Source organism: Hymenobacter sp. GOD-10R (genome assembly GCF_035609205.1).
Classification (GTDB): Bacteria; Bacteroidota; Bacteroidia; order Cytophagales; family Hymenobacteraceae; genus Hymenobacter.
Map to the genome: position 1 here is coordinate 5,301,447 of NZ_CP141184.1, position 115,343 is coordinate 5,416,789.

The 115,343-nt window shown below is 54.9% G+C and carries 95 protein-coding genes and 1 pseudogene; 34 read left to right on the plus strand and 62 right to left on the minus strand.

The genetic code is table 11. The features are described 5' to 3' along the window. The first annotated feature begins 11 nt into the window (after positions 1 to 11). From SD425_RS21155 to SD425_RS21165, 3 genes are all read left to right on the plus strand, one after another. Positions 12 to 851: a S1 RNA-binding domain-containing protein gene (locus tag SD425_RS21155; protein ID WP_324672056.1), complete on the plus strand. Its 840-nt coding sequence runs from the start codon at positions 12 to 14 to the stop codon at positions 849 to 851. Between the two features lie 144 nt (positions 852 to 995). Beyond that, positions 996 to 1,664 (plus strand): NAD-dependent epimerase/dehydratase family protein, encoded by a 669-nt coding sequence (locus tag SD425_RS21160; protein ID WP_324672057.1) that lies wholly within the window; start codon positions 996 to 998, stop codon positions 1,662 to 1,664. Positions 1,665 to 1,742: 78 nt separating this feature from the next. Continuing rightward, complete coding sequence (locus tag SD425_RS21165) at positions 1,743 to 2,315, plus strand: hypothetical protein (RefSeq protein ID WP_324672058.1); 573 nt, start codon at positions 1,743 to 1,745, stop codon at positions 2,313 to 2,315. A 289-nt stretch (positions 2,316 to 2,604) separates the two neighbouring features. Here the strand turns inward: SD425_RS21165 and SD425_RS21170 are convergent, their stop codons facing one another. From SD425_RS21170 to SD425_RS21205, 8 genes are all read right to left on the minus strand, one after another. Then, on the minus strand, positions 2,605 to 2,883 hold the full coding sequence (locus SD425_RS21170) for a hypothetical protein (protein ID WP_324672059.1): 279 nt from the start codon (positions 2,881 to 2,883) through the stop codon (positions 2,605 to 2,607). Between the two features lie 109 nt (positions 2,884 to 2,992). Continuing rightward, complete coding sequence (locus tag SD425_RS21175) at positions 2,993 to 3,991, minus strand: DUF4249 domain-containing protein (protein WP_324672060.1); 999 nt, start codon at positions 3,989 to 3,991, stop codon at positions 2,993 to 2,995. Positions 3,992 to 4,093: 102 nt separating this feature from the next. Further along, on the minus strand, positions 4,094 to 6,487 hold the full coding sequence (locus tag SD425_RS21180; RefSeq protein WP_324672061.1) for a TonB-dependent receptor: 2,394 nt from the start codon (positions 6,485 to 6,487) through the stop codon (positions 4,094 to 4,096). 225 nt (positions 6,488 to 6,712) lie between these two features. Next, positions 6,713 to 7,387, minus strand: coding sequence for an OmpH family outer membrane protein (locus SD425_RS21185; RefSeq protein WP_324672062.1), 675 nt, complete (start codon positions 7,385 to 7,387; stop codon positions 6,713 to 6,715). 179 nt (positions 7,388 to 7,566) lie between these two features. Beyond that, positions 7,567 to 8,520: a 30S ribosomal protein S6--L-glutamate ligase gene (rimK, locus tag SD425_RS21190; RefSeq protein ID WP_324672063.1), complete on the minus strand. Its 954-nt coding sequence runs from the start codon at positions 8,518 to 8,520 to the stop codon at positions 7,567 to 7,569. 88 nt (positions 8,521 to 8,608) lie between these two features. Then, entirely contained in the window at positions 8,609 to 9,061 is a 453-nt protein-coding gene (locus SD425_RS21195) for an ATP-dependent zinc protease (protein WP_324672064.1), read from the minus strand. A gap of 32 nt (positions 9,062 to 9,093) precedes the next feature. Beyond that, a complete protein-coding gene (locus SD425_RS21200) occupies positions 9,094 to 10,218 on the minus strand; it encodes a PQQ-dependent sugar dehydrogenase (protein WP_324672065.1) in 1,125 nt (374 codons plus the stop codon). Between the two features lie 86 nt (positions 10,219 to 10,304). After that, positions 10,305 to 10,595: a 2TM domain-containing protein gene (locus SD425_RS21205; protein WP_324672066.1), complete on the minus strand. Its 291-nt coding sequence runs from the start codon at positions 10,593 to 10,595 to the stop codon at positions 10,305 to 10,307. Between the two features lie 177 nt (positions 10,596 to 10,772). On the opposite strand from SD425_RS21205, the gene SD425_RS21210 reads away from it, so the two are divergent. Further along, positions 10,773 to 11,366, plus strand: coding sequence for an O-acetyl-ADP-ribose deacetylase (locus SD425_RS21210; RefSeq protein WP_324672067.1), 594 nt, complete (start codon positions 10,773 to 10,775; stop codon positions 11,364 to 11,366). 49 nt (positions 11,367 to 11,415) lie between these two features. Here the strand turns inward: SD425_RS21210 and SD425_RS21215 are convergent, their stop codons facing one another. The 5 genes from SD425_RS21215 to SD425_RS21235 all read right to left on the minus strand — a co-directional run bounded on the left by SD425_RS21215 (position 11,416) and on the right by SD425_RS21235 (position 15,061). After that, positions 11,416 to 12,243 (minus strand): alpha/beta hydrolase, encoded by an 828-nt coding sequence (locus SD425_RS21215; protein ID WP_324672068.1) that lies wholly within the window; start codon positions 12,241 to 12,243, stop codon positions 11,416 to 11,418. A 96-nt stretch (positions 12,244 to 12,339) separates the two neighbouring features. Continuing rightward, positions 12,340 to 12,891: a DUF502 domain-containing protein gene (locus tag SD425_RS21220; RefSeq protein ID WP_324672069.1), complete on the minus strand. Its 552-nt coding sequence runs from the start codon at positions 12,889 to 12,891 to the stop codon at positions 12,340 to 12,342. Positions 12,892 to 12,964: 73 nt separating this feature from the next. After that, entirely contained in the window at positions 12,965 to 13,846 is an 882-nt protein-coding gene (locus tag SD425_RS21225) for a 4-hydroxy-3-methylbut-2-enyl diphosphate reductase (protein WP_324672070.1), read from the minus strand. Between the two features lie 76 nt (positions 13,847 to 13,922). After that, entirely contained in the window at positions 13,923 to 14,633 is a 711-nt protein-coding gene (gene cmk / locus SD425_RS21230) for a (d)CMP kinase (RefSeq protein ID WP_324672071.1), read from the minus strand. A gap of 32 nt (positions 14,634 to 14,665) precedes the next feature. Beyond that, positions 14,666 to 15,061 (minus strand): hypothetical protein, encoded by a 396-nt coding sequence (locus SD425_RS21235; protein WP_324672072.1) that lies wholly within the window; start codon positions 15,059 to 15,061, stop codon positions 14,666 to 14,668. Positions 15,062 to 15,342: 281 nt separating this feature from the next. Here SD425_RS21235 and ade point away from each other — a divergent pair, with 281 nt between their 5' ends. Continuing rightward, a complete protein-coding gene (ade, locus tag SD425_RS21240; RefSeq protein ID WP_324672073.1) occupies positions 15,343 to 16,995 on the plus strand; it encodes an adenine deaminase in 1,653 nt (550 codons plus the stop codon). Between the two features lie 113 nt (positions 16,996 to 17,108). Here the strand turns inward: ade and SD425_RS21245 are convergent, their stop codons facing one another. Next, the gene (locus SD425_RS21245; protein WP_324672074.1) at positions 17,109 to 17,531 is read right to left on the minus strand and encodes a response regulator; all 423 of its coding nucleotides are present in this window, start codon (positions 17,529 to 17,531) and stop codon (positions 17,109 to 17,111) included. 53 nt (positions 17,532 to 17,584) lie between these two features. Then, positions 17,585 to 18,559: pseudogene (locus SD425_RS21250) on the minus strand (PLP-dependent cysteine synthase family protein); the annotation flags it as partial. Between the two features lie 218 nt (positions 18,560 to 18,777). On the opposite strand from SD425_RS21250, the gene sucD reads away from it, so the two are divergent. Together sucD and SD425_RS21260 are read left to right on the plus strand one after the other, a co-directional pair. After that, positions 18,778 to 19,656 (plus strand): succinate--CoA ligase subunit alpha, encoded by an 879-nt coding sequence (gene sucD, locus SD425_RS21255; protein WP_324672075.1) that lies wholly within the window; start codon positions 18,778 to 18,780, stop codon positions 19,654 to 19,656. Between the two features lie 197 nt (positions 19,657 to 19,853). After that, complete coding sequence (locus tag SD425_RS21260; protein WP_324672076.1) at positions 19,854 to 20,594, plus strand: HAD family hydrolase; 741 nt, start codon at positions 19,854 to 19,856, stop codon at positions 20,592 to 20,594. 32 nt (positions 20,595 to 20,626) lie between these two features. Here SD425_RS21260 and SD425_RS21265 read toward each other — a convergent pair whose 3' ends face one another. Next, positions 20,627 to 21,358: a hypothetical protein gene (locus tag SD425_RS21265; RefSeq protein WP_324672077.1), complete on the minus strand. Its 732-nt coding sequence runs from the start codon at positions 21,356 to 21,358 to the stop codon at positions 20,627 to 20,629. Between the two features lie 141 nt (positions 21,359 to 21,499). Here SD425_RS21265 and SD425_RS21270 point away from each other — a divergent pair, with 141 nt between their 5' ends. Both SD425_RS21270 and SD425_RS21275 read left to right on the plus strand, forming a co-directional pair. Then, positions 21,500 to 22,900 carry a mercuric reductase gene (locus SD425_RS21270; protein WP_324672078.1) on the plus strand — a complete coding sequence of 467 codons (1,401 nt, stop codon included), beginning with the start codon at positions 21,500 to 21,502 and terminating at the stop codon, positions 22,898 to 22,900. A 191-nt stretch (positions 22,901 to 23,091) separates the two neighbouring features. Next, positions 23,092 to 24,303: a T9SS type A sorting domain-containing protein gene (locus SD425_RS21275; RefSeq protein WP_324672079.1), complete on the plus strand. Its 1,212-nt coding sequence runs from the start codon at positions 23,092 to 23,094 to the stop codon at positions 24,301 to 24,303. A gap of 12 nt (positions 24,304 to 24,315) precedes the next feature. Here SD425_RS21275 and SD425_RS21280 read toward each other — a convergent pair whose 3' ends face one another. From SD425_RS21280 to radC, 7 genes are all read right to left on the minus strand, one after another. Then, positions 24,316 to 25,086 (minus strand): hypothetical protein, encoded by a 771-nt coding sequence (locus SD425_RS21280; protein WP_324672080.1) that lies wholly within the window; start codon positions 25,084 to 25,086, stop codon positions 24,316 to 24,318. A 129-nt stretch (positions 25,087 to 25,215) separates the two neighbouring features. Beyond that, complete coding sequence (rny, locus tag SD425_RS21285; protein WP_324672081.1) at positions 25,216 to 26,880, minus strand: ribonuclease Y; 1,665 nt, start codon at positions 26,878 to 26,880, stop codon at positions 25,216 to 25,218. 123 nt (positions 26,881 to 27,003) lie between these two features. Further along, on the minus strand, positions 27,004 to 27,294 hold the full coding sequence (locus SD425_RS21290; protein ID WP_324672082.1) for a cell division protein ZapA: 291 nt from the start codon (positions 27,292 to 27,294) through the stop codon (positions 27,004 to 27,006). A gap of 30 nt (positions 27,295 to 27,324) precedes the next feature. Further along, the gene (locus tag SD425_RS21295; RefSeq protein WP_324672083.1) at positions 27,325 to 27,621 is read right to left on the minus strand and encodes a hypothetical protein; all 297 of its coding nucleotides are present in this window, start codon (positions 27,619 to 27,621) and stop codon (positions 27,325 to 27,327) included. A gap of 408 nt (positions 27,622 to 28,029) precedes the next feature. Next, a complete protein-coding gene (gene pheT, locus SD425_RS21300; RefSeq protein ID WP_324672084.1) occupies positions 28,030 to 30,450 on the minus strand; it encodes a phenylalanine--tRNA ligase subunit beta in 2,421 nt (806 codons plus the stop codon). 213 nt (positions 30,451 to 30,663) lie between these two features. After that, positions 30,664 to 31,281 (minus strand): DUF1684 domain-containing protein, encoded by a 618-nt coding sequence (locus SD425_RS21305; RefSeq protein WP_324672085.1) that lies wholly within the window; start codon positions 31,279 to 31,281, stop codon positions 30,664 to 30,666. Positions 31,282 to 31,527: 246 nt separating this feature from the next. Continuing rightward, a complete protein-coding gene (radC, locus tag SD425_RS21310) occupies positions 31,528 to 32,271 on the minus strand; it encodes a RadC family protein (protein ID WP_324672086.1) in 744 nt (247 codons plus the stop codon). Between the two features lie 220 nt (positions 32,272 to 32,491). On the opposite strand from radC, the gene SD425_RS21315 reads away from it, so the two are divergent. From SD425_RS21315 to SD425_RS21325, 3 genes are all read left to right on the plus strand, one after another. Next, positions 32,492 to 33,721, plus strand: a complete 1,230-nt coding sequence (locus SD425_RS21315; RefSeq protein WP_324672087.1) for a metallophosphoesterase — start codon at positions 32,492 to 32,494, stop codon at positions 33,719 to 33,721. A gap of 205 nt (positions 33,722 to 33,926) precedes the next feature. Beyond that, complete coding sequence (locus SD425_RS21320) at positions 33,927 to 34,577, plus strand: hypothetical protein (protein ID WP_324672088.1); 651 nt, start codon at positions 33,927 to 33,929, stop codon at positions 34,575 to 34,577. Positions 34,578 to 34,698: 121 nt separating this feature from the next. Beyond that, the gene (locus tag SD425_RS21325) at positions 34,699 to 35,376 is read left to right on the plus strand and encodes a carboxypeptidase-like regulatory domain-containing protein (RefSeq protein ID WP_324672089.1); all 678 of its coding nucleotides are present in this window, start codon (positions 34,699 to 34,701) and stop codon (positions 35,374 to 35,376) included. 12 nt (positions 35,377 to 35,388) lie between these two features. On the opposite strand, the gene SD425_RS21330 is transcribed toward SD425_RS21325, so the two are convergent. Next, positions 35,389 to 35,859, minus strand: a complete 471-nt coding sequence (locus SD425_RS21330; protein WP_324672090.1) for a cupin domain-containing protein — start codon at positions 35,857 to 35,859, stop codon at positions 35,389 to 35,391. Between the two features lie 196 nt (positions 35,860 to 36,055). Here SD425_RS21330 and uvsE point away from each other — a divergent pair, with 196 nt between their 5' ends. Together uvsE and SD425_RS21340 are read left to right on the plus strand one after the other, a co-directional pair. Then, positions 36,056 to 36,970: a UV DNA damage repair endonuclease UvsE gene (gene uvsE / locus SD425_RS21335; RefSeq protein WP_324672092.1), complete on the plus strand. Its 915-nt coding sequence runs from the start codon at positions 36,056 to 36,058 to the stop codon at positions 36,968 to 36,970. Between the two features lie 47 nt (positions 36,971 to 37,017). After that, complete coding sequence (locus SD425_RS21340) at positions 37,018 to 37,383, plus strand: hypothetical protein (protein WP_324672093.1); 366 nt, start codon at positions 37,018 to 37,020, stop codon at positions 37,381 to 37,383. 137 nt (positions 37,384 to 37,520) lie between these two features. Here SD425_RS21340 and SD425_RS21345 read toward each other — a convergent pair whose 3' ends face one another. Together SD425_RS21345 and SD425_RS21350 are read right to left on the minus strand one after the other, a co-directional pair. Beyond that, positions 37,521 to 37,922: a hypothetical protein gene (locus tag SD425_RS21345; RefSeq protein ID WP_324672094.1), complete on the minus strand. Its 402-nt coding sequence runs from the start codon at positions 37,920 to 37,922 to the stop codon at positions 37,521 to 37,523. 148 nt (positions 37,923 to 38,070) lie between these two features. Next, the gene (locus SD425_RS21350) at positions 38,071 to 38,490 is read right to left on the minus strand and encodes a hypothetical protein (RefSeq protein ID WP_324672095.1); all 420 of its coding nucleotides are present in this window, start codon (positions 38,488 to 38,490) and stop codon (positions 38,071 to 38,073) included. Between the two features lie 249 nt (positions 38,491 to 38,739). Here SD425_RS21350 and SD425_RS21355 point away from each other — a divergent pair, with 249 nt between their 5' ends. Together SD425_RS21355 and SD425_RS21360 are read left to right on the plus strand one after the other, a co-directional pair. Further along, positions 38,740 to 40,356, plus strand: coding sequence for an arylsulfatase (locus SD425_RS21355; protein ID WP_324672096.1), 1,617 nt, complete (start codon positions 38,740 to 38,742; stop codon positions 40,354 to 40,356). Between the two features lie 79 nt (positions 40,357 to 40,435). Further along, complete coding sequence (locus SD425_RS21360) at positions 40,436 to 41,311, plus strand: hypothetical protein (protein WP_324672097.1); 876 nt, start codon at positions 40,436 to 40,438, stop codon at positions 41,309 to 41,311. A 51-nt stretch (positions 41,312 to 41,362) separates the two neighbouring features. Here the strand turns inward: SD425_RS21360 and SD425_RS21365 are convergent, their stop codons facing one another. From SD425_RS21365 to SD425_RS21445, 17 genes are all read right to left on the minus strand, one after another. Further along, a complete protein-coding gene (locus tag SD425_RS21365; RefSeq protein WP_324672098.1) occupies positions 41,363 to 42,556 on the minus strand; it encodes a formylglycine-generating enzyme family protein in 1,194 nt (397 codons plus the stop codon). Between the two features lie 118 nt (positions 42,557 to 42,674). Beyond that, a complete protein-coding gene (locus SD425_RS21370; protein WP_324672099.1) occupies positions 42,675 to 45,599 on the minus strand; it encodes a sugar-binding domain-containing protein in 2,925 nt (974 codons plus the stop codon). 236 nt (positions 45,600 to 45,835) lie between these two features. Continuing rightward, entirely contained in the window at positions 45,836 to 46,399 is a 564-nt protein-coding gene (locus tag SD425_RS21375) for a hypothetical protein (protein ID WP_324672100.1), read from the minus strand. Positions 46,400 to 46,428: 29 nt separating this feature from the next. Beyond that, positions 46,429 to 47,073: a hypothetical protein gene (locus SD425_RS21380; protein WP_324672101.1), complete on the minus strand. Its 645-nt coding sequence runs from the start codon at positions 47,071 to 47,073 to the stop codon at positions 46,429 to 46,431. 196 nt (positions 47,074 to 47,269) lie between these two features. Further along, entirely contained in the window at positions 47,270 to 48,220 is a 951-nt protein-coding gene (locus tag SD425_RS21385) for a pectinesterase family protein (protein ID WP_324672102.1), read from the minus strand. Beyond that, positions 48,217 to 49,029, minus strand: coding sequence for a rhamnogalacturonan acetylesterase (locus SD425_RS21390; RefSeq protein ID WP_324672103.1), 813 nt, complete (start codon positions 49,027 to 49,029; stop codon positions 48,217 to 48,219). The genes SD425_RS21385 and SD425_RS21390 overlap by 4 nt, the downstream gene beginning before the upstream one ends. Positions 49,030 to 49,172: 143 nt before the next feature. Continuing rightward, the gene (locus SD425_RS21395; RefSeq protein WP_324672104.1) at positions 49,173 to 49,955 is read right to left on the minus strand and encodes a rhamnogalacturonan acetylesterase; all 783 of its coding nucleotides are present in this window, start codon (positions 49,953 to 49,955) and stop codon (positions 49,173 to 49,175) included. 233 nt (positions 49,956 to 50,188) lie between these two features. Next, positions 50,189 to 51,205, minus strand: a complete 1,017-nt coding sequence (locus SD425_RS21400) for a zinc-binding alcohol dehydrogenase family protein (protein ID WP_324672105.1) — start codon at positions 51,203 to 51,205, stop codon at positions 50,189 to 50,191. A 20-nt stretch (positions 51,206 to 51,225) separates the two neighbouring features. Further along, positions 51,226 to 52,014, minus strand: a complete 789-nt coding sequence (locus SD425_RS21405; protein ID WP_324672106.1) for an SDR family oxidoreductase — start codon at positions 52,012 to 52,014, stop codon at positions 51,226 to 51,228. Between the two features lie 6 nt (positions 52,015 to 52,020). Further along, positions 52,021 to 52,854: an amidohydrolase family protein gene (locus tag SD425_RS21410; protein ID WP_324672107.1), complete on the minus strand. Its 834-nt coding sequence runs from the start codon at positions 52,852 to 52,854 to the stop codon at positions 52,021 to 52,023. A 33-nt stretch (positions 52,855 to 52,887) separates the two neighbouring features. After that, positions 52,888 to 53,742, minus strand: a complete 855-nt coding sequence (locus SD425_RS21415; protein WP_324672108.1) for a fumarylacetoacetate hydrolase family protein — start codon at positions 53,740 to 53,742, stop codon at positions 52,888 to 52,890. An 82-nt stretch (positions 53,743 to 53,824) separates the two neighbouring features. Next, complete coding sequence (locus SD425_RS21420) at positions 53,825 to 54,589, minus strand: SDR family oxidoreductase (RefSeq protein WP_324672110.1); 765 nt, start codon at positions 54,587 to 54,589, stop codon at positions 53,825 to 53,827. Positions 54,590 to 55,044: 455 nt separating this feature from the next. Then, on the minus strand, positions 55,045 to 57,087 hold the full coding sequence (gene pelA, locus SD425_RS21425; RefSeq protein WP_324672111.1) for a pectate lyase: 2,043 nt from the start codon (positions 57,085 to 57,087) through the stop codon (positions 55,045 to 55,047). A gap of 208 nt (positions 57,088 to 57,295) precedes the next feature. Beyond that, complete coding sequence (locus SD425_RS21430) at positions 57,296 to 59,272, minus strand: alpha/beta hydrolase family protein (RefSeq protein WP_324672112.1); 1,977 nt, start codon at positions 59,270 to 59,272, stop codon at positions 57,296 to 57,298. Between the two features lie 114 nt (positions 59,273 to 59,386). Continuing rightward, a complete protein-coding gene (locus SD425_RS21435; protein WP_324672113.1) occupies positions 59,387 to 60,817 on the minus strand; it encodes a glycoside hydrolase family 28 protein in 1,431 nt (476 codons plus the stop codon). Positions 60,818 to 60,960: 143 nt separating this feature from the next. Further along, complete coding sequence (locus SD425_RS21440; RefSeq protein ID WP_324672114.1) at positions 60,961 to 62,766, minus strand: RagB/SusD family nutrient uptake outer membrane protein; 1,806 nt, start codon at positions 62,764 to 62,766, stop codon at positions 60,961 to 60,963. After that, entirely contained in the window at positions 62,766 to 66,005 is a 3,240-nt protein-coding gene (locus SD425_RS21445) for a TonB-dependent receptor (protein WP_324672115.1), read from the minus strand. The genes SD425_RS21440 and SD425_RS21445 overlap by 1 nt, the downstream gene beginning before the upstream one ends. Positions 66,006 to 66,575: 570 nt before the next feature. Between SD425_RS21445 and SD425_RS21450 the strand changes: the two genes are divergently transcribed. The 4 genes from SD425_RS21450 (at position 66,576) to SD425_RS21465 (ending at position 71,754) form a co-directional block, all read left to right on the plus strand. Continuing rightward, positions 66,576 to 67,433: a DNA/RNA non-specific endonuclease gene (locus SD425_RS21450; protein ID WP_324672116.1), complete on the plus strand. Its 858-nt coding sequence runs from the start codon at positions 66,576 to 66,578 to the stop codon at positions 67,431 to 67,433. A gap of 251 nt (positions 67,434 to 67,684) precedes the next feature. Next, a complete protein-coding gene (locus tag SD425_RS21455; RefSeq protein ID WP_324672117.1) occupies positions 67,685 to 67,819 on the plus strand; it encodes a hypothetical protein in 135 nt (44 codons plus the stop codon). A 605-nt stretch (positions 67,820 to 68,424) separates the two neighbouring features. Continuing rightward, positions 68,425 to 68,826 carry a hypothetical protein gene (locus SD425_RS21460; RefSeq protein WP_324672119.1) on the plus strand — a complete coding sequence of 134 codons (402 nt, stop codon included), beginning with the start codon at positions 68,425 to 68,427 and terminating at the stop codon, positions 68,824 to 68,826. A gap of 354 nt (positions 68,827 to 69,180) precedes the next feature. Then, the gene (locus SD425_RS21465; protein WP_324672120.1) at positions 69,181 to 71,754 is read left to right on the plus strand and encodes a hypothetical protein; all 2,574 of its coding nucleotides are present in this window, start codon (positions 69,181 to 69,183) and stop codon (positions 71,752 to 71,754) included. Positions 71,755 to 71,811: 57 nt separating this feature from the next. Here SD425_RS21465 and SD425_RS21470 read toward each other — a convergent pair whose 3' ends face one another. From SD425_RS21470 to SD425_RS21480, 3 genes are all read right to left on the minus strand, one after another. Further along, positions 71,812 to 74,877 carry an FG-GAP-like repeat-containing protein gene (locus SD425_RS21470; RefSeq protein ID WP_324672121.1) on the minus strand — a complete coding sequence of 1,022 codons (3,066 nt, stop codon included), beginning with the start codon at positions 74,875 to 74,877 and terminating at the stop codon, positions 71,812 to 71,814. 219 nt (positions 74,878 to 75,096) lie between these two features. Continuing rightward, entirely contained in the window at positions 75,097 to 76,872 is a 1,776-nt protein-coding gene (locus SD425_RS21475; protein ID WP_324672122.1) for an FG-GAP-like repeat-containing protein, read from the minus strand. 229 nt (positions 76,873 to 77,101) lie between these two features. After that, positions 77,102 to 77,764, minus strand: coding sequence for an HAD family hydrolase (locus SD425_RS21480; protein WP_324672123.1), 663 nt, complete (start codon positions 77,762 to 77,764; stop codon positions 77,102 to 77,104). A gap of 533 nt (positions 77,765 to 78,297) precedes the next feature. On the opposite strand from SD425_RS21480, the gene SD425_RS21485 reads away from it, so the two are divergent. The 3 genes from SD425_RS21485 to SD425_RS21495 all read left to right on the plus strand — a co-directional run bounded on the left by SD425_RS21485 (position 78,298) and on the right by SD425_RS21495 (position 79,777). After that, positions 78,298 to 78,726: a response regulator gene (locus SD425_RS21485; protein WP_324672125.1), complete on the plus strand. Its 429-nt coding sequence runs from the start codon at positions 78,298 to 78,300 to the stop codon at positions 78,724 to 78,726. A 269-nt stretch (positions 78,727 to 78,995) separates the two neighbouring features. After that, a complete protein-coding gene (locus SD425_RS21490) occupies positions 78,996 to 79,424 on the plus strand; it encodes a BLUF domain-containing protein (protein WP_324672126.1) in 429 nt (142 codons plus the stop codon). Between the two features lie 86 nt (positions 79,425 to 79,510). Further along, entirely contained in the window at positions 79,511 to 79,777 is a 267-nt protein-coding gene (locus tag SD425_RS21495; protein ID WP_324672127.1) for an antitoxin VbhA family protein, read from the plus strand. 36 nt (positions 79,778 to 79,813) lie between these two features. Here the strand turns inward: SD425_RS21495 and SD425_RS21500 are convergent, their stop codons facing one another. Beyond that, positions 79,814 to 81,706 (minus strand): PAS domain-containing protein, encoded by a 1,893-nt coding sequence (locus SD425_RS21500; RefSeq protein WP_324672128.1) that lies wholly within the window; start codon positions 81,704 to 81,706, stop codon positions 79,814 to 79,816. Positions 81,707 to 81,790: 84 nt separating this feature from the next. Next, positions 81,791 to 82,249: a BLUF domain-containing protein gene (locus SD425_RS21505; protein WP_324672129.1), complete on the minus strand. Its 459-nt coding sequence runs from the start codon at positions 82,247 to 82,249 to the stop codon at positions 81,791 to 81,793. A 363-nt stretch (positions 82,250 to 82,612) separates the two neighbouring features. Between SD425_RS21505 and SD425_RS21510 the strand changes: the two genes are divergently transcribed. Beyond that, complete coding sequence (locus SD425_RS21510) at positions 82,613 to 83,047, plus strand: DoxX family protein (protein ID WP_324672130.1); 435 nt, start codon at positions 82,613 to 82,615, stop codon at positions 83,045 to 83,047. A 100-nt stretch (positions 83,048 to 83,147) separates the two neighbouring features. Here the strand turns inward: SD425_RS21510 and SD425_RS21515 are convergent, their stop codons facing one another. After that, positions 83,148 to 84,659 carry a M28 family peptidase gene (locus tag SD425_RS21515; RefSeq protein WP_324672131.1) on the minus strand — a complete coding sequence of 504 codons (1,512 nt, stop codon included), beginning with the start codon at positions 84,657 to 84,659 and terminating at the stop codon, positions 83,148 to 83,150. Positions 84,660 to 84,834: 175 nt separating this feature from the next. Then, positions 84,835 to 87,033: a penicillin acylase family protein gene (locus SD425_RS21520; RefSeq protein WP_324672132.1), complete on the minus strand. Its 2,199-nt coding sequence runs from the start codon at positions 87,031 to 87,033 to the stop codon at positions 84,835 to 84,837. 108 nt (positions 87,034 to 87,141) lie between these two features. Between SD425_RS21520 and SD425_RS21525 the strand changes: the two genes are divergently transcribed. After that, the gene (locus tag SD425_RS21525; RefSeq protein WP_324672133.1) at positions 87,142 to 87,489 is read left to right on the plus strand and encodes a hypothetical protein; all 348 of its coding nucleotides are present in this window, start codon (positions 87,142 to 87,144) and stop codon (positions 87,487 to 87,489) included. A 129-nt stretch (positions 87,490 to 87,618) separates the two neighbouring features. On the opposite strand, the gene SD425_RS21530 is transcribed toward SD425_RS21525, so the two are convergent. Beyond that, positions 87,619 to 89,490 carry a M1 family metallopeptidase gene (locus SD425_RS21530; protein WP_324672134.1) on the minus strand — a complete coding sequence of 624 codons (1,872 nt, stop codon included), beginning with the start codon at positions 89,488 to 89,490 and terminating at the stop codon, positions 87,619 to 87,621. A 260-nt stretch (positions 89,491 to 89,750) separates the two neighbouring features. Between SD425_RS21530 and SD425_RS21535 the strand changes: the two genes are divergently transcribed. Further along, a complete protein-coding gene (locus SD425_RS21535; protein ID WP_324672135.1) occupies positions 89,751 to 90,473 on the plus strand; it encodes a hypothetical protein in 723 nt (240 codons plus the stop codon). Positions 90,474 to 90,555: 82 nt separating this feature from the next. Here SD425_RS21535 and SD425_RS21540 read toward each other — a convergent pair whose 3' ends face one another. The 3 genes from SD425_RS21540 to SD425_RS21550 form a co-directional block, all read right to left on the minus strand. Further along, a complete protein-coding gene (locus SD425_RS21540) occupies positions 90,556 to 92,583 on the minus strand; it encodes a PAS domain-containing protein (RefSeq protein WP_324672136.1) in 2,028 nt (675 codons plus the stop codon). Positions 92,584 to 92,612: 29 nt separating this feature from the next. Further along, a complete protein-coding gene (locus tag SD425_RS21545) occupies positions 92,613 to 92,969 on the minus strand; it encodes a hypothetical protein (RefSeq protein ID WP_324672137.1) in 357 nt (118 codons plus the stop codon). Between the two features lie 265 nt (positions 92,970 to 93,234). After that, the gene (locus tag SD425_RS21550) at positions 93,235 to 95,700 is read right to left on the minus strand and encodes an outer membrane beta-barrel protein (RefSeq protein ID WP_324672138.1); all 2,466 of its coding nucleotides are present in this window, start codon (positions 95,698 to 95,700) and stop codon (positions 93,235 to 93,237) included. A gap of 578 nt (positions 95,701 to 96,278) precedes the next feature. On the opposite strand from SD425_RS21550, the gene SD425_RS21555 reads away from it, so the two are divergent. The 3 genes from SD425_RS21555 (at position 96,279) to SD425_RS21565 (ending at position 100,128) form a co-directional block, all read left to right on the plus strand. Further along, the gene (locus SD425_RS21555) at positions 96,279 to 98,240 is read left to right on the plus strand and encodes a hypothetical protein (protein ID WP_324672139.1); all 1,962 of its coding nucleotides are present in this window, start codon (positions 96,279 to 96,281) and stop codon (positions 98,238 to 98,240) included. Between the two features lie 183 nt (positions 98,241 to 98,423). Beyond that, on the plus strand, positions 98,424 to 99,719 hold the full coding sequence (locus tag SD425_RS21560; RefSeq protein WP_324672140.1) for a PAS domain-containing protein: 1,296 nt from the start codon (positions 98,424 to 98,426) through the stop codon (positions 99,717 to 99,719). 46 nt (positions 99,720 to 99,765) lie between these two features. Next, the gene (locus tag SD425_RS21565; RefSeq protein ID WP_324672141.1) at positions 99,766 to 100,128 is read left to right on the plus strand and encodes a hypothetical protein; all 363 of its coding nucleotides are present in this window, start codon (positions 99,766 to 99,768) and stop codon (positions 100,126 to 100,128) included. A gap of 67 nt (positions 100,129 to 100,195) precedes the next feature. Here SD425_RS21565 and SD425_RS21570 read toward each other — a convergent pair whose 3' ends face one another. Then, positions 100,196 to 100,930 carry a DUF2306 domain-containing protein gene (locus SD425_RS21570; RefSeq protein ID WP_324672142.1) on the minus strand — a complete coding sequence of 245 codons (735 nt, stop codon included), beginning with the start codon at positions 100,928 to 100,930 and terminating at the stop codon, positions 100,196 to 100,198. A gap of 291 nt (positions 100,931 to 101,221) precedes the next feature. Between SD425_RS21570 and SD425_RS21575 the strand changes: the two genes are divergently transcribed. From SD425_RS21575 to SD425_RS21585, 3 genes are all read left to right on the plus strand, one after another. After that, positions 101,222 to 102,241: a N(4)-(beta-N-acetylglucosaminyl)-L-asparaginase gene (locus tag SD425_RS21575; RefSeq protein ID WP_324672143.1), complete on the plus strand. Its 1,020-nt coding sequence runs from the start codon at positions 101,222 to 101,224 to the stop codon at positions 102,239 to 102,241. Beyond that, a complete protein-coding gene (locus SD425_RS21580) occupies positions 102,238 to 102,954 on the plus strand; it encodes a copper homeostasis protein CutC (protein ID WP_324672144.1) in 717 nt (238 codons plus the stop codon). The genes SD425_RS21575 and SD425_RS21580 overlap by 4 nt, the downstream gene beginning before the upstream one ends. Positions 102,955 to 103,115: 161 nt before the next feature. Continuing rightward, on the plus strand, positions 103,116 to 104,225 hold the full coding sequence (locus tag SD425_RS21585; protein ID WP_324672145.1) for an ATP-binding protein: 1,110 nt from the start codon (positions 103,116 to 103,118) through the stop codon (positions 104,223 to 104,225). 112 nt (positions 104,226 to 104,337) lie between these two features. Here the strand turns inward: SD425_RS21585 and SD425_RS21590 are convergent, their stop codons facing one another. Further along, entirely contained in the window at positions 104,338 to 104,565 is a 228-nt protein-coding gene (locus SD425_RS21590; protein ID WP_324672146.1) for a hypothetical protein, read from the minus strand. A gap of 1,459 nt (positions 104,566 to 106,024) precedes the next feature. Between SD425_RS21590 and SD425_RS21595 the strand changes: the two genes are divergently transcribed. Continuing rightward, positions 106,025 to 106,885, plus strand: a complete 861-nt coding sequence (locus SD425_RS21595) for a glycosyltransferase family 32 protein (protein ID WP_324672147.1) — start codon at positions 106,025 to 106,027, stop codon at positions 106,883 to 106,885. A 454-nt stretch (positions 106,886 to 107,339) separates the two neighbouring features. On the opposite strand, the gene SD425_RS21600 is transcribed toward SD425_RS21595, so the two are convergent. From SD425_RS21600 to SD425_RS21625, 6 genes are all read right to left on the minus strand, one after another. Next, positions 107,340 to 107,750, minus strand: a complete 411-nt coding sequence (locus tag SD425_RS21600) for a response regulator (protein ID WP_324672148.1) — start codon at positions 107,748 to 107,750, stop codon at positions 107,340 to 107,342. 1,222 nt (positions 107,751 to 108,972) lie between these two features. Then, positions 108,973 to 109,413 (minus strand): SH3 domain-containing protein, encoded by a 441-nt coding sequence (locus SD425_RS21605; protein WP_324672149.1) that lies wholly within the window; start codon positions 109,411 to 109,413, stop codon positions 108,973 to 108,975. Positions 109,414 to 109,713: 300 nt separating this feature from the next. Continuing rightward, complete coding sequence (locus SD425_RS21610; protein ID WP_324672150.1) at positions 109,714 to 110,172, minus strand: DinB family protein; 459 nt, start codon at positions 110,170 to 110,172, stop codon at positions 109,714 to 109,716. A 185-nt stretch (positions 110,173 to 110,357) separates the two neighbouring features. After that, a complete protein-coding gene (locus SD425_RS21615) occupies positions 110,358 to 110,900 on the minus strand; it encodes a DUF6624 domain-containing protein (protein ID WP_324672151.1) in 543 nt (180 codons plus the stop codon). A gap of 1,310 nt (positions 110,901 to 112,210) precedes the next feature. Continuing rightward, positions 112,211 to 113,239 carry a patatin-like phospholipase family protein gene (locus SD425_RS21620; protein WP_324672152.1) on the minus strand — a complete coding sequence of 343 codons (1,029 nt, stop codon included), beginning with the start codon at positions 113,237 to 113,239 and terminating at the stop codon, positions 112,211 to 112,213. A 7-nt stretch (positions 113,240 to 113,246) separates the two neighbouring features. After that, positions 113,247 to 113,732, minus strand: coding sequence for a hypothetical protein (locus SD425_RS21625; RefSeq protein ID WP_324672153.1), 486 nt, complete (start codon positions 113,730 to 113,732; stop codon positions 113,247 to 113,249). Between the two features lie 645 nt (positions 113,733 to 114,377). Between SD425_RS21625 and SD425_RS21630 the strand changes: the two genes are divergently transcribed. Further along, positions 114,378 to 115,160 carry an SGNH/GDSL hydrolase family protein gene (locus tag SD425_RS21630; RefSeq protein ID WP_324672154.1) on the plus strand — a complete coding sequence of 261 codons (783 nt, stop codon included), beginning with the start codon at positions 114,378 to 114,380 and terminating at the stop codon, positions 115,158 to 115,160. Positions 115,161 to 115,343: the final 183 nt, after the last annotated feature.

Sequence of the window (115,343 nt, forward strand, 5' to 3'; positions counted from 1 at the left end):
CAACTGAATAGATGAACCTAGGTGATTATAATGATTTGGAAGTAGCACGCTTCGTTGATTTCGGACTGTACTTAAGCTCCGACGATGGCGACTTGCTGCTGCCGAACAAGTACGTTCCCGAGGGCACCGAGATTGGCGATGTGCTGCGCGTATTTGTGTACCGTGACTCGGAAGACCGCCTGATTGCCACCACCTTGAAGCCGCTGGCGCGGGTAAACGAACTGGCTGCGCTAACCGTACGCGACGTATCCGACCACGGCGCTTTCCTGGACTGGGGCTTGGAGAAGGATCTGTTTCTGCCTTACCGCAACCAGCGCAACAACGTGCGCCCCGGCCAGCGCCTGACGGTGTACGTGTACCTCGACGAAACGTCCGACCGCATTGTGGCCTCGGCGCGTTGGGAGAATTTTCTGAAGCCCGACAAGCCCTTCGAAGGTAAGCCGGGGGAAGCAGTGCAGCTGTTCGTAGCTCAGGAAACCGACCTAGGGTATACCGCCGTGGTGAACGGTCAGTACCTAGGTTTGCTGTATTACAACGAAGTATTTCGCCCGCTTCGTCTCGGCGATACGCCCACTGGCTACGTACGCCAAGTGCGCCCCGATGGCAAGATTGACCTACGCCTCCAAAAGCCCGGCTACGAGGAAGCTGTGGATGCCGCCGACACCTTACTGAACGCCCTGCGCGCGGCCCCGAACCAGCGGATACCGCTTTCTGACAAGAGCGAACCCGACGACATTTACCGGCGCCTAGGCATGAGCAAGAAAGTCTTCAAGAAGGCGCTCGGCAGCTTATACAAGCAAGGTTTGGTAGAGTTGGCACCCGAACATACGCAGCTAGTGAATAAGGCATAGGTCACATCACTGGATTCTGCCGCAAAGCCGTTGTAAGCAGACAACCTCTGCTTGCTTCGTATCGTCTTATGGCTCGGATACTCTCCTAGCGCCACGATTTGTAGTGGCTGCTACGGCGCAAATGCGCCTCCTACTCCGACTGCTATGAAACCGAATAAGACTGCGCTCATTGCTGGCGCTACCGGCCTAGTGGGCAGCCAAGTGCTGCCCCTTTTGCTCGCCTCCGACCGCTACGCCAAAGTCATTGCCGTGGGGCGCCGGCCGCTGCCGCAAGTGCATCCCAAGCTTGAGCAGCGCGTGCTCGATATGGACCACCTAGAAGAAGCCCGACTCTCGCTCATTGCCGATGATGTGTACTGCTGCCTAGGTACCACCATGAAGCAGGCTGGCTCGAAAGAAGCCTTTTACAAAGTCGACTACTTGTACGTGGTGAAGCTGGCTGCTCTCACGGCCACCAACTTTGCTTCACAACTCTTGGTGGTGTCTGCCATGGGCGCCGACGCCGAGTCGCGCTTCTATTACAACCGGGTAAAAGGCGAAATGGAAGATGCCGTGCGGCAAACGCCATTTCGGGCGATTCACTTGTTTCGGCCGTCGCTGCTGCTCGGGGAGCGCGCCGACAAACGCGTGGGCGAGCAGATTGGCGCCGTTCTGATGAAGCTACTCAATCCTCTGATGCTAGGTCCATTACGCAAGTACCGGGCGGTGCCGGCGCAAGTTGTAGCCCGGGCCATGTTGCAGGCGGCAGCAGAAGAAGGTGGCGGGGTACGCGTGCACTTGTCAGACGAAATTGCGGCGGTGGGTAGCTGTTAGGAGGAAACAGACCTCAACAGGTTTGGCATGTTAAGTGTTTGCTCGCGGGAAATACCTTACCTCTATTTCCCCGTTTTCATGAAAACACGGTTATTCCACCTTACACTTCTGGCACTCTGCTTTTCTTCCGTAGCTAGCTTCGCCCAACGTAAGAAGAGCGCTTCGGCACCCAGCGCTGGCTATCAAACGGGTATTGGTCTGCGCGCTGGAGGCTACTCTTCGGGCCTCACGATCAAGCACTTCATGAGCGGCAAAAACAACGTAGCCGTCGAAGGCCTGGTTACGACGGAGTACGCCGCGCATGGTGCCCGCTTTACGTTGCTGTTGGAAAAGCATGTACCGGTGAAAGACCTCAAAGGCTTGCAATTTTACTATGGTGCCGGGGCACACCTAGGAGCTTACCGCGGCCGCTACTACTTCGAAGATGTGCGGTATCGTCGAGGCAAGAAGTACGATTACTACTATGTGTACTACGTCGACGAAGACCGGGCGCGCATAGCTGGAGGCGCCGACTTGATCCTAGGCTTTGAGTACAAAATGGACGACCTTCCCTTCGTTATCGGTGTTGACTACAAGCCATTTTTCGAAGTATTCAATGGCTACACGGGCTTCTACCAGGATGCAGCCGTAAACCTGCGATTTACATTCTAATTAGCGAGCAATCCTAGCTAGCTTTCCTCGCCTCTAGTAGCAGGCTGGCTTACAGCTTCTCTCCTTCCTTCTCGACCAGTCAGCAGCCAATGCGGCCGCGGCAAGGAAGCTTGAGCGCGACCCTCTACTTGCACGAGCTAGCCGTGGGGTTTACCTGGTGCGGGTACGTACCGCGGAGGGCACCGTAGTGAAGCGACTGATGCGCCACTAGCTCTCTAGCAATCCCTACCCCAAAAGCAAAAGCCCCGTTGCGAGAGACACAGCGGGGCTTTTCTTATAGCTAGGTTGACTAACGAACCCTAATGGACCGATGCGGCCGCACATTGTTTTGGTAGTAACCGGGGCGTGGGCCCGGTGCCGGGCGGTAATACCGTGGGCGGTCGACAATAACGGTACGTGGACGGTAGTAGGGCCGGGCTGGGTAGTAGCGTGGACCATAGTAAGGGCGATAATAAGGATTAGGTGCCCCAACCCCCACCCCTACGTAAGCAGGACCGGAAGCAACGCAGCTAAAAAGCAGTTGGCTAGCTAAAGCCAGCACGACAAATATTGGAAGGCGCGTTTTCATAAGTAGAATGACTGCCTGGGAATTATAACCAGGAACCATGTCTTTTAGACGCTAAAAAATTACGAAGGTTTAATCAATACCTAGTTTTTTCATTACTCCCAATGCGAGCCTAAAACAGCTTGATACGGTACGTGGCATCGGCTGCGCCACCGAACAAGCCGTAACCGGGTTTGATGTTGAAAGCTAGGGGCGCGGGTTCGGCGAAGGGGTTGTCCCGCGTGTCATTGTAGCTACGGCTCGACTGATAGAACCGGTACGCGTCCGGCGTCATGTTACTTACCTTAACCTCGACATACCCTAGCTCCTGACAGACGACAGGCCGCGACGGCGAGCTGTAGCAGCCCCCTACATAATATTGCACATTGGCGCTGAGGGAGAACTGTTTGCCGCTCACATTGGTATCCGCGTAAGGCTTCAGATTGTTGCCGAAGTAGTAGCTATCAGACGAAAGCTCAAAGCGCCCGATTTCGAAGTCGCTATTCTGATCTTCGAAGTCAGTATAGATGGAGGAGTTTAGGATGGGCTTTCCTTGCTTATCTAACAAGCGAACAAAAGCGGCGTAGTAATTCGCGGTAGTGGGGTTGTCGGTGAGCGTAATGGTAAGCCGCGCTTTGCCTTGCGTGTTCCCGCCCAATACGCCGCCAGAGCGCACCACGAAAGTAGCATCGTCGATGACGGGCTTCGTGGGCATCGTCAGGGTGCTTTCCACGGTTTCGAAGCCGGGCATGGAGGTACGTAACGTGTACGTACGCCCGGCTTGTCCTACCAAGCCCATCGTGGGCGTGTAGTAGCCGGACGATCTGCCGTAAACGTTCTGCTTACGCGGGTAACCCGCCTTAAAGCGCTCTACGACCGTGCCGCCTTCGTCCTCGATTTCGATGGTGGCATCATCGCGCCCCATGAGTGCTTTTGTGTCGAATACTCGCTGACTGTAGCTCACAAACGGTTGGCGCGTCACCATTAAGTTACTGCTAGTATCGAGAGGCTGGTCGCTGAGCGTGTACAGCAGCGCGATGCGTGGTGTATGGGCCGGTTCGGGTAGCGTCACCGTTGATTCGCAACCGGCCAAACCTAGGGTAAGCAGTAAAATGGAGGATAGCTTTTTCATAGTTACACTTGATAAGTAACGGAATCTTCGGCTAGGTGGGCGCTGCTCCTAGGCCTTGTGTTTAGCAGCTTAGGTAGCGCCCACCGCTTCTCCGATCTTTGATTAGAATCGGAAGCTTTTGCTGAAAGATGGAATGATTGGAAAAAGTGAGATTTGCTTGTAAGCGGGCTGTCTCTCCACATTACCATTCTGATCTTCGCGCCCTTGCTGGAAGTAGATGTAGTAAGGATTCTTGCGGCTATAGAGATTATAGAAGCTGAGGCTGTTCACCACCTCGCCCCACCGTTTCTTTTTGGTTTTGCTTAAGTCAAGATCCATGCGGTGATAGGCGCGCATGCGGTAGCTATTCCGGTCGCCGTAGTCGTCGTAAGTACTATAAGGACCTAGCTGAAACCTACCTTGGGAAAGCGTCACGGCGTTGCCGGTGCCGTATACCCACGTGCCAGAAAGCGTGAGCGTGGGGCTAAACTTGTGAATCACAACCAAGGACGCATCGTGGCGACGGTCGTACTTATAGGGGAAAATGCGGCCTTGGTTCAGGTCGGGGAAGCGACGCTTGCTCCAGGCCAGCGTATAGCCGATCCAGCCGGTGGTGCGGCCGGTTTTCTTCTGAATAAAAAACTCACCGCCGTAGGCCCAGCCTTTGCCGCTGGTCACTTTATCCTGCCAATTGTTATCGGTAGTACCCAAGAAGCTAGCTCCTTCGCGGTACTCGATGAGGTGGCGCATGGGCTTGTAGTAGGTCTCGAAGCTGAACTCGTAGTCTTCGTCGTGGAAGCGCAGGTCGCGGGCAAAACCTAGGCTCACTTGCTGGGCGCGTTGGGGCTGCACCTTAGCGGTGGCGGGTACCCACAAGTCGGTGGGCAGGCCAATGCCACTATTGGTGAGCAAGTGAATAAACTGCGTGGTGCGGGCATAGGAAGCTTTCAAGGCCCACTCATTCGTCAGTAGGAAGCGAGCAGATACCCTAGGTTCGATGGAGTTGTAGAACTTTTGCTCCACTAAAAAGCCATTCAGCCGCAGGCCGCCGTTCACTTTTAAGCGCTGCGTCACGCGATAATCGTCTTCGGCGTAGATACCGGCTTCGCTGGCCATGGTGCGGGCCACCGAGTTCAGCTGATTACCTAGGTCGCTGGAATTATCCTTGACCTGCAAGGCCCCTGGGCGAAACGAGTGCAGAATATACTGCCCGCCGAAGCGGATGTAGTGGTCAGGATTAGGCGCATAATCGAGGTCCGTTTTAATGCTCAAGTCTCGAATATTGGACAGGTAGCGCAGGTTAAACTTGTCGGTGCGCACCTCGTCTTGCGTGTGGTAGCGGTTCTCCTGTTCAATGCCGACGTTGAACTGATACTTGCTGTAGGTCACGTGCGTATTCATGAACAGCTGGTCGTTCAGCAGGTGGTTCCAGCGCAGGCCCGTTGTCAGGTTGCCCCACCCTAGGTTCGAGTTGTTGCGGTCATAGTCACCATCCTCTTCTTTATCGGTGTAGCGCGCATAAAACTTATCGTAGCCCGTGTAAGCGCTCAGGTAAAGTCGGTCGCGGCTACTTACTTTCCAGTTGAGCTTCGCATTGAGGTCGTGAAAGAAGTAGCCTGCCGTTACGCCATCGGCCGCCGCCAAAATGATGGGCCGGGCCAGTAAGTCGATGTAGGTGCGGCGCGCCGAGATAATAAACGACGCCGTGTCCTTTTTGATCGGCCCTTCCAGAGTGAGTTTAGAAGCAATAATACCGATGGCACCTTCCCCCTGAAACTTCTGCATGTTGCCCTCCTTCATGGATATATCCAGCACTGACGAGAGGCGGCCACCGTAGCGCGCCGGAAAGCCCCCTTTGATGAGCTCTACGTTGTTCAAAGCGTCGGCATTGAACACCGAGAAAAAGCCAAACAAGTGGGCCGCATTGTACACCGGCGTGCCATCCAGCAAGATCAGGTTCTGGTCGGGGGAGCCGCCACGCACATAGAGGCCGCTGGTGCCTTCGCTACCGCTCTGCACGCCGGGTAGCAGTTGCAGCACCTTCAGCACGTCGGTTTCTCCTAGCAGCGCGGGCAAGTTCTTGATCTGAGCCACGGGCACGTTGATGGTGCCCATCCGCGTGGACTGCGCAATTTTCTCTTCCTGGCTGCGACTTCCGACTACTTCCACGCCTGCTAGCTCCGAAGTAGCGGAACGCAGTTGAAAGTTGTGCACCACGTTGCGCCCGGCGGCAGCCGCAAACCGCATCTTCTCATACCCTAGGTACGACACCAGCAACCGCGCCGAGTCGCCTTGAGCTACTGGCAAAGTCAGTGAATAGAAGCCGTAGTTATTGGTGGCCGTGCCCTGCCCCGTGCCCGGACTCACCACTGCCACCCCGATGAGGTTTTCACCCGTGCTCCGGTCGCGCACGTACCCGATGATCGTCACCTTCCCCGCTTGTTGTGCCCACCCCGCCGATCCAGTCACTACTACTATCCCAACACACGTAATCATCCCGCGGAAAAATCTCATCATAGAGAAATAGTTTAATTATTGCTAGCTATTAATTATCAAATATATACGCCTAACGACGCAGCAATCCATTTCTTATGGCTAAAGAGCCAACATTCACAAAAATGGTTGGCAGGCACTTACAGAATGATAAATGTGCTAGGGCGATTTGTGACGCACTCCGGCACCACAAAAAAGCCCGTTGCTTCCAGGAAGCAACGGGCTTTAGATACTTTGATAAGCTAGGTCTTACTTTTTCGAGTAAGCAGCATTGAGGTGCTTTAGTACCTGCGGTGTGATATCGAGGTCCTTGCGGCCGTAGGCGATGGTGCCGCTGGGTGCCGCAATCAGGATCATCTCGTAACCGTTGTCTTTGCCGTATTGCTCCACGAGCTTGTTCACGCGCTCCAACACTTGCTGGGTTACTTTCGCTTCCTCCTCCGAGGCTTGCTGCTGAAGTTTCTGCTGTTGCTGGCCTACTTCGGCCTGCTGCGCCTGGAGGCGCTGCTCGGTGGCAGCGCGCTGCTCCGGGGTGAGGCTAGCTGCCTGCTGTTGGTACTTCTGTACGGCCGCCTGAAAGCCTCCTACCAAGTTCCGGTTCTGCCGATCCCAACCTTTGGCTTTGGTTTCGAAGTTCCGGCGAGCATCCTGCATGCCTTTGTAGCCATCCAGCATCTTGCTCGACTCGACGTAGGCAATTTTGCCGTGCAGAATCGGGGTTGCTGCCGCTGGAGCCACTTTGGTAGCGGCGGTGTCTGTGCTGGCAACGGTAGTCGTTTTGGTCGTGTCGGCGCTGGTACTAGCTTGCACCGCAGCGGGTTGCGCAGGCGCCTTAGCCGACTTATCGGAGAAATGCAGGTAAAACAACACGGCTACGGCTACAACGAGCACCGCGTCGATAATCAGGCGCAATGGATTATTCATCAGGTGGGATTAGTGAAAAGAAAACACCCCGAAAGGCAAGCCAAAGAAACACAGAAACTAGCAGGCACGAAAATCGGGCGCCTACAGCACAGCCGTAGTGCAGACTTTTTAGTCCGCGCAGTGGTAATCTATCCCCTAAGTATTCTGTGCCGCGCCGACTACAGAGTCCGCGCTCCGAGCTAGAACGCCGCTACGTCCGATTGTGTATCGGGCGCCTTGCTTTTGCCTTTGGCTTTTTTAGGCTTGCCCTTGCCTTTGCGCTTGGTCAGCTCTTCCGTGTACTCAATGATTTTACCGGCAATATCGAGGCCGGTTGCTTTCTCAATACCTTCCAGGCCCGGCGAGGAGTTGACTTCCAGCACCAGCGGCCCGCGCTTACTTTGCAGCATATCGACGCCCGCTATATCTAGCCCTAAAGCTTTAGTGGCCAGCAACGCGGCCGCCTTTTCCGCCCGGCTTAGCTTCACTAGCTGCCCCGTGCCACCGCGGTGCAGGTTGGAGCGAAACTCGCCCTCTTTGCCCTGCCGCTTCATAGCGCCTACTACTTCGCCGTTCACCACAAACGCCCGCAGGTCAGCCCCTTTGCTTTCGGCAATGAACTCCTGCACGATGATGCGCGCCTTAAGGTTGTGGAAAGCTTCGATGACTGATTGCGCCGCCTTGGCCGTCTCGGCTAGCACGACACCTAGGCCCTGCGTGCCTTCTAGCAGCTTGATAATAACAGGAGCACCACCGACCTGCTCAATCATCTGCGGCACTTCGTCGGAGTAATTAGTAAAGGCCGTTTTGGGCATGCCAACACCAGCACGGGCTAGGATCTGCATAGAGCGCAACTTGTCGCGCGAACGCACAATTGCTTGGCTATCAACCGCCGTGCGCACTTTCATCATCTCAAACTGTCGCACCACAGCCGTGCCGTAGAACGTGACCGAAGCCCCAATGCGCGGAATAACCGCGTCAAAGTCCGTGAGTGGCTCGCCTTGGTAGATGATACCAGGCTTTCCTTTCTCCAGCACGAGGTTGCACCGCAAATGGTCCACCACGATGGCTTCATGGCCGCGCAGCTCGGCTGCTTCTACCAAGCGCTTCGTGGAATAGAGCTTGGGCTCGCGCGACAAAATCGCCAGTTTCATGCAGAAGGATTTCGTGAAGGGTGGGACGCGGAAACTGGGTCAAAAATACGCTACCTAGCTTTCAGAACCGCGCAGTTCCGGGCGCAAATCATTTTTTATGGGCCACATACCGCTTCGACACGTTGACCAAAAAGCCGCCGCGCCGCAGCAATGACCGCCCGATGAGAACGGGGTATTTCATGTCGGAGCGGTCGGAGAGAGAAAACTCCGTCGTGAAATCTTCGTCGAACAGCCGAATGACCGTTCGAATGATGTAACGCCGTTGCGCTTCGCCAATGGAGCTCTTAATAGTACGCAGCGAAAAGTCAGTAAATTCCATTAGGCACCCATCAAAATTCGGGTGTGCGTCGTCGAGCAGATTCACGCGCAGCCGCATTTGCCCGTCGTCAAGCTTCACTACCTGCATGTTGGAGCAATGGATAGCGCCGGTGTAGGCACCCGTATCAATTTTGGCTTCTACGCCTTCAATCTGAAACTGAGGAAAATCTACCAACTCCAGGCGCCCAATGATGCGCTTCGGAACTTGCTTCTTTTTCTTCATGGGCCGAATGTAGCGCGCAGCAGGAAGGTTTGTTAGCCTTTGTAGCTGATACGGTATACCGCATCGTTTTGATCATCAGAAACTAGCAAGGAGCCATCCGGCATTTGCAGTAAGCATACCGGGCGCCCCCATGGCGTCTGGCCTTGCAGCCAGCCTTGGGCGAAGGTAGTATACCCGGTGGCTTTTTGGCCACTGGCGTCGAGCGTTACTACGCTAATACGGTAGCCGATTTTCTGGCTACGGTTCCAGGAGCCGTGTTCGGGAATGAAGATCTGGTTGCGGTACTTGGCCGGAAACAGCTTGCCCGTATAGAACTTCATGCCCAGCGCCGCTACGTGCGGACCTAGCTTCTGGGCTGGCTTCACGAAGCTAGCTGCCGATTTACCTTTGCTCAGCTCGGGGTCGGGCACGTCGCCGGCAAAAAAGTATGGAAAGCCGAAGTTGAGGCCCGCTGTTGGGGCCCGGTTTAGTTCATCGGATGGCTTGTCGTCGCCGAGTTGGTCGCGGCCGTTGTCGGTGAACCAGAGTGCTTTGTCTACCGGACTCCAGTCAAAGCCGACCGTGTTGCGCACGCCCTTGGCAATAATTTGAAAGCCTGAGCCATCCGGGTTCATGCGGTTGATGGTGGCGAAAATGGGGGCTTCGGGTAAGCAGGAGTTGCAGGGCGCACCCACCGGCACGTAGAGCTTGCCATCAGGTCCAAAGGCAATGTAGCGGTAGCCGTGCCACTCTTTGTCGGGCAGCTTGCTGTACACCACCACGGGTTTGGGGCTAGCTTTTAGCTGCTTGGCAATGTTGTCGTAGCGCAGCACGCGGTTGATTTCAGCCACGTACAAGGCGCCGTTGCGCACGGCCACGCCGTTGGGTGAGTTTAGGCCAGTAGCAATCGTAATGACTTCATCTGCCCGGCCATCTTTGTTGCGGTCGGGCATGGCGTACACTTTGTTGCCAACGCTACCCGCGTACACCGTACCATCAGGTCCGACGGCTATTTCGCGGGCGCCGCCTACGTTCTGCGCGAAATAGCTGATGGTGAAGCCCGGCGGCAGCTTGATCTTGCTCAGGTTTGCATCGGCCGGAGCCATGGGGCGCTCGGGCGCAAATGCGAGGGCTAGCGGCGTTAGTAAGGCAAGCGGTACGAATCGGCGGAAGCTCATAATGGAGTAAGGGAGTAGCGAAGGAAGACTTTATCCTATTCAACGGATTTTTCTCTTCCTCAGCTACTCCCTTACTGCGTTACTTTTTAGCGAAGCCGCTCTTGTTTTTCACGAAGCAAGCGCTCGTACTCGCGCTCCATCATGGTTCCTCTGCCGTAACCACCGTAGGTATTAACGCCTTGGATAAGCAAACCAAAGCCCCAGAAGATGGTGGACCAAGCAGGCCAAGGCAATGGATAAAATTGATGCCGTGAGGTAACCGCCCATATCACCCACAGCAGCGCGTTGACGGCGAAGTAAGTAAACAAGCTTGCCTTGAAGCGGGCACGGGATTTTGCTTGGTGCCAGAGTTGGGGGTCGCGGGGTGTCGTTTCCATGGTGCAGCTATTGGGGGTAGAGAGAAGTTGTTCTTGATTGATGATCAAAGCTAGCTTTCCCACTTGCCCCCTGAAAAACAAAGCTACCCAAGCAGTAATTTTCGAGGTTAAACTGTTCGAAAAAGCAGATGAATGGTTAATACTTCGTGCTACCTTTTCGCTTTTCTAATCGCTCTTATGTCTACCTCCTCCCCTTCTGCCGATTGGCGCACCCAGGCCCAGGCGTTTGGCCGCATTCTACTCTACCAGGGTGACATTACGAAGCTCGACACCACTGCCATCGTTAATGCGGCTAATTCGTCGTTGCTGGGTGGCGGTGGCGTGGATGGCGCCATTCACCGCGCCGGTGGTCCCGAAATTCTAGAAGCTTGCCGCCGCTTGCGGGCTGGGCATTATGGCAAAGGCTTAGCAACCGGCGATGTCGTCATAACAACTGGCGGGCGGTTACCAGCGAAGTACGTTATTCATACCGTTGGCCCGGTGTGGAATGGCGGCCACAAACGGGAGCCAGAGCTACTAGCAAATTGCTACCGCAACAACTTGCACCTAACTACAGAGAACCAGGTAGCAAGCATTGCCTTCCCTGGTATCAGCACGGGCATTTACGGTTATCCAAAACCAGAAGCTACAGCTATTGCAGTCCACGAAGTACGTGCGTTCTTGGCAGAGAATGCTTTGCCAGAAACCGTGGTATTCGTCGCCTTCGATGCGGAGAGTTACCGACTATACCAACAAGCATTACAAGAACCAGCAACGGATCCGACGCCCTAGGCGTCGGACCCGTTACCGCCAGAACGACGATCGTGCACCTAGCTTTTCCTCACAACCGCGTTTCCGGATGGCGGCGCAGGTACGACGCAACATCGTAGATGAGTCCTGCATGACCTGCGTCTAGCAGCACGGTGTTTACCGTCTGCAAAGACCCAATAAACTGTCTTAGGCCAGCGTGCGGAATCACTCGGTCGTATTTGCCCAGGAAAAAAGTCACCGGTATAGGCTTGTGGTTCAGCAACGAGGCCAGACGCTTTAGGTCAAAGGTTAAGTTTTTGAACCCTACCCAACTCCGGTACACACGCAGTCGTTTTTCGCGGCTATCCAGCTGCCATTCAGCAAAGCGCACGAGCCCCGGATCAACTAGTCGTTTCTCGCTCAGCTTATTGATAAAGCCCAGCAGCCGCTGTGGTCGCAGTACCGCCCGGCCTAGCATGCCGCGCATCAATAGCGGTGAGGTAGCTAGCGTGTACCAAAGCTGCGTGCGAATTCCATCTGGCGCAATCAGCCAAACTTGCTCTATTTGGTCAGCAAAGCTCTCGGCTGCCGTCAGGGCAAACTTAGCGCCCATGCTAAAAGCCAGGAGGCTGAACTTCGTAATCTTCTGTTCGTGCAGAAACTGCCCAAGCAGCTCGGCCAACCGCTTCTTCGTGATAGGCGAGTCGGCTTTGGTCATCCGGCTTTGGCCGTGGTAGAATAAATCGAAGGAGTATACGCTCACCTCCGGACCTAGCACAGAAGCTACCGAGCGCCAGTGGCCTTCGCTCTGCCCGTAGCCGTGAAAAGCAAGCACCACCCGCGGCCCGTCGCCGTAGCGTTGGTAGTGCAGCTTCGTTATGCTCTTTACGAGCTTCTTTTCCGTTGTTACTTGCTCCATAATCATCAAGAACATAACATAATTATGTCCTTATTCGTCCCCGATGACCAGCAATAAGAGTAGGTAAGGCAAAGCCGAATCTTCGCGCGATAGGCCTCAGCTTAACCGCGATACACCACCCGACACAATAAACTTCATCACCTCGCTGCTCGGCAGCTCCAGGTACGTCACGTTTTCTTTGGGCACCAGCACCAGCTCGCCGGAGAAGTTATAAGAGTGGGGAAAGTACACAGCCAGCAGTTGCTCGCGGTTGATAGACGCCATGTGGTCCTGCGTGACAAACCCTAGCTTGAACACCTTGTCCGTAGCGTTAAGCTGCACTAGCACCGGGCAATTAAACTTCTGGTTGTCACCCACGAAGGCATCAAATAGATCCTTTAGACTGGAGTAAATGATACTAACCAATGGCGTGCGATGCAGAATACGCTCGGTGATCACCAGAAACGGCCGCACCATGAAGGACTTCGCAATGTAGCCGACCACCGTCAGCACCACGATGGCCGAGAGCAGGCCTAGGCCCGGCGGCATCCCATTGAACCGAAATAGCGCATCGAGCCAACTGATGCTCGCATAAAGAATGTACATCGTGAGGCTGATAGGCGCCACGATCAGAAAGCCGTTGAGGAAGTAATTGAAAAACTTGCGCATAGCGGAGAGAGCTAAAAAAATACCCGGCCAACTTGACCGGGTAAATAACTAAAGATCAAAAGCTAGGTCCGACTCAGACACCTACAGCGACTTGCTCGATGCGGTCGGCCACGCGCTGCATCAGCCACATGGGCGTGCTGGTTGCGCCGCAAATGCCCACCGATTCGACGCCGTGGAACCACTCGTCGTCTAGATCCTGCTCGTTCTCCACGAAGTAGCTACGGGAATTGGTCTTATTCACCACGCTGAACAAGGCCTTGCCATTCGAGCTCTTGCGGCCACTCACGAATACAACCACATCGTGTTGCAAAGCGAACTTAGCCAAGGCAGGCTCGCGGTTGCTTACCTGGCGGCAAATGCTGTCGTTGGCATCGAACGAGTCTAGCTCGCCGCCAGCTAGCGCAATGCGCTCCTCGATAAGCTGCTTCATGCGGTAGAAGCCAGCCGTGCTTTTGGTCGTTTGGCTGAAGAGCGTAACGGGCCGCGCAAAATCGATCTGGTCGAGGTCAGCTTCGGTCATCACGATGAGGGCGCGGTTGCCCGTCTGGCCCGTAAGGCCCGTTACTTCCGCGTGGCCAGGCTGACCATAAATGACAATCTGGCCGTTCTGGCGCTTGGATGCGTCATAGGCGTGTTTCACGCGGTTCTGCAACTTGAGCACTACCGGGCACGAAGCATCAATGAGTTCCAGATTATTGCGTAGTGCTAGCGCGTAGGTTTCCGGCGGCTCGCCATGAGCCCGGATGAGCACTTTACAATCGTGGAGTTCGGCCAGCTGTTCTCGGTCGATAATGCGCAGGCCTTGTTGATAGAGGCGTTCTACCTCCATGCGGTTGTGCACAATATCGCCGAGACAATACAAAGTCTCTTCGTGCGCCAGTTCGTCTTCGGCCATCTGAATGGCAAACTCGACGCCGAAGCAGTAGCCGGAATTCTTATCTATGGTAACGTTCATGCGCTTTCTTCAACAAACGAACATATTCTTACAACTTTCGCGCCCCAATCCGGGCTGGCAGTCTAGCTAGGTTTTCTTAATTCCCCTGCGACTGCGCCAACATAGCCCGCGAAAACAAAGCGGCCGATACCCGCTCCAACACAAAATCTACTTGCTCATCAATGGTGATGTGCGTGGTGTCGAGCAGCACAGCATCGGCGGCCCGGCGTAGGGGGCTTTCGGCGCGGGTCGAGTCAATATAGTCACGCTTGGTGAGGTTTTCGATAATGGCATCCAACTCCACCTGCTCTCCCTTGTCTGCCAACTCCTCCTGTCGGCGCAAGGCGCGGGTGTGGGTGTCGGCCGTCATAAACACCTTCACTTCGGCGTCGGGGAAGACGGTGGTGCCAATGTCGCGCCCATCCATCACGATGCCGCGCTTGCGGCCCATGCGCTGCTGCTGCCGCACCATGGCGTGGCGCACAGCCGGAATAACCGACACTTCGCTCACATTATTGGAGATGTACATCTGCCGGATTTCATCCTCACGCACCTGCCCATCAAGGCACAGCTCATTGCGGCCCGAGCGGCGGTTGTGCTTGAAGCTGATGTGCATGTCGTGCAGCGCTTGCTCGATGCGGGGCAGATCATCGAAAGCAATTTTGTTTTCGAGCAAGTACAGCGTCACGGCGCGATACATGGCACCAGTGTCAATATAGGCGTAGCCCAACGCGGCGGCTACAGCTTTGGCCGTAGTACTTTTTCCGCAGGAAGAATAGCCGTCGATGGCAATGACAAGTTTCTGCATGGCAAGATCGGTCGGCTGAGGGCTAGGTTGAGTCACGAATGTTGTTCTTTACGGCCGGCAGCAGCAGCCAGACGTTCAGGTAGTTCCGCAAAGAATACGGCTACCGACGAAGGTCGGCCGTGAGTAAGCTGCTCGGCAACGCGGTAAAAGGGATTAAAAAAGGAGTGTCCGCCGAAGCCGATACCCGTTGTACCATCGGGCCCGGCAGCCCATTGTCCGCCGTAAGTCTGTACCAAGCACTGACCTAGGAAGCAGCCCAGCGCCGTCACGACGCTTTCCTGACTGCTACTTGTCAGGCTAGGCCGTTGCGCCTCAACAACTTCTGCTAAACGCTGTACGGCTTCTGTATCAAAGGCGGTAAGCCGTAGCTGTTGGCGAACAGCATCAGCAGCGTTTTGGAGAGAGTCAAGGGGCGATTCGGCAGACATTGAGTTGTTAGGAGAGCGATGCTGATTCTTTGGAACCTAATGACTGTCGCACGGACAAGGAATGTGGCCGGATTTGGCTTTGCGTTTATAAGAAGCCGTTTTCTTCTGCTGCGCTGTGCGACCCGCGCAACCGGTAGTAGCCACGCCCGAACCCAGGAATAGGGCAACCCAAAGCATCGTTATTATCTTTTTCACGGGAGTGGATTTTCCCACAAATATAAGGTTCTTTAGCCGTCCGCCGTTCTGCGGCTCCAACTTTACCCTTGTCTTGTACCTATCTTATGTCCGCTGACTTCTCTCTTCGTGCCAACGTTATCAACCTATTTACCAACACCATAACGCCGGGTACCGTTCATGTGGCGGAAGGTAAGATTCAGCGAATTGAGCCATCTGAGGCACCTAGCCCCGATCCGGCGTTACCGTATGCACTGCCGGGCTTCGTGGATGCGCATGTGCATGTGGAGAGCTCCTTATTAGTGCCAGCCGAGTTTGCCAGGCTAGCCGTAGCGCATGGCACAGTAGCCACTGTATCGGACCCGCACGAAATCGGCAATGTGCTCGGCGTAGCGGGCGTGGAGTATATGTTAGAAAGTGGCGGCACGGTTCCCTTCAAGTTTTGCTTCGGGGCGCCCTCGTGCGTGCCCGCTACGCCTTTTGAAACGGCCGGCGCCACCATCACTGCCGCCGATATTGAGCAACTTTTTCAAAATCCGGCCGTGGGTTATCTGGCTGAGATGATGAACTGGCCCGGCGTGCTGCACCGCGACCCGCTGGTGATGGAGAAAATAGCATTGGCACAGCGCTATAATCGCCCCGTAGATGGTCACGCGCCTGGCCTGCGCGGCGACGACGCCCGACAGTATGCCAGTGCTGGCATTAGCACCGACCACGAGTGCTTCACCGCGGAAGAGGCTCTCGACAAGCTAGCGGTGGGCATGAAGATCCTGATTCGCGAAGGCTCGGCGGCCCGCAACTTTGAGGCGCTGATTGACCTGCTGCCGGAGCACTACGAGAACATGATGTTCTGCTCCGACGATAAGCACCCCGATACGCTCGTGCTAGGTCACATAGATCAGCTGGTACAACGGGCCGTGGCTCGCGGCCAGGATGTATTAAAGGTGCTGCGCGTAGCCTGCCTAAACCCATTAGAGCATTATAAACTGCCTGTAGGCTTGCTGCGCGAAGGAGACGCGGCAGACTTTATTGTAGTCAATAACTTACAGGAGTTCCGGGTTCAGCAGACGTATATCAATGGCGAGCTGGTAGCCGAAAACGGTCAAACGCGCATTCCAGCTGCGCCAGTGGCTGTCGTTAATAACTTCCATACTGAACTTGTAAAAGCCCAGGGTTTTCAATTACTCGCTCCTACTGATGCGGCGACAGTTCGTGTTATTGAATGCTTCGATGGGCAACTCATCACCGCTCGCCACGACCTAGCTGCTACAGTAAACAACGGTCTTGTAGTACCCGATGTAGCGAATGACATATTGAAGCTGACGGTCGTCAATCGATATACTTCCGCTCCGCCGGCTGTAGCTTTCATCAAAGGCTTCGGCTTGCGGCGTGGCGCCCTGGCTTCTAGCGTCGGCCACGACTCGCACAATATTACTGCCGTCGGCTGCGATGACGAGAGCCTAGCCCGCGCCGTGAACCTGGTCATTGAAGCAAAAGGCGGCCTAGCGGCTGTTGGCGAAAACGGTGAGGAATTGCTATTGCCCCTGCCAGTAGCAGGACTCATGTCGGACCAAGATGGCTACACGGTAGCTGGAGCCTACTCAGCCGTCGATGCGCTGGCAAAAAAGCTAGGTAGTCCGCTTGGCGCGCCGTTCATGACGCTCTCGTTCATGGCCTTGCTCGTTATTCCAAGCTTGAAACTCAGCGACAAAGGCCTATTCGATGGCGAAGCCTTCCAATTTGTAGAGGCTGTCGTGTAATCACAAAAAACCCTGACAGGGGCTTAAAGCCCCTGTCAGGGTTGCAATGACGGTACGAGACTCATTTAACAATACCGGTCTGATGGCTGAGCGCTGCCAGACCGGGAGGTGACCTAGCTCAAGGAAAACCGCTTTGCCAGCAGCTTCTGCATTTTTTCCTCGGTGAGCGGCTTGGTGAGGTATTCTACATCTTTAAACTGCGACACGCGGGCTGTATCAGCAGCGTGCATGGAGGTGGTCAGCACGGCCATTACCGTCTTGCTTTTCACCTCAGGAGGCAGGCCGTCGTAGTGCTTGAGGAACTCAAAGCCATCCATGCCCGGCATTTTCAAGTCGACGAAAACTAGTTCGGGCAGGTGGTCAGCAGCCTCTGATGGCTGCCGCCCATTTCCCCACAAGAACTCATAGGCTTCTTCTGCGCGGGTGAACGTACGTACTTGCTCCGCAATAGCAAGGCGGTTAAGCAAGCGATTATTCAGAAAGCTAGTTGTCTCGTTGTCGTCTACCAGCACAATATTCTGAAGCTTTTTGGTCATATTCAAAAGCACTAAAGCCAATGGTTACGTAGTTCTAAATTAAAGATTTATCACAACCAACCTTGCGCACGCATCCAGTCGTCGTTATAAATCTTTGCTAGGTAGCGCGTGCCGTGGTCAGGCAGGATAACTACCATCGTATCCTCTTCCTTCAAATGTTCGCGGGCATATTCCAGTGCTCCAAACACCGCCGAGCCGCAAGACCAGCCTACGAATAGGCCTTCTTCCTTCGCTAAGCGACGTGTCATCAGAGCACCATCACGGTCAGCAACTTTGATAAACAGGTCAATTTGATCGAAGTCAACGTTCTTCGGCAGAATATCCTCCCCAATACCTTCGGTTTTGTAAGGATAAATTTCGTTTTGGTCGAAGATGCCGGTCTCTTTATACTTCTTAAACACTGAGCCGTAGGTGTCGATTCCAACCGTAACTAGTTGTGAGTTTTGCTCTTTCAGATACTTGCTAGTGCCGCAGATGGTGCCGCCGGTACCCACGCCGCAAGCTAGGTGCGTGATTTTGCCGTCGGTTTGCTCCCACAGCTCAGGGCCCGTTTCCTCGTAATGGGCGGCGGTGTTAGAAAGGTTATCGTACTGATTAGGGTAGAAGGAATTCGGAATTTCGGCGTTGAGCTTGCGAGCTACCGAGTAGTAAGAGCGGGGGTCGTCGGGGGTGACGTCGGTGGGGCAAATAATGATTTCGGCGCCTACTGCTTTCAGAATGTCCCGCTTTTCCTGCCCCTGCTTGTCGCTCATCGTGAAGATGCAGCGGTAGCCTTTGCTGATGGCAGCAAGCGCTAGGCCCATACCCGTGTTGCCGCTGGTGCCCTCAATGATGGTACCACCGGGCTTGAGCAAACCTGCTTTTTCGGCATCTTCAATCATTTTTACCGCCATGCGGTCTTTCACGGAGTTGCCGGGGTTGAAATATTCAACCTTAGCCAGTACAGTGCCGCGGATGCCGTCGGTTACTTTATTCAGTTTCACCAGGGGCGTGTTGCCAATGGCTTCCACTATGTTATTCAGGTACATGAGCTTGGGGTGGTTAGAACTGCAAAGGTACAAAAGAGTAACGGAGCGACTGAGTAATGAAACAAACTGTTAAACAACATTACTCCGTTGCGCCCCTACTCAGTAACTCCGTAGCTTGCCTTGCAGCCGCACCAAAAAAGCCTACTTTTGTGCGCCGGCATTTTTCCGATGCCGATGTTCTTACCCCAACGGAATAGTTACTCTAAAACCCGCTTCGAATGAGTGTTCTGGTTAACAAGGATTCTAAAGTGATTGTGCAGGGCTTCACTGGCTCGGAAGGCTCCTTCCACGCTCAGCAAATGATTGAGTACGGCACCAACGTGGTAGGTGGTGTAACGCCCGGTAAAGGTGGCACGCAACACCTCGACCGTCCCGTGTTCAACACGGTTGCTGAAGCCGTTGAGCAAGCCGGCGCCGATACGAGCATCATCTTCGTGCCCCCGGCTTTCGCCGCCGATGCCATCATGGAAGCCGCCGACGCTGGTATTAAAGTTATTGTAACCATCACCGAAGGCATTCCGACCAAGGACATGATTGCGGTGAAAGAATACCTCAAAGACCGCGAAGGTCTGCGCATGATCGGCCCGAACTGCCCCGGCGTGATGACCGCTGGCGAGTGCAAAGTGGGTATCATGCCCGGCTTTATCTTCACGAAAGGCCGAGTTGGTATCGTGTCGAAGTCGGGTACGCTGACCTACGAAGCCGTAGACCAGCTCACCAAAGCGGGCCTAGGTCAGACGACGGCTATCGGTATTGGCGGTGACCCCATCATCGGTACCACGACGAAAGAGGCAGTAGAACTGCTCATGAACGACCCCGAAACCGAAGGCATCGTGATGATCGGTGAAATCGGTGGCGGCATGGAAGCCGAAGCGGCTCGCTGGATCAAAGAAAACGGCAACAAGAAGCCCGTTGTAGGCTTCATTGCTGGCCAAACGGCTCCTCCCGGCCGTCGCATGGGCCACGCGGGTGCTATCGTGGGCGGCGCCGACGACACGGCTGCTGCTAAGATGGCCATCATGCGTGAGTGCGGCATCCACGTAGTGGATTCGCCCGCTGAAATTGGCGACACGATGTTGCGCGTACTGAACGGCTAGGTTTTCTAGCTTCTGCGTTATAAAAAAGCCTCGGTTTGCGCCGGGGCTTTTTTTATATCACATTCTTAATCAACGTTTTTCCTGCTTAATAGCCGTAGGACCTAGGTATCATCAAGAAAGCTAACTGGCGTTGCCTAATTCACGCAGTCAGCTTAAGCGTACCAGGGCATGCAGCACGTAGCCGAGTTTTTACTCCAATGTCTACATCATCTCGCATAACTACCGTCCTCTTCGACCTCGACGACACGCTCTTCGATCATGCGGGTACCGCACGGGCGGCACTGGCGGCCAGCACGAGTGGGTTGCCATTCGCCAGCGAAATTGTGCTGGATGAGCTGTACAACCGCTATAGCGAACTGCTGGAAGAAATGCACCCGCAGGTGCTCGCCGGCCGCTACAGCTACTTAGATGCGCGGCGCATACGGTTCCAGCGTTTGCTCGCTCCTTATAATGCGCTAACAACCGAAACCGAAGCCGACGAGTTTGCGCAGTTTCACTACACGCACTATCGCAATTTGCGGCAGCCAATCGTGGGCGCCTTGGCGCTGCTGGAAGCGTTGAAGCCGCACTACCGCATTGGTATCGTGACCAACAACCGCACCACCGAGCAGGAAGACAAGCTGGACTACCTAGGTATGACGCACTTGGTTGATGCCCTGATTACCTCGGAAGATGTAGGCGTCCTCAAACCCGATCCGCGCATCTTTGCAGCAGCTTTGCAGCGCCTGAACGCGGAAGCCGCTGCAACAGTGATGGTGGGCGACAACTGGACTGCTGATGTGTTAGGGGCTTTGGCAGTAGGCATACGACCCGTGTGGCTGAACCGCTTCGGCGCTGTCCGGCTGCTCCCTGATGTAGAAGAAATTACCGGTTTTGAGCCGCTAGCCGATGTAGTGCGCAAGATTGTGGGGGCTATGCCGGAAGCTGCCCGCGTTTAGCTCTGTGAAGCCGCTTCGCCTACACAAATACGTTACCGCTTACCCTCCTGACCGCCGATATTCACAACCACACCGAAGTTAAATACCGAGTTTGCTGCCTTCAAAAACTTGCGCTGACGCAAGCCAAAGTTGCTGCCACTGATGAGCTGCAGTTGCACCGGCCCAACGAGTTGCACGCGGGTGTACGTAATAGGTTCGATGAAGACGTTTTCTTCGCCCACTGTCGCCACGTTGTCGAGCTTGAAGTTCTCGAGCTGCAAATAGCTCAGGCGCATTGCTGTGCCATACGTAATCGGGAAGTCGCGGCCGAAGACGTGCACGTTGCTGTTGTCTTTGGAGCTGTAGTTGACCTGCACGAAGTACTTGGTCAGGCCACTTTCCAGTGTGCGCGTAGTCACTTTTTCGGCATCGCGCTCCACGCGTTTGGAGTGCCCGCCTCCTAGACCGCCGTACACCTCTAGCACCCGCCGGTCGCTCAAGCGCGTGTAGTAACCTAGCCCTACTTCCCCGAAGTCATGATCAACGGCTCTCTTTTTCTTATCAGTGTGCAAGAAAGAGGCACTCCCCATCACCCCTAGGTGCTCGCCCACAGCATAGGCTCCCTGCAACGATACGTTGTTGTCTAAGTTCGTGTGGATGCCCCCGCTGAACTCGCCCTTTTGGGTAAGCAACGGTACCTGCGGCGGTGGCGGAAAATACAAGGACGAGCAACTCGCCAGAAAGGGTACGAAGAGCGTCAGCAGCGCCCGTAACAAGAGCTTCATATCCGAAAGCTAAGCAGATTGTGGAGCCAAAACGAATAGAGTAGCATTTCGTTGCCGACCCTTCGGCGCGTACCTGCGTATAGCAAGCCCAACCGTAGGCTACTTCTATCACCTAGGGGCCACCCATTCTGCGCACATTCCATGCCCACTTCTTACGACGTTCTAATTATAGGTTCCGGTCAAGCCGGCAACCCACTAGCTGTTTCTTTTGCCAAAGCCGGCCGCAAGGTGGTGCTAGTGGAAGAAAAGTTTTTCGGCGGCTCCTGCATCAACTATGGCTGCACTCCGACCAAAGCCTTACTAGCTTCCGCCGAGCGGGCGCACCAAGTTCGGACGGCCGAGGCCTATGGCATTGGAGCGGAAGAGCCCAAGGTGGATTTTGCTGCTGTGATGGCCCGTAAGAATCACATTGTCGAAGAAATGCGCGAGGGCACGGTCAAGAACCTGACGGAGGAGCAGCCCAACATCACCGTATTGCACGGTCACGCTGAGTTTACGGGGCCGCACAGCCTGCGCGTCACGCTCGATGATGCCAAGACGCAAGAGATTGAGGCAGAGCTAATCTTCATCAACACAGGTACGCACGCTGCTGCTCCCAATATCGAGGGACTACTGGACGTACCCTACTTGACCCCCACCCAAATGCTTGACAACCCGGAGCTTCCCGAGCACTTGTTGATTTTGGGTGGGAGCTATATTGGGCTGGAGTTTGGTCAAATTTTCCGCCGCCTAGGTAGCAAGGTCACAATCATTGAATCAAACCCGAAGGTATTATCCCGCGAAGACGACGACGTGTGCGATGCCATGCAACAGCTGCTCGCCGATGAAGGCGTGGAGTTCGTGCTAGGTGTCGAGGCCCGCCGCGTGTCGCAGAACGCGGAAGGCGTGCTGACGCTGACCGTCGACACCGAGGAGGGTGAGCGGCGCCTACGAGGCACGCACCTGCTCGTCGCTACGGGTCGCGAGCCCAACACTAACAAGCTAGGTCTAGATAAAGCCGGGGTGGAACTCGATGAGGATGGCTATATCAAAGTCAATGATGATCTGCTCACCAATGTACCCGGCGTGTATGCCCTTGGCGATGTGCACGGGGGGCCTCAATTCACGCATATCAGCTACGACGATTACCGCGTGGTGCGCGATGCTATTCTGCACGATAAGCCTCGCTCAGCTAAAAAGCGTCCGCTTCCCTACGTGGTGTTTACGCAACCTCAGCTTGGTCGCGTCGGCTTGTCGGAGAAGCAAGCCCAGGAAGACAAGATCCCCTACCGAGTGGCTTCTTTACCCGTCTCGACCATTGGCCGCGCCCGTGAAACGGGGCATACCGCTGGCTTTATCAAAGTGTTGGTCGACGAGGACAACCACATTCTCGGTACGGCTGTCTTAAGTGAGCAAGGCGGCGAAATCATGACGATGCTTCAGCTAGCAATGACCGGTAATCTTACGTGCAATGTGCTGCAAGGAATGGTAATCGCCCACCCGACCTGGGCTGAGGCGTTGAACAACTTGTTTACCAAACTAGTGCAGCCCGAGGAGGCGTAACAGCTAGCCTCTTGTAGTTATTGCTCCGCTTAAGGCTGCTCGAACTCGGGCAGCCTTCCTTTTTATGACTGTATATAGAATAAATTTAATAATATCTGTATATGAATTTGTATTTAAACTTTTCTTTTACAAAATTTGACATACCGTAGAATACAGACAAAAAATCATAAACATAATTCAATACTTGCCGCATGAGAAAAGCTCTACTTTTCGCTAATCTGCTTCTTTCATTCGGTGCTTTTAGCCAGAGTGCTCCTACTCCCGCCCCCAAGGCACCCCAGGATGCGAATGGTTTTCCCTCGGGCAACGTTGCCACCCACAGCCAGACTACCTCACCTAGCGCAAGCACGACAGCCACCACTTACTCGTACACCGGCGTGCGGGCGCTCACCGAGATTAATGATGCCAATGACGCTGATGCTTATCCTTGGCTTTCCCCCAGTGGCCTGCGCTTGTACTACATCACCGGCACCGATAGCAAGCTGATGTTTACGCAGCGCACGAGCATCACAGGCAGTTTCTGCGCTCCTATCACTGTGCCGCTTGCGTTACCTTATGCACCTAGCTCCTGCTGGCTCTCCGCCAATGAATTAGACATCTACTTCACGGCCAACAACTGCCTCTACTTTGCTCAGCGACCTTCGCTCACGGCTAGCTTTGGTGCGCCAGCGATGGTTTCGCTCACAGGGCTGCTTACTTCCTTCATTGCTGCCCCATCGCTCACTACTACGAAAGACCGGCTGTTTCTCTTCGCAGCAGCTATTGGCATTGTAGAGTTTGCGCGGACGTCAGCTACTTCCTTCAACTACGTCCGCACCCTGCCCGTACCAGCTGGCTACCAACCCTTCCCGGGGCAGCTCTCTAAAGATGACCTGACGTACTTCCTAGGTGCATCGCACGGCACCGCCCAACGCTCGCTGTACCAAATCACCCGCCCCACCACCACCGATGCTTTTAATGCTAGCTCCTTCCAGCAAGTACAAGGCCTCAGCGACGTAACGCTCTACAACGGCCAGCCTTCTATGTCGGCCAATATGGAGTGTATGGCCTTCACTGGTACTTCCTTTAACAGCTGGTCTTCCAACGAGTTATACCTAGCTACGCGCAGCACCGCAACCATTCTGTCGGCTGCCAAAGGCGCCCAGCTAAACGTAGCTATTTATCCCAACCCAGCCGCTGACTACATCAAACTGAAGTATGCGTATTCGGCCGCTCACCCAGGTACGCTAGCTATTATGGCTACTACCGGCGCCACGGTGCTCACGCAGCCGCTAAATGATGCTTCTGGCCAGCTTACGCTTAATACCCAAGGACTGCGCAACGGCGTTTACCTCTACCGCATTTCGCAGCTCGACAATGATAAGCTAGCCGTCAGCACTGGCAAGTTTGTTGTCGCTCACTAACGAACTTAGCGCTTAATCTCTCTTTTTGAAGCGGTGCGGGTAGATTACTAGTCCGAGCGAAGTAAGTACCTGCGGCTCTTTTAAATGGGAAAGCGTCTTTTTGTACACATCTTTCTTCGTGTAATCAGTTGACCACGACGCGCTAACTGCTAACTGCAGCTGCGCCCACGGGAACACCCCCTGCCGGTCCCAATAGCGCACGAAGAACATTGGCTCGTTGCGGGTCATGCGCTTTAAATTTATCGGTAAGCCATTGTTAGTTAAGGTAGGAAACCACACCTGCGACAGCCGGTACGTCACGCCCATTGTTGTCCGTTCGCCTTCGTAGGCCGCAAATACTTCCCCAAAGAGCTTGCGAAAACGTGCTTCATAATGATAAGGCGTAATCGTATCAGCTACTGACTCAAACTCGCCCTCGTTGAAGCGCCGGCTACTATTGCCGCGGCCGTATCCACCTAGCCCACCAGCCAACCACTGCTCCGAAAGCGGCCAATACGTACCGGCGCTTGCCTCAAACTGCTGCAGGCGAAAATAGCGACGCGTAGTATCTGCTTTGCCCGGCCGCAGTCCACCCGCGGCGCGCACCAGCACATGGCGCATGGGCGAGTAAGCAATGGAGCCCTCCAGCCGCTTCGCCAAGAAAACACTACCAACCACTTCTGCTTGGCCTTTATCGCGGAGCATGGGTGCGCTTGGCTGCAAAGGAGTATATACCGAGCAGCTTGCCAGCAAACCCGTAGAAGCGAGACCTAGGTACTTATGCGTGCGTAAAGAATACTTCATAAACGACAGATAGCTGACTCAGATAGACATACATGCGTATGAGCCGACTAGTCTGCTCGAAGTTGCACGGGCACAAAAAAGCCGCCGCAACTTTCGTCACGGCGGCTTTTCAAGCTAGGTTTCCCTGTATTATTTGGCGTATGCCACGGCGCGCATTTCCCGGATTACGGTAATCTTGATCTGGCCGGGATATTGCATTTCTTTCTCAATCTTTTGCGAGATTTCGTAGCTCAGCTCTTGAGCCCGCTCATCGCTCACGTTCTCAGCATTCACCATCACGCGCAGCTCACGGCCGGCCTGAATGGCGTAGCACTGATTTACACCTTCGAAGCCCACAGCTGTTTCTTCTAGCTGCTTTAGGCGCTTGATGTAGCTTTCCATCATCTCGCGACGAGCACCGGGGCGCGAGCCACTGATGGCGTCGCAAGCCTGCACGAGTGGCGAAATCATGGCCGTCATTTCGATTTCGTCGTGGTGGGCACCGATGGCGTTTACTACGTCGGGGTGCTCCTTGTACTTCTTGGCCATCTCCATACCGAGGATGGCGTGGGGTAGCTCTGGCTCTTCGGTGCTTACTTTACCAATGTCGTGCAGAAGGCCAGCCCGCTTGGCGTGCTTCACGTTCAGACCTAGCTCCGCCGCCATGGTAGCGCAAAGGTTGGCTACCTCGCGCGAGTGCTGGAGCAGGTTTTGGCCGTAGCTGGAGCGGAAACGCATCCGACCTACCATCTTAATCAGCTCGGGGTGCAAGCCGTGGATACCTAGGTCGATGATGGTCCGCTCACCAATCTCTACAATCTCCTCGTCGATATTCTTGCGGGTTTTGGCCACAATCTCCTCAATACGAGCTGGGTGAATACGGCCGTCTTTCACCAGCAAGTGCAGCGACAAACGCGCTACCTCGCGGCGCACTGGGTCGAAGCCCGAAATGATGATGGCCTCAGGCGTATCATCCACAATGATTTCAACACCCGTAGCGGCTTCCAGCGCCCGAATGTTACGGCCTTCACGGCCAATGATTTTGCCTTTTACGTCGTCGGATTCGATGTTAAAAATCGAGACGCAGTTTTCTATCGCATGCTCAGCGGCGGTGCGCTGAATAGTTTCCAATACAATCTTCTTGGCGTCTTTGGTAGCCGTAAGTTTGGCTTGGGCAACTACATCTTTGATGTAAGAGCTAGCCTGAATCTGGGCTTCATTACGCAAAGAATCAACGAGTTGCTCACGGGCTTCGGAGGCCGAAAGGCTGGCAATGGTTTCGAGCTGGTGCTGAATCTGGAGGCGCTGCTCTTCCACTTCCTGCTGTTGGCGGGTAAGCTTTTCCAGCTGTGCTTCGTGCGTGGCACGGCGCTTTTCGTCCTGCCCTTCCATCTTTTCGCGGAGCTGCTGCGATTCAGTCTGAATCTTCTCGCGCAACATGTCCAGATCCTTTTCCTTTTTCTGGAGCTGTTCGAGTTGGCGCTGCGTGGTTTGGGTCAGCTGCTTAATGCTCTGCTCCTGCTCCTGCACCGCAAGGCGGCGCTGAGCTAGGTCAGTTTCTAATTCAGTTTTCTGCCGACGGCTGTCTAGGTCGAACTCGTTCTTGAGTTGGCGAAACTTATCCTTCGACTGCTGAATACGCTCATCGCGGATGCGGTTAGCCTTTTCTTCGGCTTCTTGGAGGAGTTGTTGGGCGCGGGCTTGCGCTTGGGCTTCGTGGTCCTGCCGGGCCTTTCCGGCCAGCAGGCGTCCTAGCACAATGCCGGCCCCGAGGGCAACGACAGTGGCAAGGACAATATACACAATGGTGGGCATGAGCTATGGTTTATGGGAGGAATTAAAAACCATAACAACAAACGTCTGCCCAACGTCCCCGAAAAGCAGCAAAGCCGATTACTTCGCTCCTAGTCGGATAGAAAGCTGTGCCGTTACTCCGAACTAACTGAGTACTAGCGTCGCAAGCAGCTTATCCAAGCGCGACAGGCGCTCGGTCAAGGCTGCATCGGTCCCATCCTTTTCCTTACTGACTTTCAGGCTATCAGCCATGGTCGACAATGCGGCCATGGCCAGCAGATCTTGCTTGTCCTGAATGCCGTACTGTTCACGAAAATCCTTGATTCGGTCATTGAGCAGCTTTCCTGCCATGCGCAGGCGCTCCTCCTCCTGGGGGCTTACCCGCATTGGATAATCCCGGTCGGCGACACGAATTTTAATGGATAAATCGCTCATAATCAGCAACAGGTGGAATCTTGATGGTCGTTACTCCCTCAAATAGGCAAGGCACTTATCAATTTCTCGAATATAGTCGTTGAGGCGGTGTTTCAGCTCGGTGGCGTGGGCAGGGTCTCCTGCTATGGTATTGACAAGTTTAACGATATTCTCCTGATTTTGGAAATCCTTCACCTGCCGGTCCCGGTCGCGCACGTCGGCGCGGAGTTGCTGGATGGTGGTTTGGGCATCGGCTAGCTCCTCGCGCAACTGCTGATAAGCAGCCACTAACGACGTTACCTGCCGCTCCAAGCGGTCGAGATGGGCAAGCTGTTGGGAGGAGGCCATTGGCAAAAGAATCTAGGCAAGCCTCGCGGCTTTTGGTTTAAAAAACCCACCGTAACGGGCCAATTCTAGATTTGGCTCGTTACGGTGGGTAAGTTAAGATAACGGTGAATAGTTAGCGGCTGGCACGCAGGTCATCTACCTCAGTTTCTAGCTCGTGTACCCGTGCTTCCAGCCGCCGACGGTGAAAGTTGCCAGCCAATAGCATTAGCCCAAAGCTACCTACCAACAGCAAACGACTGAAGCTCTCACTGCTCAAATGCCTAAAACTCACGAATACACTAACCATTGTTAGTACAGCGGATAGTATGTACAGCATTTTCTCTAGTCCGTTCGTAGCCATGATATTTGGGCAGTTAGCTAACAGTTTAGTCGTCAACAAGGTATTAAAAAGCTAACGCTTCACAAATATCAACGGCGGATCACAGCACCGGCTTGCTTCTCGAACTGGCCAATCAGGCGCTGCATCACCGCGTCGATGGCTTGCTCCGTGAGCGTCTGCGTGGGGTCTTGCAGGGCGAAGCTCACCGAGTACGACTTCTTATCGGCACCTAGGTTCTCGCCCTCATACACGTCGAACACGTTCACGCTTTGCAGCAGCTTCTTCTCGGTGCGCTGGGCAATCTGGCGCAGCTGATCGAACGTCACGGTGCGGTCGACCACCAACGACAAGTCACGGCGCACTTCGGGGAACTTCGGCAGCTCTCGAGCGACGAGTGTGGCTTTGTACTTGCGCATCAACCACTCCCAGTCTAGTTCGGCGTACCACACGGGCTGGCTCACATCGAGACGCTTGAGCACGCCCGGCGACACAGCACCTAGCTGCGCTACGGGCTGGTTCTGCACTAAAAGCGTAAGGCCACCAGCCATATAGGGGTGCTGCACAGGTTGCGGTACCGGCGCGGCATACCCTAGGGCGCTTAGTACCTGCTGTACTACACTAGCTAGATCGTGGAATGTTGTCTTCTCGGCTTTGTGCTGCCAGGTCTCAGCCGTGGCGTTGCCGGTCAGGTAAATAGCGAGCTTGTTCTTTTCTTGGTATTGACCGTCGGCCTGGCGGTGGTACGTTTTGCCGAACTCGTACAGCTTCAGGTCGCGCTGGCGGCGGTTTAGGTTGTAGCGCACCACTTCTAGGCCGGAGTGCAACACGCTGGGGCGCATCACGTTCAGCTCGGCGCTGTTGTAGTTGAGCACGTGCACCAATGCTTCGTTTGGCTCGCTTTCTTTCTCGAAATACTGCGAGTTGGTGAGCGAGTTGGTGATAATTTCAGAGAAGCCTTGTCCGCTGAGCAGCCGCGCCGTGTTCTGGCGCACCACTTCCGGGTCGGGGTTTGGGAACTTGGCCAGGAAGGAAGCCGAGTTGAAGGGGCGCAACGCCACGTTGTTGTAGCCGTAGATGCGCAGGATTTCCTCAATCACGTCGGCCTCGCGGGTCACGTCCACTTTGTGGGGCGGCACGGTCAGGTTCCACTCCTCCGCGCTTACTTCACTGATCACGATATCCAGGTCCGTCAGGATCTGGCGGATTTGCGTGGGTTCGATGTACTGACCAACCAGCCGCTCCACGCGGGCTAGGCGCAAGCGCACCGTGGTGGGCTGCACTGGCACGGGGTACTCGTCCACTACTGGCGCGGTGATGCTAGCCCCAGCTACTTCTTGCAGCAACAGAGCCGCGCGTTGTAGCGCCACCGGCACCATGTTGGGGTCGGTGCCCCGCTCAAAGCGGAATGAAGCGTCGGTTTTAAGTTGGTGGGTTTGGGAAGTGCGGCGTACGGCCGCCGGCGCGAAGTAGGCGCTTTCCAGGAACACGCGGGTCGTGGCGTTGCTCACGCCCGAAGTCTTGCCACCGAACACGCCAGCCAGCGCCATAGGAGCACCATTGGCGTCCGCAATAACCAAGTCATCTGCTTTCAGGGTGCGCTCGGTGCCGTCGAGGGTCACGAACTTATCCCCTGCCGCAGCGCGCTTCACCCGGATTTGGCCGCCCGTAATTTGGTCGGCGTCGAAGGCGTGGAGGGGCTGGCCTAGCTCGTGCAACACGAAGTTGGTGACGTCGACCACGTTGTTGATAGGTGACAAGTCAATGCTGCGCAAGCGGCGCTGGAGCCACTCTGGCGACGGACCTACCTGCACATTCTCCAGCAGCAAACCGGAGTAGCGCGGGCTAGCTTGCTCGTCTTCAATGGTCACGCTGATGTTGCTGGCACCCGTGGCGGGTGCTTGGAACTTGCTCACGTCGGGCAAGTGGCAGGGCTGCTGGAGCAGGGCACGCAGCTCGCGGGCCACGCCGTAGTGCGAAGCGGCATCGGCGCGGTTCGGGGTCAGGCCAATCTCGAATACCGAGTCGGAACCTAGGCCGAAGTAGTCGGCGGCGGGGGTGCCATTCGCCAGCGGCGTATCCAGCACCATAATACCGGCGTGCGAGGTACCTAGGCCGATTTCATCCTCGGCGCAGATCATACCTTCGGAAGCCGCACCGCGAATTTTTGATTTTTTGATCTTAAATGGCTCTCCCTGCGAAGGGTACAGCATGGCACCTTCCAGAGCCACAACTACTTTTTGGCCAGCGGCCACATTGGGCGCACCGCACACAATTTGGCGCGGAGTGCCGTCGCCGACGTCCACGGTGGTGAGGCTGAGCTTGTCGGCGTCGGGGTGTTTTTCGCAGGTGAGCACTTCGCCAAGTACGACGCCGCGCAAACCGCCCGGTACACTTTCCAGCTCCTCAATGCCTTCCACTTCCAGCCCAGAGCCGGTGAGCAGCGCGCCAATTTCGGCGGCAGATTTATCAGTAGGAATGAGCGTGCGGAGCCAGTCGAGGGAGATTTTCATCAGTTAGCAGTTAACAGTTACCAGTTGCCAAGTACTAGCCGTCAATTAACTGATGATGTTAACTGATAACCATTAAGTGAAACTGGTTTAGCACAAAGGTACAGATTTGCGCAGCGGCCGGAAAAGCAGCTTGGCCCAGGAAGTTTGCGGACGCTGTAAGAGCGCGCTTGGATTGCCTGCAAGAAGCTAGCGCGTGAGGCAAAAGAGCCTAGCTTACTCGTGAAATGATTTCTCGCCGGCTTTGATGGCGACTCGCAACCGGTTGTCGGCGGGTGGCACGGGGCAAGCATAGTCGCTGTTGTAAGCGCAATAGGGATTGTAAGCCGCGTTGAAATCGAGTGTAATTTCCTTGTCGTCTGGGCTAGGTTTGGGCGCGTCGAGGTAGCGGCCGCCGCCGTAGCTGTCGAAGCCGTTGGTTTTGTCGGTGAAGGGCACGAACAACGTAGTGTCCTTACCATCAGCTTTTAATAAGCAGGTTAGCTGCTGAGGCTGGTTGTCGAGCGTGAAAGAAGCCCTGCCCCAACGCAGGTACTTTTCAGCTTTGCCGTCCGTGAGCTGAATGAGTACCGTGTCGTGCGCGGCAAGTGGCTCCCACTTGGCAATGAAACGGTAGGCTTTGTCCGGGGCAAAGTAGCGTAGGCTGTCGAAGGTAGCGCGCTGAGCAGTTAGTAGTGGCGAGGTGTTGCCGCGCCGGAAAGCGTCGTTCTTCTCGGTCCTCGCTTTCTTAACGCCCGCAGCATATTGGTCACTGCCGAAAACTAGGTCTTGCAGGAAATAGCCGAAGATGAGCAGCAGCCCGAGGCCAATGAGGAGTTTGGGGTTGAGTTTCACGCAGCAAAGGTACGCAAGCACCTGTAGCGCAGTGCTTGAACTTTGCGTGTTATTAATCAACTCGCGCCTGCCGGTCCGACGCCCTAGGCGTCCGACCGGTTATCGTGAGAACGGGCCGCTTGAATGACGATCGTGCACCTAGGTCTTGCAGATGTCAGCAGGCGACAACCGGTCGGACGCCTAGGGCGTCGGACCGGCAGGCACTAGGCGTTCAACCATGCGCGAAGCTGCGCTTCGCGCTACATCTTACAGAATACCTTCGTCGGCGAAGCTGTAATAGCCCTGGTCGGTGTAGATGAGGTGGTCGAGCACGGGCAGGTCCAGAAACTTGCCGGCTTCTTTCACTTTGCGCGTGAGGGCAATATCGGCCGCGCTGGGGTTGCGGTTGCCGCTCGGGTGGTTGTGGACCAAGATGACGGAGCTAGCAAGCTGTTCCAAGGCGTGCTTGAAGATCAACTTCGGGTCGGCGACGGTGCCGGCCACCCCACCCACGCTAATCGGCTGCTTGCGCATGACCACGTTGGCGCGGTTGAGCAGCACTACCCAGAACTCTTCGTGCGGCAAGTCTTGCAGGTTGGGGCGCACGAGGTCATATATATCTCTTGAGCAGGTGATGGTAGTGCGTTGCGCGGCCGCACTTTCCTTGCGTCGACGACCTAGCTCTAGTGCGGCCACAATAGTAATAGCTTTGGCTTCGCCAATGCCTTTGTGGCGCATCAGTTCCTTCACCGAAAGCCGAGCCAGCTCATTTAAGTCGTTCTGCACGGCATTCAGAATCAGCTTGGCCACGTCCACGGCGGAGAGCTTAGCAGTGCCCGAACCAAGCAGAATGGCCATCAGTTCGGCATCCGACAGGGCGGCGCGGCCTTTTTGCAGGAGCTTTTCGCGGGACCGATCTTCCTCGGCCCAACTTTTAATGCTGAAGCTAGCCGGCGCTTGGTAGGGACCAGCCGGCGTTTCTTCTTCCGATAAAATATCAACCGAATTCATTGTTCGCTGTTGTTATTACCTACCTAGCGCCTTGGGCTAACCTTGGTGAACCCAGTAAGTGGCGGCGGTACCTAGGTTCTTGAACAACAGTGGTGCCATGAAGCTCCGGCCGGGACCTAGGTCTTTTTCTAAAATAAAGTAAACTCTTCCCTCATTCGTCTATTTTGGACGTAGTGCGTTTGGAAAGTTATTTCCGACGCTGTGGACTCTTAATTCTTGTATGTCACGCATTTTCTCCCCTCTCATTCTGGTTTTCTTGGTGCTGGCCGAATGGTATGGTCTGCAAGCGATTCGCACCCTGATACAGGCTAGCACGCCCGGCGGACGACGCCTTACCACCGTTCTGTATTTGCTCGTTACTATTGGCATTTGGGCCCTGGGCATTTGGGGTATGATGGCGCGGCGCGATGTACACGCTACTTACAAAGCGTACTTCGGCGGGCTGTTGATGGCTATGATAGCCGCTCAATTGCTGATTGCCCTGCCAATGCTGCTGGAAGATGCCGTGCGCTTAGGTCGCTTCGTAACGCGTCAGGTCACCCAGCCCAGCGGCGTTACTGGTCCTCCTATTTCGCGCAGCACTTTTATCAGCCAGTTGGCTCTTTTTCTCGGTGCTATTCCATTTTTTGGGTTGCTGTGGGGAATGTTCAAAGGTGGCACCGACTACCAAGTAAAACGTGTAACGCTGCGCTTCCCGAACCTGCCCTCTGCCTTCGACGGCCTGAAAATCGCGCAGATTTCTGACCTGCACACGGGCTCTTTTCAGTCGAAAGAACCGCTGCAACGGGCAGTAGACCTGATCAATAAGCTGAAGGCTGACCTGGTCTTCATGACCGGTGACCTGGTGAACAACTACGCCCAAGAGGTGGAAGAGCACATCGATACCCTGTCTGGAATCCAGTCCACGCACCCCATCTTTTCCATCCTCGGCAACCACGATTATTCCGACTACGTGCAGTGGGAAAGCGCCGAGGCCAAGCGCGCCAACCTCGACCGGCTGAAGAACAACCACGCCAAAATTGGCTGGCGCCTGATGTTGGATGAAAGCCACACCTTAGAGCGTAACGGCGAGAAGATTGCCATTATCGGGGTGCAGAACTGGGGGACTAAGTTCGCCAAGTACGGCAACCTAGCCAAGGCGCACGCCACCTCGGGCGACGCTCCATTCAAGATTCTGCTGTCGCACGACCCTACCCACTGGGACGCGCAAGTGCGCGACTATCCCGACATCGACCTGACGCTTTCCGGCCACACGCACGGCGCTCAGTTTGGGGTTAATCTGCCCTTTATGAAGTGGAGTCCGGTGCAATACGTTTACGAGCAGTGGGCCGGGCTTTACCAGAAAGGCAAGCAGTACCTGTATGTGAATGTAGGGCTAGGATTTTTGGGCTACCCTGGGCGCGTTGGCTTCTTGCCGGAGATTACGCTGCTTGAGCTACGCCGAGCCTAGGTCAACCACCCTTTGGAATTATCCTACGGCCTAGGTTTCGGATAAAATTTTAAGTCAAGAAAAAGCCGCTGGTATTCTGCCAGCGGCTTTTTCGGCTTTATGCATAACTGGCGAAAGAACGCCCAAAGTAACTCCTCCATAACTCATCCGTATATCCACCCACGCTAATACACTTGGCGTTTTTCTGTCCTTATTTCTCTCCCTCATGAAAAAGACCATTCTCCTGCTATCGTGCGCTGCGGCACTGACGATGGCTTCCTGTTCGCAGGAAAAGACCACAGATACAGCAACAACGACGACGACCAGCACGGACGCTACTGCTACGGCCTCTACTGGTGATGACGCAGCTTATCATAGCCGGGCGCAGCGCATTGCCCAGCGCATGGCCACCGATATGAAGATTACGGACACCGCCGTTGTGTCGCGCATCGAGAATACATACTACAACCGTTCGCGCCGCCTCGGAGAACTGAAAGCGAAATACACGTCGGATACGACGGGAATGTCGGCCGACATGCGCGGCGTGTACACCGACACCGACGCGGAGTTCAAGGGCATCCTTACCGATCCTACGCAGTACTCGGCCTACGAGTCGAGCCGCGCAACGTACGACGAGTCGAACTACATGGACGACAACAGCGCCTCGGCCGATAATTCAGGCACGGCCTCAGGCGTGATGGTTGACAACTCGACGCCTATGAAGGTGAAAGACGAAGCCGGCAATAAGCTGAAAGTGAAAAAAGACGGCGACGTGAAGATCAAGGATTCGGAAGATAACAAGCTGAAAATGGACGCCGACGACGGCACCATCAAAGCCAAGCCCGAAGACGGTAAGAAGCAGAAGATAGAGCAATAAGCCCTCTTAGTCGATTATTTGCCTTCTTAGAAGCCCACGCCTGCAACGGCGTGGGCTTTTTTTGGTTCTAGAGTTCATTACCTTGCCCATTGGTTACGTTTATTTGCTTGTGCTAAATCATTTGCGTTCCGTCTTTCCGGCTAGCTTACCACGTTGGTTTTACTTGGTGCTGCCTTTGTTGCTACTGCTTTCAGTAGCCGCCACCGCGCAGGTACGCGTAACAGGCAGTGTTTCCGATGCTTCCACCGGCAAGCCCGTACCGGGTGTCACGGTGCGCATCAGTCGCACCAAGCAAGGCGTTATTGGCAACAATGAAGGTGAGTTCAGCATCGACGTGGCCAACTCGGCCGATACGCTGGTGTTTAGCTCCGTGGGCTACCAACCGCAACGGCTGCCCCTAGGTCGCACGGGCATTTCCCAGATGATTTTGCAAATAAAGCTGGTGCCCGGCAACGTGCTGCTCGGCGAGGTACGCGTGCAAGAAGGTCGCCCCGACCGCAGCCAAATCAACCGGGCCCTGCGCAACCTTCGGAAACCGGTCGCGGCGCCCACAAGTGTTGTGCGTCTGCCAAAGCGGGTTCCCCTGTTCCCCGTTGACACCATACCGCCTGGCCCACCGAAAGTTACCATTCAAAGCCCCGTTAGCCTGATCTATGATCAGTTTTCCAAAGCGGGCAAAGAACGACGCAAGCTAGAATCCTTGCAGGCCGCAGACGAAGTGCAGCGGAAAGCCGAACAGGCACGCAAGGAGCGAGAACGATACAACCGCAACTTCAAAGACAACCGCGGCTACGAGTAACCTAGGGCTGACCTAAACCGGTGCCGCAACGGCGGGTGGCGGCGCCAGCCGAAACTCGCGGCCAAACTGGTGCAACAGTTGCCCAACCTGCTGAGGGGTAGGCATCCCTCGTTCATTTTGCGAAGCAGCAAAAAGCTCTTCCATAAACGTTTCGGTGTTCAAGGCGGGACGCACCGCCCATCGGACAACGGCGGGCTGTTCAGCTACATTCCACATCGAATGAACTTGCCCCCGGTTAATGCGCAAGGTAGTGCCTTGGTGCAGTACACGCAGTTTGCCATCTAGTCGCACTTGCAATTCCCCTTGTAGCACTTCAAAAAACTCATCCTGCTCCGGATGAAAATGCGCAGGTGGTTCCAGGCCGCGGCCGCGGAATGTTGATTCAAGCACAAGCTCAGCGCCTGCCGATGCCTCAGCAAGCGCAACAAAGCGGATACGTTGACCGGTAACGGGATTCTCGATGACTTGGCCGGTGTATGCCATAGGGTTAGCACGATGAAGTAATTGAATGCAGCTGTTTTCTGAGACTTGGCAGCTGGTACTGTGGCAAAAGTAACTCAACCGCGTAAACCCTTGACTCACATGATAATGTGAGTCTGCTTGCTGACCACTTCTTTTCTACGCTCCTTTCCCTTCTTTCCTACCCCAACCTGCGTGCACAGCTACCGTAAGGCTAGGTATGAGAATTGGTTATCCTTGCGTCAACGAAACGCTCGACTGTACTTCTGCCACTACCTTTCGGCTGGCTTCTTATAACGATGAGCGCCTGGTGCAGACGGTGGCGAATAACCTCGCCTGCCTGCAGCGCATCCTGGAGTACAATGTAGAGCGCGGCCTGCTGTTCTTCCGGATCAGCTCGGGCATTGTACCGTTTGGCTCCCACCCGATTAATACGTTTCCCTGGCAACACCGCTTCGTCGCGGAGTTCCGCCAGATTGGCGACTACATTAAGGCCAACAACATGCGCGTGTCGCTGCACCCCGACCAGTTTGTAGTGCTCAACTCGCCCGACGAAGGCATTGTGCAGCGCAGTATCTCGGAGCTGGTGTACCAGGGCAGCATGCTCGATCTGATGGAACTAGACTCCACCGCCAAACTTCAGATTCACGTGGGTGGCCTCTACGGCGACCGTGACCTAGCTATCAGCCGGTTTATTGCCACCTACCAAACCCTACCCGAAGCGGTGCGCGTGCGACTGGTGATTGAGAACGACGACCGCTTGTTCAGCTTGCAGGATTGTTTGCGCGTGCACGAGGCGGTTGGCATTCCCATTCTGTTCGACAACTTCCACCACGAATGTCTCAACCACGGCGAGCCGATGGCAGAGGCCTTGCAGCTAGCTTCCAACACCTGGCACCCCACCCACGATGGTCCGCTCATGATGGACTATAGCTCGCAACAGCTTGGTGAGCGAAAGGGTAAGCATACCAGTTCGTTGGAGGAAGATTTGTTCCGCGAGTTCTTGCCGAACGTTGGCGACTTAGAGCCCGATATTATGCTCGAAATCAAAGACAAAGAAGCTAGCGCGCTGCGAGCCGTGGCTATTTTACGGGAGCTAGGTCGGGTGCCCGCCTGGCCCGAACCAACCACCTAGCTTACAAGCCATTTCAACTTATACAACTCACTAATTCCTCTCCCCTCATGGCTGACGAACAACATCTCAGCGGTGCCGTCCACTTGGCGCAAACCATTCATGCCTTGCAACGTGGCCTGACCAGCATTCCCCTCAGCGACGCCATTCTTAATATTGACACCTGGTTTGATCAGTTGCAGCGTAGTGGCGTTCCGGAACTGCAAAACGTAGCCCGCGAGCTAGGCAACCTACAATCCCTTTTGAGCAGTGGCAATGCGGGCCTCGATGGCGGTGCTATCGGCGCTTCGCTAAGTATGCTTGGCTCCCAAGCCACCGAGCTAGCCGTACATGCCGACCCGGATGCTCAAGCCGAGCTTCGCACGCTGGGCGACTTGCTGTTACAGGCGGGTGCTTCCCTTTCACCGAATAGCTAGGGTTCGCTACCAAAGCAAGCGCATAGCAGCAGTTCTGCCGTGCAGACTGGCCCTCTTCCAAAAACGTATAAACAGCAAAAGCCCGCTTGTAGTCATACAAACGGGCTTTTGTTTGGCTGAGTAAGCTGAGGCTTTTACTAAGGACGGGGTGGCGTAGTGGGCTGCGTGGTAGTACTACTTCCCGACTTCTTAGCGGCGCGGAGTTTACTGATTTCCGACGGCTCGGAGGTTGCTTTCACCTTATTCGCTGGACGTAGCTTGACGTCTCTGTTCGGCTGAATACTACCAGTGCCCGTAACGGCCTGCTGCACTTTCGTATCGGTAGCCGTTTGATCTTTGATATCAATTGTGGCTTGCTTGACCGGGCTCTGCGTTACTACCGGGTTTTGGTTGGTAGGTGGGCCAAGGTTGATAGGCGGCACGGTGGCCTGGGGCAAAGCAGCAGCATTGGTGCTGGTAGGCGTGGGCGTCGTCTGCGCTTGTGCCGATAGGCTCAAGCTACTCGCGAGCAGGAAGGCGGCTATGTATATCGGTTTCATGAGTGAGGCGGGGATACAAACCCTTATTGGTTAGGCCAATGTATACGTTTATACAACAGCAATAGTCGACTTCGGAGCGGTACAGCACAAAAAAACCGTCGCTGCCAAGCGGCAACGACGGTTTTGACTTGTAAGAAAGCTAGGCAGCTTACATCGTCGACGAAGACGACGACTTCATTTTGCCTTTGCCTGATTTGCCAGACTTTTTCATTTTTTTGTCGGTGCTCATCGAACCGCTCGTGCTGCTTGAGCCATCGCTCATGGTGCCCGAGGTAGTGCTCATAGAGCCTGAAGTAGTTCCCATCGAGCCCGAAGTAGAGCCGCTGGTGGTACCCGTAGTGCCGCTAGTCGTGCCGGCTGTGGTTCCGTAGGTAGTGCTGCCTGATGTAGAGCCCGAAGTCGTGCTCATCGTGCCCGACGTGGTGCCCGTAGAGCCCGAAGTCGTGCTCATTGTACCCGACGTGGTGCCGGTCGTACCTGTTGTACCCGTAGTGCCGGTCGTCGTTTGAGCAGAAGCAGTTGTGATACCAGCAGCGAGAAGCGAAGCGAAGATGAATGCAGTTTTCATGTTGAGAGGTTGTGGTAAGAGAGGGATAGATTAGGGTGTAAGACTGGACGTCTTTCGTAGGGCCTTCTACGCGGCAATAGCGCTTATGTTCGCTTATGCCATGATTTTATTCAACTCTGGCTACCATTTGCCTTGGTTTAGTACAGTTGAAACGCGTCCTGGAGCATGCTAGGTCAACATTCGGGGCCAGGACAGAAATGTTGCGCGGAGTGACTATACTTGCCTATTCTGTCGTCCTACTTACCTGCTATGCGCCCGGAAAAGTTCTTGTTAGTTGCCACTTTGTTAGTTGCTGGCTTGTCGTCGCTGGGGCTTGTTCCCGCTTCGCATCCCGCCCCGAAGAAGCCCAACATCATCATCATTCTGGCCGATGATATGGGCTACTCTGATATTGGCTGCTTCGGCTCCGATGCCCGCACGCCTAACCTAGATGCCATGGCGGCGGGTGGGCTCAAGATGACAAACTTCTACAATGCGTCGCGCTGCTGCCCGAGCCGGGCGTCGTTGCTCACGGGCCTCTACCAGCACCAGGCGGGCGTAGGAGACATGGTGAACACGCGTACGCAGCCGGCCTACCAGGGCTACCTTAATAAGAACTGCGTCACGATTGCCGAAGCCCTGAAGACCGGCGGCTACAACACCTTCATGGCTGGCAAGTGGCACGTAGGCCAAGCCCCCGAGCACTGGCCGGTGAAGCGCGGCTTCGACCACTACTTCGGCCTAATCGACGGCGCCAACAGCTATTTTGAGAACCGCCCTTACCGGCCAAATCAGAAGCTGACCATTGCTCTTGATGATAAGCCTTACACGCCTGGGCCCGGCTACTACTCCACCGACGCCTACACTGACCACGCTATTGAGTTTATCGACCAAAGCAAAAGCACGGGCAAGCCATTCTTCTTGTACCTAGCTTACCAGGCGCCGCACTGGCCACTGCACGCCCTGCCCGAAGATATTGCCAAGTACAAAGGCAAGTTTATGGCTGGCTGGGACAAGCTGCGGGAGCAGCGCTTCGAGCGTTTGCAAAAGCTAGGTGTCATCAACAAGAACACGAAACTCTCGCCCCGCGACGAACGCGTGCCCGCGTGGGAAAGCCTAAGCCAGGAAGAAAAAGTACGTTGGGACGAGAAAATGGCTGTGTACTGCGCCATGATCGACCGCATGGATCAGAACATCGGCAAGCTGCGGCAGAAGCTAAAGGACCTAGGTCAGGACCAGAACACGGTGATTATGTTCTTATCGGATAATGGCGGCAGCAGCGAAGCGATTAAAGGCACTGGCTTCCTGCCCGAAATTATTGAGGCGAATAAAAAGCCATCGAGCGACCCTAGCTCCTTCACGGCGTATGAATTTCCGGGTGCCAACGTCAGCAACGCGCCCTTCCGCTTCTTCAAGCACTGGACCTACGAAGGAGGCACTGCTACTCCCTTCATTGCTTACGGTCCCGGCATCGTGAAGCCCGGCCGCACGGATGCCACGCCCGGTCACCTCGTCGACCTGATGGCCACCTGCCTCGACCTAGCTCAAGTGGCTTACCCGAAAACCTACAACGCCAACCAGATCAAGCCTACCGAAGGCATCAGCATGGTACCCGTATTTAAGGGCCAGCCGTGGAAGGGGCACAATGCGCTGTTCTTCGAGCACGAAGGCAACCGCGCTGTGCGTCAGGGCAAATGGAAGCTGGTTTCGGAGTTCCCCGCTAATAAATGGCAGCTCTACGACCTAGAGGCCGACCGCTCGGAGCTGCACGACTTAAGCGCTGGCAACCCGCAGAAAGTGCAGGAGCTAACGGTCATGTACGACAAGTGGGCCACGCACGCGGAGGTTATCCCATTTGAGCAGTTGAGCAAAGCCGGCGAGTTTTAATCCATTTAGGCCACAAGCTTCTTAATTGCTTATAGCAATGCGGTATGTCTTGGTAGGATTGTTCCTCTTCCTCTGCCGTATGATAGCAGGATATGGTCAATCCTACCCAACATTTCCGCGTCAGTATGTGCTACTGCACCAAGTGCCCGCGGCGGTGCACCATGTCGTGACGGAGCGAACTACTAACGGCAAACATTACCGCCTCGAATTGCTCAACGTGCTGTTGCCGACCAGCCAGATTCAGCAGCTACAAGGCGACCATTTCGGCGCTACGTATCAGCTCAAAGATCAGATTCTGATTACGCTGGGCGTTTTACCTGATCTACAAACGGGTGAAATTGCGTGGGTACCCATCAATCCTGATACCCTAGGTAAGCAACGAGAGTTAGCCTCAACTGCGTTGTTTCAGAATGCGTGCGACAGAATTGCGGCGTATAAAAAACGTCCCGGTTTTTATGGATGCAAGCTCCGAAGGGACGATGTAGTACCCATTGTTTTCCGAAATGGTCGCTATTGGACGTGTCGCAATACTGTTCTGACCGAATACTTTCTTGTGCGTACCCAGCCGCTTACCACGCCTTTTCAGAATGATGGTCTGACAATTAATACGGCAGCGCCTCTTTTTACCGCAGTAGAGTTGAGCCAATTAATGCAGAATGAACGGCAACTTAAAAGCCCGCGTGACGCCGCAGAATATTTCTTTCAGAACTATGATAAAAAATTATTCTTGGGCAAACGCAGTCAGCAAACGTACGAGTTTTGGGAGCCGGCTTACATGATAGCCGATGCAGGAATCACTTGTACTGGCGCTGAAGAATTTAGGTACCAGCCTAACCTAGGTATCATCTCGGGCAAGTATTCTTTCTATTTCAATTATCAATGGGTTGCAGGTCAGAGCAAAACCCCATTCTTCACGGTTACGGAACTGGATGGCAAGAAACTACCGAAGCACTAATCTAGGTATCCAAGCTTTTCTCTGGGCTTTCGAACGTACCGTGGCGCGTTCTTACTTCACGCACCGAAACCCGACGTGCGACATACCCGAATCGAAGGAGGTGCCGCGGCGGGCGCTGGGGCGGTAACTCTCGCAGTAGCTCACGTGGCAGAGAAAGGAACCTCCTTTGGTCACGCGCTTCGGTATAGTTGGCTCATCGGGGTCGAGGCTGACGCTGGGGCCGCTGGGGTTTTCGCACTGACCTAGGCTCGCCAGGGTGATGTGTTCATCGGCGCGGTACCAATCGGAGCACCACTCCCACACGTTGCCCGCCATGTCGTAGAGGCCATAGTTGTTAGCGGCAAATGACTTGATGGGCGCCGTGCCTGCATAGCCGTCGGCTTCTGTGTTTTGGTTGGGAAAACTGCCCTGCCAAATGTTCGCTTGTTTGTTGGTTGGCGGCGTGTCGCCCCAGGCGAAGCGTTTATTGGTCAAACCACCGCGGGCAGCCCACTCCCACTCGGCTTCGGTAGGCAGACGCTTACCCGCCCATTGGGCATACGCCACGGCATCATCCCACGACACTTGCACCACCGGATGGTTCTCGCGGCCTTTCAACGTACTTTTTGGCCCTTCAGGATGGCGCCAGCTTGCGCCCGGCACCCAGCGCCACCAGGCAGTGTAGTCGTCGAGGGGCACCGGCTGGCTGGGCGGCGTAAACACCATGGAGCCAGGAGCTAGGTTTTCCGCCGCGGGTTTGGGCGTGCCGGGTGGCAGCTGCGCCTTCAACTGCTCCCAATCTACGGGACGCTCAGCGGTGGTTTTGTAGCCCGTAGCAGCTACGAAGCGCGCAAATTCGGCATTCGTTACCTCGTGCTCATCCATCCAGAAGCCATGCAAACGCACGGCATGCGCGGGCCGCTCATTAGGGAAGCTATGCGCATCGTTGGTGCCCATCTGGTAATTGCCGGCCGGAATCCAAACCATACTGGCGGGCTTGGGGCCTGTTGGTGGCTCGACGTTCAACTTGTCGGAACCCGGCGTGTTGCTGGCCGCTTGTTGTGGTAGCTTCGAATCCGGCGCGTAGCACATCGTCTGCGTAGCGGGTGCTGCCGCTACAGCTGGTTTATCCGCGGGGCTTGTGTGTTGGCAGCCTAGCAGACCTAGGCCTAGACTACTAAGGCCTAGCACATTGATAAACCAACGAGCTAATAATCCATTCTTTTGTTGAGCACGATTATTCACAAGTTCCAGCCTAAGATCCATAACTCAAATCTACACAGCCACTAGGTAGAGACATATACTTGTCTGCCCTCGTTGCACGCTTGCAGTAGGACAATCCACGTTAAACAACCTTCGCAACGATTGAGACACAAGTAAGTGTCTACTTTGCTTTCGGCTTTAGCTCGTCAGGGCTGTCTTTGGTATAGGTCATAAACGTCTCCTTCGAAGGCGTCTGAAAAATATCTTGCACCGTTTTAATATCAACGGCATAAGCCGGGTTAAACTGCTCCGACTGCATGTAGCGCAGCAAGCTATAATAAAGCTGCCGCGCGGCCGGACCGTGGTTTGGCTCCGCCGATAGATTCGCGCTGGACACCATCAGCTTACCCTTGCCCACTTTTGCTTCCATAATCAGCCCTAGGCGGCGGTTCAAAAACCACGTATCAATTGGCTGCACGAGGGGCGTGAAGCCAGCGGGAAAGTCTTCTAAGATCATCACCTGCGCCCGGTTCACGATTTCCCACCACTGCAAGTTGCTGTAATCTTCCGTCGGAAAATCGGCTAGGGCCGGATGCTTGGCATTGGTGAGGAAGCCCGTGACGTGCGGCGGGCGCATCTTAAACCACGATGTATTCCAGAACACCGGCGTGAAGTTCATGACCACTTCCTTGCCCTTCACCACCTTGCCCGCCCCGTTCAAGAATACCTTACCGCCTTGGTTTAAAATCTCTTGAGCTTTGGCATCGAGATTGGTGCAATAATAAATATCATTCGAAGCTAGGGTCGGTAGCGTGGCCGGGTACACCCAGAAGTCCCAATCGTTGGCAAAGGCGGTTTTCGCTACTGCTATTTCCAGCTTCAGCTTGGTTGCTTTCGTGATGCTAGCTAATGGAAACCGCACCGTACCAAGGGGCGTGTTGGTACCCGTCGGGATAACTTTGCCGTCGAAGGTGCCGCTGGCGAGTGTGGCCCCACTCGGGTCTTTGATCGTCCAAGTAATAATCGGTTTCTGCAAATCCTGGGGACCGAAGTGGTAGAGCTCAGCGGGCGTTTCAAAGGTCTCCGCAGTGGTGTACACGAACTTCGGTAGGCGCACCAGCGGCACCGTCGCATTGCAAAAACGGCTGTACTCTTGCGGCGAGATGTAGCCTTTTTCGTCCCAAAAGGCATCGAGCACGCCTACCAGCGCTGTGCCCTGGCCGGGGAAGTCCTGCAAACCTAGCATCTGAAAACCCGCTAGCCCTGGCGTGCGCAACGATTTTTCTATCTCGCTTTTGTAGCACAGGGCCTGCAGCTTGCCGGAAGCCTGGAGGAAGTCGGCGCCTTGCGTGCCCATGCCGCGGTCGGCTAGGTCTTGCTGAAACAGCTCCATGTTGCGCGCTCTATAAACGCCGGTGTACTTGGCGATTTCCTTGAAGTTCGGAAACACGCACCATTGCCCCATTTCGTGGGTCACGTAGGGCATCGGAAATTTTTCGATGGCGGCGCGGTAGTCGGAAGCGGCTTCAGGCGCGGCATTCACCCACGGCAAGCCGCGCGAGCCTGACTTAATCATGTATTCGTTTTCGGGCACCAGCGGCCAGCTCATGGCCACCGACGCACCCGTGTACACGCGGCGCGTATCGCGGGCCTGCCAATATTTCACAAACTGAGCTAGGTACTTAGCTTGGTTGCGCCCAGCCGGCTCATTCCCCGCCGACAACATGCAGTACGAGGCATGGTTGCCGTAGGCCTGTCCCATGCGGTTGGTCTCGTCGTATAAGAACTGATCGATGGGTTTGCCGTCACCGAGCGAAGTGCCGTGGTTGGGCCAGCTAGGTCCTTCTGGCTGAAGGTAGAAACCCACTTTATCTGCCGCCACGAACGCCGCTTCCGGCGGGCACCACGAATGGAAACGCATGTGGTTCAGCCCGTGCGCCCGCGCTATCTTGAAGATCCGCTCCCACAATGCTACGTCCATTGGCGGGTAGCCCGTGAGCGGAAACTCGCAGTTATTGACCGTGCCACGCAGAAACACTGGCCGACCATTCACCATTAGTCTGTTGCCTTTCACCTTAAACTCGCGCATGCCGAATTGCACCTGCTTTTCGTCGCGTCGCTTGTCGGTGGTTTGTACCAAAGCCGTGAGCTGGTATAATGCGGGGTCGAACTCATCCCAGAGTAGCATTTTCTTGCCCATTGGCACGACTACTTCCAGCATGTTCTCACCGGGCTTGGCGACGAAGCTAGCTTTCCGTGGCCCCACTTCGTGCGTGCGCGTGGAGGTATTAAAGCTCTTAGCAGCTAAGGTTAGCTGGCCTTTGGTTTCTTCCGGTAAGGTGTTCTGGATTATGAGCTTCACCTTGGCGGTGCGGCTTTTCAGATCTGGGTACACTTGCACGTCGGCGAGGTAAACAGGCGAGCTAGCTTTCAAGGAAATCTGCCCGATGACGCCGTTCCAGTTGCCTTGCGTGTGATCGGTGAGACTGTTGGAATCCGGGCCGACGTTGAGCGTTTTGATGCGGTTATCCACTCGCACCGTGATGGTGTGCGGGCCCGGCGTGAGGACCTTGGTTAGGTCGTATTGGTGCGCCACCACCATGGAGTTCTGCAATCCAATTTCGGCCGCATCAACCCACACGCGGGTTTCGGTGTGGGCGCGTTCTAGGTTCAGCACGATGCGCTGCCCTTGCCAGTTCGCCGGAATGGTGACTTGCTTCCGGTACCAGGCGGGCCCCACATAATACTTGTTTGGCGTGAGCCAAAACGGAATCTTGATGTTGCCGGGCTGCCGGTACTTCGCCAAGCGCGGATTGAAAAACCAGGAGCTGTCGTAAATGCTGCCGGTCCACTTGGTCTTGAGGGTGATTTCGTCGCCTTTGTCGTTACCCGCCATGGAGCCAGGCCAGGTCACTGTTTCGGTCAGGGCAGTCGAAAACCACTTCTCCGCTACGCCCTGGTCCTGCGGATCAGCCTTAAACTGCCACTGCCCGGCCAGCGAAATCACGTCGGCAGCTTTGGCTAAGGGGCAGGTCAGACAATAAAGTAGTAGCAACGCAAGTATGTAGCTACTAAAAGGCTTCCCCGAAGAAATAGGTTGTTGCATACGGCAGAGCTGGCGGAATAATAAGCGAAGGCATTAGTACCGCTCTAACTTACCTAGCTTTCCTGCAACGTCTGCCCTGCACCTCCCTGTTTCTGTCGGCTAGCGTTAGTCTCTCGGTTACCTGCGAAGCCGTAGGTATCTGGGCGCTAGAGCCGTCGCGCTAAGGTTAGAATATACGAGGGCGAAATTGTGTTACCCCTTATGCCATTCTCAGCCGCTGCCCTGGCGCCTACACGCTACCGTTGCGCCGTGCCTAAGGCTACGTCGAGACTAACCGAACCTAAGAAGCCTGCGTGCAGTCCGGTGCGCGAAGCCAAGCCGTAATCATAGAGCTTACCTCCCATGGCCTTCAGATACGAGTACGTGTTCTTTTTGTAATAGCCCACAAAGCCCCCAGCGCCTATCCCCAACAGCATTCTTTTACCGGTGCCCAGAGGGTAGTAAATCGACTCTTGTTCGAGGTAAGCGGCTTTGTAATTTTGGTTGGGGACTTGCTTTTCGAGCGGGCTGCTAGGTTTGCCCAACACGCTAGCCAAGCGGATGGCAGTACCTAGGTGCTTGGAAACAACGGGCGCCAATTCTAGCGTGATACGTGTGCACCGGTACTGCCCTTCATTATCGTACGTGGTGCCAATGCCCAACCGCAGGTCGATGGGCTCGGGAAACAGCGCGGCAGGAGCAGGCAGCGCTTTCGCCGTTTTGGTGTAAGTAGGCGTCGGCTGGGCGCTGGCGGTGCTTGCAAGCAGGCCCCACAACAGCCAGGTTGAGCTAGCAGCTCGCTGGTAATCCTCCCAAGGCATACAAGTTAGCGTTTACTCGTCGTCCTGCTTTACAGCCGCCGAGCAAAGGTGAGGCTATGCGTAGGCGAAGTGGTGTTCCCACCTGTTCCGTTCTGAATGCTTGACCGCAGGCCAATACGCCAACGTTGGGCGGTGCCTACCGCCATATCCAAGTTCAGCGAAAGCAGGTAGCCACCGTGAAAGCCGTCGTGCGCAGCCAGCGTATAGTCCTTGAGCGTCCCGGCCACCGCCGAAAAAGACGAGTAAGTATTCTTCTTGTAATAGCCTAAAAAGCCGCCACCTAGGCCGAATAAGATCTTCTTATCAGTACCGAAAGGATAGAAAATAGCTTCCTGCTCGATGTAGCCAGCCTTATAATTCTGATTGGGTACTTGCCGCTCTAGTTTATCAGTAGGCTTGCCGAACACAAATGCTACCCGGCTAGCTAGCCCTAGGTGGTTCGTTAGGGTCGGCGCATACTCCAGCGCAAGCCGTTCGCACCGATACCCACCCGTTATCTCGTACGTCGTTCCCACGCCGAGGCGTAAGTAGGCGGGTTTATGCGTGGTAGTTTCCGGAGAAGGCTCCTGCCGAGTTGATGACCCATTAGCCGAGTAAGCTTGTGCCCACGTAACAGTGGTAGATAACCCCATCAATACGATGAGCATCCCCATAAATTGATAACCCTTATGCATAAGTAGATATAAGTAAATGAGACCAAGAGGAAGAGCCTATACAATACCCTTTGGTTGCATGCTAACCGCAGAGTATTATCTACTTTATTTCTCGACCTAGCTTTATAGCTACTCGGCGTAATAGGCCGCCTTCTTATTTATAGATTGCGTTAACTGTCCTAACTATAATTGCGGCACAACAATCAATCGTGTGCCGTCACTCCTTTTCGGGGTTCCAGTTGCGGAGCACCTTGTCGCGGGTATACTCCTTAGCCTCTTGGTCGGTGAGCTGGTGCGACCAGGGCACACGCTGCTTGGGCTGGAAGCCCTTGCCTTTGTTTTGGTACTCGGCGTAGTAAGCGGTTTTCTTGTTGTTTTCGTTGCCCCAGTGGTCCCAGCCTTCTGGCTTGATGTGCGGGCCTAGCTCGCAGTTGAGGTACACCGTTTTGGCGTAGGGTCGCCACGGCCGTCCTAGGTAGAAGCTGCCCGTTGGCGCGTCGCCCGTGATTTTGCAGTTCTTAAACACGTAGCCGTAGCGCGTGCTGTCGGGCGTAGAAGCGGCCGTCACGTAGCCGTTCTGCTTACAGAAAATGGTGCAGTCCTCAAACCACGCCGTGCTGGAACCGAAGATAAAGTCCACGGTGCCTTCGATGTAGCAGTCTTTGTAGTACTGCCGACTGCCGTAACCATAGGTGTACAACGTATCCTGAAAACCCAGAAAGCGACAGTTCTTGAACCTAGCTTTGTCGCCGGCCACCCATACGGCCACGGCCTGCCCGACCGGCCCCGATGAATTTTGGAAGGTGACATTTTCAGCCGAAAAATCGCCGCCGTAGATGTAAATGCTCGACGAACCCGACGTGCCTTTATCTTCACCGAAGATGTTCTTTTTCTGGTTGTAGTCGTCGTACGTCAGGATGGTGTTACGCAGGTCTTCACCGATGATCTTCACCAAGTTCTTCGAGCCAGCCAACACCAATTTTTCCTTGTACACACCTTTTTTGATGAAAATGGTCGTGACTTTTTTTCGGAAGTCGGGCACAGCGTTGAACGCTTCTTGCACGGTTTTGTAGTTTCCGCTACCATCTTGGGCAACCACAAAATCATAGGCGAAGGCCCGACCAATCAGTAGCCAGCTGAGGCAAACAAGGGCGAATAATTTTTTCATGGGGTAGTAGGCTGCGCGTCTTTGCCCTTAGTGGGCGGTACGGCATTTTTGGGCAGTGGCTTGGCAATGCGTTCGGCCAGCGGTAAGTGTTGGGTTTTGATTTCGTTCACGGCCATCTGCGCTATTTTGCGGGCACCTAGCTCGCTGAAGTGCGTGTTGTCTTCGCGGCCGTAGGGGTAGTTAGGGTGGTCGCCAGGGGCGAGTTGCAGGTACAGCAGCTTCGAATTTTCGGCGCCAAATTGCTGCACCAACTCGCGGCTCATCTTATCGAGGTCAATGAGCGGCACTTTGTATTGCTGGGCAACTTCGCTTGTCACCCGCGAATAGGCCACGTGCGTTTCCTGCTGACGGCCTTCCTTGTCAAACTTGCGGCGCGTGATGGGCGTGAGCAGCACCGGGCTAGCTTTTTTGCGTTGCGTTTCGGTCACAAACTTGATGAGGTTCTTGCGGTAGTCCTCCGGCGGCGTGTAGCGGTCAGGATAATTCTCAGCCTCATCGTTGTGGCCGAACTGAATAAACACGTAGTCGCCTTCCTGCAACGCATCCACAACGGGCTGCCAGCGGTTTTCGGCCAGGAAGGTACGGGTGCTACGGCCGTTCTGCGCCCGGTTGTCGACTACCACGGTGGAATCGAAAAACGTGGTCAGTGGCATGCCCCAACCTGTCTCGGGAAAGGTCTGCTTGACCTTGTTCGCCATTGTCGAATCGCCGATGAGGTAAAGCTTGATTTTTTTAGGGCTAGGCCCACTAAAAGCCAGCAGCAAGAAGAGGCTGAGTGGCCAGACTTTTTTGAATAAGGAAGCTAGCATTCTCATTGGTAAAATTTAAACGCCTGTCATGCTGAGCTTGCCGAAGCATCTCGCGTGCAATGGTAACTCTAATGCTAGCTCAACGAAGCGGGAGAGATGCTTCGGCAAGCTCAGCATGACAGTCTGGTCTTACTATTTTACTGCTACTTGGCCTGCGCGTCGACCGTCTTGGCGGCTTGGCGCTGCACGATGTGGTTAGCGAGGTCAAGCTTCAGGGCACGAATGTCGGCTAGCACGATTTGCGCCATCTTGCGGGCACCTAGCTCGTTGAAGTGTGTGTTATCTTCTTTGCCGTCGGGGTAGTTGGGGTGTTCGCCGGGTACTAACTGGTTGAACAGCAGTTTCGAGTTTTCGACGCCGTATTGCTGCAACAATGCTTGGCTCTCGCGGTCCAAGTCGATTAGGGCAACCTTCTGTTCCTGCGCTGTTTTGCGTACAATTTCAGAGTAGACCTCGTGGGTTCCTTCCACCTTGCCAGCGGCGTCAAACTTGCGGCGGGCGACGGGCGTGATGAGCACAGGTGTAGCTTTTTTGGCCCGCGTTTCACTGATGAAGCGGATCAGGTAGTTCTTATAGTCAGCCTCGGGCGTGTAGCTCCGCTTGGTAGGCACCTCGTCATTATGGCCAAACTGAATAAACACGTAGTCGCCCTCTTTGAGGGCGCTAGCTACGGGTTGCCAGCGGTTTTCAGCCACGAAGCTCTTGGTACTACGGCCGTTCTGGGCTCGGTTGTCAACAGTTACCGTCTCATCGAAAAAAATGGCGAACGGCATTCCCCAGCCTGTTTCCGGGTAGTTCTTCACCTCTTTTATCGACATCGTTGAGTCGCCGATGAGGTACACTGTACTCTTGTTAGGTGGTGAAGTAAACGCCGTTAGCAGCAGTAGACCTAGGGCAGCTATACTTGTTAAAAAGCGGTTAGACATACGAGTAGGCATGAGTGGAATGCAACCAAGTACGCCGCATTTTAACTGAGAAAAGAGCTGCGGTGAAAGAATATTTATGCAAACGTTCCCGGAATTAGCATCCTATTGGTACCGCCTCCCTAGTAAAATGAGATGCTGCGTGTATCGATGCCTTCTACCGCCAGTAATTAGCTTGGCAGCAGAAAAGTATCAACACACGCAGCATCTCGCTCTTCGACCTAGCACCTAGCCGGTTACTCTAGCTCCACCATTGCCTTGATGACGCCTGTTGCGGGATTGAGCCAGCTGGCAAATTCCTCCTGCACCTGCCCAAATTTCACCCGGTGCGTGATGTACGTGGTAGGGTCCACGTGGCCAGCTTTCATGGAGGCAATCACGTGTTCAAAGTCTTCGCGGGTGGCGTTGCGGCTGCTCATGAGCGTGGCTTCGCGCTTGTGAAACTCTGGGTGTGAGAAGCTAATTTCCCCTTTCTGCAAACCCACTAGCACGTAGCGCCCGCCGTGAGCTAGGTATTGAAATGCATTATTGATGGCGCGCTGGCTGCCGGTCGCATCAATGACGACGGTAGGCATGTCGCCGTTGGTAATCTGCTTCAACTGCTCGGTAACGTCGGGTGCCAGCGCATTTACGGTGTGCTCTACGCGCAGCTTTTCCTGACAGAAAGCGAGGCGCTGCTCGTTGATATCCATCGCAATAACGTGGGCGCCGGCAATACGAGCAAACTCCATAATTCCGAGCCCAATAGGCCCTGCTCCCACGACTAGCACGTACTCGCCAGCACGTACGTTGGCCCGCCGTACGCCGTGGGCGCCGATGGCTAATGGCTCCACTAGTGCTAGCTCATCAAAGCTTAGCCCTTCGCCATGCACCAATGCATACGAGGGTACCGCGAGGTATTCGGCCATGCCGCCGTCGATATGTACGCCCGCCACGTTGATGTGCGTGCAGCAATTGGGCAGCCCCGACCGGCAGGCAATGCAAGTGCCGCAGTTGAAGTACGGAATAAACGTGACGGCCTCGCCGGCGGAAAATCCTTCCGCCGCACCAACATCGACTACTTCGCCAGCTAGCTCGTGACCCAGCACACGTGGGTAGGCAAAAAATGGCTGGGTGCCTTCGTACGCGTGCAAATCGGTGCCACAAATGCCGATACGACGAATTTTCAACAAGCTATAGCCTTCTGGGGCCACCGGCGTCTCCCGGTCTTCATAAGCAAATTGCCCGGGCTGTTCACAAACGAGAGTATTCATCTTCAATAAGGAATTAAGACCTAGGCGTTTGCTAACGCGCGGTCGAGGTGCACGTAGCCGCCATCGACGTGGATGATCTGGCCGGTGGTGTGGCTGGAGCACGCCGACAGCAGAAACGCCGTGGTGTTGGCAATTTCTTCGGCCGTGGTCATGCGGTTTTCCAGGGGAATTTTGCTGGTAATCTCGCGCAGCTTTTCCTCAGGGTTGGGCAGGGTTTGGATCCAGGTTTCGTAGGCGGGCGTCCAGCATTCGGCCACTACAATGGCATTCACGCGAATGCCATACTTGAGCAACTCCACGGCCCACTCGCGGGTGAGGGCATTGCGACCACCGTTGGCCGCCGCATAGGCCGAGGTGTTGCCCTGGCCCGTTTCCGCGGTTTTGGACGTGATGTTGAGAATGGCGCCTTTCGACTTTTTCAGCTCAGGCAAAGCGTGGTGGGCCATGAGGTAATAATGCACCACGTTCTTGTGCAGGCTCGCCATGAAGGCTTCGTAGTCGCCGCTTTCTAAGCCCACGCCGTCGTTTACGCCGGCGTTGTTCACCAGCCCGTCGATGCGGCCGAACTGGGCTATTACCGCTGCTACCGCTTGCTGGCAGGCAGTAGGGTTAGCTAGCTCTGCGGCCACTTGCCACGCTTTGCCGCCCGCGGCTTCAATGCCGGCTACCGCGTGCTGGTTGTCTTTTTCGTTGCGGCCAATTACGACCGGAATGGCGCCTTCGCGGGCTAGTACTTGGCTGATGCCTTCGCCAATTCCTTTTGCCCCGCCGGTCACGATAATTACTTTATCACGCAGTTGTAAATCCATGATTTCTTAAAGCTTGTAAAAACCGGTGGCGTTGCCACCCCAAAATTGCGCTTGCTCTGCGGCAGAAAAGCTACCTAGGTAATTGTGCGCCAACCCGAGCATACGGTCGTAGCCGCCGGCCACTTCGCACACGGGCCAGTCGGAGCCAAACATTACTTTATCGGCGCCAAAAGCATCGAACACCACATCCAGATACGGTCGAAAATCAGCGGACTGCCAGTGGTGCCAGTCGGCTTCCGTCACCATGCCCGACACTTTACACCACACGTTTTCGTGGGCTGCCAGCGCCCGAATATCCTGCTCCCAACCTTCCAACTTTTGGTCCTTGATATAGGGTTTGGCTATGTGGTCGAGGACAAAGGGCTGATCGGGAAAGCTAGCTACCAGTTCGGCGGCGTAACGAAGCTGATCGGGAAAGATGAGAATGTCGTAGGTGTAGCCGAACTGCCGCAACGCGCCAATGCCGCGCTTGAAGTTAGGCGTGAGCATCAGCGCCCGGTCAGCTTCGCCTTGCAACACGTGGCGGAAGCCCTTCAGCTTTTCGAACTGCTGGTAATAAGCCAAGCGCTCGGTGATATTGTCAGCTCGTAAATCCACCCATCCTACCACGCCTTTGATAAACGCATGAGCCGCGGCATTGCGTAGCTGGAACTCGTTTTCCGCCTCCGATTGGTCCGACTGCACGACAACTGAGCCAGCGAAGCCGTGGCGCTGCAAAATGGGAGCTAGGTCTGGCGGCAGACAGTCGCGGCGAATCACGGCCATCTCGTCCGTGATCCAGCCGTCGCGCACCGGGTCGAACTGCCAGAAATGTTGGTGGGAATCGATTTTAATAGTCATGGGGAGAAGGTAGCGCTGAGCTCCAGTTCGGCGCTACTTAGCGTAAGCTTGCAGCTCTTGCCGCGACGTGCCTAGGCCATCGATACCGAGTTCTACCACGTCGCCGGGCTTCAGGTACACGGGCGGCTTGAAACCTAACCCCACGCCGGCGGGCGTACCGGTCGAGATGATGTCGCCGGGCAGCAGGGTCATAAACTGGCTGATGTAGGAAATCAGGAAAGGAATTTTGAAAATCAGGTTGGCGGTGGTGCCGTCCTGCATCATCTGCCCGTTCACTGACAGCCACAGGCGCAGGTTGTCTACGTCACCGATTTCGTCGGGCGTGGCCAAGAAAGGCCCAACCGGTGCAAAGGTGTCGCAGCCTTTGCCCTTATCCCAGGTGCCACTGCGCTCCAGCTGAAACTCTCGCTCCGACACGTCGTTGTGCAGGGCATAACCGGCTACGTAGTCCAGAGCTTCGGCCTCTTCCACGTAAGAAGCTTTCTTTCCGATAATCACGGCCAGTTCTACTTCCCAGTCGGTTTTCGTCGAGTTTTTGGGGATGATAATAGCATCATCAGGGCCAACCAGCGCAGTGGTCGATTTGAAGAACAACACTGGCTCGGCGGGCGGCGTGGCGCCAGTCTCTTTAGCGTGGTCGGCGTAGTTTAGACCCACGCACACGATTTTGGAGGGCCGCGCCACGGGCGAACCTAGCCGCTCGCCGTCGGCAACGCTTGGTAGTTTGCCTTCGTTCGCAGCCACAAACTCAGCGAGGCGGGCGAGCCCATCGTTAGCGAAAAACGCTTCCGTATAATCCTCGCCAAAAGCACTCACATCGTATTTCTGGTCGTTCAGGATGACACCGGGTTTTTCCTGGCCAGACTGGCCGTAGCGGATTAGTTTCATGTTGCGTAAGAGAGTATGGTAATGAAGCCTGTCACCCCTGCTTCTGCGCTGTTGCGCTTCGGGCGACAACCGAAAGAACGAACTAATTATTCAGGGTGATGAAGCCGCCGTCGATTGGGTAGTCGCAGCCGGTGATGAAGCCGGCCTCATCGGAGCACAGGAAGAGGGCTAGGCTCGCGACTTCCGCGGGCGTGCCCATACGACCAATGGGCTGACTTTTCGAGAGTTTGTCGAAGATTTCTTCTTCACGGCCAGCATAGTTTTTGGCGATAAAGCCATCCACAAACGGCGTGTGCACGCGGGCCGGCGAGATGCTGTTGCACCGAATTTTATCGGCCAGGTAGTCGCGGGCGATAGACAGCGTCATGGCGAAAATGGCACCTTTGCTCATCGAGTACGCAAAGCGGTCGGTGATGCCCACGTGCGAAGCAATGGAAGCTAGGTTCACGATGGTGCCGCCACCTTGCGCTTTCAGCCGCGGCACAGCGGCGAACAGGCAGTTGTAGGCGCCTTTCACGTTCACGCTGTACACGCGCTCAAAATCGGCTTCGCTGGTATTTTCCACGTTGCCCACGTGCGCAATGCCGGCGTTGTTGACGAGAATGTCGAGGCTACCGATCTGCTCAAAAACCTGTAGCACCTGCTGCTGATCGGCGACGTTGGCTTGGTGTACTTGCGCTTTGCCTCCCTCCTGCTCAATCTCGCCCACGACTTGCGCCGCTGCCTCTGGATTCAATTCCACGATGTGGACGTTGGCGCCCTGTTGGGCAAACAGCAGCGAAATCGCGCGCCCGATACCACTACCGCCGCCTGTAATGACGGCGGTCTTTCCTTGTAAGCTAAACATGTAGACGAAAGCTAGGTGTAAGGTTTTGCCGGTAAGTACCGCAGCGAGTACCACCGGCCGACAAGTTACGGGAGCTAAGTAACTTCTCTTGCTTGGCCTAGGTCTACTGTACTGTCATGACCAGGTCGCGTGAAGCTCCAGCTTCGCACATGGTTGAACGACTCGCGCCTGCCGGTCGGACGCCTGGGCGTCGGACCGGCAGGCGCGAGTCGTTTAGCAGAACTATATAAAGACTGACTTTATGGACTTCCATGAGTATATAGGAACCCCAAAGTCTTCTAAGGCTTGCCGCTGGCAAATCTGGATTGAATCCTGTAGGTAATCACACATGGTATTTCCTTTGAAAACATACAGGTAGGCTCCGATCTCAGGCTTATCTTCCTCTATCAAGAAATTAATACCAGCATGCTTGGCTTTCAATCGTTTGTACTCTCTTGCCATCTAACAACAACAACTTATTTCTTCTCCCACTTCTGCTGCCACTCCGGATACTCCTTCGCCAACAAAGTTTGCGGCCAAGTACCGGCATAGCCGTAGCCCGTACGACGCTCATATTCGATTTCCGCCAGGGAGTTTTTCTTCTCGCTGTTGCGGCCCACGTAAATCGGCTTGTTCGTCTCTAAGTCATAAAAGCGCGCCCAAATCGTAGAGCTAGCATCGCGCTCAATCACCCGATCAAAGCCTTTTGGCTGCTTCGGGTCTTTGATGGTCTTGACGGTATAGCCGGGCATTTTCACTTCTTGCAACCACGCTACGGCGCTATCAATGGCCTTCTTCACCTCAGGTGAGGGATTTTCAATCTGCATCAAAAACTCCACGATGCCTACCGTTTCGCTGCCGCTGAGCGAAGGCAACTCGAAGTTGCGGGCTTTAGCGGGCTGTAAGGTTTTCTCATCATATTGTGCGCACCAGGCAGTGAGCTTGCCATTTTGCACGTACTGCGTTTTCAGGATACAGTCGATGCCGCGCTCCACGGCTTGCTGGGCTTTCAAGCGAAGGTTTTGGTCAACGCTGGCGTAGTCGCCTTTGCGCTCCGTGATGGCGCGCAAGAGCCGCAGCACCCGAATCATGGCGTCGTCGTTGTAGGTAATCTGGTGGTGGTAGCTGCTGAGGTCGGGGTAAAACTGCGGGAAGCCGCCGTTGGGGTACTGCATTTTCAGCAAGTAGCTGATGCCTTTCTCCGCGGCTTTGCGATACGCCGGATTGCTGGTGGTAGTGAAGGCGTGCAGCAGGTACGTGATTTCGTGCGTGGTGGCGTTGTTATCGATGGTGGCATCGTTGCGGCCCGCATCGTCCGTGAGCGTAGCCTTTTGCACGGCACTTAGCTGCTGATTGTAGTCAATTTTGTGCTCGCCAATGGCTTTCGGCCAGCCGCCATCAAGGCGTTGATAGTACAGCATCCGTTCGGCAATGCTATCCTTCGCCACGGGGCTAGGTGCCGGCATCTTCGGCGCTTTCGGGTCCACGTTCCAGCGGCCGCCGAAGGTCCAGTTGGCGGTGATTTGCTGCGGCGTGGGCGCGTTCGAAGCGGTAGCTAGGTTGTCGTGCAGCCAAGCGTAGTCGCCGCCGTCGCGGTGGCAGTTGGAATAGTACACGCGCCGGCCCCACATCGGCGCCGAGTCGCCCGACGGCGCGGGGTAAATGTCCGCGTCGGCCATGTTTTTATCGAAACGGCAGTTGACTAGGTAGAACTGCGAGTCATGATGGTAGCGACCTAGCTTCCAATCTTTGTCGCCGGTGAATGTGCAGTTTTTCAGGACGGTTTTGGCGTCCTTGTTCATCGAGCCATCGTGCCAGATAGCCGCGTTTAGGTTGTGGCAGATAAAGCGGCAATTCTCCGCGTATGCCCAACCTCTGGGGCAATAAAAATCGACGGAGCCTTCCATGGTGCAGTCGGCGAAGTAGTACAGCCCATCTTCTTTATCCCAGGGGCTCACCGTGTCATTGCCGAGGGTACGAAACGTGCAGTGCCGTACCACTAAGCGCGTAGTGTTGGCGCCCGTATACAACGCCATCTGGTGGTCGGCGCTGTTGATGGTGATTTTACCGCCTGGGCTATTCGGGCAAGCTAGGGTCTCGCCATTCGGGTGGTCGGCACCGTAGCTGTTCACAACGGTCAGTTGCTCCAGCGTCATACCAGGGCTGTCGCGTAAGTTCAGCGTGGCCACGTCCCAGCGGCCCGCGTTGGCAGCATCGCAACGGAAATAAGCATTTGCCTGCGAAATCGTGATGACAACGCCCTTTTCACTCTGCCCGCGCAGCACTAAACCCGGTTTGCCGTCGATGGTAACTTTCTCGCGGTACGTGCCATTTTTGATGAATACCACCGGCAGCTGCCCCCCACCTTTCGGCAGGCTATTAATGGCTTCTTGAATCGTACGAAAGTCACCTGAGCCATTTTGAGCCACTACGATTTGCCGCTTTGCCGGTGCTCCTGCATTAGCACTGTGTGTACCTGAAAGGAGCAGAAGTAGCAGGAGAAATAAATACTTAGACATTGCTTTTTCTGTGTTAGGGCAACCTATTCCCTCTGTCTTCCTGAGCTTGCGAAGGACCTTATCAAGCGAGGACGACTCGTAGCAACGAAGATCGTTCGACTGGCATGAGGTCCTTCGCAAGCTCAGGATAACAGGAGATAAAAAGATAAGAGGGCAAGAAGCGGAGCATTCTTCTTGTCGTAAAGCATTTTGTAGAACATACTATAGCCTAGTCCACGAACCTGATTCGGCCACCAGCTTTGTCCATCAAATCTTTCAGGTCATAGTATTTTAGCACGCCGTAGAGCACGTTGGTGTACGCGTCGTTCTGCATGGGCTCCTGAATCAACTGCTCGAACGACTTAAAAGACCTAGCTACTTCCGTGCTTTTGATTCGGTCGTCGAGGTAGGCGGCGTGAATGGCCGTTGGACCGTATAGGCTGTTGGCTATCAGTTTTATTGGGTGCCCTTTTAAGCTAGGATCGGTGCTCATAAAATCGACTAGTGATAGGACGTCGATGACGCGCTGGCCCATGATCGGCTGGCCCGTATGCAGGCTGAGCATGGCGTTGCGGTATTCCTTCGACCAGTATTTCAGATCATTCAATTCGGCAGGGTCGGTGGTTTCGCCGAAACCGCGTAAATCGGCAAGCACCAGAATGTCGCCGCGGTTCATGAAGTTACCGACGGTGGTTTCGTCGTTCAGAACAGACTCTTTGCCCGCGGCATTGAGGTATAGCACCACGTTAGCCGCAGGAGTTACTTTTTCCGGCACCAAAACCAGACACGGCACCGGCATCTGCCCAGCCCGAACAAGTTGATACTTATTCAGCGTGTACGTGCGCGCAGCGGTGGTGCCCGTGGGTTCAACGCTGATTTTCTCCTTAGGCATCTCCACACCGAGCAGCGACAAAACCTGCTTCGTCACAGCAGCTTTATCTTGCTTCATAAAAGCGGCGCGCTGCGTGGCGTACTCCTTGGCTAGCCCTTCATTGTACTGCGGCATGCTTACGGCATCCGGAAAAGTCGTCGTGATTTGGCCGGTAGTAGTGCAGAGTAATTCTTTTTCGGGGATGGGAGCAATGGTGCCTTCTTGTACCGGTGTGGCATCATTGGCAAACCACGTTCGGAACCACGTAATAGCGGCCTCGCGCTTCGGCTGCGGCATTCCGTGCCCACTTTCCGCCGTGAAAAGATTTACCTTTTTGTGCGCGTCGAAGGTAGTATATACTTTTTTTAACTCCTCGTAGGACTGTGTAGCCCCCCAATAATCGACAAAGTCATATAAGCCCGACATAATGAGAAGGGGCTTTGGAGCAAATAGAGCAAGAAAATCTGAGATTTCTAGGTGTTCTTTTCCTTCATAAGGAATATGCTGGCAGCCGTCCGAAGGACCACTCAGTTCCAGCACTCGCTCCCGCCGCGACACGTAGCTGCACACCGTCGCCACTTTTATGCGGTCATCTAGCGCAATCAGGTAAGTAGTCTGGGTGCCACCGCCGGAGCTGCCAATGCAGCCGATTTTATTTTTATCGAGGTCGTTGCGCGTTTCCAGATAATCGATGGCGCGGGTGTTGTCCCAATATTCGTAAGCGGCTACGCTGGTCCCCACTAAGTTAGAGCCAGCATTCAACAACGTGTGCTCCGTGGTTGAGCCGCGGGTGAGGGGGTTGCCTTTGCTATCCACTAATTGCAGCCGCTCGCCCTGCGCAATTGGGTCGACGGCAAATAGCGCCACGCCATTCAACGCGAACAATGCGCCGACACGCTGGTCCGACACCTTTCCATTCATGCCGTGCCCCGATAGCGACAACGTCACCGGGAATGGCCCTTTGCCTTCCGGCAAATACAGATTACCCGTGACGTACCGGTGGGGCGCGCTTTCGAAGATAATTCGCTCCACCCGGAAGCCTTTTTGCGGCGACGTACCGACCACCCGCGCATTTAAATTCGTCTTTTTCGGCAGGTCGCCTAGGATGCTTCGGTACCGCGCCCGCCGGCTTTCTTGGTAGCGCAGTATGGCCTTTTTGGAAGCAGTAGCATCGGCTATTTCGCTCAGGCGCTCGGCGTATTGCTGATGCACCGTGCGCATCAGGTAGGAGTTATACGCTAGGTTGTTTCGCCATGCAAGCGCCGAGGAATTTACCTGCGCCTTTGCTATCAGCGCACAACCAAGAAACAGCGAGGCAAGAAGCGGATACCGCATTACGAAAGCATGTAGCGCGAAGCTCCAGCTTCGCGCCTCGTTCCACGATCATCGTTGAAGCGGCGCACGTCTAGTCGTTCAACGAGGCGCGAAGCTGGAGCTTCGCCCTACAACCTAGCCTAGCTTGTAGGGCTGATTGGGGGTTGGGACTGGGTCAGGTAATTTCGGTGGTTCGATGGTGGCGGCGCCTTCCAAGCCGGAGCCAGTAACATTATAAATGCTGAGTAGCGGGCCGCTGAAACCCGTCACCTTGATGTCGCGCAGCTTGGCTTTCTTGATGTTGGCCAGCGCAATCCCTTTGGCGCAAGTGCCCGTTACATTCACGAAGGAAAAGCCATCAAGCGGCTTATTTGGGTGCACGGCCGTGCCATCTATGAGCACGGGCACATCCTTCACGCGTATGTTGGAGAACTGCCAATTTTTGACGGTTGGAATGCCTTCGTCACCGGGCACGGGGCTTTGATCCTGAATGCCGCTACCAAGCATATTGAAGCGCAAGAAACCCGCGACAGTACCCGATACATCGATATCGTCGACGATAATATCTTCAATGAAAGCACCGCGACCTGGACGCGTTTTGATGTAAATGGCGTGTGTTTGGGCAAAGGTGAATTTGCAGTGCTCGATGCGCACATTGCGAATGCCACCCGAGGTTTCGCTGCCAATACCAATGCAGGCGAAAATAGAATCGGCGAAGGTGCAGTTGCTGATGTGCACGTCTTCGGTGGTGTGCAGCAGCGAGTAGCCTTCCATGCCGCGCCCCGATTTCAATGAGATACAGTCGTCGCCGGTGTTGATGTCGCATCCTTCAATGCGCACGTGCTTGCACGAATCAATGTCGATGCCGTCGCCGTTGCCGCCGGTGCTGCGGATTGTGAGGTTTTTGATAACGATGTTCTCGCAATACGTTGGGTGCAGGCACCACATGCGGAAGTAGTCGGTCGAGAAATCCTCGAAGCGCAGGTTGTTGCAGCCAATGGGCTCAATTAGAGCCGGGTGACGCAAGGGATTTTCGGCCGTGGGACGCCCACCTAGGTCGTGGTGACCCATGATTTTACCAGGGCCAACAACCCCAATATTATTGGCGCTTATCGCATAGATCAGCCCCACGTGCCCCTGTATCCACTTTCCTTCCCAGCGCACCTGCATCACCGGATAGTCGGCAAAATCAGGCGTGCCGAGCAGTACCGCATCTTTTTCGAAACGTAGCAGCGTGTTCGACTTTAGCGCAATAGCCCCCGTGAGGTAATTGCCGGCGGGTATTACTACCTCGCCCCCACCCAACACCCAGCACCGATCCAGCGCCTGCTGAATAGCCACGGTATCTTTGGTCGAGCCGTTGCCAGTGGCGCCAAAGTCGCGCACGTTGAGGGTGACGTTGGGCTTACCTAGGGTGCTTGTTGCGGAAGCTTTACCTGCTCCTGCTTGTGCCTGCGTGGCCGAGCCAGCCGTGCTGCAACTGAGCAAGGAAGACGCCACAGGCGCAGCCAGCAAGCCTTGTCCAGCCATCTTCAAAAAACGTCGGCGCGTATTGTCTTCTGCCATATGCTTCGTTTGAGGACCTAGATTGAAATGATAGAACGTCATGCTGAGCTTGTCGAAGCATCTCTACCGCCAAAGTAAATGATATTACCACTGTGGTAGAGATGCTTCGACAAGCTCAGCATGACGTTCTCATCAGCATAACGCTAATAGCCCGCGTTCTGCTTCACGTTGGGGTCAGTATCGATGGTGCCCTGCGGATAAGGAAACAGTTCTTTACCTGCATTTGGCTTGTACTCCGAGGCTAGGTTAGCAATAAGCGCATCGGTCATGGCTGAGCGCCAGCCGATGGCCGTAGTGCCAGCGGGGGCCGTAGCCGGCGCTGGCCGGTAGAAGGAGCGGGCAAACTGCACGGTTCCGTTCGTCAGTACGCGGTAGTACTGCGTCAGCGGGATTCTGGCGTAGTTACCGGTGCCATTTTTCAGCGCTGTGAGGTTTGCTTTGGCTTCAGCTAGCTTGGTGCTCAGCAGATTCCAGCGAATCAGGTCGTACTTGCGGATGCCTTCGCCCCCTAGCTCCAGGAATCGTTCGTTGGCAATGAGGTTGAACATATCTGCTTTGTTGCCTGGCAGCGTGAGCCGGGCGCCAGCAGCACTAGCAGATCCATAGCCCCGGTTACGCACTTCCTGCACAGCGGCTAAGGCAGCCGCCGTAGGACCATTCAGCTCATTATCGGCCTCAGCAAACATCAGCAGCACATCTGCGAAGCGAATCAGGGGCCAGTTGTAGCCTAGGTAGTTACCCGTGCCGGGCAGCGCGGGCGTGCGCCAGTGCCGACGAAACTTCCCATCGGTAGCAGCCGTCAGGGTTACTGCTTTCTGCTGGTTGTTGCTTTCTACAGTGTACAGCGTCACCGTCACGTCACGGCGCAGGTCGGTGGAGTCGAAGGCATAGAAATACGTTGGCAGGGCGCCAATGGAGCCCGTGGAGCTGCCAAACGTGGTGGAGGCGTTTTGGCGTGGTCCGTTGTAGTAGCCTAGCTTGCTGTCGGATACGGCACTAGAGGCTCCTTCAGCCACTTCAAAAATGATTTCGCGGGCCGGATCAAACTGCAATTGGTTGACGCTGCGCCACAAGTTTTCGAAGCTCGGATTGAGCGTGTGCTCGCCCCGCTTGGCCATCAGTTCTAAGCACTCCTGACGGGCTATTTTGTAATACTCGAGGTAGTCGGGCTGCCGCTTCATTTCTAAGCCATACAGCGAATATCCACCGCGGTATAGCGCTAGGCGGGCCCGCAAAGCTTTCACTGCGCCCTTTGTGATGCGCTCGTTGGTGGTGCCGGCAGCAGTACGCCATGGCACTAGCTTCTCGGCTTGCAGCAGGTCGGCAATGAGGCGGTCGTACGTGGCGTTACGGTCGGCGTTGGGCAGCTTCACGTCGGGCGCGTCGATGGTTGGAACAAACGGCGCGGGCACGTCGCCCCAGTTCCGAATGGCTTCAAATAGGTACTGCGCCCGCAGCGTCAGCACTTCCCCGTACAGGCGATGCAGGGCCGCCGTATCGGCTGCAGAGCCATTCTTATAGGCATCCATCTGCGGGATATACTTGATGCAGATGTTGGCGCGCTCAATTCCCTGGTAGAGGTTGTTGAAAGGGTTCGTGATTTCATTGTTCACCGGCAGCGCGGCGTAACGCGCAATACCCAAGTTGCCCGCGTTGAAGGCCTGCCCTGGAATAGCCTGCATCTCGTCGGAGTCGTAGGGGTAGTACAGGTTCACGCGCGTGCCGTAGCCTGTGTCGCCCGACAGCATGTCGTAAGCACCGATAACAGTGCTGGTAGCGCCCGCTACATCTAGGAAGGCAACTTCGGTGTTAGAATAGGCAACCGGATCTATGTCGAGGTAATCTTTGCAAGCTGTGGTACCTAGCATACCAGCCAGCACGGCCGAAACCGTGAGAGTCGAACGGAATAAGGAAAATTTCATCTTCTGACGCTGAGTGGTGTGAGACATTAGAGGGAAAGGTTTACCCCAAGTAGCAGCACACGGCTGCGGGGGTAGCCGGCGAAGTCCATGCCCGGCGTGAGCGGCGAGTTGCGGCGGGTATTCACCTCTGGGTCGTATCCCGAGTACTTAGTAAAGGTGTACAGGTTGTTCGCCGTCACGTAGAAGCGCAGCTGCGTAAGCTTGATGCGCTCAATCAGTGCTTTGGGCAGCGAGTAGCCTAGGGTAATGTTGTTCAGACGCAGGAAAGAGCCGTCTTCGATAGCCCAAGAGTGCACGAAAAGCTGGCGCGTGGGCTGCCAAATCTGAGCGTTCTGATTTACCTGCCGCGATACTTCTGGGCTGGTAATTAGAGCCCCGTTGGCGTCCACGGTGCGGTAGCGGTCTTTCATCACCCCTAGCAGGTTGGTGAAAGGTGAGCCAGCCGTGGTAAACTCCAGCTTGTTGGCGTTGTAGATATCATTGCCAAGCACAAAGTTGACGAAGATGCTGGCGTCGAAGCCTTTGTAGGTAAACTGCTGGTTCAAGCCGCCCGTCAGCTTCGGATTGGCATTGCCGATAACCGTGCGGTCTAGGTCGTTTACTACTCCGTTTCCGTCTAGGTCTTTGAGCTTCACAATACCCGGAGCTACGGTCTGCCCCTGCACGGCTACGTCGCTGGCAACAGTAGATTTCAGCGTCCAGGTTTTGGTAGTCGCATTGTAGCCCTCAAAGTCATCCACGGTGTAGAAGCCTTTGCGGCCGTTGTCGAAGTCAGTCACGTAGCCATACATCAAGCCCACTGGGTCCCCTACACGAGCTAGGTAGTCGGTTGCAATGGCCGTGCTGGCCCAACCCGAGGCAATACCCGGAATGCTGGTGATCGGGCCTAGGCTTTCGATCCGGCCCCGGTTCAGCGACGTATTAGCGGTAGCGCTCCAAGTGAAGTTGCCGCCCTGTATGATAGAACCGCTGAGCTGCAGCTCTATGCCGCGGTTAGACGTCGAACCAATGTTCTGCAATTGGCTCGAGTAGCCGGCCACAGGCGGAATCGGCACGTTCACGAGCAGGTCGCGGGTCGTGTTTTTGTAGACGTCGGCGGTGAATTGCACACGGTTGTTGAACAGACTCAAGTCTACCCCTACGTTGCGCGACACCGTCGTTTCCCACTTCAAGTTCGTGTTAGGCAAGCCCGTAGCGGTAGTACCTAGCACTACGTTTTCGTTCAATGCGTACTGGCCTCCTCCTACTTGGAATAACTGATTGAATAGAAAGTCGTTGATGCGGTTGTTGCCGGCTAGGCCGTAGCTCAAACGCAGTTTCAAATCCGAAATCGGCGTTACCGACTTCATGAACTCCTCGCGTGAAATGCGCCAAGCGACTGAGGCGGCTGGGAAGTAGCCCACGCGTTGTCCAGCCCGGAACTTCGAAGAAGCATCAGCGCGCAACGTACCCGTTAGCAGATACTTATCATCAAAGGAGTAATTCAAGCGCGTGAAGCCCGAAAGTAAACGCGAATCGACCGGCCGACCCGACGATGGGTTGGGCTGCACCGAGGTAGTGGAAGGCAGCACGCCCTGGTTGATGTTAGCAATGGCCCGCTCGGCTGTGATATTCAGCGGCAGGAAGTTGACTTGGATGTTCTGCGTGGTATTAACCTGCGTGTAAATTTCTTGTCCTAGCAAGGCATCCAACGAATGCTTGTTTTTCTTAAAGCTGTAAGTCAGTACGTTCGACTGGTTGATCGTTGTCGCCTGCCCCGAAGCAATAGCGGCGTAGGGTTGCGTATTGAATCCTCCACCAGGCTGACGAATTGCGGGAGAGTAACGACCGGCAAAGGTTTCTACCATGGAGTTAGTCAGGTCGAAGCCTACTGTCGAGCGGAACACCAAGTCTTTGGTGAAGCTGAAGGCAATATTGCCACCTAGGTTGAGGTTGCGGCGCTTATCGCGGCGGTAGTCGTTCTGAATCGCAACGACTGGGTTAATCAGCGAAGCGGTTGTGGAGAAGGCTTCGTCAAATACGTTAGGGTCTAGCGCACCCGGTAGATCAACCGCTAGTGGCAAGTAAATCACAGCATTACGCAGGCGCGAAGTAGTGTTGGAAAGGGTCGAGGAAGTACCTAGGCCATTCTGCACCTGATCGTTGAAGCGCACATTAAGTCCAAAGCTGAACTTGTCGCTCACCTTGTTGTCTAAGCGCAGATTAACCAGGTTACGCGTGTAATCAGAGCCCAGCTGAATGCCTTTCTCCCCGTTACGCGTTAGGCTTAGCGAGTAAGTCATGTTTTTGCTACCGCCCGCAATCGACAGGTTGTGCGTTTGCTGGAAAGCATCCCGGCCGAACACCTTATCCTGCCAGTCCAGGAAGGGCAGATTACGGTCGCGTTGGAGCGTGTCCCCAGCGAAGTTAGTGCTACCAAAGAAGGTCTTGAAGCTCGGGAGCGTGTTGGCTGACAAAGCCCGCTCGTACTGGTAGTCCACGAAGTCGGCGGGCTGCATCAGGTCGAGCTTGCGGCTGAGTTTGCGCACCCCGGCAAAGCCATTGTAGGAGATAACCGTGCGTCCTTCCTTCCCACTTTTTGTGGTGATAATGACTACCCCGTTGGCACCCCGCGCCCCATAGATGGCCGTAGCCGCAGCATCCTTGAGCACGTCGACGGAGGCTATGTCTTGGGGCGAAATAACGTTTAGCGCATTTTCAACCTGCACACCGTCAACTACATACAATGGCGAGTTATCTTGCGTGATGGAGCCGCCGCCACGCACCCGGATTTGCACGTTTTGGTTGCCGGGCGTTCCTTCCGCCGAAGTTACCTGCACACCAGCTAGGCGGCCTGTTAGCGCTTCCGCCGCCGAGTTGACCGGCACGTCTTTAATTTGCTGAGCACTCACCGAAGAAACCGACCCCGTTACGTCGCGGCGGTTTACTTGTTGGTAGCCAATTACGACTACTTCTTCCAAGGCTTTCGTATCTGGGCTGAGCTGCACGGTGACGTTGTTTTGGCTGCCAACGACCACGTCCTTAGCGGTATAGCCCACGTAGCTTACGCGCAACGTTACGTCGCTGCCCGCTGGCACACTGATACCAAATTTACCGTCGCCATCGGTGGTAGCCCCAATCGTGGTACCCTTCACCACAACGGTTACGCCGGGCAAGGTCTCCCCTTTTTCCGTCGACGTTACTGTTCCCTCAATGCGCCTTTGCTGGGCCGTGACAGCTAGCACCGTACTTAGCAACAGCCAAACTAACAGTACATACTTTTTCATTCAATTTGGAATTATAGGTGAGAAATCGAGCAGGTGAGGGGACGAAGAAGCAGGCCTTGCAGGAGAAAGTGACGTAGCAGCCAAATAGCTAATGAAACCAAGATGACTTTGCAGCTATGCAATGGTTTGCGGCGGCTTATTACACACTTCCCTCATTACGGCACTTAATTTTAGCAGACTAACTGATAGTAAGAACCATAAAACTGGATTAATATTTATGCAAACGTTGCCGGTAACGTTCTCAAAAGTGTTCAAGGTAGATCAGTTTTTAACTTGATTAAGTTACCCCTTACTCCGTTAGCGCTGTCTTGACAAGCAATTATCATGCGCTAAGCTATGCCTACTCTTCCGGCTAGCTACTCGTATGCAAAACGACCCAAGCCTAGGTTCCATGGCGCTAGTTGGCTGTGCTCCCAACTGCTTCAGCGCGAAATAGAAGTAATCGGAAGTATACTAGTACCTACTCAAGGATAGGCTTTTAAGAAGTACAGCTATAACAAAACGCTGAGCAGTGGACCGTGCTTACCTGAGTAAGTCGCATCTTTGTCTTTCTCTTCGTCCTACTCTCCTATGAAGCAAGCGTTCTTTCGTCTCGTTACTTTTATTGTCCTGAGCACATTTGCAGTTGCGTGCTCGCATGACGACGATGTTGCACCAACAACTACTGCTACGCGAGACGAGAACTTGGCGATGGGCAATCCGAGTGGAGCCACTGCTAACCCGGCAAACTTCTCCAACTACTTGCTGACCAAGGCACAGTATACGCTAAGCTATAACCGCGACCAAGGCAAGCCCAATTGGGTAAGCTGGCATCTGAGCAGTGCCTGGCTAGGTAGCACACCCCGGCAAGACAACTTCGGAACTGATAATACGCTGCCGACCGGGTGGTACCGGGTGAGTAGTTCCAGCTACAGTGGGTCGGGCTTCGATCGGGGCCATAATTGCCCCTCCGCCGACCGCACTAACTCGGTGGAGGACAACTCGGCTACTTTTCTGATGAGCAATATGATGCCGCAGGCGCCTGCTAGCAACCAGCAAACCTGGGCGGGCCTGGAAAATTACTGCCGTACGCTGGTGGGAGCCGGAAACGAACTGTACATTATTTGCGGCAGCTACGGTAAGGGCGGAAGTGGCTCAAATGGTTCAGCCAGTACGATTGACGATGGCCGCGTCACGGTGCCAGCCTATTGCTGGAAGGTAGTGGTGGTATTGCCAGTGGGTACTGATGATAGTCGCCGCGTCACGGCTACGACCCGCGTTATTGCAATCAATACACCAAATACCAACAGTATTAACTCCTCTTGGGAGAACTACCGTACGACAGTCGATGCCATTGAGAAGGCTACCGGCTACGATTTACTATCGGAAGTTTCTACTTCCATTCAGAGTGCTGTCGAATCCAAAGTAGACAGCGGTCCGACAAACTAAGCCGTTGATGCTTGAGCACTCAAAATATAGCTCGATTTTTAACTGGATTACAACCCTAGCAAGCTTGTTTTTAGGCTGCGGATAGATTTAGGAATTGGACCTAAGAATAGCGTAGAAACTATACTAGCGGGGTCTTACCCGTTGGCTCTTGCCATCAATACTACTTCCCTCATATGGTTTATCGAGGGGTTGCGCACGTGATGCAAACAGACGGTAGCTTCTTCCAATAATGCTTCCATATCTAACCCGGAGTGCCGTTCGATGATCAGGTGGCAGCACTCTTGGAGATGCATTTGTTGCGCCGGGGTAAGCTTCAAAGCGAAGTAATATTGTTGAACCCATTGCGCGAGCAGGAGGCCGGCGTGACGCACGTCGTATTCCTGTAGACAAGTAGTTAGTTGAGTTTCTGTAACGGACATAACAGTAAAGTGTGGTCAGGAGCTTTTCAAAAACAGCGCCATATATTACAAAAATCATATTCTTACGTTTAATCCTTAAAAAGCCCTTGTAAACCACGTATTTATAATCAGCAGTAGCAAGCCTTAGTCTATTAGCCCTATTCAACATTATTGTAAAAATTCAACCCTGCTTCTTCGGGAAAGTGTCTATTCACCTTAAGTATACGTCTCGCGGGCTGCGTAACAGCCTTCCATGACAAGTACAAATTTGTACTTACGTATTTAGCGCATAGCTATTTACGTGTAACTCGGTAGCGATACTACCTGCGACTTTATTAGATTTGGGAAGTTGCCTTAAGCTTGTGTGCTATGCTATACACGCTCGGTCGTTCGGTACCCTGTGCAATTTTTGGAAGGGACTATCTTCTACCTCGCTGTGCCTTTAGTATACGGACTGAGAGTTCTTACAGCGGGCCAATCAAAAAGCTGCCTCCTACGCTCCAAATAACTATGCGTAGCAAAAAGCCAAGCTAGCTCACAAGCGGCGGATCAGCATACTAGCCTATTTTCTACCTGCCACTCTCTCCACACCTATGTTGCAGCAAGATCTCCTGGTTGATACACCTTCTTTTGTGCTATTCTACGACCGCGCTAGTCAATGCATCTACGCGGAGTGGAAAGGACCGCACGATGCTACTTCCGTTGTGGCAGGTTGCTCTGCCATGCGCCAGAGCCTAGCCAAACAACCCTGCGCTAAGATTTTGGATGATAGCCGCCAAATCACCAACAATTGGGACGAAGTAGCCGAGTGGGTAGGCACCGATTTTTTCCGAATTCTCTCCAAACAAGGGGTCCGCTACTTTGCCCGAATCTGTCCGACGGACCCAGCTAGCCGGCAGTCGGTGAAGCGTACTTTTCAGTACGCCAAACACATGGAGGTAGCACTCTTCGACGATGTGGCGTCGGCGTATGCGTGGCTGCAGGATCAACCCTAGGCTAGCTTACTGGCCAGCAACCTATTCCTACTAACCCATTTGATAAGAGCCGCCACTCACTGAGCGGCTTTTCCTTGTGGTGCTTACCCAAGAATAAACAGCTACAGACTGCCAATCGGGTTGGGCATTTTTCTCACTATCTACCCCAAACCGCTATACCTAGGTAGCGGCGCTATTACTAGCGTGAGGGTCAGTCCCGCTGACACCAGCAACGAGCTAAGCCAGCAGCACTAGGCTGCCTAGGTAGGTCGGCAGGCGCGGCTTGTTTACTTTTGAGATGGTTGACAAGCCTTTCATGACTAGCTTGCTTTATCAAGGCCTGACCTAGGTCTTGAGATATCCGCTATCCTACGCATGAATGTTACCCACTCCACACTGCCCACAGCTTCGCTCCCACTACCGCGAGTTACCTCATCAGGATCTGATCGGCTTGGTATAGGAGCTAGCTTGGTCACGGGTTTAGCTTCGACCACCTGCTCGGCAACCCCTTCTAAGGATTCGCCGGTTACTGGCGAAGAGGCCGCCGTAGCAGCCACCCCAGCAGCGGCCAGTGAATGCTTTATTTTTAATTGCACGCCTTCCGCCCGCCCTGGCGAAGCTATCAGCCTACAAGGCAGCTTTGGAGCTACAGCAGAGGTGTATTTGGCCCTAGGAAACAGCACAAGTTTTCAAAAGCTAGCTCCTATTCAGAGCGCCGACGGCAAGACCAAAGCACAGGCTGCGGGCAGTGTATTGGTAGAAGCGCCTAGCGGCGCGGGCCCCGAAACATACCGGCTGTACGTGCAGGAAAACGGGCAAAAGAGCCCAGAGGTACACGTAAACCGGGCACGTGGCTTGTTTCTCGATTCCCCGGAGATTGTACCGGGCGAGTACCTACGCATCTTTGGGCAAAACTTACAGTTGGTACCGGGCAAGGCACGGGTGCGGTTCGCGCCCAAAGGCGGCGGCAAAAGCTTAGCGGGCCAGATTAACACGGTGGGCAGCGACGACCGCAAGCTGATTTGCCACACACCGGCCGGCCTAGCACACGGCGTCGAATACGAGCTATTTGTCAGCAATGGCTTAGGTGGCAGCACTGCGGAAACCAAGGTGGAGCAGACGGTGAAAACCCTGCCAGCCGGCGTCGACTATTTTCACCTAGGGGTTGGATGGGCACCGGGCAAGTACAAAACGAACGTGTACAACGCCAAAACGAACCCCGACAAACCCGCTCGTGGCGATGGCAAAGCCAACGACCTCGACGCCATCAACGACTCTATTCAGAAAGTATGGAAGATGGGCGGCGGCATTGTGCGGCTGCCGGCCGGCACCTACAAGTTGAGCTTCACCGGCTTCGGGCTGCACCTGCACTCGGGCGTGGTGCTAATGGGTGATGGGAAAGACCACACCAAGATTTTGGTGGAAGGCAATGCTAGCTCGAACCCAACGCAGCAGTCGTGGACGTTTCTGCTGGTTGATAGCCCTAGCACCGACGGGCCGTGCCGACGCGGCGGCATCTGCAACCTGACCTACGAAAACCGCAGCACCCCGCGCGACACCAACCCGTACTACAACTTGGTGGGCAAAGGCGTGGAGTTCTTCCTGAAAGGCTGCCGTTTTACCCTAAACGAATCGCCGTGGCTGGAGCTAGCTGATCATGAAAAGCTAGCTATTGTCAGCAACGAGTTTACCCAGGGCATCAACTTCGCGGCTGGTATTCACGGACCTTTGCGCCTCGACGGCACAAAGCACTGGCTGGTGCGCGGCAATACCGTGAACTACGCCGTGGATGGTATCAGCATCAACAACGCCGATCGTGGCGTTTTTGAACAAAATACCGTTTGCCGGCTAGGCGGCATCAAGTACCCCACCGAGCGCAACGGCAAGCCCATTCAGGTGGTCAACCACGTGCTAGCCATGAACTTCACCCGCAACGCGGTGGTGCTCGGCAATACCTTCAAGGTGAAGAACTGGCCCACGGTGAACATCAACGACGGCGAAACCATCATCAGCGAAGGTATTGGCTACCAGCGCCACGAGCAGGATACCGGCACCGCTACCGGCGGCACCGCTACTACGCTGCAAGACACCACCAAAAGTTGGAAAACAACGGGTCCGCCCCACCAAGTAGTCGCTATTGTGTACGGACGCGGGGCCGGGCAGTGCCGCACCATCCGGAGCCGCACGGCCACTGAGCTAACCGTGGACCGCGCCTGGGACCTAGCCCCCGATGCTACCAGCCGCTATAGCATCTTGAATTGGAGCGCAGAACGGTGGCTCGTGCAGAGCAACACAATGGAGGGCAACCGCCGCGGCATTACGCTGTATCAAGGCGCCATTCACCAAGTTGCCATCGTCAACAACAAGCTGACCAACAACGGCGCTATCGACTTCACGCCCATTCAACAAGGCGAGGAGAAAATGGAGTTTAACCCGGCTTGGAACAACGAGGTGGTCCAGAACACCGTGAACGTGGCCAATGACCCTAGCAACGGTGGTTTCATTGGGGTGCATGCGGTGCTGCACGCCCTCGATAAGGCTTTCGGTATTGCCGTGCTCGACTTTGTGATGCGCCACAACACGCTCGTGGCTCGCACGCCCAACGTGCAAACCGTGGTAGATGCGAACTATCCCAACGGCCTATTTGCCTACTACGAGTGGCACCCTGGCCCCAAAACGTTTGTAGACGAGGGCATCCCGGCTGTGCTCGGCACCATCTTGGAAGACAACACTATCCAGAACGCCGACAAGGACGTGTACCTCTCGGCGGGCTCCTACCAAACGCTTGTCCGGCAGCCGGCCAAAGCTAGCTCTGCCAAAACCGCGGCGGCCGGAGCTAGCCTTCGTAGTGCCAGTGTCCCGGCCAAAGCCGCCGCTACCGACCTAGTGCACGAGGATATTTTCACGAACGCCGTCGGGCACGGCTCGGTTCGCACGATTATTCTATAACGACGAAGGGGTTGTTTGCTAAGCAAACAACCCCTTCGTTTTACGCTCGGTCAGTTGCTATTCCACTAATAAGCGCGAAGCTAGGTTGCCTTGGCTAGTGCTTAGTTGCACGGTGTAAATACCGGGAGCTAGGCTCGGTAAAGAGAGTTCTGAGCTGGCTGCTGTCGTTAGGGCCCGTTCCAACACGACTTGGCCTACAGCGTTAATCACGCTCACCCGCCCTGCTTGCCCACTAAAGCCGCTGGGCAGTTGTAGGCGCACGCTGGTGTGGGCTGGGTTTGGGTACAGGCTTAGTGGTTGTGTGGCTTTCGCTGACTTGGTAGCCAGCACCTGGCTGTTCAGCCGCACACTGACAGAGCCAGCATTTGAATTATTATTTACGCTCGCGAAGTCCAGCGTGCCGTTGCCATCTAGGTCACCCAGGGCTACAGCGTAGGAACTAGCGCCAACGGCGACTTGCTGGCTGCTGAAAATACCCGTGCCATTGTTGAGGCATACGCTCACGATGTTGTTATTGGCGTTAGCGGCCACAAAATCCAGGTCGCCATCCCCGTCTACGTCGCCGGTGGTCACGCTGCGGGGAGAACCGCCGGCGGCTACTTCTTGGGTACCGGAGAACACGCCGCTGCCATTGTTCAGCCGCACGCTCACAGTACGGCTATTGGCCGTGAGCAGGTCTAGGTCGCCGTCGCCATCTATATCGGCTAGGGCAATGGCTACTGCTCCTATACCTATGGCTACTTCTGAGCCAGTACTGAAGCTTCCGCTTCCGTTGTTCAGCACCACTCGAGCCGTGCTCTCATAGGTAGCTGTAGCCACAATATCCAGGTCGCCATCATTGTCTAGGTCGCCCACGGCAGGAGCCACCGTAAGCCGTACGTCTACAAAAATGCTAGTACCCCGACTAAAGCTACCACTGCCATTGTTGAGAGCCTGGTATACGACACCTCCTTCGGCAGCTCCAGCCAAAACATCGAGGTCCCCGTCCGCATCGATATCGACAAGCCGTACATTCACAAAATAACCTCCGGCTCCAATAGCCTGCCTGACCGTGAAAGTGGCATTCCCATCATTCAACCCGACGAGCAAGCCATCGGTGACGAGAATGCCTGCTACATAGTCGAGGTCGCCGTCGCCATCTAGGTCCCCTATTGCTACACTATTACCGCCAACACTCGTACCACTCGTCACGAAAGTGCCGTTGCCGTTGTTGCGGTAAATTCCTCCGCTAGCACTAATCAGGTCGAGGTCGCCGTCGTTATCTAAGTCGCCGGTTTCTATGTCTACGCCGCCGTACGGTGTGAGTTCGGAGCCGCCGGCGAACAGGCCGCTGCTGGGCACGGTAGCCGTCGTAAACTGCAAGACTTGCCCCTGAGCTAGGTTCTGCCCGCTGCTGTTTTGCACGGTCCGGGCTATGGTAGCCGACACAGTTTCGCCTGGTTTAAAGCCTGTAGTTGGTGTGAACGTCAACGAATTACCGTTGATAGTGGTCGTACCAGCTTTTTGCCCGCCGGCTTGTAAGCTAAACACCTTCAGCGCGTTTTGCGTGACGGTGCTGTTGTTCAGGGGCTGGCTGAAGGTAGCGACTATGGGTGTTGTACGGGCGACAGCGCGAGCATTGCGCGCGGGGGAAACAGCCGTAACGGTCAGCGCCGGCTCCTGATTCAGGCTGACACTGAGCTTCTGCGGGGTACCGATGAGTAAGTCCAGGTCGCCGTCATTATCCATATCCCCCAAGGTTGCTTTTGACGAGCCATTTGTGGCTACCTCTTGCCCATTGCTGAACGTGCCGAAGCTATTGTTGAGGCGTACGCTCACGTTGGTGCTACCATAGTTGCCGGTTAATAGGTCGAGGTCGCCGTCACCATCTATATCACCTAAAATAAGGCTTTGAGGACTGTTGCCCACGGCTACTTCTTCGCTGCCACTAAATAGCCCCGCTCCATTGTTCCGACGCACGCTTACGTTATCGTTGCTAAAGTTAGCAATGAGCAGGTCGAGGTCACCGTCTTTGTCTATATCTCCCACCGTTAGTCCGCTTGAGTTGCTACCGACTGCGGCTACCTCCTGATTGCCACTAAAGGCACCTAGGCCATTGTTCAAGCGCACGCTCACGGTACCAACTAAATTGCACGTGAGCAGGTCAAGGTCACCATCATTATCCACGTCCCCAACAGCTAGGTCATTGCCAATAGCTCCTGTGGCAACTTCCGAGCTGCTCACGAACGTGCCGCCGCCATCATTAAGGCGAACGTTGACAACACTCCCTCCTGATCTACCCAGCACTGTGAGTAGGTCCAAATCGCCGTCGCCGTCTACATCCCCGAGGGTAGTTTGGATTCTATTCGTAGAAAAGTCTATCCGCTGACCGGCGGAAAAGTTGCCACCCCCGTCATTAAGGCTCACGTTCACTCCTTTCACGCCATTGGTGTTGGGGTTGCCATCAACCGTTACCAGATCCAGATCGCCGTCACTGTCGAGGTCACCTAACACGACGTTGATGGGGTAAACGCCTACTCTTAGATCCTGCCCTACGCTGAAGATTCCCCCGCCCAGATTCATGCGGACGCCTACCGTACTAGAGGTATTGGCGGTTACCAGATCTAGGTCACCATCATTGTCTAAGTCGCCGGTAGTTACGGCCAGGGTTCCGCTGTTCAGTTCCGAGCCGACGGTGAATACGCCCGGAGCTGGGGTCGTAGCCGTGGTAAACTGAAACACATGCGGCGTAGCGGCCGCGCCCGTGCTACTCTGTGCAGCTGAGGTAACGGTAGCGTACACTGTTTCGCCAGCGCGGAAAGCGGTGCTTGGCGTCAAGGTCAACGTATTGCCGTTTACGGTAGCGGTACCCGCTTTCTTACCGCCTGCCTGCCGACTAAACACCTTGAGCGCACCTAGAGTGCTGGCACTGCTGGTCAGCGGCTGGCTGAAGCTTACTGAAACGGGTGTGGTGCGCGGCGTAGCCACCGCATTACGCGCGGGGGTGAGGCTCGTCACAGTGGGCGTTTGGGCCTGCGCCGAAGTAGCCGCTAACACGAGTGCCGCGCACCCTGCACGCAGAGCACTGCCCCAGCTAGCTTCTGCCGGAGTCGACCGCGAAGCGAAAGAAGTAGATGTAGTCATGAGTGGGTTGTGATATGGTGACAGAACAAGAAACAGGTGAATAAGACGCTCACTTAAATATTACTATTCAGAGACTTATAAGCGCGCAAAAGGTTATTTGCCAGGCTGATTATTGCGAGCTATTTCCTCCGTTTTTGTTGACTTATGTCGTAGAAAAGCCCTGCGCTCATTAAACACAGGGCTTTTTGTCAAGCTAAAGAGTTGATGCAGGTTGAAGGGCTACTCAATTACTAGGCGAGTGGCTAGAGTAGCCTGATTAATGTTTAGCTGTACCGTATAAATTCCGGGTGCTAAGCTAGGTAAGGCTAACTCCGGCGCAGCAGCGGTGCTGAGCGGCTGTTGCAGCACCACTTGTCCCAGTGCATTAATTAAACTCACTTGCCCGGTTTGGCCGCTGTAGCCGCTGGGCAGTTGCAGGCGCACACTGCCGTGGGCCGGGTTTGGATATAGGCTCAGCGGCCCTGTTTTCTGCGCCGATTTAGTAGCCAGAACTTGGCTGTTCAGACGCACGCTGGCGGTGCTTGCCTGCGCATTTGCCGTTATTATGTCGAGGGTATTATTGCCATCTACATCAGCTAGAATAAGACTAGCGGGCTGGTTGCCGACTGCCACTTCTGCATTTCCGCTGAAAGTACCCTGGCCGTTGTTTAGGCGCACGCTTACGGTGTTGCTGCTACCATTGACCGTTGTAAAATCTAGGTCGCCATCACCATCAACATCGCCTATGGCCACTTTCTGCGGGCTTCTTCCAACCGAAACTAGCCCCGATATAGAAAAAGTGCCGACGCCATTGTTCAGCTGTATGCTTGCCACACCATCTCCGAATGGGTTAGTGCCCGTTGCGACGAAATCTAAGTCGCCGTCACCGTCCACATCCCCGAGCGCGACGCTGTTTGGTGTATAAAGTGGCAGCGCTACGTTTTGAGTGCCACTGAAAACGCCTGCTCCATTGTTCAGACGAATGCTCACATTGCTGGCCCCCAAATTAGCTGCTAGCAAATCTATATCTCCATCATTATCTACATCACCCAACGCAACGCTGTAGGGTGCAGTGTCAACGCTCACTTCCTGGCTGCCACTAAAGACACCTGCCCCATTGTTCAGTCGGACGCTAATGGTTCTGATAATACCACTGGTGAGTGCATCTAGGTCGCCATCTCCATCGATATCGGCTAACGCTATCGATCTTGAGCCCAAACCTCCTACCGCTACCTCTGAACCTGCCCCGAACGTGCTAGCCCCATTGTTTAGGCGTACGATGAGTGTCTCTGTGCTGCTAGAGAGATTAGAAGCAAGCGTTAGCAGGTCTAGGTCTCCGTCGCTGTCTACATCACCTAGCGTCAGACCATAGGGCTGGGAGCCTATGCTTACTTCCTGCGTACCGCTGAACGAACCGCTACCATTGTTCAGACGCACGCTTACAGCTCTAGCCGAAGGGCTAGTGGTCAGCAAGTCGAGGTCACCATCTCCATCTATGTCGCCCACAGCAACGTCGGCGGGTGCATTGCCCACAGTCGGATCAGAACCCGGCACAAACACGCCCGCGCTACGTGCAACAGCGGTGGTGAACTGAAACACCTGGGGCTTATCCAGCGGCTGGTCGTTGTTGCTGCGGATGGCCGTCGTGACGGTGGCAAATACCGTCTCGCCGGCTTTAAACGGCCTAGTAGGGAGCAGGGAAATCGTGTCGCGGTTGCTGGTGTTGCTGACAATGTTACCCGCCTTGCGGCCCCCAGCCTGCTGGCTGAATACTTTAAACGCCTGCTGCGTAGCCGTGGCCGTGTTCAGCGTCTGGCTGAAGCGCGCCGTCACGGGAGTCGTGCGCGGCGCCGACCGGGCGTTGCTCACGGGTCGTACGCTCACGACCCTAAACGATTGCGCTTGCGCGGCGCCTGCCCATAGGCTTAACAGCAGGCTAGCCAGCACGGCGCGCGGCCGAAACGAAGCAATGCCCGGCAAGTTCACAGAGCTTGCGTGAGTAGCGTTTGAATTCATAGGGTAGTTAGAGGAAAGAGGTGCTGTCAAAGATAAACTTGAAAGTAAAATCCAATATTATCTTTATATTTTTAAATCCATCTACTCCCTACGAATCTGCTGTGCTTGAGTTGCTCCTGAGCAGCACAGCATTTTTAAAGCAAAACGACCAACCTGCTACACAGGCGTAGCAAGTTGGTCGTTTTGCTGGATAATAGCCTAGCTCTTTTGCGCCTTGCTTCCTAGTGGGCTAGCTTGGCGTAATGGCCATAATCTTCTCGGCACTGAGCTCGTCAAAGTGCTTAATGACCTGATTGGCTAGGCGCAAATCTTGTAAAGCTGAATGCTCGCTGGCATAGGCCACACAATAGATACCAGCCGCATGGGCGGCGGTAATGCCGTTGGTCGAGTCTTCAATCACAATGCACTCGTTTCTAGGCGTCTGAGCGAGGTCAGCGGCGTGGATAAATATTTCCGGGTTGGGCTTCGATTCCGTGAAGTCTTCGCCACTTACTAGGTGCGAGAAGTAAGGATACAGATCAAAGCGCTTGAACACACGGGCAATAGTAGCCTTGGAGGCCGAAGAAGCCAGCACGAGTTGCACTCCATGCTGGTGCAGATCCTCGATCAGGTGGCGCACGCCGGGCAACAAATCGAGCTCGGTGTCTTCATCGAACTGCTTATTAAACAGCTCTCGTTTCCGGTTCATTAGGTCTTCTACCTCTTCGTTTAGTCCAAACGCTTTCTTGAGGCGCTGGTACATATTGCGGGTTGAAGAGCCAAGGAACGTAGCGTACATCTCGTCGGAGACGTCGATACCTAGCTCACCAAAGTGGGTAAAGAAAGCATTGTGGTGAATCGGCTCGGTGTCGATAACGACGCCATCCATATCAAAAATAACAGTTCGGATCATCCGCAGCGAGGGGTTAAGTAGCAGCGTAAAGGTAGCGGAAAGCCTTTCGGGGGCAAATGCACCGCTCATTCACCTGATACTCGACCCACTCTGGCAACTATAAGGAATCCAAGTTGCCTAAAAATCATCATGATTAAAGTATGACTACGCCTATCGGATGCTAGCATTTTCTTGCTTTCTTTGACTCTATCCTTGATTAGTATCCGCTCTATGTATCTTTCCTTGGCTGGCCTGTCTGTTGCCATTGCACGTAGCCCATTTGGGCTAGGTCATGCGGCGGTACGCACCAGCCCAGCCCAGGGAAGTCCTTGTGGTTTGCCCTGGCTACCAAGCAGATTACCGACCGACAGTCTACCCGGTCAGCAATACCATTGGTTTGGTCAGCACAACCACGAGGTCCTGCACACACCTAGTCAGCTTACGCCATCCTGGCGGCCCACATCAGTTGATAAACCCTGGTGCGAGGTCTTTTTAGGCTATTCAGCTCGTTAGAAAGACCCCGGATTTCTGAACCCCTTACTCTTTACGTTATTGTGGGAAAATTACCCTGTATTTTGTTAGTCGACGATGATCCGGTTAACAACTTTATCAACCAACGATTGCTAGAGGGCCTAGCAATCACCGAACAGTTGATTGTGGCATTGAACGGCCAGGAAGCATTCAACTTGATGGAACAGCACTGTCAGCCCGCTCCAGACGAAGCTTGTCCCGCGCTGATTCTGCTGGACATCAATATGCCGATCATGAACGGGTTTGAGTTCTTGCAAGCCTATCAGCAACTGCCATTGGCACAGCAAAAAGCCATTGTTATCGCCATGCTCACGACTACGTCCCTGCATCCTGCCGACGTGGTACGAGCCCAGCAACTATGCGTTTCTGACTTCTTAAGCAAGCCCTTAACGAAGGATAAAATCAACGCTTTGTTGCAGAAGTATTTCGATAACGTTTTAACTGAAAATTAGGCCTTTGTAGCTTGTTGAGCCTGTTATTTGACTTCGCAGCTTGTGCAGAGTAGCGAAGGTAGAAGCTTTATGCCTTTACGCATGAGCCTAGTTGGTATTCTTGGGTTATGGATTTTACCTATCCAACAGCCTTGGCCCGATAGTAGCATGAGCCGAGCTACTTTCCCATTTTAGGAAACATTTCTCATTTTTACGCTGATGCGTAAATTGCTTGCCTGTTAGGGCTACCCTAGCTTTTCTAAACCCAGTTGCCCCTTGCCCTAATCTCTATGGCTCTGCACCACATTATTTACCAGAGTACTGCTATTCGCCCGATGGCCGATACCGAGCTACAAGAACTATTAACACAGGCTCGGTCTTTCAACGCGGCCCACGAAATCACGGGAGTATTGCTCTACCACAACACTCAGTTTGTGCAAGTACTAGAGGGCGAGGAAGAAGTGATTAGCGCACTGTATGAGCACATCAGGGCCGATTTGCGGCACACTAGCGTTATTAAGCTAGCCGACAGCCCCTTGACAAACCGCAACTTTGGCGATTGGTCGATGGCGTTCCGTCCCGTTGACGACCGGGCCTTCCGCACGCTCACGGGCTTTGCTCATCCCGAGGACCTAACCGCAGCCGCTACCGACGTCAGCAATGCACCGCTGCTCAATCAGATCGTGTATCTCACTTTCCACGAACAAGCTAGCGCCTAGCTAATTGCACGCTACCAAGCTAAATTACTAAAAAAAGAGGACCAAAAAGGGCACACTTATACTGGTTTGCCTCGTTTGAGTCTACGATGATCAGTAAGTATTTCAACCCCTTTCCACCGGACCTATCCGCCGAGGAGCTAGCAGAGCGCCAGCAGCGCCAGCGCCAGGCCGAATGGGGTATCGCCGTAGCCCGCCTCGGGGGCGGTGAGCCGTCGGCCTACGTACTTGCTGATCTGCAACGCTATATCGATGGGGAACTGACGCTGGACGAGGTAGCAGAATTAACGAACCGCCCGAATGCGCTTTCGCCTGCTTACCAAGCCCTGGTAACCCGAGCTAAACTGTCGAACTAGCGTACCTAGCTGCCCTTTTAAAGCCTACTTACTGGCTTATTCGAACCAATAGATGGTGAAGGTGGTACCCTCATCTACGGTGCTTTCCACCTCAAGGTGCCCACCCCGGCTAGTTACAATCCGTTGTACCAGGTATAGGCCAATGCCAGCGCCGGCTACATGCGGATGTTGCCGCTCGAAGCGTTGAAAATCAATGGTAGAATCTTCGCGCAAGGTGAGCCCGAGTCCGTTATCCTGCACGACTAATCGCGGACTTCCGGTTTCCGAGAGGCTGCTGACTAACTGAATGTAAGGCGTGCGCTCAGGGTGGGCAAACTTCAAGGCGTTGCTGAGCATGTTGTGCAATACGCTACGCAGGTTGGCACGGCCGTAAAGCAATGTTGATGCCGCTCCGAAGTCCGCGGTGATGGTAGCCTGCGCGTCCAGAATCTGTGTTCGCAGGCCCAGAAGCACTTCTTCTAATACGTGCTCTAACTCAATCAGCTCCGTAGGTGCGGCTAGTTGCCGCTGATCTTGCACCGTGGCAGCTAGGTCGTGCAGCGTCACGTCAAGCTGATGCAAGGATTCATCTACCATGCTGAGTAACTGTTCCTGCTCAGGATCGTCGAACGTGGCAGTGCGTCGCAACTCATCGAACAGACCACGCAGGTTATAAATTGGCTGCTTTAGGTCGTGCGACGCCGTGTACACGAACGTGTCTAAGTCCCGGTTGGTGCGGGCTAGCTCGTCGTATTGCACCTGCAACACTTCGCGGAGCCGGTATTGGTCGTCAACGTCGGTACACGCGCCAAACCAGCGTGGACCACGGTCGTCGGTGAGCTGCCGGACCCGGATGATATGCCAGCGGTACTGCCCATCGTGGCGGCGCATCCGGAAAAGGCCCTCGTAGTTCTCACCCGTTGCCACCGACCGCACCCAGCGCCGGGCAGCGCCTGCCTGCTCCAGCGGGTCAAGCAGCGCCACCCATCCCGTCGGACCTAACTCGTCGGGCGACATGCCAGAGTAGGCGGCGGTATGTTGGTTATAGTACTCAATAAGGCCCTCGGCAGTAGCCGTCCAGATCAGCTGCGGAATGCTGTCGGCCAGGAAACGCAGCTCCGCTTCGCCGCGACGCAGTGCATCCGCCAACTCGCGCTGGTCATGCACTTCCGTCACGGCGCCGTGCCAATGGGTAGGCCTGTCAGGGGCGGCGTGCAATTCGGGCAGGGCGCGACTCAAAAACCACCGGTAACTTCCGTCGTGGCGCCGCAAACGGTATTCGTAGCTCCAACCAGTACCTGCCTCCCGCGCCGCATCTGATTGATAGATCACGCGCAGGCGGTCGTCGGGGTGAATAAGCAGGGGCCAGATGGCGTTTAGATCAGCCGTTGGCGGCTGACCCGTATAGTAGTACCACTGCGGACTAACGTACTCGTAACTGCCTGCCGCATCTACGGTGAATGTGACCAGCGGCGCCGTTTCGGTGAGCACCCGTAGGCGCGCATCTAGCCGGCGGGTTTCGAGTGCTAGGTGGTGCGCCCGCTGACGAGCTTCTTCCTGCGCCGTCACGTCTACGGCAAACAGCAGCAGTCCTCGCTCCTCCTCCTTTTCGTACTGAATAGGCTCCAGAGCTAGGTCATAGTAGCGCATTACTGGTTCTTCCTGTGCCTGACCACTCGTTTGCGGCCAACCATACCCTTTTACCACGTAGGGCTTGCCCGTACGATACACTTCCAGTAGTACGTCCAGCAGGTCGGTAGGCAGCGTAGTATGTTCGGCCAATGGCTGTCCTTCGAGCCCCTCTGCTCCTAGCAGCACCTGCATTGCTTCATTGACAAAGCCATAGCGTAGCTCAGGCCCTAGCAACGTCGCAATACCAGCCGGCATATGGCGCAGAATATTTTGAAGCTGATAGTCGCGCATAGCGAACGAGGGAGAAAAAGGCAGCACAGCAGCAGTGGTTTATTTCAACAACGAAATCCCGGACTGCCTTATGAGGTGCAGGAGCAGAACGAATGCTTGAAGAAAAATGAATTATACGGCGGCGGTGTTCGTCGTCGAGTCATTGTCCTGATGCATAGGACCTAGGACTGCCTGGCGAACCAAGTCGACGAGCAGCGCATCGGCAATGGTGAGTGTGCCGGGCATGGCAGGCACTTGGTGAGGCAGGAAAAAGCCCGCTAACTGGTGGAAAGCGTCCGCCTCCAGTGGGTGAAAGGCCATCGACCACTCCGAGAAGCTGCGCTGGGTAATTGGTTTTTCGACCAGCTTGTGCACGTGCGAGTGCCGACCATCGCGGGAAATACGCTTGAATAACCTTTCAATCACTTCTGGCTCTCCTTCGATTAACTGCGCAATGTTGCCATGGCTGTAGAAAAGAATACCAGTGACGTGCTCACGGGCATTATCACGGCGGCACTGCGTCAATAGCTCCTGTAAATCCTGGTCGGAAAGGGGCCGGACTGCCCGGCTCATGTACACGAGGTGGTTCATGCAAAAGAAGAAAAAAGAACTGCTTACCCGCAGTAAGCTCAACACTAAAAGAAAGAAGGCAAGGTACGGAATGACATCAACTTATGTTTTGTACTATTCGCAAAAGCATGCCTCCAAGCGCAGGTTGCTTTCTTCCCTCCATAGCTAGCACAACCGGTGCTCCTTTTTTGTTCAGTTCAATTGCTTGTTTTTTGGCTAACGCCCTATGAGAGCGAAGAGGCGCCGGACTATTGCTAGCTTGTTTTTTCTGCACGGGCCATAGATACGTCGCTAGCTCCTACGCTAGCGCTTGATTATTGAAAGTGAGTTGCTTATCTTACGTAACATGTAAGTAGTCAACCCACCTTTTTTACGCTCTCTGTCATGGAAACCACCCACCATTTCCCCTCCTCCGCTCCCATCGCTCATCGGCAAATAGGGCTAGGTATTACCCGCATTGGGCTAGGCGTTTTTTTGCTGATTAAAGGCTTGCTGTTCGCGGAGTACGCCTCGGAGGTATTCCGGATAGTAAGCGCTACGCCTTTCTTATCCGGCCACTACAGCAAAGCGACCATGATGGCGGGCGTGATGCACATCGTGGGCGGCACGATGATAGCCGTTGGATATCAAACTCGCATAGCCGCACTACTGCAAATTCCTATTCTGCTGGGGGCTGTGTTTCTGGTTAATATGCAGCAAGGTATCCGCCTCGACAACATGGAACTCTGGGTTTCTACCGTCGTGCTGGCGCTGCTACTGCTCATCCTGATCATGGGTGCCGGGCGGCCTTCCTTCGACGCTACCCTAGGTCACGAATAACCCCGCTTGCTACCTAGCAAGCCCTTAACGCCAAAGCGCGAAGACGATGTGCTATAACTAGCATCGTCTTCGCGCTTTTTGCTTGCGTCGTGGCGTGCGTTTATCGCTCCAACTTAAAATCCTTATCCGGCGCGGGGCGTTGGTCGCGGTTGGCTACTGCCCAGCCCGTCAAGTAAATCCAGCGCGTCACGTTGGTCAGCTTGGCTACGTTGATGCGCTCGGGCTCGTCTTTGGGCGTGTGATAGTCTTTGTGCAGCAGCGTGGTGTAGCAGATGGCCGGAATACCTAGCTTGGCATACGGCAGGTGGTCGCTGCGGAAATACCAGCCCTCGGGGTGCGTGGGCTTGTCCCACAGGGTATCGAGCTTGAATTTCGGCCCGGCCTGGTTGGCGTTCATTGCGAGGCTCACCAGATCGGCGGAGTTGCGGTGGGGTCGTTGCGAGCCGAGCAGCGCGGCGCTGTCAGGGGCGTTGCGGCCAATCATTTCGGCATTGAGCACGGCCACAATGGCCTCGCGCGGCACCGTGGGCTTCTCCGAGTAATAGTACGAGCCAAGGAGCCCGCGCTCCTCAGCCCCATGGAACACAAACAAGCCTGTGCGCCGGGCTGGCTTTTTCACGAAGGCACGCATCACGGCCAGCGTACCGGCGCAGCCGGTGGCATTGTCGTCGGCGCCGTTCCAGATGGAGTCGCCCGCTATGGCTTTGCGCACGCCGTCGTGGTCTTGGTGGGTGCTGAACAGTACGTATTCGTTTTTGAGCTTGGCATCGGTGCCAGGCACTTTCGCCACAATGTTTACAGATGGATAGGTGAAGCTCTCCACCTCGATGTTGGCCACGAGTTGCTGACCAGCTTGCTGCACCCAGGCTAGGTCCGTAGTGGGCAACCAGATGGTTGGAGCTTGCGCAACAACCCGAGTAGTAGCCGCACCGGGCAGGCTGTAACGGCCCCGCTCATAGCTAGTGCTCCAGTGCTCAAACAGATCTTGCGCCCGCGCGTCGGATACGTATACTACGGCCACAGCGCCGGCCTTCACCAGCTCGGCCGACCGGTCGCGCATCGTGGCGGTCATGTAGCGGCGGAAGCTCAGGTCGGCTGGCCCCGTGCCCGAGAACAGGATGGCCACGGCTTTGCCTTTGATGTCGACCTTGGCTAGGTCGGCGGGTGTGCCGGTGCCCACGTACACCAGCGGCGCATTCACGGTAGCTTTGCCGGGGGCGAGCACAAAGGCATCCTGGCCGTGGGTCAGCTTATGGTTACCAATGCTGATCTGGCTGGCTTTGGTGATGCGGGTATGCTGGATGTGAAAGAACTGAAAATACGTGCCGTCGTCGCCGGCGGGCTGCGCCCCGATAGCGCGCATTTGCTCGGCAATCCAGGCGGAAGCTCGTAGCTCATCGAGTGTGCCGCCTTCGCGGCCACGGAAATGGTCGCCGCCGAGGGCAAACAAGTCGCTTTTCACGTCACTCTCGCGAATAGCGCTCAGCGCATTGGCTGAGGTAGTGGCTTTGCTGGTTGTAGCCGTCTTTTTCTGAGCTACTCCACTGAGCGGCAAAGCTAGGCTCAAGCTCGCCAGCAGCCACTTGGCAGTGATTTGGTTGAGGTATTTCATGCGTGAGGGGAAAGAATAGGTTTGTAAATAGCACTTAAGGCGATTATAGCGCGAAGCTCCCGCTTCGCGTGCCGTTGAACGACTGGCACCTAGGTCGTGCTAGCTTTATCGTTCAACGAGGCACGAAGCGGGAGCTTCGCGCTACAACGTTCTGACGAGGCGCGCTATGGCCGCCTTACAGCTCACCCGGATGATACGTTTTCTCGGCGTGTTGGCGCACGTCTTCCGGGTAAAATAGTACGTCTTTGAAGTTTTCTTCGCAGTACAAAGCCGCCTGATCCGTGAAGTGGGGGGAGTTTGGGCTGCTGCTTTCGCCGCCCGTGAGCACCGACCTAGCTTTGATGCGCGGCCCAAACTCGACTACCGCAATAAAGCTGTTGCCGACGGTGCCGTAACGCTTCTTCGTGCCGGGCTGCGTCTTGGCGCCAAACGCCGCCAACGAGCCCCACGCCGACGAGGTGAAAGCCACCGGCAAGCTAGGTTTCTGGTCGTCATAGGTTTCCTCGATGTTGCCGGTCAGCCGCTGGAAGCGGTTTACTTCGCCCCAAGGCATTTGCCAGGTGCCAAAGTCGCGGGTTAGCTCGTCGAGGGTTTCTTGCAGCGCTGTTACCTTTTCCTGCGGATTGGTATTGCGAATAGTAAAGCTCGTGAAGGAAATATAATCCAGCTTCTGATCGGCGGGTACGCGGCCGCGCGCCAGGCGCTGCAACCGTTCCGCCCAGTAAATAGCCAGGGTTTGGGCCACGGAAGTTTTGCTGTAGCGCTTGTCCCAGTCGCGCAGTAGCTTCATGGCTTCTACCACCTCGCCTTGGGGCGGATTGGTGCCATCCGATACCGATTGAAAGTCCGAAGCCAAGGCAGGAATCAACTCCTGGAAGGCTGCTAGGTACGGGTCTTTCGCCGCTGCAATTAGCGTATCCAGCGTAAATACCTGCTTCCGGCTTAGCACGCGCACAGCATTGATGCCCCGGTAATTTTCGGCGTCGGGGGCCATGTACATAGGGTACTGCTGCTTCGAGGGGCTGCTCGGCCCCGACACGGTGAACGGCGTCGAGTTGCAGTTCTGAATCCAGCCGCTGACGGGGTTATGCACCTGCACCAACTCTTCCACTTTATGCAGCCCCTGCCATTCGGTCTTGGGGTTGCTGCCATCCACGGGCTGACTCCAATCGAAGCTAGGGTCACGCTTGGGCATGAAGTTGCCGTGCCAATAGGCAATAGTGCCTTTGCTATCGGCAAACACGGTGTTGTTGGAGGCGTTGCCGTTCAGCTTCATCACTTCCTTGAAGCTCGCGTAGTCGGTAGCCTTGGTGCGCAGGTACGACTGCTCCAGGGCTTCCAGTGGCGTATCCATCATACGCACTGTCATCCACTTGTTATCGGCTTGCTGGCCCACTACCGGGCCGTGGTGCGTGCGGTAAGTAGTAAATTCCTTGCGTAGCGTTTTGCCGTCTTGCTTGTAGGCCAGGCTCATTTTCTGCACCTGCACGGGCCGCAGCTTCTTACCGTAGCGATAATAGAATTTGCCGTCTTTCTCCTCGATGGTTTCCAAGTACTCATCCATGGAGTCGGCGTTGCTAGACGTGTGCATCCAGCCGCAGTTCGGGTTGAAGCCTTGGTAGACAAAGAACTGCCCCCAGGTCACGGCACCGTACGCGTTCAGGCCTTGTTCGCTCGTCACTTGTACCTCAGGCCGGAAGTAGAACGAGGTGTGCGGATTGATCAGCAACATGGCGTGGCCGGTGGCTGTTTTGGCAGGCGCAATGGCAAAGCCATTCGAGCCCACAGGCTCCCGATCTAGCTTCTCAAAGTCATTATTGATCCACGAGGTCGATTTGCGCTGGCCGTAGAACGCCTTCATCCGCTCCAGCGGCACCACGCTGATATTGCCGCCAATGCTGCCTTCGCTAAACATGAGCGGCATCCACGGCTCAAACCGCGTCAGCAGCTTGGGCTTCACAGTGGGGTGCGTGTAGAGGTAGTAGTTGGTGCCGGCAGCAAAGGCATCGAGCAGCTGCTTCATCCAAGCTGGGCTTTTCTTATAAATCGCAATGGCCTGGGTGCTGTCGAGAAAGAGCCTAGCTCGCAAGTCGTTGTACAAGCCCGCTTCGCCCTGCACCTCCGCCAAGCGCCCGATGTTGGTGATGTAATTGTCTTCAACGCGGGCAAAATCGTCTTCGCACTGCACGTAGAGCAAGCCAAAGACGGCGTCGGCGTCGGTCTTGCCGTACACGTGCGGCACGCCCCAGTTGTCGCGCACAACGGAAATCTGCTTGGCTTGCTGCTGCCAGCGGGCAATTTCTTCAGGTTTGAAGGCTTGCGCCTGCGCACCAGCGGCACACAACAGCAGACCTAGGGTAAGAAAAGAACGCATTAGGTACAGGGTAAAGAGCGAAAAAGGAACTTCATCAGAAGCGTATCAACGATAGGTTGATGCGCTAACTTACTGGCAATATCGTCTCTCACCAATCCACGCAGCTACATGATCGACGTCAGCAAGGAAAGCAATAGCATCTTATTCAACGTGAAAGGCCTGCACAAACTCTGGGCATTCAAGAGCCAGCTCCAGATTCCGGCAGCCCATATTCGCGGGGTGCGCCAGGACCCGGAAGCCCTCAAAGGCTGGTGGAAAGGCTGGCGGTTGCCCGGCACGAACGTTCCCGGCCTCATCACCGCCGGTACGTTCTTGAAAGACGACCGCCGTATTTTCTGGGACGTTCACAACGAAGACAACGCCGTCATCATTGACCTAGAGCACGACGACTACGATCAGCTCATCATCGAAGTAGCAGACCCGGCAGCAGTGATTAAGCTGCTCTCGGTGGCATAAGGCAAACCCTTAGAACGTCATGCTGAGCTTGTCGAAGCATCTCTACCGCAGTACTAATCAAGTTACTTTGGCAGTAGAAATGCTTCGACAAGCTCAGCATGACGACCTTTTTAGAAGACCTAGCTTCCGCTACTTCGCTGCCCACTTATTATCCTTATCATTGGCATCCACGAAGATGCCGCCGGCTAGCTCAATGGACTTCACCGTTTTCTTTGCGTTCAGCGGCACGGTGGCGTGGCGCGGGTCGGCTTGCCAGATGGCGGGGGTTTGATGCAATGTTTCGTTGCTGCCGTCGGTGTAAGCCACTTTCACATCCACGGGCACCGCAAAGCCGCCAATGTTTTGGATGGTGACCGAAGGCTTTTTCTTCGCCTGATCAACCTTCTCCACGGCTAGGTCGATGTAGTAGTTGGTGAAAAACCAGTTGTTGAAAAACCACGTCAGGTCCTTACCTGAGGCGTTGCTCATCGAGTTGAAGTAGTCCCACGGTATGGGGTGTTTGCCGTGCCAGCGGTTCATGTATTCGTGCAGGCACTTTTTGAACAGCTCATCCCCGAGCATATCCTTCAGAGCTAGGTAGCTGATGGAAGGCTTGCCGTAGGCATTGGTGCCGGCGCCGCGCTTCAGCTCATCGGCCGGCGTGATGGTGGGCAGGTCTTGGTTAGCGGCCGGGTTGCTCACCCAGCCCATGCGAAACTGCCGGTACAGGGACTCAGCCTTCTGCTCGCCCCGCTCGACGCGCCCAATTAGCAGCTCAAACGTGGTGGCCCAACCTTCATCCATGAAAGGGTAGCGGCTCTCGTTGATGCCCATGTAGAATGGGAAGTAGGTGTGCGCGATTTCGTGGTCTTGCACAAACTGCGCAAACTCCATGTCCTCCTGCGGGCTGTCGTTCACCATCATGGGGTATTCCATGTCGGCAAAGCCTTGGAAGGCCGTCATCTTCGGGAACGGATAGGGTATGCCCGGCCAGTTGCGCGAAAACCACCCAAGGGCGTTCTGCCCAAACTTCACCGACGAGTGGAAGTCCTTGGTGGCATCAGCAAAGGCGGCCTGCATGCTAGCCCGGCGGTTGGTGGCAGGGTCCACGACCACGCTGGCGGCGTCCCACACATAATGGTCGCTCAGGCCTAGGGTCACGTCGGAGATGTCGTTGGCCTTCCACACCCAAGTGTTCATCGCAGCCTGATTGGTGATGCTCTTTTTAGCTAGGTCGGCCGCCGTGGCTACGTGAATAACCTCGTCGCTGGTCATGGATTGCTCCAGGCGCTTGGCCGCCGCGGGTTGGAGCACCTGCTGGGGGTTTTGCAAGGTACCCGTGGCCCACACGATGTAGTTGGCCGGCACCTGCACCCGCAAGGTGTAGTCGTTGAAATCGTTGTAAAACTCCTTGCTGTCCGTGAATGCAATCCGGTCCCAGCCGGCATAGTCGTCGTACACGGCCACGCGGGGGTAGAAATACGCCAGGAAGTAGGTGGTGGGGTCTATCATGCCCTCGCGCCCGCTCTGCTTCGAAATGGGGAAGTGCCAGGTTACCTGCATCCGCACGGAGTCGTGGGGCAGCAGCGGTTTGGCCATGGGCACAATCTTGATGGTGGCGGGACCCTGCCAAGCCGTAGGCCGCGCCTGCCCAGCCACGCTGAACGAATCAATCTCGACGCCGGAGGTCAGGTAGTCGGGGCCGGCATCGCCGTCGCGGGCCGCGCCGGGCTGGTGGATGTTCTGGATGATACGGAACACCAGCGACTTGAGCGTATCAGGGCTGTGGTTGACGTACGTGATGGTTTCGCGGCCGCGAATGGAGCGGTCGGGCGGCATGGCCCGCACCGTAATGTCGTAGCGGGCGGTGTTTTGCCAGTAGTTTTTACCGGGCCGGCCATCGGGCGAGCGGGTACCCTTTTGGTACGCCCGCTGAATGTCGCGCGGCATGTACAAGGACTGCGCTTGCGTGTGAAGGGCCAACGCACACAGCACCAGCAAGCAGCTAAAAAAACGAAGCATAAACGTAAAACAGGTATGAGCTTGAGTCGGGAAACTACTCAAAGTCTCCGTAGCGGCTACAAAGGCTGCTTCTACGCTGTGTGGCGCCACCCGTGTACTTGGTGAATAGATAACGCAAACGTAATCAGCTTAGGGCTCCTAGCGTTTAGCTTTCCTCTACCTTCGGCGCACGTGCAAGCTTTTACTAACTTGTTTGCTCTTCTTATTTACTAGGCGCTCCTCCCCTACTACTCACCCTTATACCTAGGTGCTCTTTCCTTATGAAAATAAAATCATTACTCGTATCTGCTACGCTCCTGCTAACCCTAGGTGCTTGTCAGAAAGACGCCAAAGAAGAAGCGCAACCTGAGTACGCCGACTGGTATGCCCTGCGTGCCCCCGATGCCCGCGCGATTGAGGCCGTAACCGGCGATATCGACGGCACTTTGGTTATTACGACTCGCTACAAAGTTTATCAAACCACTGACCGCGGCCGCACGTGGCGCACCTGCAATTACCAGGAAATACACGGCGTCTTTGGCTTTTCCCAGCAGCAGGACACGCTTCTGCTCTTGACGAGCGGCCTAGGCAGCGCCTTCAGCAACTCCGCCACCGCTTACGCGGCGAGCCCCTCTCACTTTAGTCTGGATAAAGGCCTCACGTGGAAGCCCTACCGCAACTGGCGCTGGCGTGCGGACTTCGAGCCGAGAGTAGCCCTGAACCGCGTTACCACAGCGTCGGGTACAGAGTATAGCATCAACGTTCAGGAGGTACCAGCTTCGCCTCCATCAAATGGCATTTACCTCGAAACGGTTGGCATCAACACTTCCACAGGGCAGAAGCTGACGTTGCCTAATGAGCATCAGATCAATAGCCTGTACGTGGATGCCAAGTCGCGGCTATACGTGGCGGCCTCAGCTCCCTTGTGCGGAAATGGGCAAAACTTCGCCTTTTGCGGCGAGCAAAATGGCGTGCTCTACGTGTCCAAAAAGCCTCAGCTATAATCAGCTTTAATTAAAAGCGTCGGGGGCTGACAAAACCACAATGGATTGTGGTTTTGTCAGCCCCCGACATACCTAGCTTAGTCTAGCGTTGTGTAGCTTCGGCCAAGCGCCGCTGCAAGTCTTGCACTTGGTGCTCCAGATCAAGCGTGCGGAACATCACTTTGGCTTCCAGGTCGGCGTAGGAGCGCTCTAACTGCTCCTGTAGCTGCTTTTGCTCGGTGATGTCGGTGTTGGTACCTAGCCAGCGCACAAGCTGTCCTTCTGCATCGCGCATGGGCACGGCCCGCGTCAGAAACCAGCGGTAGTTGCCGTCTTTGCCGCGCAACGGGAAGGTAAGCTCCCAGGGCTTCCCGGCGGGCCAGGCAGCTTTCACAAACTCCACTACTTGGGCAGCATGCGCCGGGTGATGCACTTTCTCCCAGCCCCACCCTTCCATTTCCTCGAAGGTGGTGCCGGTGTAGTCATACCAGCGCTGGTTGTACCAATAGATGTGGCCATCGGGCTGACTCATCCAAGCTAGCTGCGCCATGTTATCGGCTAGGGTGGTGAACTCCTCTTCGCGCTGGCGCAGCGCCGTTTCGGCTTTGCGGTACTCGGTAATGTCCTGCATCGCGCCAATCATACGCACGGCTTTGCCCTCTTCGTTGCAAGCCACGTAGCCACGATCGAGCACCTGCGCATAAGAGCCGTCGGCGCGGCGGTAGCGATACTCGTCTTGCCAAGATTTGTTGCCGCCGCCGTTGTCTATTATCTCGTGAATGCCGTGGACTATCCGCTCAGCGTCGTCGGGGTGAATGTGGTCGTACCACCACTGCGCGGTTTGCTCCACCGCGTCAGGCGCGTAGCCGAAGACGCGCGTAATGGCCGCATTCCACGTCACGGACTGCGTTTCGAGGTCCCAATCCCAGATGGCATCGTTGGTAGCCAGCGAAGCTAGCTCGTAGCGCTGCTCGCTCCAGCGCAGAGTTGCCTCGGTTCGCTTTTGCTCATCAATATCGGTGCAGGAGCCAAACCACTGCGTGATGTTGCCTGCTTCATCTTTCACCGGCATCGCTTGGCCTAGAAACCAATGGTAGCTACCATCTTTGGCCTTGAAGCGGTACTCTATTTCGTAGAACTCGCCGGTAGTCAATGAATGATTCCACCGCTCGCGCGACCGTTCCTGGTCATCGGGGTGCAGCAGGTCGTTCCACATTTGCGTGCCCCGACTCTGGGCTACATCATAGCCCGTGTAGTCGATCCAGCGCTGGTTGAAGAACGTGTGGTAGCCCTGCGGATCCGTCAGCCAGATCATTTGGGGTAAAAACTCGATAACGAACCGAAACTCGGCCTCGCGGGTCGCTAGCTGCGCCTCCACTTCCTTTTGCGCCGTCAGGTCGAGGCAGAACGACACCCCGTCGCGGCTGCCTGGCTCGGCCAGCGCTCCGCCCAGCAACACAGGTACGCGCGTACCATCCTTGCGGAGATATACTTTCTCGTGGGCCCGCTGCACGCCGGTTTGTTCCAGCTCTTTGATCACACTGGCATCCAGCGCCTCCAGTTCGGGAGGCGTCATTTGCTTCCAGTTGACGCGGCCGGCTTGCAGGTCCTCGCGGCTGTAGCCCACAATCTTCAGGAACGCATTGTTCGCCTCGGTAATGCGCTGGGTGTCTAGATTCCAGAAAATAATCCCGATCAAATCGGACTCCAGCAACCGACCTAGGTGTAGGTCGCGACGGCGCGACTCGGTTACATCGGTTACCGTACCAATGAAACGAATGGCTTGGGTGCGGTCCTGATTGAAGAAGGCCCGGCCGGTGGCTTGCACCCAGCGGAGCTTTTTATCCTCCAGCCCTATGGTGCGGTACTCAATGTTGTACTCACCATTGCCTTTCGGGTCAAGGGCTTGTTGGACTATAGCATCCGTAGTGGCCCGATCATCTGGGTGCAAGCCTTCCAGGAAGCGTTGGTAATCAATAGGAGTGCTAGGCGAGGCTCCGAACAGTTCCTTGCACCGGGTCGACCAGAGCAGTTCTCCGGTGATGGGGTTTAGGTCCCAGGTTCCTACCCCGGCCGCATCGACAGCGGTTTGTAAGCGTTCGAAGTCGGAGGTATTTTCAAGCGTAGGCATGAATGGCGTAGTAATAGGCAATACAGAACTTACGGCTGAAGCAACAGCAGTTCCATTCCCGACATGAAGTAGAGCGTGAGTTGACTACGGAGCCCATCGGTGGAGCGGCGCAGGCGCGTGATGAGGGCCCGGGTGGTTTCCTGGGCTAGCTGCAGCTCCAGGTACGGGCGCCGAAGCAGTTCGTCGCGCTGAATCTGCCAGCGGCCTTGCTCTACCTCACCCGTTGTTTCCACTTCCAGTGCCACGTCGCTCAGGCGCAGTGTGGTGGCTTGCGCCAAGGGGCTATTGGGATCCGTTCGGTTCAGCACGCGGTCCGTTACCCGCCAGTTGCCGGTTAGGTAATGATCCGGTATCTGTTGCAGGTTGACGTCAAAGAAGTCGGGCATAGAAAGGAAAGCGGCTGTAGCGATACGAATAAGGTAGTTAGCTACGGCTCCGTGGACGATGAGCGATAAACAGCCATACCCCTAGGTATAGTTGAAATGGACTACAAATTTGATAAAATATTTCTACACCTATCGACAAAATGCAAGAAGCTCCTCTAATATTATAAAAATATAATATTAGAGGAGCTTCTGTTTGCTGAGACTCGTCAAACCAGCTTACAAGAGAACGTATGCACCTTGGACTTTCCACCCTAGGTTCTGGTGTTTATTGTCCTCCGCCCGCACGGCGCTTCTCGTCCTCGGCGCCGCTCTGCCGACGCTTGGTGGGCGCCACTTTGTCGTTGCCGAAGCGGTAGCTAAAGGCCAGCGTAGCCACCCGCGAATCCTGGCGCTGGTAGAAGCGCTCCACGTAGTTGTCGTAGGTCGATACCACGTGCGCCGGCAGTGTGTAGAAAATGTCGGCTACGCTCAGCTTTACGTTGCCTTTGCGGTTCCACAGGCTCTTCTGCACGCCCGCGCTAAGCTGCCCGAGCGGGCGCTGCACGAAAAAGCCATACACCTGCCGCGACTGGTAGTTGCCGCTCAGCTCGGCGCTCCACCCTTTCCCAAAGGTGAAGGTATGGCTAGAGGTCAGGTCCAGCGAGACGCCGCCGCGATTGAGGTTTGTGCCGGCTAGGTTGCCTTGAAATCGATTGTAGTAGAGCACGACGTTGTTGTAGATGGTCCACCACTTGGCCACTTCCACCGGCGCCGTGAAGGTCAGCCCATAGTAATGCTGCTGGTGCAGGTTGCGCGTCGTTGAAATCACGGTGCTGTCGGTTTCGGGCTGCACCACATCGATGAGCGGCTGGCTGGTGAGACTATAACTCAAACCTAGGCTGTATTTCTGCTTGAAGGTGTGCGTCAGCTCTAGGTTGTAGCTGGTCTGAGGACGCAGATAAGGGTTACCTCCCCCCGACGTTGTTTTGTCAATAATCACGCGGAATGGATTGAGCTGGCGGTACGAAGGCCGGTCGATGCGGCGGCTGAGCGAGAGGCTGGTTTCGTGCTGCTCCGAAAACGTACGCTTCACGGCCGCGCTAGGAAACAACTGGAAGTAGTGACGGTCGAAGTTCGGCTCCACGCCCGGCTGCACCACCGTTTGCCGGCCCACGGCGTTGGTTTGCTCGCCACGCAAGCCCGCTTGCAGCGTCAGCTTGGGCTGGCTGTAGCGAAGGTTGAAGTACCCCGCATTAATGTTCTCCTCGTACTTAAAATGGTTGGAACGACCTAGGTCAAACTGACCGTCGGTAAAAAACTGCACATCGTTGTCGGCGGTTACGCTACTTGTTTTTGCGCCCGCTTCCAGGCGCAGTTGTTTGGTGAGTGGCTGGGTGTAGTCCACCTTGGCCGACTGGATGTTGAGCGTGCCCGTCTGGTTGCTGGTTACTTGCTGACTTAGAATTGGTTCGCCATCGACTATAGTAGCTAGCTGCTGCTTGCGGTCGGTGCTGAAGTGCGCGTAGTCAGCATCAGCGCTCAGTTCCCGCAGCCCGAGTGAATCTTTGAATGTGTGCCGAAAGTTGAGGCTCCCGGCTAGGTTCGGGTTGTGGGAGGTGCGGTAGTTGGTTGAATTATAGCGTTGCGAACGGTTGTTGAGCACGTCTGTCAGAACCGAATGGTTGGTTCCATCTTGTCTCGATAGGTTATCGAGTCCACTGAATACGCCCCCGAGCACCGTTTGCTTTCCTACGTTTACATCAGCCCCAACCTTCCAGTTGTGGGAGCGCAAACTACCAGGGATACGGTTTTCCTGGCTGGTTGTACCGCTGATTTCCCGCTCCGTACCCTGCGCAGGCACATAGAACTCCCGATTGATGGTAAGCTGATTCAGAAATACTCGATCCGCGTAGTTGTAGGACCCGAATAGGTTGACACCCTTGCGTCGGTGATTAAGGCTCAGACCGCCGGTGTATTTGCTGTAAGGGCTATGGCCGTAGCTCAGGTTAGCCGTGCCGTTGGTGCCTAGCTTCTGGTCCTTTCTCGTGTTGATGGCAATAATGCCTGCGCCACCTTGGGCGTCGTACTTGGCGGGCGGGTTGGTAATCAGCTCGATGTTCTTAAGCTGGTCGGCGGGCAAGGCGCGCAGGTAGTCAGCTAGCTCGGTGCCGGTCATGGGCTGGCGCTTGCCGTCGATGAGCACCAGCAAGCCCTGTTTGCCGCGCAAAGCTAGGTTGTCGTTATTATCGATGGTCACGCCGGGCGCGCGGCGCAGCACATCCAAGGAGGTGTTGCCGGCGGCCAGCGCCGAGCCTTCCACGTTCACGATGGTGCGGTCAGCCTCTCGCTCGTACAGTGGCTTTTGGCCGACTACTGTTACTCCTTTCAGTTGCGTAGCGGCACTGCTGGTGAGGGTCAGCGTGGGCAGCGTTATGCTGGCACTAGTCATCGCAAATGGCTTCGACCACTGCCGGCCAAACCCCACTTGCGACGCTGACACAAGGTATTGACCAGTCGCCGCCTGCTCGAAGTGGAACAAGCCTTTCTCGTTGCTGAACTCGGTTTTGATTACCGATGAATCGGTGGCGTGGTGCAGCGTGATGGTCGCGTAATCAACGGGTGCGCCGGCAGCCGTGTGCACGGCACCGTTGATAGCAGCTGCCGTTTGGGCTTGAGCCCCAATGCTGATGCTCAGGCCCGTAACCAAAAGGCCAAACGGCCGAAGGACGATAGAGTAAAAGCGTGTTTTCATTGGAATAGGATAGTTAGGATCATGAGTACTGACGTGTTGATCGTCGTGCCATAAACGTCCGGTTTTGATCCGTACAATGGCGCATTCCTGTGAACCTAGCCAAGACATATACCAATGTTATAAACATCTGTATATCAATGGTATAATTATAAACAATGATTTATCATAATCATTCATATTGTCCAGATATGAACACTCTGTTCGCTAACGAACAACTGCACGAACGCTAAGCCAGGCAGCACAAAAAATGCGCTTGGGTACTGTGTCAAATTCTATTCGCAGCCGCCTCCTCGTAGCCGAGCAAGAGAGAAATTTAGCGCACCTAGCCTCTTAGCTCTGTCTGGCTTGCTGGTTGTCTTCACTCCCATATTGAGAAAGACAGGTCTAATTATAGTAAAATATAAATATTTATATTTACTTTGTTGCATATAATCCGCTCTGTTATGCTTCACACCACTTTTATGCAACAGCTTGTACGCTTCCCTTTCCTCACTCGGGTACGGGTTTTCACTTGTTGCCAACTATTTATAGCATGGGCAGCTATCCTCGGTAGTCAGACAGCACAGGCGCAGTGCTCCGTGCTTCTTGCCAACAACGGCAATGGCAGTGATTACACGACCACCGCGCCAAACGAAACAATATGCGTTGAGGCAAATTCCTTCAGCCGCACCCTGACAATCAACCACGCTGACTGCACCATCAACCTAGGTCAGAACGTCGTCTTCACCGGGCGGATCATCTTGAGCAGCGCGGCTACCAATTGCACCATCAATAACAACGGCTCGATTAGCAACAACTTCAGTGGCAGTGGTATTCTTGACCAGGCCAGCAACGTAATAGGCACTGTTTTCAACAACCTGCGCACGATCAATTCACAGACCATCCGCTTCAAGGCCCCTACCACAATTAATAATGGCAGCATTAGCATTAGCAATAGCAACGTCGGTTGGACAGCCAACTTTTTCAATACGACTGACATTGCCGCTCCACTCACGATTACAAATTACGCGGCGTGGAATGGCCAGATAGCGAAGTTGCCAGGCGGCTCCATCACCAACCTCAGAGGAGCCAACTGGAGCGCATCTATAGGTAGCGTAACAGACAACCCTCTGACCATCAATAATAGCGGAACCTGGAGTGGAGGGTATATTCAGAGCATTACTAGCAACCTTAAGCTTACTAATACGGCGCAGTGGTCTACACCGATCAATGTGGGTTCTACAACACCTACGCCTAACCTTATAATCAACAATAGCGGCACTTGGGGCAATCTTGCGAATATTTTGGCGACGAGTACCCTAACTATTACCAACGCTGGCAACTGGCAAGGTGCCCAGTTCTCTAACATAGGCACCACCACCATTACGAATACCGGTGCCTGGGCTAATACAACAGTCGACTATGACGGCGACCTGACGGTAAACCACTCGGGCACCCGGTGGGCAGCCATCCTAAACACGGACAACGCTGGAGCTAGCTCGCTGGCGGTCACCAACGCTTCTACCTGGAGCAAGGGCATTGACTTTCCAGCGGGTCCCAACACGTTCACGAACAACGCTGGCGCCACGGCTACCTTCCCGAGCAGTGAGAATCTTAGTTTCAACGGCCCAACAGCGCTAGCTAACCAAGGCACGCTGACGATCAATAAATTCGTCTCGCTGCCGGGCGCCTCGACGCTGACGACGACCAGCAGCGGCACCACCAACATCAACGGCGACGTTTTCAATAGCGGCACGCTGCAAAACCAGGGGGTGCTCACCATCGCGGGAAACGTTACGACTAGCAGCTTGCTAACCAACACCAACAAGGTGCGTATCACGGGTGATTTCACCAACAGCGGCGTTGTTAATGGCCCGGCAGCGCCTTCGCGTGGTAGTATTCGTGCCACCGGCTACACCACCAACTCCGGCGCATTCGGCATGACGGGGCAGCTCGACTTCTGCGACGCGGGCATGCCCGCGAATGGCTTCGATAGCAACAGCGGCAACATTGGCACGGCTACCAGCTTCTGCTCCGGCACGCCGCTACCAGTCGTACTCACCGCTTTTACGGCTACCCGGCAAGCAGGCCAAGTACGCCTGCAATGGACCACCGCGCAAGAGCTTGACAACTCCTATTTCGTGGTAGAGCGCGCGGCCGATGGTTATTCGTTCATGCCTTTGCAACAGGTGAGCGGCCACGGTAACACTCAGCAGGCTACGCACTACAGTGCCGTTGATGCGGCTCCGCTGGCGGCCGCTACCAGCTATTATCGTCTCCGGCAAGTAGATGCGAATGGCACTGCCACCTACTCCCCTGTCGCGACAGTAACTGCTGAAGCTGGGTTGGCTCAGGTGAAGCTGGCACTCGTACCGAACCCAGCGCAACATGCTGTGCGGGTGCAGGGCACACAAGCAGGCAACCTACAGCTTCTAGATGGCGCCGGGCGAGTACTACGTACGCAATCTGCGCAGGAACAGGAGTTGGATCTGACCGGTATACAGCCCGGCTTGTACATCGTGCGCGCGGGTGCTCAAACGGCCCGCCTGCAAGTACAGTAGCTAGCTGGTATTAAGCGAAAATACCCAATGCAAGTCCCCTGTTGGCTAGCTCCCTTCCCACAGATGGCTAACGGGTGTAGCTAGGTATGACTAGCTTATTTAAATGGGCGGGGCGATATCGCTATACTTTTCCGCAGCTGAGCCGTAGAACACCGTTCACACCACCTATCTGTTTGCTTACGCATGAACGCCGAGGCCGCCTCCGTCGAGTACTTCGATCTATTCCGCTCCCTCCCTGATAAGTACTTGTTGCTTTCGCCCACGGGTACTGTTTTGGCTCTTAACGATGCTCACGCGGCTTCATCCTTGCCCCAACGTCGACAGGAGGACGTGATTGGCCTTGATTTTTTCGACGTGTGGCCGCCTAATTCGGACACGGAAGGTGACATAGTGCGCCAGTCGCACCAGCAAGTGCGCGACACGCACGCGCCGGCCCCTATGCCGTTGATCCGCTACGATTTGCCACTGCCCACTGGCGGCTACGAACCTAGGTACTGGCAGGCAACGCACTTCCCCGTACTCAGCGCCACGGGCGAGCTGCGCTACATCTTGCAGAAAACAGAGGACGTTACCGAAAAGCACTTGGCAGAGCTGCGTAACCAGCAGATGCAGCGGGAGCTCGCCGAAACCCACGAGCGAGCCCGCTTCATTCTGGAGTCGGTGCCGGCCATGGTCTGGACTGCTACGCCCGACGGGCAGCGCGACTACTTCAATGCTCGTTGGCTCGACTTCACGGGCCTGCCCTTGGCCGAGCAAGTGGGGGAACAGTGGTTTGACAGCCTACACCCTGATGATCGGGCTCCCGTCAGACAGCGCTGGGCCGAGGCTATTGCCACTACCAGCGTCTACCAAGTGGAGTACCGGCTGCGGCGCGCCGATGGCCAGTACCGCTGGGTGCTGATGCGCGGAGTACCGCACCTGAATGAGCAGGGGCAGGTAACGATGTGGGTCGGGGGCGGCACGGATATTCAGGAGCAGAAGCAGCTCGTGCAAGAGCTACTCGAAACGAATGAGCAGCAGGCGGCCCTTTCCGATCAGGCATACCAGGCCTATCAAGAAGCTGAAGGACAGCGCGATGCTTTACGAATGCTATTTGCGGAGGCTCCCGCCATGTTCGCCGTTTTTCGCGGTCCCGAGCACCGCTTCGAGTTCGGTAACCAACGCTACCTAGCCTTGTTCGAAGGCCGCCACGCCAAAGGCATTCCGGTTGCGCAGGCTATTCCGGAGGCAATAGAGCAAGGGTATGTGGAATTACTCGACAGCGTTTACCAAACTGGGCAGCCGATTAGTGGCAATGAGGCACTCCTGCAGCTGCCCGGTGCTGCTGGCGAAGATCCCCGCCGAGTTTACCTGAACTTCTCCTATCAACCGTTTCGCGAGAATGGGCAAGTAGCGGGCGTCACCGCCTTCGCCTATGACGTCACGGATTTGGTACATGCCCGCCAAGCCCTAGAGCAGCGCCGCCACGATGTGGCCTAGCCCATCTTTTACTTTCTGTTTTCTGGCGCTAGCGCTTTTCTCCTAGATGGATCTTACGACCCTAGATTTTCAACAAGCGAAGATCAAGCAGGTACTGTTCAAGTCGCGGCTACGCTCCGTGCTGTATGGCGTGCGCGAGGCCGATGCTACGCTATTTACCGTGCGCGACAACCCGCTTGGGCAATGGCTAGAAGCGGTGCTCAAACCAAAGTACGGGGCCACGCCCGAGGTACGTACCGTGGAGCGCCTGCTCCAGGACACGCTCAGCACGGGCCAGTCGCTAGTACGGCAATACCAACGCGGCCAGATTGAAGAAGCTCGCCAGGGTTTAGCCCAAGTTGAGCGCTGCACCGAGCAGATTGACGAACTGCTGCTACACCTCTCCCAGCGAACGGTAGAGGCAGCCTAGGTCACTTTCACCACAGCTGCCTCTAGCATTAATCATTATCTATTTCAGCTCTAAGGCTACTCATGAGCTATTCTAGGCTCGAAATAGCCGGCTTTTCAGGTGCTGTATTTCTGAAAGTCAACTTGGCTTTGTAGTAGCGCACTGTCCGCGCAATCAGAATGCTGCCTAGGATGGTAGGGGCCATCCAGCCTAAGAGGTTAATCCAACTAGGTGCACCTGCTGGCAGCCACCGCCCTAGGTTTACGACGATAAATGCTGTGGTGGCCGAGATGTAAGAGCCACCCATGCGGGTCAGGTGCCGCAGGAGCCAGGGCATTGGAGCGGCAGCCGTTCCGCGTAGTGCTACCCAGGTATCCTGCCCGGCAAAAAGACAAATCAGCCCGCCGAAAAAGGCAAATAGCACTGCGTGCAGCGCAATCCCAATGCCTACCATCCCGAGGCCAACCAGCGTAGCTACCGTGCTCAGCACCAAGTCGGAGCTAGCTGGTTTGGCGCTGCGTTGGCGCGCCGCGCGCCAACCAGTGAAGCTCAGGTAGAAGCTCAGCACGGCTATACCCGTCAGAAAAAGGCGACTTAGGGTGAGCGGTTGCAGCAGACACAGCAGCACTGCGGTAGCCGCTACCACGAGCATACTATAGACATACACGCGCCCGGCTCGCACGTGCACTGGGCCCCCTTTACGACCAAGCATGGGTATTAATCCCGCCAGCAAGGCTAGGCTCCCGGCGGCAATGTGCAGCCCCAATAACGCGCGTACGGTGGTAGTGGTAGGCGGCAGCGAAAACAGGATGGCATACAGCATGGCGTGACAGCGGAAGCGTGTGGTTGACTGTGAATAGGCTAAAGCTCATCACCTAGCTATCCTTGCGCAACTAAACATAGCCGAAGCGTCGAATGAGGAAGACGAACCGGCACCAGCGGCGGGCCATCCGTACGCGGGGCGTAAGGTACGCTTTGGCACGATACATAGGCTAGCTTCTGCCGCGGCGTGCAGCTAGCTGGATGAAGCCTCGTCTCTTCCAGTACTACCTTCCTATCGTGGTGCCGCCAGAAATTCTTTTCTTTGAGGTTCACTCCCTAGTTCGCTTGCACTATGCCTACTCGCCGAAAGTTCCTCGCTTCTTCCACCAGTCTGGCCTTGCTCGCCGTCGGTAGCCCACTTGAGGCGGCTAGCTTGCCGCCGCTGCCCGCCAAGAAGCCGCTCGTCATTTCCACCTGGGATACGGGCTTGGCGGCCAACCTAGGTGCCTGGAAGGTGCTGAGTAAAGGTGGCCGCGCCCTCGACGCCGTAGAAGCCGGCGTGATGGTGACGGAGGATTCGCAGAATTGCTGTGTGGGGCTAGGTGGCAACCCCGACCGGGAAGGCATCGTGACCCTCGACGCCTGCATCATGGACGATCAATTCAACTGTGGCAGCGTGGCAGCCCTAGAGCGCATCAAGCACCCCATCAGCGTGGCGCGACGCATTATGGAACGGACGCCCCACGTGATGCTGGTGGGAGAAGGCGCGCAGCAGTTTGCTGTGGCGCAAGGCTTTCCGCTCGAATCTCCGAAGCTCAGCCCCGACGCCGAAAAAGCGTACCGGGAATGGCTCAAAACTAGCGAGTACAAGCCTGTTGTCAACATCGAGAATACGGGCAACAAGAAGGCGGTAGGCCCCGTGGGCGGTGCCAATAATCACGATACCATTGCAATGCTTGCCCAGGATGCGCAGGGCAACCTCAGCGGCAGCTGCACCACCAGCGGCATGGGTTTCAAGATGCGCGGCCGCCTCGGCGACTCTCCCCTCATTGGCTCGGGCTTGTTCGTCGATAATGCCGTGGGAGCCGCGGCTGCCACCGGGCAGGGCGAAGACGTTATCCGCATTGCTGGCTCACACACCGTAGTGGAACTCATGCGCCAAGGCCTTTCCCCCAAAGCCGCCTGCAAAGCCGCCGTAGAGCGCATCGCTAAGGTCAAAGGGGCCAAAGCTCGCGACATCCAAGTGTGCTTCATTGCGGTAAATACCCAGGGTCAGCATGGCGCCTATGCTCTGCAAAAGGGCTTCAGCTATGCCGTGTGCGATCAAACCAACCAGCAGCAACTCATCCAAAGCGAATACTTGCTCTCGTGAAGCGCGTCCTGGAAATCTGCGCCAACTCGGTGCAGTCGGCCCGAGCGGCGCAGACGGGCGGCGCCCAACGGATTGAACTATGCCAAAACCTGGAACAGGGAGGCATCACGCCTTCTCATGGTCTGATTCAGCGGGTGCAGGAGGCGCTTTCCATCCCGGCATTCGTCCTGATTCGGCCGCGGCCCGGCAGCTTCTGCTATGATGCCGATGAGCAAGCCATTATGCTGGCCGACATTACGGCGTGCCGCAACCTAGGCTGCGCGGGCGTGGTACTCGGCGCCCTCGATGCAGCCGGGCAGGTGGACGTGGCGTGCTGCCAGATGCTTATGGCGGCGGCGGGCTCCATGCAGGTTACTTTTCACCGCGCTTTCGATGCCTGCGCCGACCAGGCGCTTGCCTTGGAAACCATCATTGCCCTAGGTTGCCACCGTCTTCTTACTTCGGGGGGGCAGCCCTCGGCCGTGGCCGGGCAAGAGCAGCTAGCCCTACTCGTCCGGCAGGCCGCCGGCCGTATTAGTATCATGCCCGGCGCAGGAATTACCCCTAACAACATCCGACCACTGGCCGAGTACACGGGGGCCACCGAGTTTCATACCAGTGCGAAGCGGCAAGTCGTAAGTACGGCCGCAGCCGTGCCCACTGAGTTCGACACGACACTACCTGTATCGGACGCTACTATCGTGGCAGAGCTAGTGGCGCAGCTGCATTTTTAGCCATCCGATAGGGCAGCTTTTCCCGACGGCAGCTAGATAGCATCTGGTTCGTTCTCACCTGCCGCTATCGATTAGCTGGTCTCCTATTTCTGCTGGCCGGAGCAGGCTATTAGCCAATCTATTATCTTTTGCGCAGCACCCGTCCAGACCGCCTTCTCGCCATGCCCTTCCCTACCACTTTCGTTGAGCACTTTCTGCAGCAAACGCCTTTTGTTTTCTTCGTGTATGATGTGGCCTCGCAGCGCGTGACGTACATCAACTCGGCTTACGAACGCTTGCTCAACGGACACAGCGACCAGGTGAATGAAGAACTTGCGGACCTAATTGCCCGGGTGCACCCCGATGACTACGAGCATGCCGCTGACTGCTGGCAGCGCTGGCAGGCCGGACGCCTACACGAAGCTTTCGAATTACACTTGCTCACGCTCGATGGCTCTGACCAGTGGCTCTCCATCACCCCTTACTTATTCACTGATGCCGAACCGGGCTTGCAACTAGGTGGCTTGGTCCAGGACATCACCGTCACCAAAGTCGCCATGTGGCATGCGGATAAGTACAACTCTAAGAAAAACACAACCTTAGAAATTCTTTCCCACGACCTAGCTGGTCCGCTGGCGATGCTGCAGCAGATGAGTGATTATATTCAGGAGGCCGCGGCGCCGTTGCAAAACGCTGAACTGACGAGCATGATTGAGCACATGCGGGTGCTTTGTAGGGATAGTGTTAACCTGATTCATGACTTTGTAGATCATGAATTTCTGGATTCTGTCAACGTCGAGCTCAAGCGTGAACGGGTCGACCTCGTAGAGAAGCTGCGCTTGATTATGGAGGAGTACCAGGCATCGGCGCCAGCGCTGCACAAGCACTTTGTCTTTGAGGCCAAGGTAGCCCCCCTTTACCTCGAAATTGATCAGAACAAGCTCATGCAGGCCATCGGTAATCTGCTTTCTAACTCACTAAAATTCACTCCTGATGGGGGTACCATCACGTTGCGTGTGGAGCAGCAGCAAGGGCTAGCTATTGTGACAGTGGCTGACACGGGTATTGGCATCCCGCAATCCGTACAGGCAGGGTTATTTGAGAAATTTACCCACGCTCGGCGCCCCGGTTTGCGCGGAGAACGTAGCACCGGCCTCGGCATGTCCATCATCAAATCTATTGTGGAACTACACCAAGGTCGCATCTACTTCCATAGCCAAGAAGGAGAAGGAACCGTTTTTACCGTTGAGCTACCGCTACTCGATGAGCAAGTGAATACACCACTTGGATAGAAGAAGCATAATAGCTAGTCATAGCTGAGCCTGAAATTAGATAGGCCGTTTAGTAATCACCCCCTCCATTCTGCCTTAGGCTCGATTGCTAAGTCTAAGCGATTAGCCGTGACTAGGCCTCTGGGTTGCCGGTTCGCAAAGCCAATGGCTCGGCAGCAAAGCGCATAGCCTGCACCTGGGTCCAACTTAGCTCACCTGCTACGTAGCGTGCAAATAGCCTAGTTACGTAAGCTGATATCTTGTTGTAGCGCGCTGGGTTAGCCGCCTGCATCTGCTGCAACACGTAAGCCCGCTGCTCCGAAGTTTGAGCATTAGGACCATACTTAGGATCGTAATTCATCGATTCACGAGCTAGAGGAACCACAATCAGAGTTTTTAATAACATTAAATATGTAATATATATGGCATCGTATTTGTCTTACCTAGCCCAGAAGCACGATCTCAGGTGCTTGGTATGGTAAGTAAAAGCCTCAGCTTCTTGGCTGAGGCTTTTCTGCTGTTTGGCTACAGCTAAAAGCTAGGCAAGCGTAACATAGTAGGCAATGCAGCGAATGCAGAACCCAAATCACCTACTAGCAGACCACCTACCAGGACAGCTGCTCCAGTCAACAAAGCGTATTGTCCTACCTCCCCAGAGATGAACTCGCCATCAATGGTATAATAGCCACAGGGACTCTCGAACGAATAATTCAACTTGGCAGGTACAATCTGGTTCATGGCTGATGGGCAACGTAGGCGGTTCCACTATCTAAAAGTACTATTCTGCGTAGCTGAGTGAAAGGCGATAAACCTCAGAAATGTGACTAGCAGCTTTGAAGGATATTATAACATATTACTTATTATATATTATCTAAATAGCCGCCCTACCCACTTTGCACAAAAAAAGCGTGCATAAAACAAAGCCGATTGTGACTAGCTATCTAGAGCAGCAATGGCCTTGATAAGTGATAAACGAAGCTATTGCTTACCATACTATCAGATTCCTAGACGATTGAAGCGGGTGGCTCGCTGAATAATTCACTGGCTAGGGGTATCTATTAAGGCGTAGCAAACTAGCTTGTGTGTCGCCTTCAGCTCAACACTGTCTGATGTAGCCAAAAGTAGTTCCCTTCATAAAAACCGTCGCTCGAGAAGGATATTCCGAAAGGCGAGGTAAATCTTCAGCGTCTGGACTACTGAGAAGAGCCATAACTAACGTTTGTTAGCTAGTGTTTTACAACATTTGACATACAAATAGTCTTTGTATATTAAGTAACAATGGTGTCCACTTCGGTTATCATTACAAGTACCAACGCTTATCTTGATATTGGCTAGGCAGTTGAAATGACCAGACTTCTTTGTTCGCTAAAGTGCTTCTCTTCCTCAAAAGTCTATAAAAAGCTGAGCTAGGTTGCCTAAAAATAGAGTTGTGCTTTGTGGCGCGACTAGCACCTCTGCCCACGTTGGCTTTATAGTGTGTTACTGGGCAAAAGAGCTGAAAATTACAACCAGCTGACCAGGACTTTCCAGACCATGATCGGAGATACTTCATCCACAGTTAACAACAAGTAGTATACTTACAACATATTTTAGTGCTTGCTTTACCAAAGCGCTGCCCCTTGGCTCACAGCTGAGCCAGGCGCTTCAGCAAGTGCCGTCTTCATAACCGCTGGTTATTTTCAAGGCGCAGCGTCGACAAGCAAAGTACCTTTTGCGCTTGTCTGCCTTCATTTCCGCCGCTCTTTCCCTCCCTCACGAATAAGCAGTCGTACTACTTGCTCGCGATTACCGAATCTTTCTCACTTCGAACGGGACTCATTATGAATCAGACGTCTGCTCCTACCATACCCATCAGTAGCCTTCTACAATCGCGGCCTTCGGCTACCGAACCAGGGATTCCCCGCATCATTCACCAGACGTTTATGTCCAAAAAGTTGCCGGCTGAATTGCAGGAAAACGTGGACAATCTCAAGCGACTGAATCCGGGATGGGCGCACCGCCTCTACGATGATGACGATATCACAGCTTTCATCCTCGACCAGTATGGGCCAGAAGTTTTGCGCTACTACGAACGAATCAACCCGCACTACGGAGCGGCCCGGGCCGATTTGTTTCGCTACTTGCTGGTGTATCGCTACGGCGGAGTATACCTAGACATCAAGAGCACTTGCACGGCTCCACTCGATAAGTTCCTGCAGCCTGACGATCAGTATGTTTTGGCGCACTGGCGCAACAAGCCGGGAGAATCGCACGATGGGTTTGGCAAATCGGATGAAGTAGCTCATATCGATGGGGGTGAATACCAGCAGTGGCATGTTGTAGCAGCACCCGGCCATCCTTTCCTGAAAGCGGTGCTCGAAACAGTACTGCACAACATCGACCAATACCGTCCTTGGCGGCAGGGCACCGGCGGAATTGGTGTGCTACGGCTCACCGGACCGCTGGCTTACACGCTGGCTATTCATCCACTGTTGGCAACGGCACCTCACCGCATCGTTTCCAACGAAGCAGACCTAGGTTTGCAGTACTCCGTTTATAAAAACGGGTCGCACCGGACCGTGTATAAAAAGAACTATGGCCGACTAACAGAATCCATCGTGTACTTAGATCGGACCGATAAGGTATGGGCTAGCCTGTATAGTGTAGCGAAGAGAAGCAAACATCTGCTGTTTGGGCAATAACCTCTAGTTTCCCTTTCTCCTACTTCCTTAAAGAGTAAGAAATCTCGCTGCACAGTTAGTGGAGAGGGTTTTTCTGTGGCGCTGTAGAACTTACGCTCTATAGTCGATTGAGGTAATGTCGCCCGGGGTAGGCGACAACAAAGCCGGGCTAGGGTCAAGAAGCTAGGCTGTCTTACCGAGCCGCGCGCTTTCTGAAGTGACTTCAAAAAAGCCCCGGCATCGTCGGGGCCTTTTCACGAAATAGTTCGCTTTAAAACGTTACCTCTACTTCGGAAAAGCCTATATACTGTCATCCGCATCAGAAAACACAATGGTCGAGACCGTCGAAGAAAACGCCATTCTTTCTGACTACCCATTATCGTCACTGATTCAGGTGCCGGTATACGTGGTAAAAGCCCTAACCTTTTGGTAGGGCTTTCCTGTTTCTTGACTGTGTGGTGAACCGCTCGCCCAACTACGAAAGTGCAAGTTGTTGCCGAAAGTGCAGCTGCAGTACGTGATTAATCTTCTCTTCCGTCAAGGGCTTACTAACCAGCCCATCAATTTGTAGCTCATCCAATCGCAATAAGTCCCGACTGTCCATAGCCGTGGTCAACATGATTACCACGGTGGGCTGCGCCTGTTCTTGTCGCTGCGGCTGATAGGCCTCTAAAAATTGCATTCCGCTCATCCCAGGCATACGCACATCCAGCAACAGTAAGGAAGGAGACGTCATATTCTCCTGGCCTAGCCACGTCAGTGCTTCGTAACCCGATTCCGCCGTGTGCAAGTGTTCAGCCACGCGCATACGCTCTAGTAGGCGTCTGTTGAGGAAGTTACCGGCTACGTCATCGTCGACGAGCAGCACACTGGGTAGTTTTTTCATGCGGGAAAGAATAGACTTTTCTGCAGTCATTATGGATCATACGACTGCAGTAGGATGACAAAGGCCATGCCAGCCGCCAAGAAATTACATGCGCGTATAGAGGTACTCCCTGCTACCTCCGCTTTAGATTACACCGAAAGCAGCAGTTCCCATCCTAGATCCTGCATTCACCAGGACCGGTTGAAAGCGAACGGACCTATGAAGCCTTGCTTCTCCAAGACGCGCAGTAGTACCATTAAGAAATGGGTCTACCTATCCGCTCTGTTTCGGCGGGGTATATGCGCAAATAGGCTCCCACTAAGGTTTGTGCGTACCTGAACTGCCGTGCTGACGCAAGTGCGTTGGGTATAGTAGAACCTGCCATCAGTCTGCCTGTTTGCGCTAGGCAAGACTTAATGGAGCTTATGGCGCTCAACGAAAGCCACAATCATTAAGGGCTACGCGCACGGTTACAGCCGCGGCCCTAACCGAGGGACGGCACAGAAAAACCAGGAATACTGAAGTACTTTTCCGTTGTTAGCAGACCACCGGAGGCTCAGATACATGCTCCACCATGACAGGCGAAGAAAACTTCTGCTCGTGCGCTAAGCCATGCTTTTCTATGCGTAATGGAGCTTCTTCCCAGGCGATAATCCAACAAACAGCCACTAAGCCTATGGCTGGTACAAGAAATGAGAGTAGAGAAACAGGCATGCAGAAGACGAATAGGTGTGTTTTTGCGATAATATAAAGAATAGAATAGATTATTCTTACCTATAGCGCAAAAATACAGGACACAGAGTCTTAAGTAGCTCGCATGCTATTTTAGCTTTTGGTACTTCACACCCAAGTCCTACCGAAAACGCTAGTATTGCTCCTCTATAGAATAAGAGAGCCTATCGCCTCTACCTAGCTTTCTTACCTAGTGAGACTATTAGACTCTTAGTAAATGCTGGCGGCAAACGCACCAAGTGTACTGCGGTTTGAGCATCCCAAAACTCCGGTTAAAGGCTGAGCAGCACGCCCGAAAGCGCGGCGTACCTCAAAACGGTATTCTCGAAATGATATGCTAGACCTCATGCAAGAACGTGTCTTTGCCTACTGTGATGAGCAGCGCGCTCTTGGGTTGCTTACGATGGCACCCAAGCAGACGTTTGCTGACTATTTCCGCGAGAGGTTATAGCTAGCTGTCCATGGCCAAGGGCAAAGTCACCGCGGCCGAAGCTAGACAAACGACGCTGCATTACTGGCGCGGCTTTCGGGCTGACACATGCGAAGCCGCAGGAGTGCTGACCGATGTAGGCACCGGCACAGCGGTTACCCCAGTGTAATCGGTGCCACCAAAAGACTGCACCATGTCCCAATCGATGGTCTCGGCCGTGACTTCCTGTTGGCCGTCGACTAGGTAGCTTGACTTGACGTAACCTGTGTAGTTATGGGCCTGAATCTCACTCCAACCATCGGTGCATACATCTCGGATCTGCACGCGACTGGCGCCGGCGAGCTTGGCCAAGGCAGAGCTAGTAGCACTAGGTTGGGCTCGTAAGATCAAGGAAGAAGCATTGACGTAGCGGTAAGGCAGCGAGGACTGCGAGGCTAGTACCAAGGCCGTCTGATCGGCTCGCTGAGCCGGGGCAATAAAGGGCAGTAGGCACAGCAGCCAGAAGAGAAAGGAAGGTTTCATCAGCAGGAATACTATTTCGTTACTATATAGCCCAACTGTTGTGCCAATAGGACAGACTTCTGACTAGAAAGCTGTCGAATTAGAAAGCGAGCTGGACGATCAGCATGTGCTAGACTCGTGTTGTTAACTCCTTTTCCTATACCAGACCTACTCTGTTTAGCACTATGAGCAGAGGCCTCAAAAGCGACTTAAACCCATACCTACTGTGCTTGAGCTTGGTGAAAATGAAGTGAAGTATATCTGATCCAAAATCTTGTTTGACAACAGCCTGAAGGCGAATAGCCAGAGAGACTGAACCGTTCAAGCTTGTAAAAACGCTTTCATCTGCTGAGGTAACGGATAGCTGCCTTTCAGCCTCCTTATCAGTACCACTTCTCCTAGGTGGAAGGCTAGATGCAAGGCTACTTCCTGCAGGATCTGCTGCTTGGCTAGCTCTTGCTCATCGATGGCTGCGGTCTGGGTTAAGGCCGCTTGAAAAGCGGCCAACTGTCCGTGAAACGCCTGCACGGCTGTTCGCAGGACTGCCTCACTGGGCGGTACTCTTTCCCGGACCCACGTCGCGTCTTCCTGGAATGACTCTGCCGGCACGAGGCCCTGCACCAGACGTAACTGAAAGGCTTGCCAGGTAATCAGGTGCTGTAGGATCTGCCAGATACTAGTCGGGAACTCGTCTTGGTCCAGGCCACTGCGCGCAACGGTCAGGTCATCGAATGCTTTGAAGGTGTCCCAGGCATGGTCAAAAAGGCGTTGGCTGTTCATCGTGTCGTACGTTGTGTTCGTAGCTGTTCGATTGAAAATCGATTTTCAATCTATGTGTGTGGGCGTTACTGTTTCGGCATTTTGGCGACGTCTTCTAAGGTTATTACCCGGTACGTAACGTCCAGGGCCGCGGCATTCTCCTCCACGGTGGTAGTAAATCCGGCCTGTTGGCGGCGTTGATTTACCTACGCTGGGTTCTGGATAGGCCATACAAAAGGCGGCTGCCCATTGTAGCCTAGCACCTGCGTGCCATACAACTGCTCCTTACCTTCATTCATCAGGCGGCGGTCCAGCATCATGGCGTAGCGATAAAAAGGCAACTCCCCCTTGTCGGCAGCTCCTTTCAGTAAAGGCAAGTATTGAGGGATTTGCTTCGGGTTATGCTGAATGACATGCCACACGGCCTCGTTCGTGGGCACGCCCACCAGCGATCGGCCCGGGTAGCCATACTGCGTGATTAGGGCCTGCACGCGTTCCATATTAGCGGCGTCTGCCCGCCGCATCCGCTCGTTGATCAACCCGTTCAACCCGGATTTCGACACCCCAAGCGCAGTGGCCAGTGAATCCGGGTTGCGATTAATGCGCGGGTCAAACAGCATCGCCCGGTACCGCTGGTCTACCTCGTAGAGACTGTCCAACTCGTGCTTAAGTCGGAGATTAAGCTTCGTTTGCGCAGTCGCGGATAGGGTGAGCGTGCTGAGAATAGCCACGCAAAGGAAGTGCTTCATAGCAGTAAGATACATCGTCCTAGACAAAGGAAGATTTCAAGCTATCCGGCCGGCTTCTGCTCACTTTTGGCAGGTATTTTCGGCTGGATGATAGGCGTCTTTCTTGCGGAGGCAGATAACAGACAGATAGTTGCAGGACCGTAGGAAACATGCCTAACACGACACGCACTAAGCGCCTACCCGCGAGACCTAGTGAAGCCGCTAGCACATTTAGCCGACTTCTTTCCCCTGTGTCGTCCTGCCCCTAGCCCCCTAATTTCTTTTCAGCTCACTGTTCTTAGTGCAAACAGAATAATGCTCCCCGTGTATACCACTTCTATAGCTACAATAGCTTTCTTTGATAGTACGGCCCCACTATTCTCCTATACCTTCTTCTTCCGCTAGGATGCCGCTCCAGCGCTGGCTGCCGCTTTTAGTTGTGTCATTAGCCACTGTACTACCCTTTTTTGGTAGCTAGCCAGTCACCCCGTTCAGCAATACAATGAAGCCCGCATGGGTATCAATGGCCTTAATATTCTGCGCAGCGGTAACTGGCTCGTTATGTAGGAAGGCGATCTGCACACCGATTTGTGGAACCTCAAGCCCCCACTCTGGCCTTGGCTGCTCGCGCTTACGCTGGTTGGGTGGCTGGGAAAGTGGCCTACTGGCTGCCCTGATCCTACTGACGGCTCCGGGCTATGTGTCGGCCCGCACGTAGCACGCTCCGGCGACTACGACGCTTTGCTGACTCTCTGGAAGACCTTAGGCGCCTTAAGTTGGGCGCGCTTCCTACTCGATGGCCGACCCGGTTCCCGGCTGGATGTTATACTCTTTCTTCTAGTTTTCTATCACTTACCAGCATCATTAACACGGCTGGCTCGTTTGCCAAACACTCGCTACCTACAGATTTACGCCTACCGCTATTTCCTTCGTCACTCTTGCAGGAGCTAGTGAATTGTTTCAAGTAGCATACGTAAAAGCCGCTCCCCTGCCCTAGTATTTTAAAGGTTACAAAGATGGGCTAGCAGAATAGGCGGAAGTAGCCGAACGCAGCTCGGAGTTAATCGAAGCAAGAAAAGAATGCGGCTCGTAGTCCACCGAGGGGTCACCTAGCTCGAAAAGCACGATATAGTATATACGGCGGGAAAGGCGCGGGAAATTTCACGCACCGCTGAGATTTAAGAGTCTTCCCGGTTAAATAAGAAAGACTCAGGATCGAGCTTGCTTCTCTCATTCATACCTCCGGGCAAAGCAGACTAATCCATACATAGGAATACACTGCCGGACGACATGGTAATCTTCTGCCTTATTTGACAGCCCCCAGACGCCCATTATGCAGGTGTCTTCCCACCTAGGGCATTAGGGTGCGCTGTAAAATAGGCTTCGGCTTGCGCGTACCCTTTGCGCAGCATGCCTTGCATAGCAGCTGGCTGAAAGGTCAAGCCGCCGGGTCCACCCTCCTCTAATTTGGTTTGAGGACGAATCTCGTGAATTGTAGTCACGGCCGTGCCGGCGAAGGGATTACTGGGTTGGGCGAGCGCCTGCTCGATGATGCCAGCAGCCACGCCCCGCGCCAGCAGGGCGCGGCGAATAGCCTGCAAGTACTGGTTCCCTTGTGCATAGAGCTCGGCCACGCGGTAGTCATTCGCGCCAACATCTTCGCTGAACAAGTCAATGGTGCGCTCTAGCACTTGGATGGCTTTGGTTTTGGGCGTATTGTCCGCCGGGGTCTGGTAGGGGTTGAGCGTAATAGCGATAATCGTTTCGGCCCCTTGGTCCACTACCGCTTGCAAGGGGGTAGCTTCCCGCACGCCGCCATCCACGTATTGCCGGATAGGAACGGCACCCGGCCGGACTTCCACGGGCTGCAGCAGCACGGGCTGGCAGCAGGACGCCAACATCGCCCGGCGTAAGTCCGTCACGCTTCGGATTTGCTCTACGTCGTAGTGTGCTGTGCTAGCGACAGTCTGCGTACTCCAGTATACTAGCCGCTGAGTTTGCAAGCACACGGTCGCCAGAAAGATGGGAATGGCGCGCAGGCGTTCATAGTGGGCAGGGGTAATTACCGTATCTAGCTGCTGCTTCAGCGGCGTGGCATCGTGCACGGAAATGCCCGTGACCAGATTTGCAATACCTCCTAACTTAACCAAATCTTGCTGCCGGAGCGTGGTGTAGAGTCGCTCTAATAGAGCGAGTTCCCCACAGGCTGCTAAGGGGGCGATGAGTGAACCCGTGCTAGTCCCACCGTACAGCGTAAAGGACGTCAGGGGCTGTACGTGCTGCTGAATGTACTGCAGCACCCCAACGGCAAACGCGCCTTTTGAGCCGCCGCCACTAATCACTAAAGCTGTTTTTGCCATGACACGGTTATAGGGGCGGTGGGGCTTGATGAAACAGGTTGTACGTCAACATCAGTTGCCCGTAGATGGCAGGCGTGCGTACGTCCCGATGAAGTTTCAAGGTAATTCCGAGTAAATTACTAGTCTCCAAGCCCACACCTGCTCCTACGAGTTGCCGCCAATGCATTGTGGGAGAATAGACTAGCGGCAAATACTCGGCTAGTATGTGCAATTGGAAGGAGCTGGCGAGCAGCACTGGCGCGCCTTGCAGCACGTTGAGCGTTAGCCGGCTACCGGCCAGACCGCCGAGTTGATAGCCGGGGTGAAAAAGACCTACTGGCAAGCCGACCCGCAGCCGTCCGGGGACGAGGCTCCACTGCGGCACTGCTTGCGCCGTTGCTAGGTAAAGTTCTGGTCCGCCGCGCGGCCGATAGAAGCCTTGCCCAATTTCCACTAGTAATGCGGCCTCTTTCGACCGATCTTGTCCCATGACAGATGCCGGAGACAGAAGCATGCTCAACAAGCCAAAGAGCAGAATATAGCGCATGCGGAGGCTTCTTCGGGGGAGTAATTGCGTATCGTTCACAACATGATCTAGTCTACTTTGAAAAGGTAACATAGGCTGGCAAGTTAGAGAGCCGCCGCAACGCGTGGTGCTGGATAAAGTAGTGCGCTATCTGGCGGGGCCTTGTTCCAACATGCAGCTAGGCACCTGTAATTCAACGGACTTCAACGGAGCGTTATCGACCGTAATGATACCCAAAGTCACGTGGGCTGGACCTGCCGCTAGCAGTGCCTCGACCGTCCAATAACCAAGTGTCATATAACGAGCTGCGTAAGAGTTGATGCTGTTCTACGTGTGCAGGCCGTTCTGCGGTCAACCAATTAGAACGACTGGTTTGAACTCATTTGTGACCAGGGACGGCGCGTAGGTGAATGGTCGACTCTTCGCCCTGCTTTAGCAGGCGTCGGATGGACATGGGAAAGAAAGTCTTCTCGGTTCGATAGCTAGCTTCGTTAAGTTCCTGGGCAATCATTCGCTAAGTTGGTGATTGCGCACCTCCTTCCCGCTGATTCAACACCATCTTGCTTACTGTAGCTACTTAACCGTATTGGTTTGTCTTGCTACCCCTCTTATCTTTCCAAACATCCTTGATCTATGCCTAGCACTAACCATCCAGACGCCACGCGGCGAGACTTTCTAAAAAAAGCTTCCATCGCCAGTTTCGCAGCCGTCGGTAGCCCGGCACTCCTCTTTGCTGCGGAGCCTACTACCACAGCGGCGAAGATCTCGCTCGCCCCCAACGAGATCATCCTCTTTCAGGGTGATTCCATTACGGATGCGGGCCGCAAAAAGGACCCAAAAGATGCTGATGTACCCAATACGTCAGGCACGCTCGGTAGCGGGTACGCGTACTTGGCTGCCGCGGAGCTGCTATTGCGCCACGCCGAGAAGAAACCCTTAATCTACAACCGCGGCATCAGCGGCAACAAAGTGTACCAGTTAGCCGAGCGTTGGGATCATGACTGCTTGGACCTGAAGCCTACCGTACTCAGCATCCTGATTGGCGTCAACGACTTCTGGCACACATTAACCAGTAATTACCAGGGCACGGTAAAAACGTACACTGACGACTATAAGGCCCTACTCGACCGCACTCGCCAGCGCCTGCCAAGTGTAAAGCTTATTATTGGGGAACCCTTCGCAGTAACCAGCGTGAAAGCCGTGGATGAGAAATGGTACCCGGCCTTTCAAGATTATCAGGCCGCTGCACGCAGCCTAGCCGCACAGTACAATGCCACGCTAATTCCTTACCAGCACATCTTCGACCAGGCGCAGAAGAGGGCACCTGGTGCCTACTGGACTGGCGACGGAGTACACCCCAGTGTCGCAGGCAATCAGCTGATGGCACGCGCCTGGTTAGATACGTTCAAGAGCTAGATCCTAGCTCACCTTTACCAGCAACGGCTTCACCTGCCGCGTGCTCATCGCTTACTCGAAATGGTCCTTTCGTAGCTGAAAGCTAGCGTCTCTATTTTCCACGCTTTTGCTACTCTTCACATTTTTCAAGCGATCAGCTATTCGATAAGTCGCCCAAGCTACTTACCCAAGCTTCGGCTTAAC

What these genes read in the sequence shown, in the direction of transcription:
- SD425_RS21380 (WP_324672101.1), bottom strand. Translation starts at nt 47,073, where the DNA reads ATGCATAAGGGTTATCAATTTATGGGGATGCTCATCGTATTGATGGGG.
- SD425_RS21275 (WP_324672079.1), top strand. Translation starts at nt 23,092, where the DNA reads ATGAGAAAAGCTCTACTTTTCGCTAATCTGCTTCTTTCATTCGGTGCT.
- ade (WP_324672073.1), top strand. Translation starts at nt 15,343, where the DNA reads ATGTCCGCTGACTTCTCTCTTCGTGCCAACGTTATCAACCTATTTACC.
- SD425_RS21585 (WP_324672145.1), top strand. Translation starts at nt 103,116, where the DNA reads ATGCCCTTCCCTACCACTTTCGTTGAGCACTTTCTGCAGCAAACGCCT.
- SD425_RS21360 (WP_324672097.1), top strand. Translation starts at nt 40,436, where the DNA reads ATGATAGCAGGATATGGTCAATCCTACCCAACATTTCCGCGTCAGTAT.
- SD425_RS21235 (WP_324672072.1), bottom strand. Translation starts at nt 15,061, where the DNA reads ATGTCTGCCGAATCGCCCCTTGACTCTCTCCAAAACGCTGCTGATGCT.
- SD425_RS21220 (WP_324672069.1), bottom strand. Translation starts at nt 12,891, where the DNA reads ATGCGCAAGTTTTTCAATTACTTCCTCAACGGCTTTCTGATCGTGGCG.
- SD425_RS21160 (WP_324672057.1), top strand. Translation starts at nt 996, where the DNA reads ATGAAACCGAATAAGACTGCGCTCATTGCTGGCGCTACCGGCCTAGTG.
- SD425_RS21440 (WP_324672114.1), bottom strand. Translation starts at nt 62,766, where the DNA reads ATGTCTCACACCACTCAGCGTCAGAAGATGAAATTTTCCTTATTCCGT.
- SD425_RS21435 (WP_324672113.1), bottom strand. Translation starts at nt 60,817, where the DNA reads ATGGCAGAAGACAATACGCGCCGACGTTTTTTGAAGATGGCTGGACAA.
- SD425_RS21505 (WP_324672129.1), bottom strand. Translation starts at nt 82,249, where the DNA reads ATGAACCACCTCGTGTACATGAGCCGGGCAGTCCGGCCCCTTTCCGAC.
- SD425_RS21290 (WP_324672082.1), bottom strand. Translation starts at nt 27,294, where the DNA reads ATGAGCGATTTATCCATTAAAATTCGTGTCGCCGACCGGGATTATCCA.
- SD425_RS21395 (WP_324672104.1), bottom strand. Translation starts at nt 49,955, where the DNA reads ATGTCTAACCGCTTTTTAACAAGTATAGCTGCCCTAGGTCTACTGCTG.
- SD425_RS21400 (WP_324672105.1), bottom strand. Translation starts at nt 51,205, where the DNA reads ATGAATACTCTCGTTTGTGAACAGCCCGGGCAATTTGCTTATGAAGAC.
- SD425_RS21530 (WP_324672134.1), bottom strand. Translation starts at nt 89,490, where the DNA reads ATGCTTCGTTTTTTTAGCTGCTTGCTGGTGCTGTGTGCGTTGGCCCTT.
- SD425_RS21155 (WP_324672056.1), top strand. Translation starts at nt 12, where the DNA reads ATGAACCTAGGTGATTATAATGATTTGGAAGTAGCACGCTTCGTTGAT.
- SD425_RS21560 (WP_324672140.1), top strand. Translation starts at nt 98,424, where the DNA reads ATGAACGCCGAGGCCGCCTCCGTCGAGTACTTCGATCTATTCCGCTCC.
- SD425_RS21215 (WP_324672068.1), bottom strand. Translation starts at nt 12,243, where the DNA reads ATGGAGCAAGTAACAACGGAAAAGAAGCTCGTAAAGAGCATAACGAAG.
- SD425_RS21185 (WP_324672062.1), bottom strand. Translation starts at nt 7,387, where the DNA reads ATGAATAATCCATTGCGCCTGATTATCGACGCGGTGCTCGTTGTAGCC.
- SD425_RS21210 (WP_324672067.1), top strand. Translation starts at nt 10,773, where the DNA reads ATGTCTACCTCCTCCCCTTCTGCCGATTGGCGCACCCAGGCCCAGGCG.
- SD425_RS21385 (WP_324672102.1), bottom strand. Translation starts at nt 48,220, where the DNA reads ATGAAAAAATTATTCGCCCTTGTTTGCCTCAGCTGGCTACTGATTGGT.
- SD425_RS21415 (WP_324672108.1), bottom strand. Translation starts at nt 53,742, where the DNA reads ATGAAACTAATCCGCTACGGCCAGTCTGGCCAGGAAAAACCCGGTGTC.
- SD425_RS21330 (WP_324672090.1), bottom strand. Translation starts at nt 35,859, where the DNA reads ATGGCATACACCGGCCAAGTCATCGAGAATCCCGTTACCGGTCAACGT.
- radC (WP_324672086.1), bottom strand. Translation starts at nt 32,271, where the DNA reads ATGAATTCGGTTGATATTTTATCGGAAGAAGAAACGCCGGCTGGTCCC.
- SD425_RS21340 (WP_324672093.1), top strand. Translation starts at nt 37,018, where the DNA reads ATGGCTGACGAACAACATCTCAGCGGTGCCGTCCACTTGGCGCAAACC.
- SD425_RS21345 (WP_324672094.1), bottom strand. Translation starts at nt 37,922, where the DNA reads ATGAAACCGATATACATAGCCGCCTTCCTGCTCGCGAGTAGCTTGAGC.
- SD425_RS21270 (WP_324672078.1), top strand. Translation starts at nt 21,500, where the DNA reads ATGCCCACTTCTTACGACGTTCTAATTATAGGTTCCGGTCAAGCCGGC.
- SD425_RS21370 (WP_324672099.1), bottom strand. Translation starts at nt 45,599, where the DNA reads ATGCAACAACCTATTTCTTCGGGGAAGCCTTTTAGTAGCTACATACTT.
- pheT (WP_324672084.1), bottom strand. Translation starts at nt 30,450, where the DNA reads ATGAAAATCTCCCTCGACTGGCTCCGCACGCTCATTCCTACTGATAAA.
- uvsE (WP_324672092.1), top strand. Translation starts at nt 36,056, where the DNA reads ATGAGAATTGGTTATCCTTGCGTCAACGAAACGCTCGACTGTACTTCT.
- rimK (WP_324672063.1), bottom strand. Translation starts at nt 8,520, where the DNA reads ATGAAACTGGCGATTTTGTCGCGCGAGCCCAAGCTCTATTCCACGAAG.
- SD425_RS21630 (WP_324672154.1), top strand. Translation starts at nt 114,378, where the DNA reads ATGCCTAGCACTAACCATCCAGACGCCACGCGGCGAGACTTTCTAAAA.
- SD425_RS21265 (WP_324672077.1), bottom strand. Translation starts at nt 21,358, where the DNA reads ATGAAGCTCTTGTTACGGGCGCTGCTGACGCTCTTCGTACCCTTTCTG.
- SD425_RS21480 (WP_324672123.1), bottom strand. Translation starts at nt 77,764, where the DNA reads ATGATCCGAACTGTTATTTTTGATATGGATGGCGTCGTTATCGACACC.
- cmk (WP_324672071.1), bottom strand. Translation starts at nt 14,633, where the DNA reads ATGCAGAAACTTGTCATTGCCATCGACGGCTATTCTTCCTGCGGAAAA.
- SD425_RS21430 (WP_324672112.1), bottom strand. Translation starts at nt 59,272, where the DNA reads ATGCGGTATCCGCTTCTTGCCTCGCTGTTTCTTGGTTGTGCGCTGATA.
- SD425_RS21515 (WP_324672131.1), bottom strand. Translation starts at nt 84,659, where the DNA reads ATGAAATACCTCAACCAAATCACTGCCAAGTGGCTGCTGGCGAGCTTG.
- SD425_RS21460 (WP_324672119.1), top strand. Translation starts at nt 68,425, where the DNA reads ATGTTGCAGCAAGATCTCCTGGTTGATACACCTTCTTTTGTGCTATTC.
- SD425_RS21595 (WP_324672147.1), top strand. Translation starts at nt 106,025, where the DNA reads ATGAATCAGACGTCTGCTCCTACCATACCCATCAGTAGCCTTCTACAA.
- SD425_RS21405 (WP_324672106.1), bottom strand. Translation starts at nt 52,014, where the DNA reads ATGGATTTACAACTGCGTGATAAAGTAATTATCGTGACCGGCGGGGCA.
- SD425_RS21520 (WP_324672132.1), bottom strand. Translation starts at nt 87,033, where the DNA reads ATGCGTTCTTTTCTTACCCTAGGTCTGCTGTTGTGTGCCGCTGGTGCG.
- SD425_RS21570 (WP_324672142.1), bottom strand. Translation starts at nt 100,930, where the DNA reads ATGCTGTATGCCATCCTGTTTTCGCTGCCGCCTACCACTACCACCGTA.
- SD425_RS21475 (WP_324672122.1), bottom strand. Translation starts at nt 76,872, where the DNA reads ATGAATTCAAACGCTACTCACGCAAGCTCTGTGAACTTGCCGGGCATT.
- SD425_RS21205 (WP_324672066.1), bottom strand. Translation starts at nt 10,595, where the DNA reads ATGGAAACGACACCCCGCGACCCCCAACTCTGGCACCAAGCAAAATCC.
- SD425_RS21495 (WP_324672127.1), top strand. Translation starts at nt 79,511, where the DNA reads ATGATCAGTAAGTATTTCAACCCCTTTCCACCGGACCTATCCGCCGAG.
- SD425_RS21565 (WP_324672141.1), top strand. Translation starts at nt 99,766, where the DNA reads ATGGATCTTACGACCCTAGATTTTCAACAAGCGAAGATCAAGCAGGTA.
- SD425_RS21490 (WP_324672126.1), top strand. Translation starts at nt 78,996, where the DNA reads ATGGCTCTGCACCACATTATTTACCAGAGTACTGCTATTCGCCCGATG.
- SD425_RS21420 (WP_324672110.1), bottom strand. Translation starts at nt 54,589, where the DNA reads ATGTTTAGCTTACAAGGAAAGACCGCCGTCATTACAGGCGGCGGTAGT.
- SD425_RS21175 (WP_324672060.1), bottom strand. Translation starts at nt 3,991, where the DNA reads ATGAAAAAGCTATCCTCCATTTTACTGCTTACCCTAGGTTTGGCCGGT.
- SD425_RS21375 (WP_324672100.1), bottom strand. Translation starts at nt 46,399, where the DNA reads ATGCCTTGGGAGGATTACCAGCGAGCTGCTAGCTCAACCTGGCTGTTG.
- SD425_RS21200 (WP_324672065.1), bottom strand. Translation starts at nt 10,218, where the DNA reads ATGAGCTTCCGCCGATTCGTACCGCTTGCCTTACTAACGCCGCTAGCC.
- SD425_RS21280 (WP_324672080.1), bottom strand. Translation starts at nt 25,086, where the DNA reads ATGAAGTATTCTTTACGCACGCATAAGTACCTAGGTCTCGCTTCTACG.
- SD425_RS21445 (WP_324672115.1), bottom strand. Translation starts at nt 66,005, where the DNA reads ATGAAAAAGTATGTACTGTTAGTTTGGCTGTTGCTAAGTACGGTGCTA.
- SD425_RS21600 (WP_324672148.1), bottom strand. Translation starts at nt 107,750, where the DNA reads ATGAAAAAACTACCCAGTGTGCTGCTCGTCGACGATGACGTAGCCGGT.
- SD425_RS21260 (WP_324672076.1), top strand. Translation starts at nt 19,854, where the DNA reads ATGTCTACATCATCTCGCATAACTACCGTCCTCTTCGACCTCGACGAC.
- SD425_RS21465 (WP_324672120.1), top strand. Translation starts at nt 69,181, where the DNA reads ATGAATGTTACCCACTCCACACTGCCCACAGCTTCGCTCCCACTACCG.
- SD425_RS21365 (WP_324672098.1), bottom strand. Translation starts at nt 42,556, where the DNA reads ATGGATCTTAGGCTGGAACTTGTGAATAATCGTGCTCAACAAAAGAAT.
- SD425_RS21225 (WP_324672070.1), bottom strand. Translation starts at nt 13,846, where the DNA reads ATGAACGTTACCATAGATAAGAATTCCGGCTACTGCTTCGGCGTCGAG.
- SD425_RS21540 (WP_324672136.1), bottom strand. Translation starts at nt 92,583, where the DNA reads ATGCCTACGCTTGAAAATACCTCCGACTTCGAACGCTTACAAACCGCT.
- rny (WP_324672081.1), bottom strand. Translation starts at nt 26,880, where the DNA reads ATGCCCACCATTGTGTATATTGTCCTTGCCACTGTCGTTGCCCTCGGG.
- SD425_RS21545 (WP_324672137.1), bottom strand. Translation starts at nt 92,969, where the DNA reads ATGCCCGACTTCTTTGACGTCAACCTGCAACAGATACCGGATCATTAC.
- SD425_RS21620 (WP_324672152.1), bottom strand. Translation starts at nt 113,239, where the DNA reads ATGGCAAAAACAGCTTTAGTGATTAGTGGCGGCGGCTCAAAAGGCGCG.
- SD425_RS21355 (WP_324672096.1), top strand. Translation starts at nt 38,740, where the DNA reads ATGCGCCCGGAAAAGTTCTTGTTAGTTGCCACTTTGTTAGTTGCTGGC.
- SD425_RS21450 (WP_324672116.1), top strand. Translation starts at nt 66,576, where the DNA reads ATGAAGCAAGCGTTCTTTCGTCTCGTTACTTTTATTGTCCTGAGCACA.
- SD425_RS21320 (WP_324672088.1), top strand. Translation starts at nt 33,927, where the DNA reads ATGAAAAAGACCATTCTCCTGCTATCGTGCGCTGCGGCACTGACGATG.
- SD425_RS21195 (WP_324672064.1), bottom strand. Translation starts at nt 9,061, where the DNA reads ATGAAGAAAAAGAAGCAAGTTCCGAAGCGCATCATTGGGCGCCTGGAG.
- SD425_RS21535 (WP_324672135.1), top strand. Translation starts at nt 89,751, where the DNA reads ATGAAAATAAAATCATTACTCGTATCTGCTACGCTCCTGCTAACCCTA.
- SD425_RS21245 (WP_324672074.1), bottom strand. Translation starts at nt 17,531, where the DNA reads ATGACCAAAAAGCTTCAGAATATTGTGCTGGTAGACGACAACGAGACA.
- SD425_RS21510 (WP_324672130.1), top strand. Translation starts at nt 82,613, where the DNA reads ATGGAAACCACCCACCATTTCCCCTCCTCCGCTCCCATCGCTCATCGG.
- SD425_RS21170 (WP_324672059.1), bottom strand. Translation starts at nt 2,883, where the DNA reads ATGAAAACGCGCCTTCCAATATTTGTCGTGCTGGCTTTAGCTAGCCAA.
- SD425_RS21410 (WP_324672107.1), bottom strand. Translation starts at nt 52,854, where the DNA reads ATGACTATTAAAATCGATTCCCACCAACATTTCTGGCAGTTCGACCCG.
- SD425_RS21350 (WP_324672095.1), bottom strand. Translation starts at nt 38,490, where the DNA reads ATGAAAACTGCATTCATCTTCGCTTCGCTTCTCGCTGCTGGTATCACA.
- SD425_RS21390 (WP_324672103.1), bottom strand. Translation starts at nt 49,029, where the DNA reads ATGCTAGCTTCCTTATTCAAAAAAGTCTGGCCACTCAGCCTCTTCTTG.
- SD425_RS21610 (WP_324672150.1), bottom strand. Translation starts at nt 110,172, where the DNA reads ATGAACAGCCAACGCCTTTTTGACCATGCCTGGGACACCTTCAAAGCA.
- SD425_RS21625 (WP_324672153.1), bottom strand. Translation starts at nt 113,732, where the DNA reads ATGCTTCTGTCTCCGGCATCTGTCATGGGACAAGATCGGTCGAAAGAG.
- SD425_RS21315 (WP_324672087.1), top strand. Translation starts at nt 32,492, where the DNA reads ATGTCACGCATTTTCTCCCCTCTCATTCTGGTTTTCTTGGTGCTGGCC.
- SD425_RS21470 (WP_324672121.1), bottom strand. Translation starts at nt 74,877, where the DNA reads ATGACTACATCTACTTCTTTCGCTTCGCGGTCGACTCCGGCAGAAGCT.
- SD425_RS21550 (WP_324672138.1), bottom strand. Translation starts at nt 95,700, where the DNA reads ATGAAAACACGCTTTTACTCTATCGTCCTTCGGCCGTTTGGCCTTTTG.
- SD425_RS21295 (WP_324672083.1), bottom strand. Translation starts at nt 27,621, where the DNA reads ATGGCCTCCTCCCAACAGCTTGCCCATCTCGACCGCTTGGAGCGGCAG.
- SD425_RS21605 (WP_324672149.1), bottom strand. Translation starts at nt 109,413, where the DNA reads ATGAAACCTTCCTTTCTCTTCTGGCTGCTGTGCCTACTGCCCTTTATT.
- SD425_RS21615 (WP_324672151.1), bottom strand. Translation starts at nt 110,900, where the DNA reads ATGAAGCACTTCCTTTGCGTGGCTATTCTCAGCACGCTCACCCTATCC.
- SD425_RS21525 (WP_324672133.1), top strand. Translation starts at nt 87,142, where the DNA reads ATGATCGACGTCAGCAAGGAAAGCAATAGCATCTTATTCAACGTGAAA.
- SD425_RS21180 (WP_324672061.1), bottom strand. Translation starts at nt 6,487, where the DNA reads ATGATGAGATTTTTCCGCGGGATGATTACGTGTGTTGGGATAGTAGTA.
- SD425_RS21575 (WP_324672143.1), top strand. Translation starts at nt 101,222, where the DNA reads ATGCCTACTCGCCGAAAGTTCCTCGCTTCTTCCACCAGTCTGGCCTTG.
- sucD (WP_324672075.1), top strand. Translation starts at nt 18,778, where the DNA reads ATGAGTGTTCTGGTTAACAAGGATTCTAAAGTGATTGTGCAGGGCTTC.
- SD425_RS21165 (WP_324672058.1), top strand. Translation starts at nt 1,743, where the DNA reads ATGAAAACACGGTTATTCCACCTTACACTTCTGGCACTCTGCTTTTCT.
- pelA (WP_324672111.1), bottom strand. Translation starts at nt 57,087, where the DNA reads ATGTCTAAGTATTTATTTCTCCTGCTACTTCTGCTCCTTTCAGGTACA.
- SD425_RS21590 (WP_324672146.1), bottom strand. Translation starts at nt 104,565, where the DNA reads ATGAATTACGATCCTAAGTATGGTCCTAATGCTCAAACTTCGGAGCAG.